This is a genomic window from Mucilaginibacter sp. P2_A4 (assembly GCF_056405015.1).
The window spans coordinates 1-115343 of sequence record NZ_JBFUCX010000012.1 but is presented as its reverse complement, the minus strand read 5'-3'; the positions used below and the strand labels follow the sequence as shown (position 1 = coordinate 115343).

Here is a 115343-nt window from a genome sequence, read left to right as displayed (position 1 = left end):
TATTTAATTAATACAAAATGTATCCTAAAGGTAACCCTTGTTAAAAACTCACAGTCAGCCCAATGTTAGGTGGATAACTTATATTAATATAATTGTCACATTGTCAGGTGTGGTTTGTGGCAAGCTATTTGAATAGTATATATTTGTAATACAAAATTTAAAAATAAAAATCATGGCTTTAGAAATAACTGATGCAAACTTTGACGAACTTGTCCTGAAATCAGACAAACCCGTACTTATTGACTTTTGGGCAGAATGGTGTGGTCCGTGTAGGATGGTTGGTCCGGTAGTTGAAGATATTGCAAAAGAATACGAAGGCAAAGCTGTTGTTGGTAAAGTAAACGTTGACAACAACCCAGGTATATCAATGAAATTCGGTATCCGTAATATCCCTGCTTTATTATTCTTTAAAAATGGCGAAATTGTGGATAAACAAATTGGTGCAGTTCCAAAATCAGTATTAACTGAAAAATTAGCTAAGCAATTAGCTTAAGTAGTACAGGCATAAATTAAGTTTATCTTCATAGCTTAATCCACCATATTTTACTTTAAAAAGCGTTGCTATTTTGGCAACGCTTTTTTTATGCCCTATATTAGCCTTATGCCCAAATTAAACAACGATCAACAAATACGGCAACTGGCCAATCTTGAACTGCTGGCCCGCCAGGTAGTTGAAGGTTTTATAACCGGTTTGCACCAAAGTCCGTTCCATGGGTTTTCGGTAGAGTTTGCCGAGCATCGTTTATACAATAATGGCGAATCGGTAAAAAATATAGACTGGAAACTGCTGGCCCGCACTGATAAATTGTTTGTTAAACAATTTGAGGAAGAAACTAACCTGCGCTGCTACCTGCTGCTGGATACTTCATCCTCAATGAACTTTCCCGAAAAAGGCATCAATAAGTTGCAATTTTCCATCTATGCCATCGCGTCATTAATGTATTTGTTTAAAAGGCAGCGCGATGCTTTTGGGCTTTGCCTGTTCTCTGATAAAATGGATTGGCTGAGCGCGGCAAAGTCAACCACAACACATCTGTTTCATTTGTACGCCGAGCTTGAAAAGGCATACCACACACCCAAGCTAAATACAGTTACCAATATTACCCAGGTATTGCACCATGTAGCCAATGAGATCCACCAGCGGTCACTGGTGATCATATTTAGCGATATGCTGGAAAATAGCCTTAACCCTGAAAAGTTGCAGGCATTGTTTGCGGCGGTTCAGCATTTAAAGTTCAGCAAGCACGAGGTGATCATTTTTAATGTGAACGATAAGCATAAGGAGCTTGATTTTAACTTCGATAACCGCCCACACCATTTTGTTGATATAGAAACCGGCGCCGAAATAAAGGTTCAGCCTGGTAAAATACGTGATGCCTACAAAGCATCATTAACAGCGTACCGCCATCAGCTGGAATTGAAATGTGCCCAATATCATATAGACCTGGTAGATGTTGATATTCATGAAGGATACCATACCATGTTGAAAACTTACCTGGTGAAAAGAAATAAAATGATATAAAAGAAGAAAATCTATGAAAGCGGAATGGGAGTGTTAAAGATTAATTTAACTGTAGTCCCTTCGCCTTTTACAGAATGTATTTGCACCTTAATGTTATGAAACGCGGTGATACTTTTAACAATAGCTAAACCCAAGCCGTAACTTTCTCTTTCATCAGTATCCAATTTTTCAAAGCGGTTAAAAGCATTCTCAATTTGCTTACTATCCATCCCAGTACCCGTATCGGTTATTATAAGGGTGTACATATCTTCTTTTAATTCATCGCCGATGATAATGCTACCTGCGGCATTATTATATTTTATGGCATTGTTTATCAGGTTAAAAAGCAAAGTATGCATTAGCGGGCGGTTGCCCTGTATTGTATAAATGTATTTAAGGTTGTTGGTGAACTTTAATCGTTTTTCCTCAATCCGGTCTTCCAGCTCCTCTTGTATTTCCATTATTACGGCAGCTATCATAACCATATCTGTTTTAGCATATTGGTTATTTTCAACCTTTGAAATTAATAACAGGCTGTTAATAATAGATTTAAGCCTGTTGAGCGTTTTAAGGGACGCATGCATTTTATTCTCGCTTCCTTCGCTCAATTCTTCCTGCAATAAAATATTTTCAAGTCTTGAGCTGATAATAGATATCGGTGTGAGCAACTCATGAGATACGTTGGCGATGAATTGTTTTTCGAGGATAAACAGGTTCGATATTTTTTTCATCAACGAACTTATGCTGTCATCCAGCAGTTCAAAATCCTGGGTAGTGGTCTTTATTTTTTCATAATCAAAGTTCATGGGATCATTTACCTTAATAAGCTTACGATCGATGATCTTATAAAAAGGGGCCAGTAAAAATTTAGTAAAAATCAGGTCGCTTATCAATGTAAGCACCAGTGCAATAACCAAAACTACAATAGTAAACTTTTTGATGATTGATTTTAATTCCTCAACCGATTCAATAGCCACGCCAATCTCCAGCATGTACGTATGGTTATTAAAATTAAAGCGATGCCATAATATACGGTAGTCTTGCGTATTGCGGTCAATCTTACGGCTTTCAGTTTTAAAGCGGCCGTTAGGGGCCAATACCGACTTGTATTCTACCGGCTTAATGGAGATGAACTCTTCTTTTAAAATGTTATAGTCGGTGTATGTTTTTTGGGTGGTTAAATAACTATTTATTTCTTTGGACGACAGGCTCCTTAAAATTTCCTGTTCATCCTGTTCCAGGCGCAGTTCAATATGATTATAGGATATTTTTTCTATAGATAGCAGGATAAGCAAACCCGTGAAAAGAATTATAGCAACCTTTGTTAAGGTATTATAAAGAGCCAGTTTTACCTGTAGTTTCATTGATGGTTTTGTTGGGCTTATATATTGATCCGGTAACCGATACTCCTTACGGTTTCAAACCAATCAATAGGGATGTATTGTGAAAGCTTTTTACGCAGGTTTTTTACGTGCACATCTACAAAGTTCGAGTCGGAATTAATTTCCAGTACATCGCCCCAAACATGCTCTGTTAAATTGGTGCGTGATATAACCCGGTTTTTATTGAGCACCAGGTAGTTGAAAATTTCAAATTCCTTTTTTGTGAGATTAATCCGCTCCTCATTATACATCACGGTACGGTTCTGGATATTAACTTTCAGTCCCTTAATGTTAATATCGTTACTTTCTAGCCGGTGTTTGCGACGGGTAATGGCGTGCATGCGTGCTAAAAGTTCACTTAAAGAAAAAGGTTTTGCCAGGTAATCATCTGCGCCTTGCTCCAGGCCGGAAACCCGGTCATCAACAGCACCACGGGCGGTGAGTATAATAACGGCGTCCTCGCGTTTATCCAAACCTTTAAGCATCTTTAAGAGATCAAATCCGTCGCCATCGGGCAGGCCGAGGTCAAGCAGAATAAAATCATAGTTATTTATAAAGATCTTTTCCTCTGCCGATCTTTTGGTGCGCGCGTGTTCAACCGTAAAGCCTTCATGGCTTAAAAATTCATCAACCTCAAGTGCTAAACCTTTCTCGTCTTCAACAATTAAAACATTCATAAGCGTGCAATTTACAAAAGGTAAAACTTATAAATAAAGCAATTAGTATAATATTAACTGTAACGTTGGTAACGATGTAAAATACATTGGCAGTGATGAAAGGTGAACGAGCTGAAAAAAGGGCTTTTTATATAATGGAACAATAGGAACAGGCTGTTATATTTCCTGATGTTGATTCTTTATTCATGGTTTTTATAATAAATATATGTTTTAATTGTTAATCAACTTAACTAAAAGGTTTATAAAATTACCCAAATCAATTTTGGCCAAATACTGTTACCAAATAAATACTATCTTTTTTATATGAGACTTTCCATTCAACGCAAACCCATAAGAGTTAACCCAGACCCCAAACGTGTTATTGCAAGATTCTTTTTCAATGGGAACGATCGTGCTATAGAAGTAATAGAACGCGTGATGGACATCAGCGAGGAAATTGCCTTTGGTATTGTATCTCCGCTGTTACAGGAGTACTCCAAACGCCATCGCAATATAACCAGGGTTTTAAACCGGCATTGCAGTAAACTAAAGCCGCTGTTTGTAGAACTAAATATTGATTATGATACACTTACCGTTAATCGTAAACTACTTATCGGTTCCTATTTTACTCATGAATATTCTATTGAGTCGGCGGCATTCTTTAATCCATCCATTGTTGAAGATCCGGATCAGACCGAATTGGAAGACGGCCAGCGTAGGGTGATCATCAGTTTCAGGGCCGTAGGCGAGGGGCATATTTCATCTATCACGTTTCGCCGTGGATTAATTGATAAATTTAATAATATTACCATTTTACCAGCAGGTAATTACATTGACGAGGCCGAAATTGTACGTAACGCCGTTTACAATAAAAAGCTATTTTTTGATAAGGCTGTTATAACCCAAATAAACATTGATGTATTACATGAGCTGGAAGGCAAGCTGGATCATCATTTTGAATATGCCAACCTGCGCCGCATCATCCTTGATTCGCAAAAATTACAGGAAAACGATATGAAAAAACTGGAGTACGATAAAGTACTTTGGCTGGCCGACTCGTATTATGAGATTGTTTTTTCACTTGATACCGATATTTCTGATAGGGTAATATTCCCGATATCAGAGTATGAACGTAAAGGTATTGAGGATGCCCGCTTTGTTCAGTTCACTAATGATGATGGCAGCTCTGTTTACTATGCCACTTATACGGCCTATGATGGTTCGCTTATTATGCCAAAGCTGTTGCAAACTACCGATTTTTATAATTTTAAAATAATGCCCTTATATGGAGCCGGCGCGCAAAATAAAAACCTTGCGCTGTTCCCCCGTAAAATAAATGGAAAATTTGCAATGATATCCCGCATTGATGGGTGTAACAACTACATCATGTACTCCGATAAGATCAACATATGGGAAAAGCCGATCCTTCTGCAGCAACCCAAATTTACCTGGGAATTTATCCAGATAGGTAATTGTGGGTCGCCTATCGAAACTAAGGATGGCTGGTTGGTAATTACCCATGGCGTAGGCCCTATGCGCCGCTATGTACTGGGGGCAAGTTTATTAAAGCTGGATGATCCGGAAATAGAGGTAGGGCGGTTAAGTGAACCACTCCTGATCCCCAATAGCGATGAACGCGAGGGTTATGTACCTAATGTGTTATATTCCTGTGGCGCTATTGTTCATAACGGTATGCTGATTATTCCATATGGGGTATCAGATTCATCAACCGCTTTTGCCGAGGTATGCCTGGACGACTTATTAACCAAGTTAAAGGAGGATAAAAGCGAAGAAACTGCTTCCTGATAAGCTGTTCTATTGGTCTTTCGCTAATTAACAGCTCAAAATGAAAGGTTCATTAAGGCATGATGGCAGGGTATTATTATTCACCGTTTGCTGTTGATTATGTAAAGTTTATTACGTAAATTGATTCATAATATAACGACTCGTTTAATATAGGACAGGTGACCTAAATTATAAGCGTGTCAATCAAACCTTTACTACTGATTTTCAACCCTAATTTGAAGAAAACGTGCAACATAATCTAAAAAGGCAAGTTATTTAACGCTCTGTTGTAAAATAAGCATTTGGCATATCCATTGATATAATAACTAATACAACAGGGCAAACATATTTTATTAGTCATGTGAGTGTTATAGTTTATTATATGGTAAAAAATTTATAAAACAATGGATCATTTCAGAGAAATTAAAAACAGTTTAACCTGGCACAACGAGGGCAAATTCGAGGTTGAGCTGATTAATGGCATCATCACCAAACTTAATTTTTGCGAGCCCGGGAAAGGTCCCGATGATGTGGGCAAGTGCCTTACTTCCACCAACTATAAGTATTTGCAGTCGGTATATTCATGTCTCGGCGACTTGTTTGTATTTATTGAGGAAGAAAACAAGAGATTGGGTTACAGTTATGCCCAGGCAAGCGAAGTATTGCAACGCCAGCCAGAACAAACTACCGAAAACGCTTACCCTTTACTTGGTGAAACCAAAATTCGGCCGTTAAGTGATTATAATCATCAGCCGGAATCAACAGAATCTTCAGGAGAAAGCGGGGAGTTAATAAGAGACGTGGGATAGTAAGCTTAATCCATGTAGCTTAATGTGAGGCCTTTAAAGTATTGTGCTTTAAAGCATAATACTCCTATGCCCATAACTTTACCATTCATTATGCAAGCCTCCAGCTTTGGCTTTTGGGAGTTTGTTTTATACCCAAAATTTTCTGGTACAAATTCAAATAATCGCCCACCATCTTATCGCATGAAAATTGGGAATTTGCCCAATTATAACAGTCGATACGATTTATCTCGCTCAGCCTGCTTACTGCTTCAACCGCCTCATCAACTGTATTTACTAAAAAGCCTGTTTGCGCATTTTTAATTAGCTCCGGCATTGCGCCCTTATTAAATGCAATTACCGGGGTACCGCAAAGCATGGCCTCGGCCACACTCATTCCGAATGGTTCATTAAAGCTAATAGGGTGTAACAGGGCGGCAGCATTGCCTAAAAGAGCTTTGCGCTTAGCTGGTCCGGCATGACCAATGTATTCCACTTCATCTGATAAAAAAGGTTCAATTTTTTCCCGGTAATAGTTCTCATCCTGTATGATGCCGGCAATAAGCAGTTTGCGTTTGCTTTTTTTTGCAATGCTAATTGCTTCGGCAGTCCCCTTATCTGGATGGATGCGGCCAAAGTAAAGCAGGTAATCACCAGGCTTTTCAAAAAATTCAAAATCTCTGGTATCCAGTCCGTTGTAAACGGTGGCCAGGTAACTCAACTCAGGGCTGCGGTCGGCATTGCTGATGGACACATAGTGGCCTATAGGATTGTACTTTTTGTAAACCGGGATTATCCGGGGCGATGAAAAGCCATGTATCGTAGTGATCATGGGTGTTTTTATCAAGCCCGAATAGGTAAGGGGCAAAAAATCAAAATTGTTGTGAATAATATCAAATTCGGCAGCCTTTTCCATCAGGTTACTAATGTGCAGGCATTCCAACACCTTTGCGTCCTGGCTTCTATCTTCCTCATAACCGGTTGTACAAACCGACTCCAGCCTGCCGGCAGTTATGGAGTCGCCGGTGGCAAAAAGAGTTACCTCTATGCCCAGCTTTATCAAACCTTCGGCAATATTTGACGCAATTTGCTCCCAGGGTCCATAATGCCGAGGTGGTGTACGCCAGGCTACCGGGGCTAAAACGGCTACCTTCATTTAGCAGATCTCCATTTTTTGCCCGTATTTGTTGTATTCGTATTCCAGCTCAAAGGCTTTCAATACAGTTAAATGCGAAATCAGGTAAGCCAGTGTACTTTCGGCGCCTTGGTTGCGGTTAATGCCATTTGGTAATAAACCATCGCAACAGCCCTTGGTTTCATGATCATACAACGGGGCTCGCAGCGTGTTTTCGCCAAGGAACCACTTATAGCTCAGGAACATTTTCTCTATATATTGCGGTACCCTGAATATCTGGTAAGCCTGGAAATGCATCAGCACCATAGCCATAGTTTCAATAGCCTGCTGATCAAAAGTAGGGAAGGTGCCACCACGGTAATACCAGCCATCATTACCAACCGGGCTTAAATATCCATTGGATAGTGTTAGTTTATCCAAAAAAGCCATAGTTGCAAGGGCTATTCTTTTTGCGTCCTCGTTGCCTGTAATTTCGCAGGAGTGCAGCAATGCCAGTGGAAGAATGGCATTATCATAGGTCATTTTCTCTTCAAACCATTGCCAGTCTTCAGATTGTGTATTTTCAAAGGCATCTATTAAAGGTTGGGTAAGATCGGCAAGTATTTTCACCATGCCTTCATCAGAAGGATAAACCTGCAGGTACAAGCTTATACCAATTATGGTATTTGCCATCCCCCTTAAATGTTTTAAGGCTGCAAAATGCGGTATTGATTTATGAAAGATCTCTAAAGCAAACTCGCGGTATGAGTTGCTCGCCGCGCAACCTATTAAATGGCCTAATGACCAAATGGTACGGCCAAAGGAATCCTCAGACCCAACCTCATCCAGGTAACGCCTGTCAAAACTCAGAAAATTGCGAAAATTTCCATCGTCTGTCTGCATATAGTGGATATAACTTAGGTATATAGGCAGCAGTTCAAATGCTTCTGTACTTTTATTGCGTTGGTATGCCATGAGCGCCATGATAAGGGCCCGGGCATTGTCGTCAAGGCAATAACCTTCTTTTAAATTGGGTATACCGTATTTGGCATGTTGCACTATACCTGTATCGTCCGTCAGGCGCAGCACATGGGTTAAACTAAACGTAGGTAATATCTCGGGGTCAACAATGCTGTTTTTTAATATCTTGTCGCTGAAATCATATTTTGAGATTGATTCCTGTGCCACTTTAATAAATTCGGCGCCAATTACAGGCCAGCGCAGGTGCAGGCCATATTGATAGGCATTTTCCTTTAATTCGTTTAAAATACGGTCCTGGTCCAATAATTCAATTATTGTATCGGCTAAGGCTTCGGAGTTTTTGAAATCGAAAAGCCTTCCACGGTTATTTGCCAAAAGTTCGGTTGCATGCCAGTAGGGGGTTGATACTACCGCGGCCCCTGCGCCAACGGCGTATGATAAAGTTCCGCTGGTGATCTGTGCTTCATTCAGGTATGGGGTCACATATATTTCACAGGCAGTAAGGTAGCTTACCAATTCTTCCTCGGCTACAAATTTATTGATAAATGCCAGGTTTTTTGATACGCCCAACTGCACTGCCAATGATTTCAGGTGATCGCGATATTCCTCGCCCGAGTTTTTGATTACGCCAGGGTGTGTATTCCCTAATACTACGTACATCACATCCGGATGCTTTTCTACAATTTTTGGCAAGGCTTTAACAACGGTTTCTAAACCTTTATTGCGGCTTAGCAAACCAAATGTTAACATAACCCGGTGGTTTTTAAATACCGAAAGGCTTTTTATCGGATTTTCTTTGGGGGCTTCTACATCTGGTACGCCATGCTCAATTATCTGTATCTTTTCGGCTGGTATCTCATATATAGTAGTTAAAAACTCCACAGCCCGCTGGCTCATCACAATAATTTTTGATGATTGCTCAGCAATTTCACGGATGATGATCCGCTGAACATAGCTGGGGTCTTTTAGTATGGTATGTAATATGGAAATCAGGGGCTTCTCCAACCGGTTGATCAATGGCAAGATATAAATACCGCTTTCGCCGCCGTAAATACCAAATTCATGCTCCATAATGCATACATCTGCGCTGCTGGTATTGATGTAGCTGGCTGCCCTGATGTAATCCTTTTGGTGATTTTGGCGTATAACATATTTTACCTCCTCCGGATACTCATATTCCTGTATGTTTTCAGAATCATTCAGGGCAACAACAAAGCCTCCCTGTAATAATGATTTTCTTTCAGGAAAATTAGCGCTGATAGCATTCATTAAATTGTTATTAAACGTAGCTAAACCGCATTCGCGTGGGGGGTAAGTTGATATATATGCTATTTTCATAATTAGATGGAAGTGTTAAAAACGGTGGCTGTAATAATTAAACAACAATTTTTTATCTATTGTTTAACTGGTGACTATAAAAAAGTTCATTAGTGCGCTGCATTGTACGAAAAGTAATCCCTGGAACTCATTTTTTATAGTTATATGGATAATTGCATAAACCGTACCATTTTAATTAATACAAAAAATTATAAGGTATTATTTAAGAAAAGTAACTTAAAAGTTACGAAAGAAAGGTGTAGCGTTATCACTACAGGACATGATTTGGCCAGGCAGCCTAATTGCAGCACGCGACCACAGGCATGGCCAATATAGAACGGAATGGATTTTGGTAATGGATGAATTACTTACAAATATGCTCGTCCTAATTGTAAAAGTTGCCAAAAAAAATGCATCCGTAGGCAGTTGTACATGTCTGATTATCAAATTCATAATAAATAAAAAAAGTAACCAACGAATTAATTTTTAAAACCAATTGTTCTTTTTAAAGTTAGTTTAAGTATGAAAAAGACAATTTTAAGTTTAAGCCTAATACTGTTTTCCACTTTAGGTTTTAGCCAGATACTCAAGCCGGTAAAGATAGATAGTCTTGTTACCGTTTCATTACCCGCTAACTTTACTAAGAAAGATACCTTAGGTCAGCAAATTTATCAGGGTACAGCTTCTATGGGATATATAGTTGTTATACGTGCGGAAAACGCGGCAAACAACAAACCCTTAAATAAAGAAAAAGACCTTAAAAAGGTATTTCAAAAATTTGCGGATGGGATCCAGAAACAATCACGTAATGGCAGCATCATGAACCCACGCGATACCACTATTGGTAAACTTGAAGCCAGGGTATTTACGCTGAGAGTTGATAACAGCAACTCCACAGGCGAAGCACCGCAATTAAGGCAGTTTATCCTGCTGTACACCCAGGAAGCTACCTATACGCTGGAGTATTTTTACCCCGAAGCCAGGGCCGAACTTGCCAGGGCCGAGCTAAAAGCGTTTACAAGTTCCATAAAACTTGCACCCGATTTAAAACGTAATGATCAGTATATTTCAAATGCCAAGGGTTTATCAACGCCTGTAAAAATAGCTTTATATGGGGGTGCTCCACTTATAATTATTATTGTGCTGATGGCTATGCGCAGGAAGAAAAGACTGGAAGCCGAGGCTTAATTATTTAAAAAGAGTTCCGTATAGGCCCTTGTTCCACTTATCGGTATGGATAAATTGTTTACTATCCAGCCAGGTTAACCAAAACACGGTAACCATTACACCGATAACGGAACCGGCAATAACATCTTCAAAAAAGTGTTGGGTAAGGTACATTCTTGAATAGCCAACCAACATAGCAATTAATAAGGCTGGGACACCCCAGCCTTTATTTTTGCATAAATATGTAATTACCAGCGCGGCCGAAAAAGCGCTTGTTGTATGACCCGAGGGGAAACTGTTGAAACTGAGTATATAAATTCCTTTAACTGTGTGTACATGGCTCCACTGACTTTCAAAATAAAGCATTGGCCTGGGGGCGTCAACAATGTATTTTAATACCTGGGCCACCAACGATGTTACCAGGTAACTTGATGCTAATAAGAGGAATTTGCGGTAGCTGAATAAAAGCATGATCAATGATAGGGTGATCGCTGTAAGGCCATCTCCTAAGTCGGTCATGTAGGGTTCAATATAATCTGCCCAGGGGCTATTCCATCCATTAACTGCAAAGAAAACTTCCTGCCGGGTGTATAATAGTTTGATAACCAAACAAGCGCAAAGAAACAGCAGGTAGAGTATAAAAAACGGCCTGATCCTGTATAAAACATCTTTTATCCCTATCTTCATGGTGCAAAATAAGCATATACTTATTCAATGCAAAAAAATGATTATGTTTGGAATTGGGTTACACTAATTACTTTAATTAAATGTCGAAAAGTATATTTCGTAAAAAATCTGTTGCCAAAATATTACATGATGTTGAATGCGGTTTCAGCGACAGCGAACACCCTGGTACCGCCTCCTCCCAATTAAAAAAAGAACTTAACGTTAAAGATCTAACCCTCATGGGTATAGCCGCCGTAGTTGGCGCTGGTATTTTTAGTACTATAGGCGAGGCCTCTTTTCATGGCGGCCCCGCGGTATCTCTTTTATTTGTAGTAACTGCCATCACCTGCGGGTTTTCGGCCCTATGTTATGCCGAGTTTGCTTCCCGCATACCAGTTGCCGGTAGTGCTTATACTTACGCTTACGCGTCATTTGGTGAATTAATTGCCTGGATAATTGGCTGGGATCTTTTAATGGAATATGCCATTGGTAACATTGCCGTTGCCATATCCTGGAGCGAGTATTTTGTAAACTTGCTGGAGGGTTTCAATATTCACCTGCCCAAATACCTTACCATGGATTATGTGTCGGCCTTAAGGGGGCACGACGCTGTGTTGGCTGCCGGAAGTAATCTGGCTGATATTAGCGATAGGGTAAAAGGCGCCGCCATGGCCTGGGATAATGCGCCCGGTATAGACGGATTTAAACTGATTGCCAATCTGCCTGCGTTAGGAATCGTATTTATTATCACCTACCTGGTTTATATCGGCATCCGCGAAACCAAGAAGGCAACGAATGCCATGGTGATCCTAAAAATTGTGATCGTTATCGCGGTTATCGTTGTGGGCTTTTTTTACGTAACACCGGCTAACTGGCATCCATTTATGCCAAACGGTTTTGGAGGCGTTATGAAAGGAGTTTCGGGTGTGTTTTTTGCTTATATAGGTTTTGATGCCATATCAACCACAGCCGAGGAATGTGAACAGCCCCAGCGGGATCTGCCCCGAGGTATGATCTATTCGCTTATTATCTGTACGGTTTTATATATCCTGATAGCCCTTGTACTTACCGGTATGGTAAGCTATAAAGAACTGCAGGTTGGCGATCCGCTTGCTTTTGTATTTGCTAAAGTGGGCTTACATAAGGTTAGTTACATTATATCTATAAGTGCCGTAATTGCCACCGCAAGCGTTTTGTTGATATTTCAGCTGGGCCAGCCACGTATCTGGATGAGTATGAGTAGGGATGGCTTGCTTCCCAAGGCATTTTCACGTATTCACCCTAAGTTTCAAACACCGGCTTTTGCAACTGTTGTAACCGGTTTCGTAGTTGCTGTACCAGCGCTGTTTATGAACCTTACCGAGGTTACCGATTTGACCAGCATAGGTACCCTTTTTGCATTTGTATTGGTTTGCGGTGGGGTATTGCTATTGCCACGCGAGGCTGCGGTTAAGGGCAAATTCCATTTACCGTATGTTAACAGCAAGTTTATAGTTCCGTTGATAACCATTATCATATTTGGTTCGCTTTTTTACTTAAAACCCGCTCCGCAGGTAGAAATGATGCAGTTTAAAAAACTAAGGGAAAAACCGGCAATTATCGAGAGCCTGGATGCTGCCGATAAATCCGCTTTGTTTGTTACCTGTAATATGCTTTATGGGAAACAAAGTATTGACGGTAAGGCTGACGAAACAAAGTATTTTAAAAATCTGGAAGAAGATAAATTTAACACTGCCTTAAGGATTACCCCTATCAGCGAGGCTAAAAAGTATCATTTAGGATTAGATGGATTTTTATATAATTTCCCTAACTACCTGTTCTTTATACTCATTATTATAATTAGTGTTTATAGCTTCTTAAAAAACTTCTCGCTGATACCCGTTTTAGGGCTTATGAGCTGTTTTTACCTGATGACCGAACTTGGATATACCAACTGGTTACGGTTCCTGGTATGGCTGGTAATAGGCCTGGTAATATATTTCAGCTACAGCTACAGGAACAGTGTATTAGGCAGGGAGGTTGAAACAGCTTAGATAATTAGATAACCATGTGGACCTGCCCCATTTGCAAGCGGGAATTTACTGCCATGAACCAGGTGCACTCCTGCAGAGAGCGTAACCTGGGCGATTTTTTACGGGGTAAATCAGCACATACAGTTGAATTGTTTGATCACCTGGTAAATGAATACCTGCAAATGGCGCCCATTAAGGTTTACCCAACCAAAAGCATGATCGCTTTGGGGCTACGCACAAATTTTGCCTATGTAACTCAGTTAGGTAAAAATTTTATTGATGTAGTATTCCCGTTTAAAGAGATCTATGCAGATAATCTATGCTTCACTAAAATAAAAACCGTGCCCGGCACTAATGATCATAACCATTATTTCAGAATGTATTTTAAAGAAGATATTAATGAAGAGGTGAGGGGATATATGAGGAAGGCTTTGGAGGGATAATCTCACGTTCCAAAGGCCACTGTATGAATACATCTTGTTAATAAAAGAAAATTGTCATTTCGACGAACAGCGGGTGGCACGAGCATTGGGGTGAGGAGAAATCTTATATAAGCGACAAGCGAACATGCAGGTTGTATAAGATTTCTCCTCACCCCTTTTCTTTTTCCCCACGCCTGTTCGTCGAAATGACAACATCTTTTAATACAAAATAGGGGGGGGATAAAAAGATGTGCCTACATAGTAGCTCTAAAGGCGATGTGTTCCCACAAAGCCTATAAAACAAAAAGACCTCAGATAATCTAAGGTCTTTTTGTTTTATAGGGGTTTATGTGCGGCTAATTCACTCTGTGTATTTCAATAGCCTCCGGTATTGACAACATCAGTGGAACTTTTTCAACCGTTACAAAGCTAAGGTCGAGGCCAAAACCGCGTTCTTCTGATAAACTAACCTTTTTGAGGTATACATAAAAATCCATTATAAAACGCTCATATAACGATAGGCTATGCGAGCGGGAAAATACCTTTTCAATCACCACAAACCTAAAGTCGCCCACTATTTTGTGTTTATTTAGTGATTTATAGTGACTGGTAATATCTACCTCGCCTTTTTTAACCAAGTCTTCAACCACTTTTCTAAACAACAGGTTTATCTGCTGCTCAACCCGGAAACCTAATTTAAAGTCGATACGGATAAGTTTGTTTGGCACTAAAAAGTCAACTTCGTACTCACGTTTGTAAGGCTCATCAACCACATCAACGTGAACCAGCCAGTATACATCTGCGCGTTTAGGCTGCTTCTGTAGTATGGAGTAAACAATTTTCGATTCAATTTCTGAGTTGAAATTGGCACTGGTTAAATAAACCAGTTGCGATGCGTATTTAGGTACGCTTTCGTCTGCACTTAGTTCATTAATAATGTTGTAATAATCATCAATACCTACAAACTTAACGTAACGGTTCCTGATTTTGCGGGCAGTATGCCATGTCCACATCACCGTGAATAATACAAACCCTATTGATAAAGTGAACCAGCCACCATGTAAAAACTTAACCAGGTTACCGGTAAGAAACGTACCCTCAATAACCAGGTAAACCGCTAAAAACGTATTGATGATATAGGAAGGTACTTTTTTGCGTTTCAGGAATTTAGATACCAGAATGGTGGTCATGAGCATGGCTACCGTGATACTTAAACCGTAAGCCGCCTCCATTTTATCTGAGTGACGAAATATCAGTACCACACCCAAACATCCGGCCCAAAGCAGCCAGTTAACACTGGGTACATACAATTGCCCCTTTTGCTCTGATGGATAATTGATACGTACTTTTGGCCAAAGGTTAAGCCTTACAGCCTCGGCAATAAGCGTAAACGATCCCGAAATTAACGCCTGGCTGGCAATAATAGCCGCAACGGTAGCTATACCAATACCGAATATCAGGAACCACTCGGGCATAATTTTATAAAAGGGGTTATTGGTATTCAGGTCCATTACGGTGCCATTTCTTTGCAGCAACCAAACCGCCTGCCCCAGGTAGTTAAGAATTAAACAGGCTTTAACATATATCCAGCTTATACGGATGTTTTGTTTACCGCAGTGCCCCAGATCTGAGTATAAAGCCTCGGCTCCTGTAGTACACAAAAATACCGCTCCTAAAATGATAAAGGCGTTATGACTGCCGGCAGAACTTAACAGCTCATACGCATAATACGGATTTAATGCCCTGACAATACCCGGTGAGTGAACAATATAACTGATCCCTAAAACCCCCATCATGGTAAACCAGATGAACATAATAGGTCCAAAAGCCTTACCAACCAGTGATGTACCAAATTGCTGTATAATAAACAGCCCGGTAATAATGGCCATTACAATTTTTACAGTAGGTAATTGTGGGTAGTAAGTTTGTAAACCCTCAATTGCCGATGATATGGTAATAGGAGGGGTAATGATGCCATCGGCAAGCAGGGCGCAACCACCAACAACGGCAGGTACAATAAGCCATTTTGCTTTACGGCGAACGAGTGAGAATAGGGAGAAGATACCACCCTCACCCTTATTATCGGCACGTAGCGTAATCACCACGTATTTCAGCGTGGTTTGCAGCGTTAACGTCCAGAAAATGAGTGAGACTCCTCCAAGTATTAATGTTTCGGAAATTTGGTTTGTACCAACAATGGCTTTGAATACGTATAATGGGGAGGTACCAATATCACCGTAAATTATTCCTAAACTGATGAGAAGGCCAGCGGCCGACAGTTTTTGCAGATCTTTATGGTTCGACACTATTTTGATTTTGTGAAGTCGCAAAAATATTAATTTTTTCCATTAAACTTAAATTATCATTAAACGTATAAGTAAATTACGAGTCAAAACCGTAAAAACAGCCCTTATTGTTAAATTTTGTTAAAAAGTTTTACAAAAACGTCATTTTTCTACGTCGTGAGGGCATTATTTATACTTTTGTAGGGAAACTTAATAATGAGGCGAAAAACTACTTACTCTTTTATTTACACACATGCATGGCTTGTATTAGTTGCGATGGCAATTTTTATGAATTTTGCGTTTGCAGCAAGAGTTACGCCCGATAAACTAACTGGCACTAAACAGGCTAAAGGTGATACTACCTATCATGTAACTAAAGCAAAAGGCGGTAAACCTTCCTATTTAAAAAATGGGCTTCACCTGGCGCTGCCACCTTTAAAACCAGCTGTAACATCAAGTGCAAAAGTAAGTGTATCGCGCCCCGATGATAAGTTGCTTAATGACGTACAGTTGTACCCCAACCCGGTTACCGATCAGATTAACCTGAAATATTCGGTTAGTCGCAACTCCAACGTAACGGTTAAAATAATGGATGTGTTGGGGAATGATATAACCACCGTATTTAACCAGCGGGTTGAGGTTGGTGATCACAATATCAGCTACTCCATAAACAACAAACTTAGTCGCGGCTTTTATTTTGTACGCGTAGTAGCCGGTACCGAATCGGTTATTAAAAGGATCTCTGTATTATAACATCCGCACTTTAAGTGCCTATAGGGCTTAGAAAAAAATTAAGCTCCATTTTTATCAAAGGCCGGGTATTTCACCCCAACATCTACACTTTAAAGCTTACGTGTATGCCAAACCCATCTATTTTTTTAGCTTTGGCGTTTATAGCATTCCCTTATGAAGATAATTGCCATTGGCCGCAACTATGCTGAACATGCCAAAGAATTAAATAACCCGGTGCCAACCGTTCCGGTTATTTTTATGAAACCGGATACTGCCATTTTAAAAGATAACAAGCCTTTTTATCACCCCGATTTTTCGGAAGATATCCACCACGAGATTGAGATAGTTCTTAAAGTGAGTAAGGAAGGCAAACATATTGGTGAAAAATTTGCCGGCAGTTATTATGAAGAAATTGGGTTGGGTATTGATTTTACCGCCCGTGATATCCAAAACCGCCATAAAGAAAAAGGGTTACCCTGGGAACTGGCTAAGGCGTTTGATGGTTCGGCGCCAATCAGTGCTTTTGTGCCAAAAACAAAGTTTGCCAATATTTATGATATCAACTTTAAGCTGGATGTGAGCGGCGAAACCCGCCAGGAAGGTAATACAGGTAATTTGCTTTTCTCTTTTGAAAGCATCATAGCCTTTGTATCCAAATATGTTACACTTAAAAAAGGCGATCTGATATTTACGGGCACCCCTGCAGGGGTATCAAAGGTAAAAGTAGGCGATAGGCTGGAAGGCTATCTGGAAGGTGAGAAAATGCTTGACTTTTACGTAAAATAAGCATGATTAAAAAAAGAATTATTGTTATCTGCGCGCTGTGCACCGGTTTTTATTTGAATTTGCAGGCGCAAACTACCACCATACAAAGCAGGCCCTATCCTCAAAATTATTTCCGGTACCCGCTCGATCTTCGGCCGCCTACAACGGCAGGTTCATTTGGCGAGTTAAGGCCTGCACATTTTCACTCCGGACTTGATTTTAAAACCAACCAGCGTACAGGTTACCCGGTGTATGCCGTAAATGACGGCTATATTTCAAGGGTACGGGTACAGTTTGGCGGCTTTGGGCGGGCTATTTACATTACCCACCCCAATGGTTATACCACGGTATATGGTCACTTGCAAAGCTTTACCCCGGCGGTTGCCGCGTTGGTAAAAGCTTACCAATATGAGCATCAAACCTTTGAGGCCGACTTTAAATTATTACCCACACAGGTACCCGTTTGTAAGGATGAAGTAGTGGCCATATCGGGCAATGCGGGGGCATCGGCCGGGCCGCATGTGCATTTCGAGATCAGGGATACACAAACCGAAGAAACTATAAACCCGCAGCTTTTTGGCTTAACTATTCCGGATAAGATTCCGCCCAGTATTAGCTCCATCGGGATTTATCATCTTAACGGCAACCCGTTTAGTGAAAAAACACAGCGTGAGTTTATGGCAGTTAACGGTGCCGCGGGTAATTATCATTTAGTAAAACCCCAGGTGTTACATTTAAGTGGCAATATCGGTTTTGGTATCAATGCTACTGATATGAACAGCACATCCGTAAATCACAATGGCATCTACTCCGTTGAGCTGAAACTTGATGGCCAAACGGTATACACCTTTGCAGTTGAACGTTTCGCGTTTGATCAAACCCATGCCATTAATGCTTATATTGATTACCCGGCTTTTACTTCATCGCACCGGTGGATGCAGAAATGCTTTATTATGCCGGGCAGCCATATTTCGCTTTATCCGCAATCTATTAACAGGGGCATCATTACCTTTAATGATAATGCAATGCATGATGTTGAATATGTTGTAAAAGATGTAGCCGGCAATACTTCATCATTAAAATTAAAGGTACAGGCAAGTCCGTTTACAGCAACTGCCAATAAAATAGAGGGCACTTTGTTTCACTACGATAAAAAAAGCGAATTCAGTACCGATAAGGTGAAGGTTACCGTAATGCCCGGCAATTTATATGACGATCTGGATTTTATCTACTCTAATTCAGCAAAACCTGTTGGCGCATACTCCTCTGTACACCATATTCATAACCACTTAACACCTGTTCATGACAATTATGAGCTGTGGATAAAACCCGAGGTTGACCTGGGTAAATATGCTGATAAAGCAGTTATTGTAAGCACCGCGGGCTTTTGCCAGGGTGGTTATTACCAGGATGGCTGGGTAAAATCGCAATTGAGCACCTTTGGCGATTTTTATATTAAAGTGGATACCGTTCCACCGGTGATCCATCCATTAAATATCAAAAACGGAAGTAATATGAAAATGGCCCGCAGTATTAATTTCAGGATGAGCGATAACCTCTCGGGCATAAAAAGTTACATCGGAACCATTGATAATAAATGGGTTTTAATGGAACTGGATTATAAAACTAAAATTCTAAGTTATACCTTTAACGGCGATATTACGCCGGGCAAGCACACTTTTAAGCTTACCCTTGCAGATAACAAGAACAATTTTGCAGATTTTACCGCAGATTTTTACCGATAATACTCAAAACTATGTCAACATTAAAAGAAGGCGATAAAGCCCCGGATTTTACAGCAAAAGACCAGAACGGAAACACCGTTTCGCTGTCTGATTATAAAGGCAAAAACGTAATACTTTACTTTTATCCTAAAGATGATACCCCCGGCTGTACAGCGGAGTCATGTGATTTTAGGGATAATTACCAATCATTGCTAAGCAAAGGTTACGAGGTGATTGGTGTAAGTACCGATGATGAAAAATCACATAAAAAGTTCGAAACCAAATATAGCCTGCCCTTTACCCTCATAGCTGATAACGAAAAGGAAATTGTTGAAGCTTATGGCGTTTGGGTAGAAAAAAACATGTACGGCAAACAATACATGGGCACCGCCCGCACTACCTTTATTATTAATGGCGATGGAATCATTGTGCATTTAATTAGTAAGGTTGATACCAAGAACTCCTCACAACAAGTGCTTGAGTTAGTAAAATAAGTGTTAAAAGAACAATAAATATTTTTTACTTTAGCCGATCAGTTTCCTAAATTTATAATGAAATCAACTATTAAAGACTTAGAAAAAATCGCGTCACAAATCAGGCGCGACATTGTACGTATGGTACATGGTTGTCAATCTGGCCACCCTGGTGGTTCATTAGGTTGTACCGAGTATTTTACCGCCCTGTATTTTGAGGCGATGAACCACGATCCTGAATTTAACATGGATGGCATTGGCGAAGATCTTTTCTTTTTATCAAACGGTCACATTTCGCCGGTGTTTTACAGCACTTTGGCCCATGCCGGCTATTATGATAAAGCAGAACTGGCTACCTTCCGTAAGCTTAATTCGCGCTTACAGGGTCACCCTACAACACATGAGCACTTACCGGGTGTACGTATTGCTTCAGGATCATTAGGCCAGGGATTATCTGTGGCTATTGGCGCTGCTTTGTCTAAAAAGCTTAATGGTGATAAAAGCCTGGTTTATACGCTGCACGGTGATGGCGAGCTACAGGAAGGACAAATTTGGGAAGCAGCGATGTTTGCGCCGCACAATCAGGTAGATAACCTGATCTCAACCATTGATGTAAACGGACAACAGATTGATGGGCCAACAAAACTTGTTTTATCACTTGGCGATTTACACGCCAAATGGGAAGCTTTTGGCTGGGATGTTTTGGAAATGAAAGGTAACGATATGGCCGATGTAGTTAAAACGCTAAAACTTGCTAAAAGCCGCAGCGGGCAAGGTAAACCTATCATGATATTAATGCATACCGAAATGGGTTATGGAGTTGACTTTATGGTTGGCAGTCACAAATGGCATGGCGTTGCTCCAAATGATGAGCAATTGAAATTGGCCTTGGCTCAACTGGAAGAAACCCTGGGCGACTATTAAGCCCCGCCCCCTTAGAGGGGGAGCGAAAATAAATAACTATCATTAACTACAATTAATCAAAGTAGCCCTCTCTTTTGGAGAGGGTTGAGTGAGGCCTCTCATGAAAAAATATACTTACACAGATAAAAAAGATACCCGCTCGGGCTTTGGCGCCGGGTTGCTGGAAGCCGGCAGAAAAAACGACCAGGTAGTGGCACTTTGCGCCGACCTTATTGGGTCGTTAAAAATGAATGATTTTATTAAGGAATTTCCTGATCGCTTTGTACAGGTAGGTATTGCCGAAGCAAATATGATGTGTATTGCAGCAGGTATGACCATTGGTGGTAAAATACCTTTTACAGGTACTTTCGCTAACTTTTCAACCGGCAGGGTTTACGATCAGATCCGCCAGTCGATAGCTTACTCTAACAAAAATGTTAAAGTTTGCGCATCACACGCTGGCTTAACTTTAGGCGAGGATGGAGCAACACACCAGATATTAGAAGATATCGGCCTGATGAAAATGTTGCCTGGGATGACTGTTATCAACACTTGCGATTACAATCAAACCAAGGCCGCCACTATGGCCATTGCGGAATATGAAGGTCCGGTTTACCTTCGTTTTGGTCGCCCGGTGGTACCTATTTTTACAGATCCAGATCAAAAGTTTGAGATCGGAAAAGCATGGATGGTAAATGAAGGTGCCGATGTTAGTATATTTGCAACCGGTCACCTGGTATGGCAGGCTATTTTAGCAGGTGAAATACTTGCAGAGCAAGGCATTGATGCCGAGATTATTAATATTCATACCATTAAGCCTTTGGATGCAGAAGCTGTATTAAAATCAGTAGCAAAAACAGGTTGTGTGGTTACTGCCGAAGAGCATAACCGTTTAGGTGGATTGGGCGATAGTATAGCACAGGTTTTAGCTACACATACCCCGGCCCCGCAGGAATACATTGCTGTAAATGACAGCTTTGGTGAAAGCGGAACGCCCGAGCAGCTGATGACCAAATACGGCCTTGATGCAGAGCATATTGTGCTTGCCGTGAAAAAGGTTATCGAAAGAAAAAACAAAAATGCTTAATTAGCATTTAACTATAAAAATTATAAAATGTCGGTGCAGGTTGAAGATATAGAGATTTTAAGCAAGTTCCAGGACGAAAAAACGCGTAACGAAGCATTTAACCTGTTGCTTAAAAAGTACCAGCAAAAAATTTACTGGCACGTTCGCCGTATGGTTATTGACCATGATGATGCGGATGATCTTGTACAGGATGTTTTTATTAAAGTTTGGAAAAATCTGTTGGGTTTTAGAAACGATGCGCAACTTTATACCTGGATGTACCGCATAGCATCCAACGAATGCATTACTTTTTTGAATAAGAAAAAGCAAAAAAATAATGTTTCGTTGGATGATGTTGCCTATGAACTGGCTGATACACTGGCCGATTCGAGCTATTTTAACGGCGACGCGGCACAACGCAAATTGCAGGAAGCACTGTTAACGCTGCCCGAAAAACAGAAACTCGTGTTCAATATGAAATATTATGAGGATATGAAGTATGAAGAGATTTCGGCAGTGTTGGGTACAAGTGTAGGTGCTTTAAAGGCATCTTTTCACCTGGCTGTTAAAAAAATAGAGGCATATTTAATCTCTAAAGATTAATTCAGAATTAATTCAGATTTACGTTAAACCTTTTAGCACTTTGTTCATCTATAGTTATGTATGAAAAGCGATATGGACAATAGGGAATGGCTGGATGATTATACGTCACTTAAACAGATCAACACAAATGATCCGTTTACTGTGCCGGCTGGCTATTTTGATGAATTAGCGCAGCACATAACATCACGCATCAGGTTAGAAGAGTTAAAAAGCTCATCTGCAGGGTTTACCGTGCCTGGAAATTACTTTGAACAATTAAGCAGCAATATACAAAGCCGTATAAATGTTGAATCGGCTTTGGGTACCGGGAACTCCGGTTTTACTACTCCTCCCAATTTTTTTGAGGAGCAGGCAAGCAATATCCAAAGCAGAATTGCCATTGAGCAATACGTGAATAATGAAGCTGAAGGCTTTGATGTTCCTGAAAATTATTTTGAGGAACTGGACAATAACATCCAAAGCAGGATTGCTATTGATGAGCATTTGAATAATCGGGATGAGGGTTTTGCGGTTCCTGAAAATTACTTTGAAGAGTTGAGCAACAACATCCAAAGCAGAATTGCGGTGGGGGAGCTTTTGGAGCATGAGGCAGAAAGCTTTACCGTTCCGGCAAATTATTTTGAGCAGCTTAATCAGAATATTTTAAATAAAACTGTTAACCAGCCAGAGGAAGTTGCCCAGGTGATTAACCTGCAGGTTGCGGTTCAAAAGAGGGGCATTGTTCGTAAAATGTTTGCTTCGGCTACCTTTAGGTATGCTACCGCGGCATGTTTTGCTTTGATCCTTGGCATTGGTGTGGTTTTGAAAAGCCCGACGCCTACAGATCATAATCACTCTTTTTTACATGAAGAGTTATCAACAGTGCCTGTAGCCGAAATAAAAAGTTACCTGCAGTTGCATATGGATGCGAGCGATACCCGTACACTGATGGATGGCTCACAAAAAATTAACAGCCAGAATTTGGATGAGGATTTGTCAGATTATATAGATACTAATTAATTAAGGAGCTTTAATGAGTAAGTTGATCAGGCATATTTTTATTTTATTATTTATTATAGCTGCAGGCTTTGAGTCCTATGGGCAGGCCAATAGCCTGGTTCCGGCTAAGCCTAATGTTACGCGTACAAAAAAATCAGGCATGGGTGCCAAGCTTGAGGCTGCACGCAATAATTTTATCAGCAAACAGCTTGATCTCAGCGATCATGAATCAACTAAATTTTGGCCCCTATACCGTCAATACCAACAGGAATTAACTGCAGTACGCATCTTAAAGCGCTTAAATAATTCCAGTGCATCCTCCAATGGTACGGAGCAAATTGATAAGGAAATTTACTATGAAAGCCAACTTGTGGCTATACGTAAACGCTACCGCGATTCTTTTTCAAAAATACTCCCACCCGAAAAAGTAAGCAAATTGTATAAAAGCGAGCAAGAGTTTAATGACGAGCTTATTAAACAACTCAGCGAGCGCAGCGAACGGGCCGGTAATTAATTAACCAAACGCCAGTATTTTATTTTCTTTTAGTTTAGCAGATGCTTTTGATAGCGCAAGCAACAAAAGTTCAAGGTTAACCGGTTTTGATATATAATCATCCATCCCGCAGCTTAAGCATTCTTCCTTATCTTCCAACATGGCGTTAGCTGTCATAGCGATAATTACCGGTTGTTTCATGGCAATGCTCCTGATAGATTGTGTAGTTTCAAGACCATCCATTTCTGGCATTTGTATATCCATAAGGATAACATTAAATTCATGAAGTTCAAGCAGGGCAAGTGCTTCAAGGCCATTCAATGCCACCATAGGGTCATAGCCCAATTTGTTTAGTATCCTTACAATCAGCTTTTGATTTATCAGGTTATCCTCGGCAACAAGTATACTTAGTGGGTTTTCGAGAGCAAATTCGGTGTGTAGTACGCTTGGTTTAAACTTTTCCGTTTGCAGTATCCCAGTTTCCTGCTGCAATGCTATTTGAATTACCTTGCATAAGGCTTGTTGTTTCACTGGTTTAGTTAGTATTGAAGCAAATAGATTTGGAAACTTTTTACCGGTTTCATCGCCAATAGAGCTTAGCAGGATAACCGGAAGCAAGGGACTCCTCTTGTTTATAAGCTGAGTAAGTTGTATCCCATCCATTTCGGGCATCTGCATATCAGTTAAAACCAGGTCAAAGCCTCTTTCTTCAAGTAATAGCAAAGCTTCTGCGGCGGTGGAGGCCATAACTGGGACTAGCTTCCACTGCTCCAGTTGCATCTGTAAAATTTTACGGTTGGTAAGGTTATCATCCACTACCAGGATATGTTTACCCTCTTGCCCTGTCATCATATAGGGAGCCTGCAGGCGCACAGTTTTCTTACTGGCTTTTACTTGCATAGTAAAATAAAAAGAGGTGCCTTCATTAATTTTACTAATAATTGAAATTTCACCTCCCATCAGTTCAACCAACCTGGCGCTGATAACCAGGCCCAGGCCAGAGCCGCCATATTTACGTGTTGTTGATGAATCAACCTGGGAAAAAGCATGAAAAAGCCCCGATAATTTATCATCAGGAATACCTATACCCGTATCCCTTATTTCAAACGCAAGTTCAATAAGTTCACCATGCTGGTGGGTTTTATTTAATGTAATCCCCAGGAATACCTCTCCCTGCGTGGTAAACTTAACGGCGTTACCAATAAGGTTAATCAATACCTGTTTCATCCGCATGCCGTCTGCCAGCAATTGCTGCGGAATATCGCCACCAATCTGGTATACCAGATCAAGACCGATACGGGCCGCTTTACCAGAAAACATATCCATCACTTCTTCAATACATTGTCGCAGGTCAAAATCATGCGGATCAAGTTCAAGTTTTCCTGATTCTATTTTTGAAAAATCAAGAATATCATTGATCACATTTAGCAGGGTTTCGCCACTGCTGCGAATAATTTCTACATATTCTGCCTGTTCGGTATTCAAGGGGGTTTCATGTAGTAATGAAGCCATACCCAATACGCCGTTCATGGGGGTCCTAATCTCGTGGCTCATTGTAGCCAGGAATACACTCTTAGCTTTGTTGGCTTTTTCTGCTTCTTCGCGGGCTGCATGTTCTTGTTCCTGCTGCATATTCAAATCTTCATTGAGTACCCTTAACTCTTCTGATTGAACTTGTAGCTCTTCTGATTGTGCCTGGAGTTCCTCAGACTGTACCTGCATTTCTTCATTTAGCTCCTGTAGCTGATCAGATTGAATTTGCAATTGTTCTGTCCGCTGGTTAAGGTTGCTGATATAATCCCGAAGGGTTGTTTTCAGCAGTCCAAAATCCTGGTAAAGCTTTTCAATTTCAATGGTATTTGGCAGAAATTTATTTTCGACCTCCAAATGCCGGATATCCCGAAAATCAGAATAAATAAATGCAGCCATCCGTTTATTCAATTCTTTAATGTCTGTAGTTAAATATTTTGATAATACCCAGCTTAATATCACAATTAACACTAGTGAAAAGGCGGTTATGAAAATGATTATCGTGTTAAATTTTATATTTAAACGGCGAATCTCATAATTGGCAGAATTGTTCATCCGGGCATATTGGTGGTCAAACTTGTCAACCTCTTCCAGGGTTTGCGGAACGATACCTGCATTTTTTTGCACCCCAAGGGTTTCTGCTAAAGAAACGAACTGAGAAAAACAGTTTTGGTAATTGGTTAGCGCCCGGTAGCTATTGGTATTTATTGGAATGTTTTGCAGGGTGTGATTTACCTGTGAAAAAAGCAGTTTTGCAAACTCCATCCTGCCGCGCAGCATATAATCCTTTTCATGGCGCCTCATTTGTAAAATATCAATTTTAGATACCGAAGTGGAATCTTCTATGAAATGAGCATATTGACGCATCTTACCTTCCAGTCCCTCATCCAAAAAACCTTTTTTATAATAAAGCGTTTTGAGTATTCTTCCTAATAATAATGTTTTCCGGCTTATTTTGCTAAGACTGTCAAGCGAAGCACCTACCTTGAGACGGCTTTGAACTGCACTATGTTTTACGCCGGCCAATTCTAAGTTGATCCCGCTTTGCAATGCCAAAAAACGGTCAATATCTTGTTGCCTTCCTGTATGATAAAATGCCGGATCATGAAATCCGGACAGCATAAATTTTTGTAAATAGCCGGCACTTTCCAGATATTTAACCTGGATGGTGTTAATTCGACCGGAAAAAATAGTGATCTGTTTTTTTTGATGATCAATCATCAGGTAGGCCAAAATCCAGATGAGGATTACCAGCATAAAGGAAAAGAAGCTTAAAACGAGCCTGGCCCTAAAGGATCTAAGCAATGAAATATCTTTAAAATGCACGCCTCATCTTACGTAAAGAGTAACAGCCTGGTTGTTAACCCTGTATTAAGGTTTAGGTAAGTTTATTGCCGGACACCTGTTTTTTTGATTTGCTAATTGGCAAATTAAATGGTGTAGTATTAATCAGAATGCTGATTTTTGCAGTGTTATTTAAATTGAAAGTTCTTCAAATCACTTACTAATTAAACATGCCTACTCTTCGCCAGCTTTTTTTAGCTAATAATGCACAAACCACTAATTTCCCGTTGTTGCTTGAGTTTGAACGTGCAGAGGGAATTTATATGTATGATGCGGCAGGCAAAGCTTTTATTGACCTTATCTCGGGCATAGGCGTAAGCAGCCTTGGTCATGGTAATCCACATGTTATCGAAGCTATTAAACAGCAGGTTGATAAATACATGCACCTGATGGTTTATGGCGAATTTGTGCAAACACCGCAGGTACGCTTTGCAGAGAAACTGGTGTCACTACTTCCCGAAAATCTGCAATCAGTATACTTTACTAATTCGGGCGCTGAGGCGGTTGAGGGCGCTTTAAAACTGGCCAAGCGTTTTACCGGCAGGCAACAAATAGTGGCCTGTCATAACTCTTACCATGGCAGTTCGCACGGGGCATTAAGTGTAATGGGGAATGAGGAATTTAAGCAGGCATACAGACCCCTATTACCGGGTATAAATTTTATCCGGTTTAATGTAACTGATGATCTGCCGCTGATAACCGGGGAAACCGCCTGCGTTATTGTTGAGACTATACAAGGGGAGGCCGGCGTCAGGGTGCCTGATTTAGCCTATATGCAGGCTTTACGCAAACGTTGTGATGAAACAGGCACATTGCTTATCATAGATGAGATACAGGCCGCGTTTGGTCGCACAGGTAAGCTTTTTGCTTTTGAACATTTTGGCATTGTACCCGATATATTGTTATTGGCAAAAGCTTTAGGCGGAGGGATGCCTGTTGGCGCTTTTATATCATCAAACCATATCATGGGGGCCTTGAAAGAAAATCCTATTCTGGGGCATATCACTACTTTTGGTGGCCACCCGGTTTGTTGCGCTGCAGGATTGGCGGCTTTAGAAGTATTGATTAATGATGACCTGGTATCGGGCGTAGCCGAAAAGGAAACACAGTTTCGTAAATTGCTGGTTCATCCGGCTATAAAAGAGGTAAGAGGAAAAGGGTTGATGCTGGCCATTGAACTTGAAAACTTTGATCTGAATAAAAAGATCATTGATCGCTGTATTGAGCATGGTGTAATAACCGACTGGTTTTTACATTGCAGCAATTCTATGCGCCTTGCGCCCCCGCTTATTATCAACCCGGCCGAAATTGAAAAATCATGCACGGTGATCATTGAAGCTATAAATTATTACACAAACTAATTTGATGAAAAATGCCAGGCGTTCTGTTTGTTTCAAATAGAACGCCTGGCATTTAAGGCCTTTTCACTTAGAGATTTACTGTGCGTACACGTTTTTTTCCTCTTGTATTAAAAATACGTTGTCATTTCGAACGAGGTACGAGGAGAAATCTTGTACGATATGCAAAGTCAGCTATGCAGGATGTAGAAGATTTCTCTTTCGCTCCTCCGCTCATTCCTCCCCATGCTCTATCGAAATGACATTTTTTTATTAGAAGATGTGCACACAAATAGATAGGGAGTGAAGCTCTTATAATTTATCCATTTCCCGCTTCACAAACTCCGCCAGTTCTTTCACGTAAGCAGCGCTAAAATCAAACTTGATGCCGGCGGTTTCGTAAATTTCTTTGATGGTTTTTGTATAGCCAAGCTTAAGGGCATCCAGGTATTGCTGCAAACCTTTTTCAGGATTTTCTTTATAGTTCTTCCATACTGCAATGGCGCCTAACTGGGCCATGCCATACTCTATATAATAAAATGGCACCTCAAATATGTGGAGCTGTTTTTGCCAAAGATTAGCTTCTGCATCAGGATGCCCGCTCCAATCTACAAAGCCTGAGCCAAATGGCTCATAAATCTCTATCCAGGCAGTTTTACGGTCGGCGTCTGTATGACCGGGGTTGGTATAAATCCAGTGTTGAAACTGATCAACTACGGCTACCCATGGCAGGGTTTTAAGCACATCAATTAATTGATCACGTTTGGCGCGTTTAAGGTCCTCCTCATTATCAAAAAACACATTCCAGTTATCCATCGATATCAACTCCATTGACATAGAAGCCAGTTCGGCCACTTCAGATGGGCAATGTTTAAAATCGTTCAGCTCCAGGTCGGCAGTTAAAAAAGTATGTACCGCGTGACCGCCTTCATGTACCATGGTAGTTAAATCGCGGAAGGTATTGGCCGAGTTCATGAATATGAAAGGCGCGCCAGTTTCTGATAGCGGGTAGTTATAACCACCGGGTGCTTTGCCTTTGCGGCTTTCCACATCAAACAGGTTATTATCTTTCATGATCTCCAACCGCTCGCCCAGGTAACGGTTGATATTGCTAAAGCACTGAATAGATTTTTCTATTAGCTCGTTACCATCATTAAACGGTTTTAAAGCTGGTTTGCCAGATATATCAACATCCATGTCCCATGGCTTTAAAGCTGGCAGGGCAAGGGCATCCTTACGTTTTTCGGCCTGTTCGCGCAGGATGGGTACAATTTCTTTTTCGATAGCTTCATGGAAGGCGTAGCAATCCTGAGGCGTATAATCAAACCTGCCAAGCGCCTGGAACATGTAATCCCTGAAATTCTCAAATCCGGCATTCAAGGCAACTTTATGGCGTAAAGTACGCAGGTGATCAAAAAGAGTATCTAAAGTGTCTTTTTCCTGTAAACGGCGGGCAGTTATTTTTTCCCATACTTCCTGGCGTTTTGCACGGTCGGTACCTTTTAAAAATACTGATGCCTGCTCCAAAGTAAATTCCTTGTCATCAATATGCACCGACATGGCGCCGGTTATTGACTGGTATTTTTGCTGCTCTACCTGGATCTCGGTTTGCACCGGGATATTTTCTTCACGGAAAAGTTCCAATGCCTTTTTTACAGCGCGCAAAAAGATGAAGTATTTTTCCTTATCAAGTTGGTCAACATATGCGCTGGCTACCAGTTTTTTGTTCAAATCGTTGCTATATGGAGCAATTTTAGGCTCAATCTCGGTAGCAAAATACTGGAAGTTTTGTAATAGTTCTTCACTGGTCGTGTCGCAGGTCATGCGGATGTAGCGCCAGGCAAAGTCTTCCTCTAAAGCGGCTTCCAGCTCACTTTTATCGTGCAGCCATTTTTCCAGTTCGTGTACCGAATTGATGGGGCGTGCAAGCAATTCTTTATAAATAGGTTCCAGGGTTTCCCATTTAATATCGAGCGCTGCCGGGATATATGTTCTTGTTTTTTTGTGGATCATTGCTTTGAAGTTCAAATTATAGATGTGCAAATATGCAGATTAGTACCGAAGTTTTTTTGGTCAGAAAGTCAAAAGTATCTGGTCCGAAATTTAACTCAATCGCATATCTTATATCAGAAATCAAAAACGTAAACTCCGGGAGTTGAAAAGCAAACCTCGGATTTTACCGACCCAGTAACTTGCCGTTTTTATGCTTTGGCCTTATACAAGGTTTGGGATAACTCTTTTAATCCGTCCTCATAACTTGTAGGCTTAAAATTAAATGCCTTTTCAAACTTGCTGCTATCAAAAATGTAGTCGTGATTATATTGATAGTACATTTCAACGGTTCCCATTACCACTTTTTGAAACAGGCCAATAAGCCATAGCATGAATTTGCTGATGCGCATAAATTTAGGTTTAACCTGGTAAACCCGGGCTGCAATATCTATAAACTGTTTGCCTGTAATAGCCGGGGCGGTAGGCAGGTGCCATACCTGGTTATCACTATCCGGGTTTTGCCCAAGCAGGAACATGGCTTTCCCTGCATCGGGGATGTAGATAAAATTGTGTTTCTTTTCCGGGTTGCCTATCCATTGGGCTGTTTGCTTTGTTGCATATTTGGTAAGTACCATCATATCAACAAAACTGTTTAAGGAGTCGGTGCCATAAAAATCGGGTGCGCGGGCAATAGTTGCACGGATGTTGCCGGCTTTTACTTCATCCATCAGCATAGTGGCGATACCTGCGCGGGTTTCTCCCTTTGCGCTGTTGGGGTGATAAGGAGTATCCTCTTTCATTGGTCCGTTAACCAGGCCATACATGTAAACATTATCAAAAAATATCAATCGTGCGCCTGTTGCTTTGGTAGCATTTATTACGTTTTGCATCACGACCGGCCATTGTGCTTTCCAGATATCTTTATCGTAAACCAGGCCGGCAACAAGGTAAATTACCGTTGACCTCTGGACTGCTGATAAAACTTCATCGTAATTCAGCAGATCGGCTTTTTGCCAGGTTATGTTTTTGCCCGTAATTTTTACAGGTTTGCGGCTAACCAAACGGATAGTTTCGTTTGTGGTCATCAATTCGCGGGTGAGGGCATTTGCTACGGCTCCGCCGGCTCCTAATATAGTGTGCATAATCTTTTTCGTTTTTGTTACAACAAATGTATGGCATCGTTGAAAGTCAAAACGTTAACAAAAGATAAGAAAAATGGATTTAAGAATCGGTTGGTTCAATTTGGGATTGAAATGTCCGGTTTGGGGTTTAGAATTTGTTTTTTAGTGGTTAGGATTCAGCTTTCAGCCTTACGCCTTTGGCCTTTAGCTTATCAGGCACTTATTTTCATGATCCTTCTCCTGATCCGCGACAGTGAAACAGGGGTGATGCCTAAAAAATTGGCAATGTAATGCTGTGGGATGCGCTGCAATACTTCGCCGCCTGTTTCTAACAACTTGTTATAACGTTCTTCGGGAGTTTGGGTTAAAAAGGACGTTACCCGGTCTTCATAACAAATAAGATAATGCTCGGCTACCAATCTGCCAAAGCGTTCCATTTTATGACCGATGAGTTCATGGGCGTAGGCCTGCTGCATGGCTTTATAGTTAAGGGCAACTATCTGTGTATCCTCCAATGCCTGGATGTAATTTAAACCTGGCGTACCTGTTAAAAAACTTTTATATGAGCTAAGTAATTCGTTCTCAAAACTAAAGTAGCCGGTTATTTCTTCACCATCCTTCACATTAAAATACCGTACAGAGCCTTTTACAATCAGCCCTATCTGGGTGCAAACTTTGCCTGGTTCGGCAAAGTTTTTCTTTTTTTTAAGGTGACTAACTTCCAATAAAGGCGACAAGATTTGCCATTCCGCATCATTCATCGGAACATATAATTCTACATGTTCCCTGAATTTATTGATGGCGGTTAGTGTGTCCATATCCGGTCTAAAAGAAATAATACAGCAAACACTACGCTGGCAATTCCATTAGTGGTCATGAAGGCAAAGTTTACACGGCTTAAATCGTTAGGTTTAACCAGCAGGTGTTGATAAATAAGCATCGCACAGAAAAAGGCGATTCCTACATAATAAAGGATACCCACATGGGTAAAAAATACGGGCATTACAATAAATAACGCCGACAGCACATGTAAAAAGGTTGATAGCCTTAATGCGTTCACCTTACCCAAATATGCAGGGATTGAATGCAAATTTTGGCTGCGGTCGAAATCCTCATCCTGCAGGGCGTAAATAATATCAAACCCACTCACCCAGCATAAAACAGAAAGGGAAAAAAATACAGGTGTCAGGGCAAAAGCCCCGGTAACCACAAGATATGCGCCAATAGGGGCCAGGGATAAACCTAAACCTAAAACCAAATGGCATAGTGCGGTGAAGCGCTTGGTTGCGCTATAGCCCATTACGACAAATAAGGCAATTGGCGATAGGTAAAAGCATAATGGGTTAATGAAAAACGTAGCTGCTACAAATAGCCCGCAGTTAATTAAGGTAAAAGTTAAAGCTGCGGGTGCGCTGATCCTGCCAGATGGGATATCGCGTTGTTTGGTACGCGGGTTTTGAGCATCAATGTCCCTATCCAGGTAACGGTTAAATGCCATGGCCGAGTTGCGGGCAAAGATCATGCATAACACCATTAAAACCAGCTTGCGCCAGTCAAACGTGTGGTTAGTAGTGGTAACTGCCAAAAAGAAGCCGATGAATGCAAACGGCATGGCAAATATGGTATGCGTAAAGGTTACTAATGAAAGGTATTTTTTCATGTTATATTAAATGGTCCCTCTTGATAAGGGTGGTTGTGTTCTACATATGGCTGTCGAGGGATCCCCAGCATTTTTATTTGTACTATAGGTTCCCCTCTTGAGAGGGGTAAGGGGTGTGTTCTACAACATGCCTCCCGATAGTTCTTAATACATTAACAATGTCTTTTCTTACTTCCATCTCGCTAAAACGGATCACTGTTAAATTATATTTTGTAAGTTCCAGATCTCTTAGCCGGTCTGCTTCTACTTTTTCTTCGTGATTATGATAATGCCCATCTATCTCAATTACCAAATTTAACTCGCTGCAGTAAAAATCTACAATATAATTTAACAGTGGTTTTTGCCGGTGGAAATCATATTCAAAGTACTGTTTTGTTTTCAATTCATTCCAAAGTAGTACTTCGCCCAGAGTACTGTCGTTTCTTAGCTTGCGGGCTAAGTCTTTTAGTTTGGGATTGTATGGTATTATTTTACGCGGCATAAATATGCTTTACTTTTATTTTATGTCGAATGCTTTTATGGTTTAATGAACTTTTGCCATTTCAAGTCCTATCCCATATTTTTATTGCGCATAACACACCCCTGCCATCACACTGCCTACCGCGCCCCCTCTCAAGAGGGGAATCGGATACTATCCTATCCCATATTTTTATTGCGCATAACACACCCCTGCCATCACACGCTCCACCGCGCCCGCTCTCAAGAGGGGAATTGTTAATTACAACACCGTTATATTAATCCCTTGGTTCAAAATGTGGTATCACAAAACTTCTATTTATATTATCTATAAAACCTAAAATTTCATCACGACCTACCTGAAGTTCGGCAGATGTTACAAAATATTGCGGAAACTCCTCAAAGGTCTCCGTTAAAGTTTTTTTGAACTTCGCGATATTTTGGTCGGTTTTTACACTTGATTGTTTATCGGCCTTGGTGAATACCAGTACAAACGATAAGCCTTTTTCGCCCAGCCAGTTACAAAATTCAATATCTATCTTTTGCGGCTCAAGGCGGCTATCAATCAGCACCATTACACATTGCAGGCTTTCGCGTTTATCAAGGTAATTATGGATAAATTTGTTCCAGTTGGCCTTATTTGTTTTGGATGCCCGGGCATAACCATAACCAGGTAAATCAACAATATACCAGCTTTCATTAACAAAAAAATGGTTGATAAGCTGGGTTTTACCGGGTGTTTGTGACGTTTTTGCTAATCCCTTTTTTTGCGTTAGCATATTGATAAGGGATGATTTGCCCACATTTGAGCGCCCGATAAACGCGTACTCCGCCTTAATAGGCGGCGGAAGTTTGGAAATCTGGGTATTGCTGCAAATAAATTCGGCCGTTTTAACAATCATGCTGCAAAGGTAATATTTTTTACTGGTGCGCTGATGACCGATAAAGTTGATCAGCTTTGAACCATATATTTGCTACTGCTTGTTTTACAATAGATAAACAAATATAAATGCAATTATAGTTAAATTTGATGTTTAAACATGTAATATAATGAACGAATATAAAATACCCGCCCAAACCCGCATAGGTCATGTACATTTAAAGGTTAGTGATCTGCAAAAATCACTTGATTTTTATTGCGGTTTACTGGGCTTTGATAAAATGATGATGTATGGCGATCAGGCTGCGTTTATATCTGCCGGTGGGTATCACCATCATATAGGTTTAAATACCTGGCATAGTAAAGGGGCTTCACCAGCGCCAGCGTATGCGCCCGGCCTTTACCATACTGCTATTGTATATCCCGAACGAAAGGATCTGGCGATAATACTGCAAAGGCTCATTGATGCCAAATATACCATCACAGGAGCATCAGACCACGGGGTATCGGAAGCGATTTATTTAAACGACCCGGATCAAAACGGTGTTGAACTTTATTGGGACAGACCAAAAGAAAACTGGCCGGTTGACGAAAATGGCGACATGACGATGTTTACCAAAAGGTTGGATATTGAAGGGCTTCTGGCATTGGCTAAATAAACGTGATTTTGAGGATTAAAATAGATTAACAGGATTTGTATTATCTGCCGAGAACCGGGCGTGACATACAATCCTGTTAATCTTGTAAAATCCTTAAGTCGTGTTACAACTCCTTAATCCTTAAATTTCTGAAATAAGCTTTATGCCCATGATCCTGCAGGGCAATTAGGCCGGTTTTAGCCGTGCCATAATCGGGATAATCTTTCCATTTACCTTCGGTTTTTTTCTTGGTCCAATCATCAGTCCATGCCTCAAATGAAACTATTTTTGATCCGTTGAGCCAGTGCTCTACATGGCCATTATTGAATACAATTTTGCTGATGTTCCATTTACCAATTGGCTCTACTTTTTTAAGTGTGTTTGGCAGGTGCATGGCGTAATCGCAGCCTGTTTTTTGCCACTCTTCCAGTTTGTCTGGCCAGCCTTCATCATCTATAATCTGGTATTCGGGGCCGGTATCATAGGTAGCATGGTATTTGGGGTCTTCAATAACATGATAAAGCACACCGCTGTTGCTGCCTTTATCAATTTTCCATTCCCATTCCAGTTCAAAATTAGTGTAGGCTTTATCGGTAACAATATCGCCCCCGGTATCGCCTGCGGCTGCACCTAAGCATACCAGGGCGCCATCAACTATGGTCCAGTTTTTCACTTCTCCTTTTTTATTAAAGCCATGCCAGCCATTTAATGTTTTACCATCGAATAGTTTTACCCACTCGGCTTTTTTAGCATGTGATTTTTTTGGATGAGGGCGTGTTTTTACCGGTATGGCTGATGTTTGCACGCAAACCAAGGCTGCGGCAGCCATCACCAAACCAAGTTTTTTTAGTTGTTGTTTCATAACTTGCTAATGTGTTTGTCTTAGTAACTATAAAGTTTTTCGTCTTAACTCTTTTTCGCCAGCTGCATTTTTTCCGGATCCCAAAACATAGGGCTATTGTTATAGTAGCTATCGTTACATAACAGGGCAGGAGCGGCGGCACGGTACCCAAATATGGCATCCTCCGTTACCTTGCCATTGTTTCTGATGGCGTTAAAGAAGTTATTCATGTGGTCATAAGGCCCACCCATGTAGCCCTTATCGGCATCATAGGTAATCTCTTCTGGTGGCAGCATTCTTTTGCGCTCGGTATAGCTGCCGCCTGCTTTTTTCAGTTTATCGAGGTAAAAAGGATCGTCGGATGCAAAGGTCTTGTTCCTTTTCAGGGTAACTTTATCCCAGGTTATATCCATAGAACCTTCGCTGCCTACCAGTTTAAGGTAAGTAGTACCGCTGGTGCCATCAACAAAGTTGCAGCGTAAAGAAAGATTAAAGGCTGGATGTGCCTGGGTTTTGCCATAATCAAAAGTGCCCAGCAATACATCAGGTACCTCGCGGCCATCATTCCAGAAACGTAAACCACCCGATGCATAGATCTTGTTTGGCCCAACAGAATCCGTTATAAAGTGCAGACTGGAGAACAGGTGCACAAAAAGATCGCCTGCCATACCCGTGCCATAATCGGTATAGTTTCTCCAGCGGAAAAAGCGTTTCTCATCAAACGGGCGTTTTTTGGTATTGCTGATATAGGTTTCCCAATCCACAGTTTGCGGTGATGCATCGGCCGGGATAGGGTATTGCCAAACTTCCAGCGGTTCGCGACGGGCCCAAAAGCCCTCGGCATAATTGAGCTGGCCAATAGCCCCGCTTTTTAACAGTTCATGCGCTTTCTCATTACCCAATGATGATACGCCCTGGCTGCCCACCTGGAATATTTTACCTGTTTCCTTCTGCGCTTTTATTACAGCCGGACCTTCGGTAATGGCATGAACCATTGGTTTCTCGCAGTATACATGTTTACCAGCGTGCATGGCATCAACAGAAATTTGCTGGTGCCAGTGGTCGGGAGTGGCAATAATTACGGCGTCGATATCCTTACGGTTCAGGATCTCTTTATAAACGCGGGTGGTAAAAATATCAGCACCCCATTTGGCTTTGGCATCTTTAAGGCGGCCGTCATATAAATCACATACGGCAACCAGCTTTACACCTGGAATTTTAAGGGCTGTATCCGTATCACTGTTGCCCATGCCACCTGCACCAATAAGGGCAATGTTGATCTGGTCATTCAATTCATAGCCCAATTGCCTTTTGAGTATGGCAAATGGTTTTACCGTATTTTCGGAAGCGAACAGGTTGCTTCCAACGGCTACGGCAGCGGTTGTAGTGGTTAGTTTTTTAATGAAACTTCTGCGGGATGATTCTTGTTTTTCTTTCATAGATAAGGCTTAAACTTATATGCTTTAGTTAATTTATGAGAACCGATAAAATAGGGCCGCTCCATTTTGGGGAGAGACCGGTTACGAACTGGTTTAAAAGAATTGGCTTTTAAAATTAAGGAATTGACTTAACATTTACACAAGCCAATCAACTTAATACATCCAAATAAACGCAATCATGATACAATCACTATCTTTGCTACCACTAAAAAAATGAGCAAAACCATAACTCCGTACAACAATGAGCAAGCTACCAAAAAAGAGCAGGTGGCGGATATGTTTAATAATATATCAAAAACATATGATTTTTTGAACCATTTTATGTCGTTGGGGATTGATATCATCTGGCGTAAAAAGGCGATAAACGAATTAAAAAAGGATCAACCAAAACTAATTCTGGATGTAGCCACAGGTACAGGCGACTTTGCCTTTGAAGCCTTGAAAGCGTTAAAACCCAATAAAATAATTGGTGTGGATATTTCCCGCGGCATGTTGGATATCGCAGAGCAAAAGATCCAGAAACGAGGTCTTGGCGATAAGTTTGAAGTAAAACTTGGCGATTCGGAAAAGCTGCCTTTTGATGATAATGCTTTTGACGCGGTTACGGTTGCTTATGGCGTTCGTAATTTCGAGAACCTGGAAATTGGTTTGGCTGATATTCAACGGGTGCTAAAACCGGGTGGCAAAGCGGTGGTACTGGAGTTTTCAAAGCCCAAAGCTTTCCCGGTAAAACAGCTGTATAATTTTTACTTCAATTATATTACACCGGGCATAGGCAAGTTGTTTAGTAAGGATTCAAGAGCTTATAGCTATTTGCCCGAGTCAGTGGCGGCTTTTCCGGACGGAAAGAGTTTTGTTGCTTTAATGGATAAAGTAGGCTTTAAAAATACCAAACACAGGCCATTGGCGTTTGGTATCTGTTCTATTTACACTGGTGTTAAATGATCAAAATACGGTGCCTTTTAGTTGTATGCCTTATGTTTTGCTGCAAATTTTTGCTGGCGCAGAATGTACCGGCATGGGGCGGAGGTGCCGACCAGCAAGACCTGAGTTTTGGTTTTAGCTTTAGTTATGTTAGCAGCGATTTTAAAATAGTAAAGAAGCCCGATTGGCGTAAGCCTTTTTTTGATGCAACCAACAATCAATATATAACCGATTCGTTAAACAGCATCAGTCCAAAGGGTACACCTGGTTTTGCTATCGGTTTTTTAACACGCTATACATTAACCGAGCATTTTGAAGTACGAATAACACCATCGCTTGTTTTTGCCGATCGTAATTTAACGTATACCTATGCCAACCCCGATCAAAACCAGGTTAAGCAGCTTCAAACCACCTCGGTGGATATTCCGTTGTCTTTCAAATTAAAATCTGACAGGCTGGGCGATTTCAGGGCCTATATTTTAGGCGGCGTTAAATACACCAAAGCCATCGGCACCAAAAAAAATGATGCCAATTTAGGTCCCATGGATAAACTGGTGAAAAATGCCGGTGGATTTAGCTCCTATGAAGCGGGCCTTGGCTGTGATATTTATTTTGAGTTTTTTAAGCTCTCGCCCCAAATTAAGGTATCCAACTCCTTTGGTAATATATTGGTTCCAGAAAATCATCCATTTTCAAGCCCTATCAGTAAGTTGTCTTTACATACCGTTATGTTTAGTTTGTTTTTTGAGTAGATAGATAAGTGCTACCCTGAGCTTGTTGAAGGATAGGGCGCAGGCCACTGCTCACCAGGAACAGGCAGGTTTGGCATAACAGCCGCATTAAGTAACATTACCTCAGAACAACAATAATTCAAACTAAAAAACATAATTTCGCTCCTATAGTTATCCTACTATTATGACTAAAATTGCTTTAATTACAGGTGCAACCGCCGGAATTGGCGAGGCATGCGCACACGTATTTGCCCGTGAGGGTTATAATCTGATACTAACCGGCCGGAGGGAAGACCGGCTTGAAAAATTAGCCGAACAGTTAAATGAAACTTATAATGTGGAGATTGCCATTTTATCATTTGATGTGCGCAACCGTGAGCAGGTGATTGAAAACCTGGAAGGCTTGCCCGAAAAATGGAAGCTGGTTGATGTGTTAGTTAATAACGCTGGTTTAAGCCAGGGCCTTGATCCTATACAAAACGGTAATGTTGATGATTGGGAAACGATGATTGATACCAACATAAAGGGTTTACTTTATGTAAGCCGCATGGTATCAAACTGGATGATAACTAATGGTGGGGGGCATATTATTAATTTAGGCTCCATAGCCGGCAAAGAAGTTTATCTTAACGGTAATGTTTATTGCGCAACCAAGCACGCTGTTGATGCGTTAAACAAGGGTATGCGTATTGATCTGTTGCCTCATGGTATAAAGGTTACTGCTATACACCCGGGGGCTGTGGAAACGGAGTTTTCTGAAGTTAGGTTTAAGGGTGATAAGGAACGCGCTAAAAAAGTTTATGATGGCTTTGAGCCGTTGGTAGCACAAGATGTTGCAGAAACCATTTGGTTTGTAGCATCGAGGCCGGCACACGTAAATATCAACGACCTGGTGATCATGCCAACAGCGCAAGCTACTGCTGTGAATATATATCGAAAATAATGTGCAGATGATGATTTGATGTGCAGATGAAAAAAAGTATGAACATCTGAAATTATAATCTGCACATTTGCACATCTGAAATTTGCGCATTTGTTAACACGTTTGCATATCTGAAATCTGCATATCTAAAATTAAAATACATGTCATTAATCACACAAATAGACCAGGATATAAAGCTGGCTATGTTGGCAAAACAACCTGATCGTCTTAGAGGGCTGCGTGCTATAAAATCGGCCTTGTTACTGGCTAAAACCGAAAAAGGCGCAGCCGAAGAACTTACTGAGGAAGCTGAAATTAAAGTACTTCAAAAACTGATCAAACAACGTAAAGAATCGGCAGATATTTACCGCACTCAAAACAGGGAAGATCTATACGAAATTGAAATGGAGGAAATGCGCGTGATTGAGCCTTACCTACCCCAGCAAATGACCCGTTTTGAAATTGAAGGTTATCTTCAGGAACTGATCAGCAGGATTGGAGCTACGTCGATACAAGACCTTGGTAAGGTTATGGGTACTGCCAATAAAGAACTTGCGGGCAAAGCCGATGGTAAAACTATATCAGAGGTAGTGAGGCAGTTATTGGGATAGTTATTAATTTAACAATGTAAGCTTAATATCTACATTGATAAATTATTACTATAATTGTTGCAAGTCATTCGCAATAGATTAAATTTATAGCGAATTAACATATTTTTATACTGAAACGGGTTTTGGTATAGTTAATTGAAAATTAATATTAATAATTTATATGGATTTCGTGCTTAAAGAGGAACACGGTTTTAGTTACATCGATGAGGGCGAAGGTGAGGTGCTGTTACTACTGCACGGTTTAATGGGGTCATTAAGTAATTGGGATGGCGTAGTTGAGGAGTTTAAATCCCAATACCGCGTAATAATACCAATACTTCCAATTTATGATATGCCTCTTTTAACTACTGGTGTAAGAAGTTTATCAAAATTTGTACATAAGTTTATCAAGTTTAAAAACCTGAGCAATATTACGTTGCTGGGTAATTCGCTTGGAGGGCACGTAGCTTTAGTGTATGTTTTAGCACACCCCGAAAATGTAAAGGCCATGGTTTTAACCGGCAGTTCGGGGTTATATGAAAATGCTTTTGGTGGTTCGTTTCCGCGCCGCGAAAGTATTGATTTTGTGAGAGAAAAGGTGCAGTATACTTTTTATGATCCGGCCATTGCAACTGATGAAATGGTTAATGATATACATAAACTGATAAATGACAGGCATAGCGTAATCAGGTTGCTGGCGATGGCAAAATCAGCTATCCGCCATAACATGAAGAAAGATCTTCATAAAATGACCTTGCCTGTTTGTTTAATATGGGGTAAAGATGATAAAATTACACCGCCCGATGTTGCGGTTGAGTTTAATGAATTATTACCCGATTCTGAATTGCACTGGATTGATAAATGCGGCCATGCCCCAATGATGGAGCGGCCACAGGAGTTTAACGTTTTGTTTAGCGCATTTTTAGATAAATTAAAAGTAAAAGCATAACATGATAGCAATTGAGCTGATAGCTGATGTGATACCCCCGGTTCATACCTCTGATAGTATACAGAAGGTATATGACCGTATGCTGGAGTTTCGCGTGAGGCATTTGCCAATTGTAAATGAAGAACAGTTTTTAGGTTTAGTAGCCGAGGATGATCTGATAGGCGAAAGCGATTACCAGGCATCAATAGGATCGTTGGCGCTTTCGCTTGTTAATCCTTACGTGCTGGAAGATCAGCATATTTATGATGTGATTCGCATGTTTCATGAACGCCAGCTCACGGTTGTGCCGGTGCTTGATGCTAAACAAAATTACCTGGGCCTAATCTCCATAAATGCTATAACTGAATATTTTGCGCAGATCACCTCTGTATCACAACCCGGGGGGATTATCGTACTCGAAATCAACAATAAAAACAACTCGCTGGCGCATATGGCGCAGATAGTAGAATCTGACAATGCCCAGGTGCTGAGTTCATACGTTCAAACATTTCCCGATTCAACCCGGATGGAAGTAACCCTTAAGGTTAATAAGCAGGATATCTCAACCATTATCGCCACTTTCCTGCGGTATGAATATGACGTAAAGGCAACCTTTAACAATACCGATCATAACGATAAAGGCAGAGATCGTTACGATTCACTTATGAATTATCTTAACCTTTAGTTCATTAGCTCATTGGTTCATTAGTTCATTGGTGAAAAGTTCAATAGTTTTGTGATTGATTGATCAATATGAGTTATTATAGTCTTGAAGATTTAGAGGTATATCAATTAGCCGAAGGTTTTAGCGACGAAATTTGGATGATAATTAGTGGTTGGGAATATTTTGCAAAAGATACCGTGGGTAAACAAATAGTACGCTCTGCTGATTCTATAGGGGCTAATATTGCTGAGGGATATGGCCGATACCACTTTAAAGAAAATCGAAATTTTTGTTTTTTTAGCCGTGGCTCAATTTTAGAAACAAAAGGGTGGCTAATAAAATCAAAAAACAGGAACCTGATAAATGAAGATCAATTTAATTCACTATTTGAGAAACTTCAATCCATCCATCTCAAACTTAATGCATATTTAAAGTTTATTGGAAAAAATGCCAAAGTTAAAGCAGATCAGTAAAGTATATCAATAATATATTATCAAAAGGCAGGTATAAACGCCGGCCCATGAACGACTGAACTACCATTCCCGCGCAAAAGACCAATGAACCAATGAACCGATGAACTAATGAACCAAAGAATAGCAATTTACGGCAGGCCATTTAATGAACCATCTGTAATCCCTTATATACAACAGGTATTTGATAACCTGGCCCAACACAATGTCGAGATCTACGTACATCATCTGCTCAACGAATATCTTCAGGATAAAATTAACGGTGTAGTATATAATGTTTTACAAAGTACCGACTCGTTAAAAGGTTTTATAGATGTTTTTATAACACTGGGTGGGGATGGCACCCTGCTGGATATGGTTACCGTTATCCGCGATTCTGGCATTCCTGTTATTGGTATTAATTTTGGCAGGCTGGGTTTTTTAGCCAGTGTAAATAAAAGCGATATAAACGCTGCCATACACGCGGTAGTGAATAAGGAATTTACACTTGATTGCCGCGAACTGCTGAAAATAGATTCAAAGTCATCCATTTTTGGGGAAGATAACTTCGCGCTTAATGATGTAACTATCCACAAGCGCGACGATGCCGCCATGATTATCACCCATGTGTTTTTAAATGATGAGTTTTTAAACTCCTATTGGGGCGATGGGCTTATTATATCAACCTCAACAGGCTCAACAGCATATTCCTTAAGTTGTGGCGGTCCTATCATCTTCCCACAATCAAACAGTATTGTAGTTACCCCGGTGTCACCCCATAATTTAAATGTGAGGCCAATTATATTGCCGGATAACAGCAAGCTATGTTTTGAGGTAGAAACCCGAAGCTCCAAATACCTGGTATCCTGCGATTCAAGGATGGCTGTTATGGATGAAACGATGAAGTTTCACGTGGAGAAAGCCGGTTTTCAGCTAAATTTGATCCGGTTAAATAATGAAAGTTATTTAACAACGTTAAGGAACAAACTATTATGGGGATTGGATGCCCGTAATTATTAAAACTGCTTGATGCCTAAAATTTTACTTTTTGTTTTCCTTTTACTGTTTTCGTATCATTTGCAGGCACAAACCTGGGAGATAGGCGGCTCATTAGGCGGTGCTGGCTATATTGGTGATTTAAATATCAATAACCCTGTAAAAGTAAGCGGCATATCCGGCGGCTTGTTTGTAAAACGAAATTTTGATGGATACCTTTCAGCAAGACTAACGTTTAGTTACGGGAAGTTTGGTGCTGCCGATAGTACATCATCCAGCCAGCAATTTCGTGATCGTAATTTAAGTTTTACTGATGGGGTAAAAGAGATCAGTGCAATTGGCGAGTTCAATTTCCTGAAATATATCCCGGATGCAGGCCCTAATAAATTTACCCCATTTATATATGCCGGTATCGGGCTCACTTCCTATGCGCCGCGTACTATTTATAACGGGGCATCTGTTGACTTGAGAGAGTTAAAAACAGAAGGTCAACCAAAGCCGTACGGAGGCCATACTGCGGTGATCCCTTATGGAGTTGGTATAAAGTACAATATTGCCGGAAAGTTTAACCTGGCGGCAGATATTGGATATCGCTATACGTTTACAGACTACCTGGATGATGTGAGTAGCGTATATGCTGATAAAAGCAAGCTTAATGGTATTGCCAGGGCACTATCTGACAGATCTGGCGAGCGAACCGGAACCTACATTGGTTCGGTTGGAACACAGCGCGGCGATTTTAAGCCCCGCGATACCTATTTCCTGGTTGGGTTTAGTATCTCCTATACCTTTGTTACCCAGCGGTGTTATTATTGATGTGTTCGAAATTTAATTCTATTTATTTTTTTATAACGGAATTTAATTTTGTTATTTTATAATATATGAATTTATAATTCGTTTTAAGGTTAATGATCGGTATTTAATACTGGTGATTATTAACCTTAAACTATAAAATCATGGCCGAATTAAATTCCTCTCCCCAAAAATCAGGATCTACCCGCGGACGTAAAAGAATGAACACCCGCGTTGATCTTACCGCAATGGTTGATCTGGCTTTCCTGCTCATCACTTTTTTTATAATGACAACTACGCTTGCAAAGCCAAAGGCCATGCCTTTAGCCATGCCAGATGGCAGCCTTGGCGATCCCGTGCCTGCCAGTCGTAGCCTTACCATCTGTCTTGGTAAAAGCGACCGGGTGATGTGGTACCTTGGCGAATTGAAAAATCCGGTGATTGCGCCATCAATTACCAACTTTGGTAAAAATGGTTTAAGGCAGGCACTTATTGAAACCAGCAAAATGATCAGAAATAAAACGGGCAAAAATATGATTGTATTGGTAAAGCCCAGTAACCATTCGGTATACAGCAATGTAGTTAATACTTTAGATGAATTAAATATTACCCAAACTCAAATATATTCTATTGTTGATATAGCCCCCCAGGATGTGGAGGCTTTAAAACAAAAAGGTGTTTATTAGCAGCTGATTAAAAGGGGTACCAAACCTAAATACCGCGCTTTATTTACAGGGCATCGTGATCAATTTTTAGGGATCATAGATGCCTTTTTTGCATTTAAAGTTGTTTTAAACCATAATAAACAGGGCCAGAAAATGTTATTTATGTGTTTTTAATGACATTTACAGGCAATATTTATAATAACATTTTCTTTTATTGCTGCATACTAAAAAAATACAAAGGAAGTTTTACCTTTGTACCCTGAAAAAACCGGCAATTCGGCATATAAATAACGCTGTAGCAGGATAATTTTTAAGGTCGATTAGTCTAAAAACAAATATTTATTAGGCATGGCGTTGATAAAAATAAAAACAAAAGCATGTCTTTTATAAGCCATTACACCGGTTTTTGATAATGAGTAATATGGAATATTTGGATCAGATTGATTTGTTAAGATTGCCAAAACATGTAGCTATCATTATGGATGGCAACGGCCGTTGGGCAAAAGAGAAAGGCAAGTTAAGGGTATTTGGTCATCATAACGGAGTGGTATCTGTAAGGGATGTTGTTGAGGGCGCAGATAAACTGGGTATAAAATACGTTACACTATATACCTTCTCGTCAGAAAACTGGAACAGACCCAAATTTGAGGTTATGGCCATCATGGAACTTATGGTGAGTACCATTCATAAGGAAATTGCCGGTTTCATGAAAAATAATATTAAGCTAAATGCCATTGGCGATTTGGACATGCTGCCCGCGAAATGCTTAAAAGAGTTAAATGCGGCCATGCAAAAAACTTCATTAAATACAGGGGTGGTACTTACGCTGGCCTTAAGCTATGGTTCAAGGCGCGAGATTTTACAGGCGGCTAAAAACATAGCCATACAGGTAAAAAGCGGGGAGTTGGAAGTGGAAGGTATTAATGAAGCTGTTTTTGAACGGAATTTATTCACCAACGATATGCCCGATCCTGAATTACTGATCAGAACCGGCGGCGAGTATCGGATAAGTAATTATTTATTATGGCAAATTGCCTATGCCGAGTTGTATTTTACAACCAAGCTATGGCCCGATTTCAGAAAGGAAGATTTGTACGAAGCCATACTTGATTATCAAAAACGCGAGCGTCGTTTTGGTATGACAAGTGAGCAGGTTAACTAAATTTTTCCTTTTAACACTTTTTAACAACTGTATAAATTAATTTTAGCCCACTAAAATATTCGAATGTATAAATTTCTTTTTGCTATTCTTTTCTCTGTTTTTGGTACTGCTGCCCTTGCTCAGGTTTCCAACGCGCCGAGGCAACCACTCACAAAACAGATACCGGCCGATAGTTTAAGTTACCTTAATCCGCACGATTACATCATTGGTGGTATTACCGTAAGTGGAGTAAAATATCTTGATAAGGATAATTTGATATTGCTTTCAAAATTAACCAAAGGCGACCGTATTAATTTACCAGGCGAACGCAATGCCGAGGTAATAAAGAAATTATACGAGCAAGGCTTATTTGATGATGTGCAGTTAAACATCACCAAAATTAATCTTGATACCGTTTATCTTGAAATAGTTGTAGTTGAGCGCCCGCGTTTGTCACGCCTGCACATAACAGGTATCCGCAAAGGTGAAGTAGAGGATGTACAGAAAAAATTAACAGATAAGACCGGTAAAATTGTCAACGAGAATTTACTGAGCACTACATCGGCTATCATCAAAAAACATTTTAACGAAAAAGGTTTTATGAACACCGCTGTTGTAATGACGCAGCGTAAAGATCCCGGAGATGCTAACAGTGTTATACTCGATGTAAAAATTGACAAAAAGACCAAGGTGAAAATTAACGATGTTACATTTGAAGGTAACAAAGCTTTTTCGCAAGGCGATTTGAGAGGTTATTTGAGTAAAACCCGTAAAAAGAAATGGTATAATCTTTTTGGATCAAAAAAATTCAAACAGGATAAATACGAAGAAGATAAGTTAAACCTTATTGAAAAGATGCAGGCCAAAGGTTATCGTGATGCCGAGTTGGTAAGCGATTCTGTTTGGAAGCATGATGATAATACTGTTAACGTAAAAATTAAAGTTTATGAAGGCCCAAGGTATTACTTTGGTAAAGTAAGGTGGTCTGGTAATGCAAAATATAGTACGGAGTTATTAGAAAGAATATTACACGTTAAAAAGGGTGATGTATTTAGCGAGGACGAATTAAATAAGAGATTAAGCGGCCCAACGCCAAGTAACGATGATGTTTCATCACTTTATTTAAATGATGGTTATTTAACTTTTAATGCCGACCCGGTACAGGTTAGGGTTTATAACGATACTGTAGATCTTGATATACGTATATATGAAGGCCCGCAGTACACCATAAACCGTGTAAGCCTTAAAGGTAATGATGTAACCAACGATAAAGTTGTGTTGCGTGAGATCCAAACCAAACCGGGACAAAAATTCAATAAAGATTTATTAATTCGTAGCGCACGTGAAATTGGCCAGCTTGGTAACTTTGATGAGCAAAAAACCGAGCCGAAACCAACCAACATTAACCCCCAGGATGGTACGGTAGATATTATTTACAACGTTGTTGAAAAGCCTTCAGATCAGATCGAGCTTTCGGGTGGTTTTGGTGGCGGGCAGCTGGTGGGTACACTGGGGCTTACCTTTAACAACTTCTCATTAAGGAATATATTTAACCTTAAAGCCTACAAGCCACTGCCAAAAGGCGATGGACAGAAACTAAGCTTAAGAGGTCAGTCAAGCGGTCGTACCTATCAAAATTTTTCGTTCACTTTCTCTGAGCCATGGTTAGGTGGTAAAAAACCTATTTACTTTGCATTATCAGCATATACACAGGGGAGTTCAACAGGGCAGTATTATGCAAAATCGAGCCCGTACTACAATAACCTGCGTATTAATGGTGTTGGTATTACATTGGGTAAACGCTTAAAATGGCCGGATAACTATTTCCAGTTAAACTACTCACTTAACTTTGACCACTACAACCTTGATAACTATACTGGTTACCTTTTCTCAAACGGTACCTCGTTCAATATCAAGTTAACACAGGAATTAACACGTAATTCAATAGATGCGCCAATATTCCCTACACAGGGTTCAAATATTAAATTTACGGTTCAGGCAACTCCTCCATATTCGTTATTTAACAATACCAACTATAAAGTGGCCACTCCGCAGGAGCGTTACCATTTTGTAGAGTATTATAAATTTAAATATGATGCGCAGTGGTTCTCTAAACTGGTTGGTAAATTCGTGCTGATGTCGCAGGTAAGATTTGGTTTCCTGGGTATGTATAATAAGGAAGTAGGCCCTTCACCATTTGAACGCTTTAAGTTAGGTGGTGATGGTATGCAGAGCTACCAGTTTTTACAGGGTAGTGAAATCATCGGTTTAAGAGGTTACCAAAACTTCTCCATAGTACCAGAAGGTTCAAACGAAAATCAGAACAGCAATACAGGTAGCACCATCTATAATAAATACACATTAGAGTTGCGCCATCCAGTTATCGCCAGCCAGTCTGCAACCATATTTTTACTTGCATTTGCAGAGGGTGGAAACGTTTGGAACAATTTTAGTCAATTCAATCCGTTTAACGTGAGACGTTCGGTAGGTGTGGGCGCAAGAATATTTTTACCTATATTTGGCTTGCTTGGGTTAGATTATGGTTATGGATTTGATAAAATTCCAGGTGCCCCGGATGCAAATAAAGGGCAATTCCATTTTACAATTTCTCAGAGTTTATCCGGCGGATTTAATTAATTTGCGAACCGAATATGAAGAAGATAATTTTAATAGCAGTTTTAACGTTTACAGCATTTGCAGGAGCTTATGCGCAACGCTTTGCTTACGTTGATTCGGATTATATATTAAAGCACATGCCGGAGTATGCTTCTTCACAAAAGCAACTTGCTGCTTTGTCTGATCAATGGCAAAAAGAAGTTGATGGACGTTTTCAGGAAATTGACCGTTTGTATAAAGCGTACCAGGCCGACCAGGTGTTAATGACGGCCGATATGAAAAAACGCCGCGAAGCGGAAATTGTAGATAAAGAAAAAGCCGCGAAGGATTTTCAACGTCAGAAATTCGGGCCCGATGGTGAGCTTTCACAAAGAAGTACTGGCTTGATTAAACCAATTCAGGATAGAGTGTCTAAAGCTGTGCAGGCCGTGGCCGAAAGCAATGATTTGGATATGATCTTTGATAAAAACAGTGAGGTGATCATGCTGTATGCAAACCCAAGGTTTGACAGGAGCGCAGAAGTGATAACCAAATTAGGGCTTAAACCCGGAGTATTTGCTAAATAACTTTTTGAATAAATAAACAGAACAAAACTATTATTAAACACAGGACAAAAAAAATGAAAAAACTATTTAAAGTTGCTTTAGTTGCAGTAGGAATGATATTTGCCGGCAACTTTGCCAATGCGCAGACAAAAATTGGCCATATTAATTTTAACCAGCTGATAGATTTAATGCCAGAAACTAAAACTGTTTCAACTCAGATTCAGGCTTACCAAAAAACCTTTATTGATGTACTTACTACCATGAATAATGAGTACACTACAAAAGGTCAGGCTTTTCAAAAAGATCAGGCTACTATGACCGATGCAGTTCGTACTGCAAAAGGTAATGAGCTTCAGGATATACAAAAACGTATGACTGATTATCAAACTAACGCTCAACAACAAGTTGAAGCTAAAAAGAATGAATTAGGTAAACCACTTTTTGATAAAGCTACTGCCGCTGTACAAGCAGTTGCCAAAGAAAAAGGTTATGCATATGTATTGGATTCTTCACAAGTAAGTTTATTAGTATCTCCGGATGCTGATGACCTGATGACAGCCGTGAAATTAAAATTAGGTTTAAAATAATATCAACCATTAGTCATTTATAAAAGAGCGCCTCGTATTTACGGGGCGCTTTTTTTATGTTTGTATATGCAAAATAAACCCATAGGTATTTTTGATTCAGGCTTTGGTGGCCTCACTGTTTTTAAATCTATCATTGAACAGCTGCCGGGTTACGATTACATTTATCTTGGTGATAACGCCCGGGCTCCTTACGGAAACAGGTCGTTCAAAACCATACATGAGTATACCTGGGAATGCGTGCAATGGATGTTTGAGCAAGGGTGCCCGCTGGTAGTACTGGCCTGTAATACGGCTTCGGCAAAAGCGTTGCGCACCATACAGCAACAAGACCTTAACAGTGTCGACCCCACAAAACGTGTACTTGGTGTGATAAGGCCAACTGCCGAGATCATTGGCAATTATACCAAAACCAAACAGATTGGGGTACTTGGCACAAAGGGTACGGTGCAATCCGGCTCATATCTTATCGAGATCGAGAATTTTTTTCCGGATGTAAAAGTTTACCAGCAGGCATGCCCGCTATGGGTACCACTTATAGAGAACGGAGAGTATGACCAGCCCGGCGCCGATTATTTTGTGAAATTGTACCTGGATGAGATTATGGCTCAATCCCCGGATATTGATACCATTTTATTAGCATGTACACATTATCCTATTATAAAAGATAAGATAGAGGCCAATCTGCCTGCGCACGTTAAAGTAGTTGCCCAGGGCGATATTGTAGCAAAGAGCCTGGTTAGCTACCTTCAGCGCCATCCCGAGATGGAAAGCAGACTTACTAAAAACGGTACTAACCAGTTTTATACCACTACAGATGATACCGCGGATTTTGATCATCATGCTTCGCTGTTTTTTTCATCCCCGGTAACGTCGACATTTATTGCCGCTAATGATTTGGTGAAGTGTTAGTGAGTGGTTGATTGGGTTGGATTAGGTGAGTGGTTGAATTAAGGATAAAATCAGGCACTTTCATAACCCGCAAAAAAAAATAAAGCCACTCAACTTAATATAACTCGATCAATCACTCTCCCAATCAACCACTCACCAATTTAATATACTAAACTTGTCGTCTAAAATAGTTCAACATTTAGTAAGTTTGCAGCTTAAGCAAAAAGGTACTTGAATTATTATATCACATATTTTATTGTTGCTGTAGGCTTGTTCAGTTTTTCGGCCTTTTTCGCTTTGTTTGGCGTATATGCCGAGCGTAAGATCTCTGCATTTATACAAGATAGGCTTGGTCCCACAGAAACAGGAAAGTTTGGATCCTTACAAACATTGGCTGACATCATGAAAATGATTCAGAAAGAATTGATCATTCCCGCCGCCGCCGATAAGTGGCTTTTTATGCTGGCGCCGGCCGTGATTTTTATCGCGGTTTACATGGGCTTTGCTGCATTGCCATGGGCGCCCGGCCTTATTCCATCAAAGATAAATCTCGGTATCTATTATATTTTTGCCATTATCTCTATTGAAACATTGGGTATCCTCATGGCCGGATGGGGATCAAATAACAAGTATTCCATACTGGGAGCCATGCGTTCTGCCGCGCAAATTATTTCATACGAGATCCCGGCTGGTTTTGCCATTATATCCGTTGTGATGATAGCTCAAACGCTGGATATGCAGGCAATAGCCATGCAACAGGGTATACTATCGCCCGAGAAAATAAAGTTTCTTGGTTTTTGGGATGTAACACAAACGGGAGGGTTTTTTAGCTGGAATATATTTCGTGCCCCGCATCTTTTTATTGCGTTTGTTATATACTTTATAGCTTCATTGGCCGAGAGTAACCGTGCCCCGTTTGATATCCCCGAGGCGGAATCAGAGCTGGTGGCGGGCTTTCATACTGAGTTTACCGGCATCCGTTTCGCGCTGGTTTTCCTGGCCGAATATTCTATGATGTTCCTGGTATCCATGATAGGAGTTATACTGTTTTTAGGTGCGTGGAACACGCCATTGCCAAACATAGGTCCGGTACATTTAGCTACCTGGACAACCGGCATGGGCTGCGGTATTTTGTGGGTAACATTAAAAACCCTTGCGTTGGTGGCCGTCCAAATGTGGATCAGGTGGACATTGCCCCGGTTTAGGGTAGATCAGCTGATGAATCTCTGCTGGAAAGTACTAACTCCGCTGGCTTTTGCCTGTATGCTGATATCCGGCGTATGGAGATTGTGGCTTATGTAGGAGAGAGAATTTCGGATTTCGGATGTTCGATTTCGGATTTGGAATTTTTTAATTTAGAGTTTAGGATTTAGAATTTAGGATTTAGAGTTTAGGATTTAGAGTTTGGAATTTAGGATTTAGAATTTATTATTTAGAGTTTAATAATTAGTGTTTAAAAGAGTAGTTAACGGTTTTGCAACAGCATGGAAAGGTTTAAGCCTTACCGTGAAGCACCTGTTTGCGCCAAATTCTGACAGGAAGATCATTACCGTAAGCGATAGTAATTATTTTAAACAATTGGAAAAAGGTACCAATACCATCCAATACCCCAAACAACAACTACCTGTTCCTGAAGTGGGCCGCTACCAATTGGAAGTAGAGATGGACGATTGTATTGTATGTGATCTCTGCGCCAAAGTATGCCCGGTTGATTGTATAGATATTGAAGCTATCAAAGCTACCGAAGCCATTGGCCAAACATCCGATGGAACTACCAAACGCCTTTATGCCGCTAAGTTTGATATTGATATGGCCAAGTGTATGTACTGTGGGCTGTGTACTATTGTGTGTCCAACCGAGTGCATCGTGATGACCAATCAATATGATAAAACCGTATTTGAGCTAAGCGATCTGACTTACCAGTTCTCGGACATGCCGCCAGAGGTCGCTGCCGAAAAGCGTGCGTTGTTTGATCAGCAACAAGCCGAAAGGCAGGCTGCAAAACTGGCCGCGATGCAAAAAAAGGAGGGTGGGGCATGAGTTTCGTACGGGTGCTATTTTATTTTATGAGTTTTATTGCCATTGTTTCGGCATTGTACGCGGCATCCACAAAAAACCTGGTACGCAGCATCTTTGTGTTTTTTGTAACACTATTTGCGCTGGCTGGTTTGTATGTGTTGGCCTTGGCTGATTTTGTTGCCGTAACCCAGGTGGTAATTTATGTGGGCGGGATACTGGTGCTGATCATTTTTGCCTTTATGCTATCTGGTAAAGAAACTTTAAATGTGATTCAGCAGCAAAAGGGCAAATTCTTTAGCATGGCGAAATTACCTGCCATACTGCTGGCAGCTTTGTTTTTTATAGTGATGATTAACGTAGTGTTAAAGGCCGATGCGGATAACCTGGGCTGGGTAAAGGATTCTATCGCCAATAATAACACGATTACCCCAAACGCGGTGATGATAGATAATATAGGCGTTAACTTAATGACCCGGTATTTGCTGCCTTTTGAGGCCATCTCCATTTTATTGCTGATGGCGTTGTTGGGCGCTGCGCATCTTTCACGTAAGGAGGCAAAAATATGATCACCTTAACCGATTTTTTGGTGGTAAGCGTAATGCTTTTCTGCATAGGCTTGTATATGATTGTATCAAAACGCAACGCTATTCAGATTTTGATTGGTATTGAACTGATCTTGAACGCCGCCATATTAAACCTGGTTGCCTTTGGTAAACACGATAGGGTAAATAACAGCGGACAGATCTTCGCCTTATTTGCTATTGTACTGGCCGCCGCTACAACAGCTGTCGCACTTGCTATTATACTTAATGTGTATAGAAAATATAAAACCATTGATCCGGGTAAGATCAATAACCTGAAGGATTGATGATGAATAGGTTACTTTTTTCTTTTTTATTGTTGATCAACATAGGTGGATTTGCGAATGCGCAGAAAGCCGATACAACTAAAAATGCGTCCATCCAAAAGATTTATGATCTTATAAAGGCCAAAGGTAAACCGTTAATAGTAATAGATGGGATCATTTATAAAGCAGATAGCAAACCTTTTGATACAGAAGATATTTCGGCCATTGACATGTTGCATCCTCCTGGTTCGATTAATATCTACGGGGAACAAGCAGCCGATGGCGCGATTTTGATATCAACCCGGGACTTAAATAAGGTGGATACTTTAAGCGATTTACAAAAAAAAGAAATTCTTGATAATTTAACTTATGTGTTAAATGGAGAGCCATCAACAGATAAAGAAATATCAGCTTTGAAACCCGAAGATATATTGAGTTTTACCGCATTAAAATACGATAAAGAATCAGTGTCCGAGGAATTTAAATCTAAACGAACTTTAGTTGTTATTACCAAATCGTTTGCTAAAAATAGTTACCAGGCAACGCTGAGCAAATTTTCAAAAGAATATAAAAACTGTCTCGATTCAACTAAACACGATGATTCTAAATTTTTTTATGTTTTGAACGGACAGCCTTTGGAGGTGGAAGATAAGCGAATACAATCCCTATTTGATATTCATGAAAACCAAATAAAGAAAGTTCATTTTATGGGGAAGTTTTATAAGGGAGTTATTAATAACCAGAAAGAGGTAGTTTTAGTACAGACAAAATAAACATTGAACAACACATTAAGCTATATCGACACTATTCTCATCACCTGCACCCTCGCAGCTGTGGCATTGCCGCTGCTTGCCACTTTGCTAAACTTTTGCCTTCCGGTTAAAAGTAAGGTTTCGGGCTGGGTATCTACATTGGCTATTTTGGTGAGCTGTGTTTTGGCAGGCAGGGTATTTGCCGGCATATGGAATAATCATCAAATACATCATCAACATATTTGGTTTACTATTGGGCAAACAAAGGTTTATGCGGGGATATTATTGAATAATCTTTCGGCATTGATGCTGTTGCTGGTATCAGTTATAGCTTTACCGGTGCATATTTATTCAACTGCTTACATGAAATATGATGAGCGGTACAGCAGGTATTTTACTTACCTCAGCTTCTTTTGTTTCAGCATGCTGGCTTTGGTGGTGGTTGATAACCTGGTATTGTTTTATGCTTTTTGGGAGCTGGTGGGCTTTTCGTCGTACCTGCTTATTGGTTTCTGGTTTACTAAGGATAAGGCGGTGCAGGCCAATAAAAAGGCCTTTATCATGAATCGTGTGGGTGATATTGGTTTGCTTAGCGCTATTATCATCCTGTTTACCCAATTCCATACTTTTGATATTTTAACGCTATTTGCCAACAAGGGTTTAATAGCCCAATCAGTTGTAAATAATGGCTTATGGATTGCGCCAACCGGGCAGCTACCCGCCATTTGGCAATACATTGCTGTCGCAGGCATCTTTTCAGCTGTAGCAGCTAAATCAGCCCAATTTCCGCTGCATACCTGGCTACCTGATGCAATGGAGGGGCCAACGTCTGTATCAGCTCTTATTCACGCGGCTACTATGGTTGCCGCGGGTGTATTTTTATTAGGCAGGGTTTACCCCATGTTCACCGAAACAGAGCTTACCATACTGGCCTGCATTGGTTGCTTTACCGCGTTTATGGCGGCTACTATCGCCCTTACACAAAATGACCTGAAACGCATTTTAGCCTATTCTACCATATCGCAATTAGGGTTTATGATCCTGGCAATGGGAGTAGGGGCATATGCCTCATCACTTTTCCATCTGGCTACGCACGCGTTTTTTAAATGTTTGTTGTTTTTGGTGGCTGGTATTGTTATTCACCAAATGCAACACATTAAGGAGGATAATGACCTGGATATTGATCCGCAGAGTATCCTGTACATGGGTGGTTTGCGCAAACGTCTGCCCCTTACTTTTATCGCGGCTATTATTGGCGGTTTTTCATTGGTTGGTTTGCCCTTAACTTCCGGCTATCTTTCAAAAGATGGCATACTGATCCAGGCATTTGAATGGAGCGAAGGCAAAAGCTTATGGCTTAAAATAATCCCGGTAACGGCATTGATCACCAGCTGGCTAACCGCCTTCTACGTGGCCAGGCTCATCTTCAAAGTTTTCTTTGGAGATCTCAGGCTGCTCAATATCCACCCAAAACTAAAACTACACCTGACTGATGGTGGCTGGCAGTACAAATTACCTTTGGCGTTGTTAGCAGTTTGCTGTTTATTTCCCTTGTTTTCCTTTAACCCATTCTCCTACGAGCAGGGCTGGTTATTTAAAGGCTTGAATATTTCGCGAATAACAAAGTTCGAGAGTATTTATCATTTGATTATCCCGGTATTGGTAAATGTGATAAGCCTGGTAGTGTTATACCTGGCCTATGCTATCTACGTAAAACAAAATAGCTTTGCTTTTTCACAAACCGGGTTTTTATACCGGCTATCCTACAACCAATGGTATATTGATAAAATATACAAACGTGTTTTTGTAAAACCGGTACTTGGTTTTGGCAAAACCTGTTTTTGGTTTGATAAAAATGTTATTGATGGTCTTATCCATTTGCTAACCAAATTAAGCGGCTATGCTGCGCGGTTAACCGCCTGGGCCGATAAATATATTGTGGATGGCTTTTTGCATTTAATAGCAGCCATTGTGCAAAGTATTGGCAATTTTGCACGTAAGTTTCAAACCGGCAAAGTGCAATACTATTTGTTTAGCATGCTGGTGATTGTACTGTTGCTGTTTATTTTAAAAATACTGATATAAACCTGATGAATATATTAACCTTACTCATATTTATACCTGTACTGTTCGGCTTTATCATCATGCTGCTGCCCTCATCCATGAGGAACAGTTTTAAATATATCACGCTGCTTGCTACGCTGGTACAATTGGGTATTAGTATCTGGATATACCTTAACTTTAAAACAGGCGCAGGCCATGGCGGTATTAACCATGAAGAGCAGTTTCAGTTTGTCCAAAAACTTCCCTGGATAGGTCTTAACCTAGGCAGCATGGGCAAAATGCAGATAGATTATTTTGTAGGGATCGATGGTATCTCCATTACCTTATTGGTCATGACCTCGCTGGTATTGGTGATCGCTTCTTTGGCCTCGTGGGAGATCAAGAGTAATTTAAAGGGGTTCTTCCTCTTGTTTTTATTGCTGGATATGGCCGTTATCGGGGTGTTTTGCGCTTTAGATTTCTTCCTGTTCTATATGTTTTATGAACTGATGCTGTTACCCCTATATTTCCTTATCGGGATGTGGGGTGGCGCGCGCAGGGAATACGCGGCAATTAAGTTTTTCCTTTACACATTGTTTGGTTCTGTATTTATGCTGCTGGTGATGGTTGGGTTATACCTATCCGTTACAGACCCTGCCACAGGTAACCATACCTTCAACATAGTACAAATGATGAACCCGGCCAATTACAGCGCACAGTCGGTATTCTCTTTAGCGGGGCATCAAACCATATTGGGTATGCCTGCACGTACGGTTGGTTTTGTGGTGCTGTTCATCGCGTTTGCTATTAAGGTGCCGGTAGTGCCATTACATACCTGGCTGCCAGATGCGCACGTGGAAGCGCCAACACCGGTATCTATCATACTGGCTGGTATCCTGCTCAAAATAGGAGGTTACGGTATCATCCGTATCTGTATGGGAATTTTCCCTGATGTGGCCACAACTCATGCATTCTGGCTTGGATTGCTTGGGGTGATCTCTATTTTATATGGCGCCTTTAACGCTTTGGCCCAACGGGATCTGAAACGGATGATCGCCTATTCCTCCGTATCGCACATGGGGTTTGTACTATTGGGCATCGCTTCACAGACAGCCGAAGGTATCAGTGGCTCGGTGATGCAGATGGTGAGCCATGGGTTTTTATCAACCATGCTGTTCTTCCTGGTAGGGGTTATCTACAACCGGGTACATGACAGGGATATTTATCATTTCCGTGGGTTAGGTACTATGATGCCAAAATATACCGCCTTTGTAATGATCGCTTTTTTTGCATCACTGGGTTTGCCGGGTTTCTCGGCATTTGTGGCCGAGGCGTTTACTTTAGCCGGGGTATTCAAATCGCATGCGGTTAATGGTTTATTACCTTATTGGATGGCGGTTTGTGGTACCTTAGGAATATTTTTAAGCGCGGCTTATTTCTTATGGACCTTGCAGCGCATGTTTTTTGGGCAGCAATCATTAAAAGGCGGCAGCGTTTGGAAAACCGCCCTTACGGATTTGAACCTGCGCGAAAAGCTAACACTTGCACCACTGGCATTAATAGCCCTGGTATTGGGTATTATGCCATCATTGGTTTTTGATAAAATCAATGATTCGGTACTGGCATTGATACAATTTTTACAAGCTAAATAAAGTAATGCACGATCTGCTACCGCACATATCCGAACAGTTAACCGAGGTTTTTGGGAGTATAACCTATTTTATACCCGAGGCTTTCCTGGCCCTGCTGTTCCTGGTGGTTATGATAACCGATGTGTTATTTGGTAAAAGATCAGCCGGCCTTTGCCGTACCGTGGCTTGCGCAGGTATCCTGGTGGTGATATTCAAAGATCTGCAGCAATTTGCATTGATATTAGATGGGCAGCATTTTATATTCAGCAATATGCTGCTGCTCAGTCGCAGTGGTATATTGTTTAAACTGGTGATTGATTTACTGGCATTCATTATCCTGTTGTATTTTACATGGGATGAAAAAATAAACTCGCATCAAAAAGGATTGTCAGATCTTTATTCTATCACTATAGCTTCTATACTGGGTTTACATTTAATGGTGATGGCTGTAAACCTCTTGTCGATTTACCTCGCTATCGAGATGGTTTCTATTGCATCATACCTGATGGTAGCTTATCGCTCGGAGAACGCTTTCAGTACCGAGGCCGGGTTAAAATACGTATTGTTTGGGGCAGCATCTTCGGCGATTATGCTGTACGGAATTTCGTTACTTTATGGGTTCAGTGGCTCGCTGGATATTGTTTTTCAGTCAACCATTATAGGGCTTGCAAAGGTTAATCCAATAAGCGCCGTCTTTGCTGTGATATTGGTACTGGTAGGCATAGGCTTTAAACTCTCTTTTGTTCCAGTGCATTTTTGGGTGCCCGATGTATATGAGGGAGCACCAACCCCGGTTACTGCTTACCTTTCAACCTTACCCAAAATTGCCGCTTTTGCGTTGCTGGTTAATTTTTTGGCGCCTTTAATGGTTTGGAGTAATGGAATAGGTTTTGATCTGGGAATTGTATTGTCCATAGTTGGTATTATCAGCATGATAGCGGGTAACTTTGCGGCGGTAATGCAAACCAATATTAAACGGATGCTGGCATACTCCAGCATAGGGCATACCGGCTTTGCTTTGATGGCTGTGGTGATCCTTAACCTTCAGGGCTTATCTGCATTAACTTATTACCTGCTGGTTTACGCCCTGGCAAATATTGGCGCGTTAGCACTGGCCTCATACTTTAGCAACGTTGCCAATGCAGAAGGTTTAGATGATTATAAAGGACTTGGTTTAAAATATCCAATAGCATCTGTTTGTTTTACCATTATACTGATATCGCTAACAGGCTTGCCTGTTTCTGCAGGGTTTACAGGTAAAATATTTGTTTTTTCGGCAGTGTATAGTGTTTATCAGCAAACCCATAGTATCTGGTTGATGCTGCTGATGGCTACCGGAGCTTTAACCACAGTTGTCTCCTTGTTTTACTATATAAAAATCCCCCTGAATTTATTTTTAAAACGATCAGAAAATCAGGATATTGTATATAAAAAATCCTATAATTTATTGGTTTTAGCTATAATTATAAGTTTTGTGCTGATTTTGTTGGGTATTTTCCCTGATTTTGTGCTTAAGTATCTATAATGACGATTTTTTATTGTCTATTTAATAAAAAATTAACATTAACTTCGTTTTATTAAGCAAAAAGTATTAATTTCAGGCCGTTTTAAAATCAGTTCTATAATTTTTGCATGAAGCGGTATATTCCTTTCTTAATTATACTTATAATTCTAACACTAACATTTATTTTCCCATCTGTTGAGTTTAAGAATTCTGGGGATCCTCATTTTAATACAGGTGATATTGCCTGGATGCTGATGTCAACCGCGCTTGTTTTGATCATGACGCCGGGCCTTGCCTTTTTTTATGGCGGTATGGTTAACAAAAAGAACGTCATCTCCACCATGCTGCAAAGTATTGTTTGTATGGTTATCATCACTGTTTTATGGGGCATATTTGGTTTTAGTTTGGCCTTTGGCGAGAGCTTTCATGGCTTTATAGGCAACCCGATGACTTATTTCATGATGAAAGGCATGTTGGGCAATGCAACCTGGAAAGCCGCTCCAACTATTCCTTTGCTCTTATTTGCCATGTACCAGTTAAAATTCGCGATAATAACCCCTGCGCTTATTACAGGTGCTTTTGCTGAGCGGATCCGTTTTAACTCTTATATCATTTTCCTTGTATTGTTCTCCATCTTTATATTCTCGCCATTGGCACATTGTACCTGGCACCCTGATGGCATTTTGGCCAAATTGGGTGTGCTTGATTTTGCCGGTGGAACTGTGGTGCACATGTCGGCCGGATGGGCTGCTTTAGCCTCTGCCTTATACTTAAAACGTCGTAACGAAGCCAACCATTCACCTGCCCGTATCACTTACGTGATGATAGGTACAGGGCTTTTGTGGTTTGGGTGGTTTGGGTTTAATGCAGGCTCTGCCTTTGGCGCAAACGCTTTGGCTGTAACCGCCCTGGCTACAAGCACAACGGCATCAGCCGCGGGTGGTATCACCTGGATATTTTTTGATATGCTGCGTGGCCGTAAGCCATCTGCTATGGGTACCTGTATCGGTGCCGTAGTAGGCTTGGTAGCTATTACTCCGGCAGCAGGCTATGTAACAGTACCACATTCGCTGGCGATAGGTATCATATCAGCCGTTGTGAGCAACCTGGTTGTGGAGTGGCGTACACGCACCTCCATTGATGATACGCTTGATGTATTCCCTTGCCATGGGGTAGGTGGTATGGTAGGCATGCTGCTTACCGGTGTTTTTGCCAATCAGCATGTAAATGCAGGTAATACTACAGGTAACGGCCTGTTTTTTGGCGAAACGCATCTGTTTTTGGTGCAACTTATCGCGCTTATCGGGGTATCTATATTTTCGTTCTTCGGCTCTCTTTTATTGTTAAAAATAACAGATATGATATCACCATTGAGGGTATCGGCAGAAGATGAGGTGCTTGGGCTGGACATCAGTCAGCACGGCGAAAAACTTTAATCATGAATTTCAAACCAAATCAATAAACCTAAGGTCCGGCTGAGAAGCCGGATTTTTTTTTGCCAAAAAGGGGAGTAAGGAGTAAGGATGAAAGGACAGAAGATGTTCGGACGAAAGGCCGGCGAAAAAAAATGTGATGAGTTTTGGTATGAGGTTAAACAGTTTTCATTTTCTTTTGTCTAATTTTTAAATGGGGACAAGCAGTATGTCAATTTTTCTTTTGTCTTGTTTTCGAGGTCTTGAATTGTGACTCTTTTTTAAAAATGGATTTTTTTGCAGATAATCAGTTAGGGATATTTGATACCGGCCGTCAAAATATTTTGCCGTTTGATGGAGAGGCCTATCTGTATCCTAATTTTTATGAGGAAGATGGTGTTTACGAGTTATTTGAGCAGCTGAAACATACCATTCTTTGGAAGCAGGATAAAATGAAGATTCATGGCAAAATGGTGAACTTTCCCCGGCTCACTTCCTGGTATGCCGATAACGGGCAAACTTACACCTACTCTGGCGTTGTGAATATTCCTATTCCATTTACGCCCTTGCTAAAAATGATAAAGGTGGCTGCCGAGCAGCTTTGCGACAAACAATTTAACTCGGCCCTGCTTAATTATTACCGCAACGGCGAGGATAGTATGGGCTGGCACAGCGACGATGAACGGGAGTTAAGCGGAAACCCGGTTATTGCCTCGGCCTCATTCGGGGCCACGCGCACTTTTCAATTTAAACATAAACTGCAAAAAAACGTTAAAGTATCTGTTGCCTTAAATAACGGAAGTTTGCTTATTATGCAGGGCGCTACCCAGCACAACTGGCTGCACCAGGTACCTAAAACTGCCAAACAGCCTGGCCCGCGAATAAACATTACATTTAGGGATATTAGGTTTTAGATGTGCAGATGGTGGATTTCAGATGTGCAGATTTTAGATTTCAGATGTGCAGATACTAGATGTGTAGATGATGGATTTTAGACGTGCGGATTTTAGATCTCAGATGGGCCGATGTTGGGTTTGAGATTTTATTATGGTTTTTTGATTTTACCTGTGGGCTGGAAAAGTCAGCAATTCTTCGATTGAGAAGCTGGCAGCTATGGAAAAATCAATTACAAATTAAAAGATGTTTAAACTACTATTTAATGACAAATGATGTTACCAAAAATCCATTAAAAATGATACCTTTGCAGCCTCATTCCGAATCATGAGCGATCAGATTAAACATGAATGCGGTGTGGCATTTATCCGCTTATTAAAGCCACTATCTTATTATCAGAAAAAGTACGGAACTGCGCTGTACGGCCTGAACAAGCTTTACCTTTTAATGGAGAAACAACATAACCGCGGCCAGGATGGCGCTGGTGTTGCAACCATTAAATTAGATATTGCCCCGGGCAAGCGGTACATCAGTCGGCACCGATCAATGGCTTCAAATGCCGTTGCTGATATCTTTGAATACATCCAGAAGAAATTCGCGGATATTCAGAAAGAAACTCCCGAAAAAATGCTTGATGCCGAATGGCTGAAGGAACACGTGAGCTTTACAGGCGAAGTTTTATTGGGGCACCTGCGATATGGTACCCACGGTAAAAACAGCATTGAAAGCTGCCACCCGTTTCTGAGGCAGAACAATTGGCAAACCAGGAATTTGGTTATTGCAGGTAACTTCAACATGACAAATGTTGATGAGTTATTGCAGCAGCTTTATGACCTGGGGCAGCACCCTAAGGAACAAGCCGATACCATTACAGTGCTCGAAAAGATGGGGCACTTTATTGATACGGAGAACCAAGGGTTGTTTGACCAGTACAAGCGTGAAGGTTTGGACGATAACATGGAGATCAGCAAGCTGATAGCCAATGATATGGATGTTGCCAAAATTCTTCGCAAATCGGCCAAAAACTGGGATGGTGGTTATACCATTGCGGGGATATTGGGCCATGGAGATGCCTTTGTGATGCGCGATCCGGTTGGTATCAGGCCAGCGTTTTATTATTACAATGATGAGATAGTTGTTGCCGCTTCAGAGCGCCCTGCTATCCAAACAGCGTTTAATATTCCTATCGAGGAAATCAGGGAGATAAAACCAGGTCATGCGCTTATCGTTAAAAAGAACGGTAAGATAACCGAGGATATGTTTAGCGAGCCAAAAGAAAAGAAAGCCTGCTCATTTGAGCGGATCTACTTTTCACGTGGCAGCGATGCATCCATCTACCGTGAGCGTAAGCAATTAGGCAGATTACTATGCCCGCAGATATTGAACGCGGTTAACCATGATATTAAAAACACCGTATTTTCATACATTCCTAACACAGCCGAAGTTGCTTTTTATGGCATGGTTGAAGGTGTACATAAATACGTTAAAAAATACCAGCGCGACAGGCTACTGAACCGCGAGGACAAGATAAGTGAAGAGGAGTTAACCGAAGTATTACAGCTTGCGCCAAGGGTGGAGAAAATTGCCATTAAGGATGTTAAGCTGCGTACCTTTATTACCCAGGATGCAGACCGTAGTGAAATGGTTGCCCACGTTTATGATACCACTTATGGTTTGATAAAAAAGGGTTCAGATACATTGGTTGTGCTTGATGATTCCATTGTAAGGGGTACTACACTTAAACAAAGCATCCTGAAAATTCTGGATAGACTTGGGCCTACAAAGGTTGTTGTTGTATCATCTGCCCCGCAGATCCGTTATCCGGATTGCTATGGTATTGATATGTCACGCATGGGTGAGTTTGTTGCTTTTGAAGCTGCCATCAGCCTGTTAAAGGAAATGGGCAGGGAAGATATTATTCTTGACGTTTACCAGAAATGTAAGGATAGTATTAAGCTGCCGAAAGAGAAGGTTCAAAACCATGTTAAGGCGATATATGAACTGTTTACCGATCAGCAGGTATCTGACCGTATAGCACAGATCATTACTCCAAAAGAAATAAAATGTAAGGTTGAGGTGATTTACCAAACCTTAGATAACCTGCATATTGCCTGCCCTGATCATACAGGCGACTGGTATTTTAGTGGTGATTATCCAACCCCGGGTGGTAACAAAGTAGTTAATCGTGCTTTTGTTAACTGGATGGAAGGTAAGAATCAAAGAGCTTATATGTAAAAGTTACAGTCCCTGAAGGGAAGTAAAAATATAAAGGCGATGAGTTTATACTTATCGCCTTTTTTGTTGGCCGCGTTACAGCGTGATTATATATATTGCCCGTTATTTACTGAGTTAAGTTTTTAATGAAATCAAAATTTAGATTTACTGCCTACCTACTAAGCCTTTTGGGAACAGGGTTTACAGTTATGGTGCTTATGGTGTTATCTGGAAATGCACTCAATCCAACAATCAGTTTAATTCCATTTATATTGTTTTGCTCGTTTTTTGCCTTCGTATGGATTTGGCTGATTTTTGGTGAATTACGGACAAAGGCTATAAGTATTGAAATAGAAGACCGAACTTTTGTTATAAAAAGGTATCTGGGTTTGGGCACGAGCAGACGCTTTGATTTGGATGATATCTCCGGGTTTAAAACATCGATCTTATCATCAAAAAGCGGTAGTTATGAGTACCTATATTTGATGGTGGGCGTCAAGAAAGTTGCTAAGCTTTCCATGTTCTATCATAGTAATTACAAAGAGTTAAAGCGGTACATCGTCTCTATGAATATTAAAAATATTGGTTTCGAACGTTTTAGTAATCGGCAGGAACTTAAAGATATTTTTAGTAACTGAGGTCCCCGCTACCGGCACTAACATCGAGCAACAGATTAGGATGCCGATGGTGCTGCGAAAATAAAGTGGGTTACCAGTTTGTCAATCAATACCAAGGATGCTATAATGAGGGCAATACCTGCCAGCTCATTAAGGCGGTGTACCAGCTTCACAGAGATCTTATCCCGGAGTTTGTTGGCATAAAAAGCTTTAGTGGTATCCATGCCAAACTGTACTGTAAGGATGGTTAAAAACATGATTGCGATGTGGAATGACCGATGAGGCGCACCAACGTGAAATGTAGTACTGGCAGCACCTATAACTACCGTCCAGTGTATTAAAAGGGTAGGGTTAAAAATACACATCAGGAAGCCCTTAAAAAAGTAACCTGCTTTATCAATTCCCGATGGTACTTTGTTGCCGTAATTGATCTCGGCCTTTTTGAACATATAATAAACACCTACCGAAAAAAGGATGACGGCGCCACCTATCCCGGCTATAGTTTTGGTATGCTCAGATATATCTACATATTGAGAACCGAATAATATACCACCTACAAAAACCACATCGCTGCATACTACACCGAGGGCAAGGGCGAAACCTGCATGAAAACCTTTTTCAATGCTGGTTTTTATAAGAGCAAAAAAGACCGGGCCAGTAATAAACGTCAACACTAATCCAAACCCAATTCCCGAAATAATGGCTTCTATCATTAATTTAGGCTATGTTCATTTTTGAACACTGCGAATATGCAATTTTATCTTTTAAACAACGAAACTTAAAATTGTGATTTATTTAATTAAAAATAATATAGCCAGTTTTACAAAAAATCAATTATGTTTATCGATTCAAAATCTATTCTGTATAACCTAATTTAAAAATGGAACAAAACAATGCTAAAAGTTACAGCTCGGCACTTTATACGCTGATAACTGTATTTTTCTTCTGGGGCTTTTTAGCCGCTTCAAATGGCGTATTTATACCTTTTTGTAAAGAACATTTTCATCTAACTCAATTTGAATCCCAGTTGATTGATTTTACATTCTATGGTGGTTATTTCATTGGTTCATTGATCCTGTATTTTGCTTCATCTATCAGCAAGATTGATATCATGAATAAAATGGGTTATAAAAATGGTATCATATTGGGCTTGATAGTTTCGGCACTTGGAGCTATAGGTATGATCCCTGCAATAGCGTCGGGTTCATTTGGTTTAATATTAACAGTGTTTTTTATTATAGCCATAGGCTTTTCACTTCAACAAACAGCGGCAAATCCTTTCGTGGTTGCTTTAGGTCCGCCAGAAACTGGTTCAAACCGTTTGAATTTTGCAGGTAGTATCAATAATATAGGTGGTTTGTTAGGGCCGGTAGTTGTTGGTATTATTTTATTCGGTTCGGCTTCAGCTAAAATAGACGCGAAAGATGTTCAGATATCATCAGTAAACAACCTTTATTACATGCTTGCTGGTTTATTTATTGCAGTTGCTATATTCTTCTGGTTCTCTAATTTACCAAAGGTTACCAGCGACGAAAAAATAGAGTCAAGCAGTAAGGCGAATACTCCGCTTTTAATTATGTTTTTGGCCTTCTTGTTAATCCTGGCCGCTGACCCATTAAGCGCTTATCTTAACAAGTTATTATCTTCTGACGGAAAGAAAATAGCTGATATCATAAAAAGTCAGTATTTTGTTTATGCATCCCTGGCAATTATTGTACTTACGTTGGTAGGTACCATATTTGCTGCCAAAAGAAATAAAGAAGGCTGGGGTGCCATGCAGTATCCTCAATTGATTTTAGGTATGCTTGCTATATTTACTTATGTAGGTACCGAGGTAACTATTCAAAGTAATATGGGCTCTTTATTAAAAACGCCGGAATTTGGTTCCTATCATGAATCGGATATTGCGCCATACATTTCTTTGTATTGGGGTAGTTTAATGATTGGCCGTTTTGCAGGTGCAATAGGCGCATTTAATCTTTCAAAAACTGTTAAATATATATTGTATATCCTTGTACCATTTGTGGCCTTTGGTATCGTTTTGTTGGTAAATGCTGCTACTGGTGTAAATGTGAGTAACCTTTACGGCTATGCCGCATGCGTGGGTATTCTTATCGTAGCATTTTTCATAGGGAAGCAAAAACCTACACGCACATTGGCTGTTTTGGGCTTATTGGGTGTGGCCTTTATGTTAACGGGTCTTGCAACTACAGGTAAAGTTGCTACATTTTCTTTTATTAGTGGAGGCTTATGCTGCTCTATTATGTGGCCGTCAATTTTCTCTTTATCAATTACTGGTTTGGGAAAATATACCAGTCAGGGTTCAGCTTTCTTAATTATGATGATCCTTGGTGGATCTATCATACCTCCATTACAGGGTAAAGTTGCCGACGGCAGTAACAATGTTATAGCTGGTATGAGTGGTATTCACTTCTCTTATATAGTACCCGTAATAGGCTTTGCATATCTTGCTTATTTTGCATGGAAGGTAAGCCGTGAACTACGCCACCAGGGTATCGATCTTGACCATGTTGAAGTAGCCGCAGGGCACTAATATTTTTTTTACACATTAAGTTATTGGGCCATTAAGTCATTTAAAAATGAAGTAATGGCCCAGTAATATTTATGGCCTAATTGCTTTTATTATGAAACCAAGCTTCGATTCAATTTTTATGAACCTGGCAAACGACCTGGCTAAGCGCTCACACTGCGTTAAAGCCCATGTAGGAGCCGTTTTAACCCGGGATACCCGTATTATATCCATAGGCTATAACGGGCCGCCAGCGGGTACGCATAACTGCGATGAGGAGTGGCCGGAAAAAGGATGCGCCCGTGATTCAAAAGGGAGTTGCTCCCTTGCCCTGCATGCCGAAGAAAATGCCATACTGTATGCTGTAAAAAACGGAGCCAGGCTTGAGGGTGCTACACTGTATACTACGCTATCGCCATGTATAGCTTGTGCACGGCTTATTTTTTCGGCCGGTATAACACAGGTTTATTTTGATAAATCATATGCAGAGTACAAAGGGCTGCAAAGCGATGAGGGGGTTGATTTTTTAAACCGGTTTGGGGTGCCCACCGTAAAGATGGGTGGTTTAAAATCAGCGTTGGAATAATAGCAAATACGGAGCAGGGATATTAAAATTCTGACAACATCATTCCGCTAATCAGCTAAAAAAGGCTCGATATGGCTCAGTGCAAATAGTAATTGCTCATCGGGGCTAAGATCGGTATTATCTAAAATAATAGCGTCGTGGGCGCGTACCAGGGGGCTTTCCTCGCGGGTGGTATCCTGGTAATCTCTGTGTGCAAGATTATCAAATACCTCTTCTAAAGTTATATTGGGGTTTGTAGGCAAAAGCTCCTTATAACGTCTCTCGGCACGTATTTTAGGATCGGCCGTCATAAACAGTTTTATCTGCGCATTTGGGAATACAACGGTGCCAATATCGCGGCCATCCATAACAATGTTTTTTGATTTGCCCAAACGTTGCTGTTGCTTAACCATGGCAACACGCACTTCATGTAGGGTTGCTATGGCACTTACTTTGTCGGCTACATGCATCTGCCGGATTTCATCAGATACTTCCTCATCATTAAGTGTAATGTGGCTTTGGTAATCGCGCGAATGAAAACTAAGGTGGATGTTTTTCAATGCTTCCGCAATTTTATCATGGTCTTGCAAATCAATATTATTACGCAAAAAGTATAGTGCCACTGCACGGTACATTGCACCGCTATCTACATAAATAAAATGAAGTTTTTTTGCCAAAGCTTTTGCTAAAGTGCTTTTGCCGCAAGATGAATAACCATCAATTGCTACTACGATATTGTTGCTCATAAGAGCCGCTAAAGTACAAATTATTGTTGTTGATTGGACGATTAAGTTGATTAATGAGCCGTTGATAAAGTTGGATATACATATCCAATCAACTGCTTCACCATTCACCAAAAACACTACTTTTGAAAAATGAATCTGAATAAAGCCGATCTGCAAAAAGTAATTACCTATAAAACATCAAGAAGCGGTGGAAAAGGAGGACAAAACGTAAACAAGGTATCAAGCAAGGTGGAGCTTTTGTTTGATGTGGCCGGTTCTGAACTGTTTACTGATGAGGAAAAATTGTTGCTTGCCGATAAGTTACAAAACAGGCTCAATAAGGATGGCCTTGTCCAGGTAATTTGTGATGAGGAACGCAGTCAGTATCTCAACAAAGAAAAAGCCATTGAAAGGCTGATAGCGCTCCTGGGGCGGGCATTACAGGTACAAAAGGTGCGTAAGCCCACCAAAGTAAGTAAAGCCGCTAAAGCGGCCCGTTTAGATAGTAAAAAGAAACAATCAGTGAAAAAGGAAAACCGACGAACTGATCATGATGATTAATGATGCTTTTTAGATGTGCAGATTTCAAATTTCAGATTATTGTCTGAACCGGGATTAAGCAGATTTATCGGATTTTAGGATTTTAATTTCCCGTATCCGGTATCGATAGGATTTCTTAATCTGAATTTAAAAATCATTTACAGACCCGCACATTTGCAATGAGACAATCAAAAATCATCTGCACATCTGCACTTTTTAAATCTGCACATCTATTATTTGAATCTATAAACTCCGGTTACAGCCGCCCATTGGTGAGATTGATGCATTGTTTTTACTTCGCGGGTATGGAAGATAGCAGCCACATCAAATGTAAAACGGCTGGTACTAAAAGCCACGCCAACCTGTTGACTAAATACAAATGAGTTTTTAGGTTTTGTTATTTCCTGGCTGTTTGAATTGTTATTGCTGAACAGCCCACCCTGTATGGTTGCATCGTAAACAACCGCGTTTGCCTGGGGTTTGTAGTAAAAAAATATTTCGTGTTTATGCAATAAACCTGTTTGTTCAGTTGCAGAAACGGTACTTTGTGTACTTACCGAATTAAATAGCTGGTTAAAATTACCCAATCGGATGAGGGGGCCTGCACCGGCACCTGTAAAACCAGTACCCAAATTGGCGTAACTGGCCAGGCTTAAATCAACCCATGATGCACGGGCCAGCAATTTATTGTATTCGGCAGATAGGTTGAGCTCAACATCATTTTTGATCTGGTATTGCCAGCCGTTTAATGTATAAAAACCAAATGTATTGTGGATTAGCTTTTGAACGGGTTCGCCACCTGCTGCCGGGCCAACTAAGCCGAGCTGTGCACCTAATTTAAGGGTGCTTTCGTTTTTGTATAATAAATTAAGGGTTGTACCCAAATAACTATATGCGGCAAAAGGCCTGTCTACATCATTAGCATCGCGTACATAACCCGATTGCGCATTAAACATTTTCTGCCCTAACTCAATCCCTAAAACTTTATTTTGAAGATTGCTGCCATCCCCGGTTTTTAATGCCTGGCGGTAATAAAAGTAAATTCCGTTAGTGTAATACCTGTCAGATCCCTGCCCCAAATAGGAGTCGTTATCTGATTGTATCCCAAATTCGTGGCCACGTGTCTGGGCAAATACACCAATACTACCTAACAGGCATACCAGTGTTATAAATAGCTTATTTAACATTTAGGGTATAAAATATATCAGCGACTAATATAAAAAAATTGAGTTGATTTATAATAGCCGCTGCCGGGCATATAAAATAAAAAAGGGTCGCCAGAAGTTTTTATTCATCCGGAAACCCTTTTATGTGATGAGGTTGTATGAAATTATTTAAAGGTATAACCCACGCTTACACCGCCTGCAGCTATAATGCCTTCGTCATAAAATATCGGAACGAAGCCAATTCTGAGATTAATTCCTTTTTGTTGGGGCTGGTAACGATAACCAATTGTGGCTGTACCAATAAAGCCGGTAACCCTGTCAAAAATGAAGGTTTTGCCTTTGTTGTCTCCGTACGAGTTTAAGAAGGTAGTGCCCGCGCCTAACTCAAGCAAACTAGAGCCATTACCTGCCAGGTAATTTACTTGTATTGGAACAGTAAATACATTATTACCGCCCGATGCGAAATAACCCGCACCAATCCGGTAACCAAAACCATTGCGCCTGTGACCAAAACGAGCATCATAATTAATGGTAAGCGCGAGGCCGGGACCGCCTACTTCAAAATAAACGGATTGAGCTTTGTTACCAGTTTGTTCAGTTGATTCAACCTTGGTAGAATCAATGACAACAGACTTTGTTGCCGTGGGATGTGCCTTCTTTTTAACTGTATCCTGCATGTTGGGCTCTACAATTTGAGCCGAGGAGCTAAAGCGGGATAATAAGAGCAGCGATAAGATAATAGTGTTTAGTGTAAAAAATTTCTTCATTCTTTAGGTGTATTGAATTAATATACAATTCAAACACGTATTACGCTGATGGGTTACAAAAGGTTTCAAACAGATGTTTTCAGGATTGCGAAACCGGCGTACAAAGGATAAAATGCATTGGAGAATACTGCCTGAACCGGCTGAAGCCAGGTGTCGATTTCTGATTATAGTGGGATATAACCAGCCATTGTTATAAAACAAAAAAGGCACCGTTCAGGTGCCTTCTATATTTAACTTACTACAGCTTTTTCTTCTTCTTTAACTGTCAAATCCAGTGGCTCACTCACTTTTTCATCCAAAAGAGCCAGTTTAATCACCTCGCGCATATCGGTTATATAATGGAAATTTAAATCTTTTATATAATCTTCTTTAATCTCAAGGATATCTTTCTGGTTGGATTTACAAAGGATTATCTCTTTGATATTGGCGCGCTTGGCAGCTAATATTTTCTCCTTGATGCCACCCACGGCTAAAACCCTGCCGCGCAGCGTAATCTCGCCGGTCATGGCCAGGTTTGGTTTCACTTTGCGCTGGGTAAATGCCGAAACCAATGCAGTAAGCATAGTGATACCTGCAGATGGGCCATCCTTAGGAGTAGCGCCAGCCGGTACGTGAACGTGTACATCCCATAGATCAAACAGCTTGGGATTGATGTCAAAATAACTTGCATGCGCTCTTAAATAGGCCAATGCAATGGTAACAGATTCCTTCATTACATCGCCAAGGCTCCCGGTAAGCGTTAAGCGGCCCTTGCCGGGACTTAAACTTGCTTCAATGAATAAGATATCGCCACCAACTGATGTCCAGGCCAGGCCTGTTACAACGCCTGCCACATCATTCCCCTCATATAAGTCTTTATCATAAATAGGAGCACCCAGAATTTTTTCTACATCCTTTTTATTTACCGTTGGATTGTAAGGTTCTTCTAATGCGATATTTTTAGCCAGGCCACGTACAACAGAGCCAATCTTTTTCTCCAAAGCACGCACACCAGACTCACGGGTATAATCAACAATGATCTTCTCTAAAACATCATTTTTAAGGGTTACATCCTTAAGCTTTAAGCCGTGTGCCTCGCGTTGTTTTGGTACAAGGTGTTGTTTGGCTATCTCTATTTTTTCTTCAATAGTATAACCGTTTACCTCGATGATCTCCATCCTGTCTAACAAGGCGGGCTGAATGCTGCTCAATGAGTTTGCTGTCGCGATGAACATCACGTTGGAAAGGTCAAAATCCATTTCAACGTAATGGTCATAAAAAGTACTGTTCTGTTCCGGATCCAATACCTCTAATAAAGCCGATGATGGATCGCCACGGAAATCATTACCTACCTTATCTATCTCATCTAAAATAAATACCGGGTTAGCGGCGCCGGCTTTTTTTATTGATTGTATGATACGGCCAGGCATAGCGCCAATGTAAGTTTTACGGTGCCCCCTTATTTCGGCCTCATCACGGATACCGCCCAGGGCCATACGTACGTATTTACGCCCTAATGCTTTAGCAATTGATTTACCCAATGAAGTTTTACCTACTCCCGGAGGGCCTACCAGGCAAAGGATAGGTGCTTTCATGTTATGCTTTAGTTTAAGCACAGCCAGGTATTCAATAATACGCTGCTTAACCTTATCCAAACCAAAGTGATCTTTATCTAAAACCTTTTGGGCACGTTTAAGATCGAAGTTGTCTTTAGTGAAATCGTTCCATGGCAGATCAAGCAATAGCTCCAGGTAGTTTATTTGTACCGAATAATCTGCAGCGGCAGGATTGGTGCGCGCCAGTTTTTCAAGTTCTTTGGTAAAATGCTCCTTAACTTCTTTTGCCCATTTCTTTTTAATGGCACGCTGACGCAAGCTGTCAATTTCCAGATCGGGCGAGCTGCCGCCCAGTTCTTCCTGTATGGTTTTTAGCTGTTGATTTAAAAAATAATCTCTTTGCTGTTTATCCAGGTCAACACGTACTTTGCTTTGGATCTGGTTTTTAAGTTCCAGCATTTGCAAATCAAGCGTTAAGTGCTCCAGTAAAAGGTTGATCCTTTCACGAAGGCTGGCAACCTCCAGCAAACGTTGTTTGGCCGCCATATCGGCATTCATGTTTGATGATATAAAATTGATCAAAAATGAAGTGCTTTCAATGTTACGGATAGCAATGCCGGCTTCGCTTGGTATATTAGGGGATAGCTGAATAATGTTCATGGCCATATCCTTGATGGATGACACCATGGCTTTAAATTCTTTATCCTCTTTTATTTTGGTTTCCTTAAAAGGCTCAACTGTAGCCTTTATATAAGGTTCTGATTGTACTTCATCTTTTAATACAAAACGCTTTTTGCCTTGTAGTATAACGGTGGTGTTACCATCAGGCATTTGCAGCATTTTAATGATGAGGGCAATGGTTCCAACTTTGTTCAATTGACTAAAGTTGGGGTCTTCAATCCCCACGTCCTGTTGCGCAACTACCCCAATCATACGATTGCCCTTATTGGCATCGCGAATCAGTTTAATTGACTTATCCCTGCCAACCGTTATTGGGATAACTACACCAGGGAAAAGCACAGTATTACGCAAAGGCAATATGGCCAGTACTTCGGGCAGTTGTTCGTTGTTCATTTCCTCCTCATCCTCAGTAGACATAAGTGGAAAAAACTCAGAATCTTCGTTTATAACTGGTAAGGTGTTTTTAAAATCGAATGGATCAAAACTCATTAATTATATTTTTTTGTAGAAAATAACGTCAAGTTGTCAGCCTATAAAATCATAAGGCTCATAAAATACAGGTAAATAATAATTTTAACCTGTGCAGCACTATGTTTCAAGAGCTGTGCCAAGTTATGGTATTAATTAATAACAATCAATTTGGCTTTGTAATGGTTTGATTTAGTGTTTATTGCAAATTTACGGCCTATTTTTTAATTAACTCAAATTTTGTTGATAAAGATGAAAAAAAGTCATAGTATCGCTTTGCGGATGTTTACGCCGACAAATCTTTTTTAAAAATTGGAGATTTTGGCATAATATTTTGATGTAAAGTTAGTTAATGATATACAATTTTGTTCACCATTAATCCATTGATGAGGCTTTCGGTTATATTACCCTTCCTGCTACTGTCATCCATTGAAACAACATTGGCCCAAAATGCCTATGTAAAAATGGGGCAGCAAGCTGTGATGGATGGCGATTTCAGATCGGCGGTTACGCATCTTGAAAAGGCCTGTATTACCGACTCAACCAATGCCAACGCTTTGTGGATGCTGGGGTATTCATATTATCACAGCGATAATTATAAAAAATCAATTGCTGCTTATACTCGTGTAATTGCCATAAAGCCGGCTGATGCCACCGCTTATTACTACAGGGCCCGCGCCAAAAGCTATTTGGGTAAGGATAACCAAACCAAAGATGCTGATAAAGAATTGTATTTATTGGGGGCTATAGTCGATTTGACAAAGGCCATATCAATCAATAATGATCCCAGTGATAGTAAATATTACCAGAACAGGGGTATAGCCTATCGCGATTATGGTTTATTTAAACTACAAACAAACTCCCGTTTTTACGATAAAAGCCGCGGCATTAACTCGCTGAGAGCCTCTATTGCCGATCTTGAAAAGATCTTGAACAACAACCCCGGCAGAAACGATATTGCAGTACTTATAGACCAGGCAAAGGATAGACTTGGCCAGGCCACTTCTACCGCTGTAGCAAGGCATTAATACTTTTTTTGAAAGGTACAGAGGATGCAGATTCTTAATGTTTCAGGATTCCTTTTATCTTATAAAGATTTTTCCCCATCAACTTAACATGCTGCGATTTTTCGATCTGGTAAACCGAATCTGGAAAATAACTGAGTTTTTCTCTTGTTTCGTAAAGCAGGTTTTTGGTATGGTTAAATATCAATATCCACTTCACTTTATTTTTATCTTTTCTGATCATGATCTTAACCGTGCGCAGGTCTGGCGTTTTGGCTGTATATATGATCAAAGAATCGGTATTTAAAACTGAATAACTGTTTTTCCAGGCTGGCCTGTTAATGTCCGATTGGATGAACAGGTTAAGCTCTTGCCCCCAGTTGGGAATATACACAGCTTTGCGCTCGGTTACGTCGTTGTGTATTACTGTTTTATCAACCTGGGGGTTAAGTTTTTTGAGTCTTGCGGTATCTGCTTTAAAATATCCGGCTACGTCAAAATATTTTAAAGTGCCGTTTGGTTGCGTTTTATCCGGCATGCATGATTGCAAGCCGGATAAAAGCAAAGTGCTGCTCAACAAAGCAGCTAAGGGTATTGATTTTAGTTTACACCAATACATTTCCTGTCATTTCCGCAGGTATAGCTACACCCAGTATGCTTAAAATTGTTGGTGCAATATCACCAAGTTTGCCATCATTAACATGGGTAACATCTTTATCTATTACAATACACGGTACCAGGTTGGTAGTGTGCGCTGTGTTTGGAGTGCCATCCTCGTTAATCATATAATCGGCATTTCCATGGTCGGCTATGATGATGAAAGAGTAGCCATTTGCCAAGCCTGCCTCAACAACGGCCTTTGTACAGCTATCAGCGGTTTCGGCAGCTTTTACAACCGCGCTGAAAACACCTGTATGACCAACCATATCGGTATTGGCAAAGTTTAAACAAACAAAATCAGGCCAGCCGCTTTCCAATTCCGGGATGATAGCATCGCGGATACCGGCTGCGCTCATTTCTGGCTGCAAGTCATAAGTAGCCACTTTTGGTGATGGCACCAGCAAACGTTTTTCGTTATCAAATTCGCGTTCGCGCCCGCCAGAGAAAAAGAAGGTAACGTGCGGATATTTTTCGGTTTCGGCTATTCTTATTTGGGTTTTGCCCGCATTTTGCAATATCTCGCCCAGGGTTTTGGTTAAATCTTCTTTGTTGAAAACCACCTGTACATTTTTAAACGTTTCATCATACGGAACCATAGTGATGTAACGGATATTCAATGGGTGAAGGTTATATTCAGGGAAAGATTTTTGTGTTAATGCAAGGCTGATCTCGCGGCCCCTGTCTGTACGGAAATTAAAGCATATAACCACATCGCCATCTTTTATAACAGCCAGCGGTTTACCATCGGCATCAACCCTAACAATAGGTTTGATGAACTCATCGGTAACACCGTCTTCGTATGATTTTTTGATAAGATCTGTAATATGTTGAGTTGCCTCGCCGTCGCCTTTAACCATAAGATCATAAGCCAGTTTAACGCGCTCCCAGCGGTTATCACGGTCCATAGCATAATAACGGCCAATAGCAGTTGCAATTTTTGCAGATGTACCTTCTATATGTTGTTCCAGTTCGGTAATAAAACTTAAACCAGATTTTGGATCGGTATCGCGGCCATCTAAAAAAGCATGAATGAACACATTATTCACATCCAATTGCCTGGCGGCGTCACATAATCCCTTCACATGCCTGATGTGCGAATGAACGCCCCCATCAGAAACCAATCCAATAAAGTGAACATCTTTATTGTTTTGTTTGGCATATTCAAAGGCATCTTTTAATACCGGGATGGTTGGCAGCTCATTATCATCAACTGCTTTATGGATGCGGCCCAGTTCCTGGTAAACTACCCGGCCGGCGCCTAAATTCATGTGCCCAACTTCTGAGTTGCCCATTTGCCCGGCAGGTAAACCTACAGCGGTTCCGGATGCTTCCAGTTTAGAGTTTGGGTATTTTTGCAGCATTGAATCAACAAAAGGAGTGTTGGCTGCAACTATAGCGTTCGACTGATCATTACGGCCATAACCCCAGCCATCAAGGATAATTAATGCGAGTTTTTTTTGATTTTCCACATTGCAAATATAAATGCAACACTCAACTTATGGATATAAATTTTGAATTTAGATTTATACTTACAGATGGTTGATTATTAAGGTAATAATTAATGGTAAAAACAGTTATAGGGTAACGTCACCCAATATGGTGTTCGTTTCCTGATTTTTTGCAAAATGTAACATTAAGTTGTTTTATAACGTATCTATATTATGAAGTTATTTTGCCTGTCATCGTTAATCTTTTTGCTTCTAATCCCTCATGCGGTTTTGGCCGATCCTTTGGATAATGTAGCCAACCTCGTAAAGCAGGGCAATACTAAAGAGTTGGGTAAATTATTTGCAGCCAACGTGGATTTGGTAATTATGGAGAATGAAAATACCTACTCCAAAGACCAGGCCATACAAATACTGAATACATTTTTCGCCAAAAATAAACCGCTAAGTATCAAACTCCTTCATAAAATAAACTCCAGCGCCAGCTTTCATCTTGGGGTGTATATTTTAACTACTACCGATAAACAGGAATATCGCGTAGCCTTTACTCTTAAAGATCAAGGTGGTACGATGAATATTGTTGATTTTAGAATTGAGGATGAAAAGGTAAAATAGATGGGCAGATGGAAAATAGATGTGCAGATTTTAGATGTGCAGATGTGAAGATGAAAAGATAGATGTGCAGATATGCAGATTTCAAATGTGCAGATTAATTTATAGAACGCTGCCTGTCCATGATCTTTAATGTTCTTAGTTTGATAAATTAGGGGTTCAGGAAAAAAATAAAAAATAATCTGCACACCTGCACATTTGAAATCTGCACATCAAAAATCCGTACATCAAAAAAATCATTACTTTTGAGCCTTAAAAGTAATACGCTTGGATAAGGAACTAATAGACCAATTTATAATTAATGCTTTAAAAGAAGATGTTGGCGATGGTGATCATACCTCGTTATCAACTATTCCGGCCGGTACCGTGGGTAAGGCAAAGCTTTTGGTAAAAGATGATGGCATTTTAGCTGGTGTTGAACTCGCTGCCGAAATTTTTAATGTAATTGATCCCGGGCTTAAGCTCACTGTTTTTTTGCAGGATGGCGCCACAGTTAAGTATAAAGATGTTGCCTTTGAAGTTGAAGGTGATGTACAGAATATTTTAAAGGCCGAACGCCTGGTCTTGAATTGTATGCAGAGAATGTCTGGAATTGCTACAAAAACCCGGGAGATAGTAAACCTGCTAAAAACTACCAATACAAAAGTTTTAGATACGCGCAAAACAACTCCTGGTTTAAGATACCTCGAAAAATGGGCGGTAAAAATAGGCGGCGGCGTAAATCATCGGTTTGGCCTGTACGATATGATTTTGATAAAAGACAATCATGTTGACTATGCCGGTGGTATAAGGCAGGCTATTGAGAGTGCTAATCAATACCTTGCCGACAATAATAAAAAGCTGGCTATTGAAATTGAAGTACGAAACCTGGAAGAATTGGAACAGGTTTTGCAAACCGGCAACATAAACCGTATCTTGTTAGACAACTTTAACTTCACCGAACTGAGGCAAGCGGTTAATATCATTAATGGGCGGTTTATAACAGAAGCATCTGGTGGTATAACAATTGATAATATACGCGAGTACGCGGATTGTGGAGTTGATTATATATCTGTTGGCGCGCTAACGCATTCGGTAAAAAGCCTCGACCTTAGTTTAAAGGCTGTAAAGTAAATTTATTCTGTATCCTGTTTTTTAGTACTTAGCATTAGGTTTAGCTATTAAAATTTGGAATTTAACGCATAGCGTTCAAATTATGATTAAAGTTTTAGTACCACATCAATTTAGTAATATTGCAGGGAAATGATCAACGTATACTCAGTTTCGGCGCTCATCCTGGCCTATCTCTGCGGGTCTATACCAACTGCTGTTTGGATAGGGCTTGCATTTTACGATATTGACGTAAGGGAATATGGAAGCGGTAACGCCGGCGCAACCAACACCTTCAGGGTTTTAGGCAAACAAGCGGGGATTCCTGTAATGCTGCTTGATATTTTAAAGGGGTGGACAGCCACCAACCTAGCTTTTTTTATAGGCGTTTCTACTACGGGTGCCTATAATTCTTCCTCCTACATGAATTACGCGCTTGCCTTAGGGGTGGCCGCTGTTATGGGGCATTTGTTTCCAATATTTGCCGGTTTTAGGGGCGGCAAAGGCGTTGCCACACTTTTTGGAATGATTTTGGCTATTCACTTGCATGCCGCTTTATTATGTGTACTGGTATTTGTGGTGGTGTTACTAATTACAAAGTATGTATCGCTAAGCTCAATTGCCGCAGCGTTTACCTACCCTATCGGGGTTTCGTTTGTTTTTCCTACCTCAATCAGGTCGGTTGTAATTTATGGAATGTGTATATGCATGCTGATATTGGTAACACACCAAAAAAATATAGAACGCTTATTAAAGGGCACCGAGTCGAAAGTTAATTTTTTAAAGAAAAAAGCTGCCTGATCACCATGAAAAAGTTCAAACCTGTATTAGCAATGATTATGATCATTGCCCTGTCTTCCTGTTCAACTGTGCCACTTACCGGCCGCCGGCAATTAAGTTTGGTTGGCGACGCCGAAGTAAATCAATCTGCCGCCGCCAGTTACAAACAATTACTGTCTGACCCAAAAACCAAAGTGGTAGAAACGGGTAATGATGCCCAGCGCATAAAACGCATTGGCAACAACCTGGCAGTTGCTATTGAGCGTTATTTAAAAGATAACGGTTACGGCGATCAATATAATTTTCAATGGGAATTTAACCTGATACAAAGCAGCGAGGTAAATGCGTGGTGTATGCCCGGCGGTAAAGTAGCTGTTTACAGTGGCTTATTACCTGTAGCCAATACCGATGCTTACCTGGCAGTTGTTATGGGGCACGAAATTGGCCACGCCATTGCAAGGCATGCTGCGGAAAGAATCTCTCAGCAACAGGCGGCGCAGCTTGGCGGCGCGGCTGTGGGTGCTGCTACAAGTAGCCAGTCGAGCACTACCCAAGCCATTATTGGCCAACTTTATGGTGTAGGCGGACAACTGGTATTGTTAAAATATTCGCGTAACCAGGAATCAGAAGCCGACCGCCTGGGCTTAACTTTTATGGCTATGGCTGGTTATGATCCTCACAACGCAATAGCTTTCTGGCAACGGATGGCTGCACAAAATAAAGGCGGATCGCCTCCCGAGTTATTGAGTACTCACCCGGCAGATGCTACACGTATTGCAAATATTCAGAATTTGATACCTGAAGCAATGAAGTATTATAAGAAATAGGTAGTAAGTAGTGAGAGGTGAATGGTGAGTGGTTTCTGCTACTTTGTAATTTATTCTTTATTGGTCATATAGCTTCTATTCACTAATTTACTTCTCTCTATTTACCATTCACAACCATGGCGAAGCTTCAATTTTTAAAAGCGCAGTGGAAAAACCTTGTAATGCTTAATTACGAGGTTGATGCCAAAGTTTTGGATGCCTATTTACCACCCGGAACGGAACTTGACCTGTGGCAGGGCAAAGCCCTGGTAAGTATGGTGGGCTTTATGTTCCTGGATACCAAAGTACTTGGCATCAAATGGCCCTGGCATGCAAATTTCGAGGAAGTAAACCTGCGGTTCTACGTAAAACATTTTGATGGTACGGCATGGAAACGCGGAGCTGTTTTTGTAAGTGAAATTGTGCCCAAGCCAATTATAGCGTTTATTGCCAATAATTTATACAAAGAGCATTATAGCGCCATGTCTATGCGCAGTTCTGTAACAGAAATCGCAGATAACCATACCCGATTTTTATACGAGTGGAAGTTTCAAGGCAAATGGAACAGACTTGGTGCTACAGCCAGTAACGAATTGCGGGACATTACCCCCGGAAGCGCCGAAGAATTTATTTTTGAGCACTATTGGGGATACAACAAGCTGAATAGCAATAGTACAATCGAGTACCAGGTTGAGCATGTATCATGGCAAACCGGCAAGGTAAAAGATTATGTTTTTGATGCTGATATAGCAGGCCTTTATGGCGAAGCATTTAAACCTTACCTGGAGAAAGAACCTGTATCAGCTTTTTTTGCTGTAGGTTCAGATATCAAGGTAAGGATGGGGAACAAGATTGTGGTGGATGCGAAATCCGGTATACCCCTTACTCAGGAGAGTAAAACCCTATCATAGGGAGTGCTCTGCATGTGATAACCTAATAAAGTTTTAAAAGTCGGGGAAATAATCTGTTATAGTTTCATCCCCCTTAAAAAATCTTCGATACCCATTCTTTTTTTGCCTTCCAGCTGCACATCTTTTACGCTGATGAAGCCATCTTTTGCCGCAAACTTAAGGTATGTTTTGTTATCCGTAAGTAAATCACCGGGTTGTACGGCAGGTTGATCTGGCAATAACTCCGAAGCATATACTTTTAAAACTTTACCATGCAGATTAGTATACGCGGTAGGGATAGGACTTAGTCCGCGGATCTTGTTGTATATGTTTAGCGCCGGTTGGTTCCAGTCAATGAGGCAGTCTTCTTTAAAAATTTTAGGAGCATGTTTCAATTCTTCACCTGTTAGCAAGTTTACCTGTGGATGCTCATTGTAACGGCCGCTTTCAACGGCTTTTACAGTTTTCACCAGCAAGCCAGCACCTTTGTTCATAAGGCGATCATGCAGGTCGCCGGCAGATTCATGACCGGTAAGCGTTATTTTTTCGGTAAATAATACATCACCGGTATCAATGTCATGTTTCAGGAAAAAAGTGGTTGCGCCGCTTTCTTTTTCGCCGTTGATAAGCACCCAGTTAATAGGGGCGGCACCCCGGTATTGAGGTAACAATGAAGCATGCAAGTTGATGGTGCCTTTGGCGGGCATGGTCCATACTACTTCTGGCAACATACGGAACGCAACTACTACCTGCAAATCAGCGTGAAGTGCTTTAAGCTCAGCTAAAAATTCCGGGTTTTTTAGCTTTTCGGGTTGTAATACTTTCAACTCGTTAGCTACTGCGTATTGCTTCACTGCCGATTCGGAGAGTTTTTGTCCCCGGCCCGCAGGTTTATCAGGTGCGGTAACAACACCTACTATATCGCAGCCTGCTTTTATCAAGGCATCCAAAGATGCAACGGCAAACTCGGGGGTACCCATAAATACAATTCTCATGTTGATCTTTTATTTTATTTGCGTCTTCTGTTATTCGTACAATAAGTACTTATTCCGCGTGCGTTTAAATTCCTCTAATCCGGGCTGCCAGCTGCTCCGGATCTCATCCTCTGTTTTACCATCGGTAATTTGCTTTTGGAGGGTAGTATTGCCTGCCAGTTTTGTAAAGTAGGCGTTAAAAAAGTGGCCTTTATCCGGGAAAGCTTTGTAAAGCTCTATTAACCATGCAAGGTTGATATGGCCCATATTTCTGATCTTGTCAGTACTGTAATTCTTTAAATCGATACCAAAACATTGCTTATCCTTTTGAGGGGGATTTTCGCTCATACCTGGTATGCTTAATGGTGTAAAGCTATAGGTATATATCCCTTTTAACAGCGGATGCCCTAACACCAGGAAAGGGAAATAAGTGCCCCTGCCCAGGCTGAAGGTTGTGCCTTCAAATAAACAAATGCTTGGATAAAATAAAATTGACTGATCGGTATTTAAATTTGGCGATGGGCTTACCGGTAATTTATAGGGTAAGTTATGCTTGTAATTGGCCACTTTTATAATTTTCAGCTTGCATTTCACGCCATTTTTTAACCAGCCTTCTCCGTTTATCATTTTTGCATATTCACCTATAGTCATGCCATGGCTTATGGGGATGGGGTGCATCCCAACAAAGGAGCGATAGGTGGTATCCAATATAGGGCCGTCAATAAGATGGCCGTTCGGGTTGGGCCTATCCAATATCATCAGCTCAACATTGTTTTCGGCGCAAGCCTCCATTACATAATGCAGGGTTGATATATAGGTATAAAATCTTACACCAACATCCTGAATGTCAAATATCATCAGATCGATACCTTTCAGGTCATCGGCTGTGGGTTTGTAATGCTTATTGCCATATAACGATATTACCGGCAAACCGGTTTTGGGATCTACGGCATCAGTAACTACGGCGCCGTTGCTTGCATTGCCCCGAAAACCATGCTCGGGCCCAAATACTTTTTTGATGCTGATGCCAAGTTTTAATAAACTATCAACACTGGGTGTAGAGGTTTTGCCGATAATTGAAGTTTGATTAACAACCATCCCAATATTTTTTCCCTTAAGATAGTCAATATACAGCGGAATTTGATCGGCACCTGTAATTATTTCTGTGATATTTTTTTTATTGGTTTTTCCTCCTTTGGATATTTTACTGGTGTTGATAGCCGGATTGCTACAGGCCGCATGTACACTGAGGGCAACTATTAAAGCACTTTGTAAAAAAACAGGAATGATTTTCATAATATATTGTATTGAAACAATTTAAAAAGTAGCAGGTTTAATAGCAAAACCGCATATTTGCGAAGGTACTAAAATCATCCTGCATTGAGTTTCGCCTCCTTTATATCAGCCCGCATAACATTCAAGTCAAAGCGTACATTTTCAAAGCTGATTGTACGGATAGCCATCATTGGCATTATGCTTGGTTTGGGCGTGATGATATTATCATTGGCCATTGTAAAAGGATTTAAACACGAGATTCGCGAAAAAGTTCGCGGCTTTGCCGGGGATATCCGTGTGATAAAATTTGATCTGAACAGTTCATACGATAGTTCGCCCATAACTTACGATAGTGATTTTGTAAAACGTGCCCTTAAAAGCCCACTGGTTACACGCGTAATGCCGACCGCTACCAAGCCCGGAATTATTAAGGCTAATAATGAAATTGAAGGAGTAGTATTAAAGGGAGTTGATAAAACTTATGACTTTAGTTACTTTAAAAAGATGATGGTTGCCGGCGATGTGATCGACTTTAAAGATTCTGTTGAAGCTCAAAAGGAAATTATGCTTTCGCAGCAAACAGCTAACCGTTTAAAATTAAAGGTGGGCGATAAGCTACTAATGTATTTTGTTCAGAATCCAATGCGCAAACGCCAGTTTAAAATAAAAGGCATTTTTAGCATCGGAGTGGAGGAGGTAGATAAAACCTTTGTCATTGGTGCTTTATCACTAATTAATCGCCTTAACGACTGGAAACCGGGTGAGATAGGGCAGTACGAGTTGAGGATAGCCGATTTTGACCAGGTGAATTATGCTGCAAATAAGCTGGACGATATACTGCCTATAAAACTGAAATCGCGCACCGTGATGGAGGATTACCCAACCATATTTGAATGGCTTAATTTACTGGATGTTAACTCGGTAGTGATGCTGGTATTGATGGTTATTGTAGCAGTGATCAACATGATATCGGCCCTGCTGATTATGATATTAGAGCGCACGGCAATGATAGGCATGTTTAAGGCCATGGGCGCAACCAACTGGAACATTCAAAAGGTGTTTTTATTTAATGCCACTTACCTGATAGGGTTGGGATTATTGTTGGGGAATATATTGGGGGTGGGTCTGGGCTATTTTCAGCAGCAAACTCATTTTTTTAAACTCGATGAGGCGTCCTATTACATGACTTTTGTACCGGTGCAATTTAGTTTATCAGATATTTTGCTGTTAAATTTAGGTACGCTGGTAATATGCTTGCTTGTGCTTATTGTACCATCAATGCTGGTGAGTAAAATTTCGCCGGTAAAGGCTATCAGGTTTAAATAGTTTTAGTGATGCGGTGACTATTTTAGTGATGCGGTGACTATCGTATAAGCTCCTCAATGCGCCATGTACAGAAAGGTTCCTGCCACAATAGTCAAAGCCAACTTTATCATTTCCGTTGCTGATTTATCACCCCAATAAAACCGCACGAAATTAGCTTGTGCCGATAATTCAAACTTTTGTGCAAACAATGATAATGACATAGTTGCAAATCCCGTTAAAACAAGTAGCCGTTTCTTTATTTTTTTGATGTTGAAAAGTTCAGTTTCAGGTTTAAGCCGCCTGCTCCAAACTTTATCTGTTGCGACCCTAATCCATCAAGCGGGTATTTCAAAAATGGCTCAATTATTAATCGGTTGCTTTTACCCAAAGGTGTACCTATACCAAAGGATACATTCAATGTTTTAGCAAAATAGAAACCGTTGAAGCTTTGGTGACTTGTTTCCTGCGTTGTTTGTTGTGCTGAATTTGCAAACGACGAAGAAGAAGCGGGCAAAGCATAACTTGTGGTATATGCCTCATTGATAAACGTACCAGAACTTAAACCCGCCGAAATATAAGCATCGCTTTTTTGCGGGTTAAACTCATATTTAATGTTTATCGGCACATCAAGCCCAACTAAATTGGCATTGTAATTTTTAAATACCGGGAAAGCTGCAGCAGGTACCAGCATGTTATCCTGGGCTGATACTGCAAAGGTTACCGCGCGGGCCGCGTTGTTGTTGGGCGGGGTAGCGGTATTATATCTTAAGGTATTTTGTGCCAGAGCTACGCCGGTTGAAAGTTTAAGGTTTTTGCTAAGCTTTATATCAGATGTAAAACCTGCTCCTGCGTTTACCTGGTTAGCACTGCCTTTGGCATAGTTGAAAAAAGTAGCGGCATAAATACCGAATTTTACTTTTTTATCATCCACCATATCTTTAGCTTTTGGAGCCCTGGAATCATCGGCAGCAAGCATTTTGTCCATGGCACTGGCCGATGAAGGTTTAACGCGGGTGGGCTGTTGATTGGTATTATTTGATTTGGCAACAGGCGTTGTAATTATTGCCGTATTTGCAGGGGCATTAACGGCGTATTGCGCATCAGTTGCTGGTGCAATTGTTTTAACACTATCTGGTCCTTTTGTGGGTGGAATTGAGTTTGAATTTTGCTTTTTTGCAGGTTGTGTGGCTATAAGTTGATCATTGATGCCGCTATTTATAATTACTGAAGAAGGGTTAGTAATTGGTGCGGTTACAGCCGCTTTTTTTGATTGACCTATATTTGATTGATTGATATTGGCAATAATATTTTGTGTTTTTGTAACTGCAGAAACCCCGGTATTATGGCCTGCGGTTTTTTTATTAGATGCATAACTATTGTTAGCAATGCTGCCCGGTGTTGATGTTATTGTATCGGCAGGATTGCTTTTTATGGTAACATGTGTATTTGTTGCTAATTGGGCTGAAGTATCAGCAGGTGCAACTTTATGCGGTTGTGCCTGATGCTTTAATGGCTGCACAGCTATGGTATTGGCAGGCTGTTTTTTGCCCATCATCCAAATACCTATACCTAAAAATAACAGTAAACCCGCTGCAGCGCTTGCCCGCCATAGCCAAACCACGGGGCGCTTCTTCTCCTTCACAGGGAATCTTTCCCTGAGTAGCAGCCAGCCTTCATCAGCGGTGGTGTCTTCGTAATTATCAAACACCTCCCTGATGCGGTCACTTAAGTCGTTATCCCACTTATCATCCATGGTTTTGTGCCTCTTGCGTTATTATTTTTCTTAATCGTTCTTTAGCCCGGCTCAGGTAAACGCGCGATGAGCTTGCCGGGATAGCTAACATATTGCCAATTTCATCATGATTATAACCATCTATTTCATACATATTGAATATGGTGAGCTGTATAGCAGGCAGCTCATTCATCAATTTTAATATATCCTGTGCATTCAAATTATCAACCGTACTTACATTACTGCTAATTGGCGCGGCATTATCCAAATCAATATTTAACTGGAATTTAAGATCTTTGCGACGTCGATCTATTGCCGTGTTTACCACAATCGTGCGTAACCAGGCTTTAAAGGGTTTATCGGTATTATAATTATGTACTGCATTAAACACTTTTATAAAAGCATCATTTACGGCTTCTAACGCATCATCACGATTAAGGCTGTAGCGTAAGCTTATACCCATAGCGTAGCCATAAAACTGCTTATACAGCATTTCCTGGTATTTAAGGCTGCCTTTTTTGCATTGGCTGATGATCTCTTCTTCAGTAATGCGCTTGGGTGGATGCATTAAGTGTGTTTAATTCCGCTTAAATATAGTGTTGGTTTTAATGTTATTACGCAGTAGATAACATTATTGATACAAATAAAAAAAAGATTTTTTATCGATCGGAGTAATGTTAACAGTTATGGCTGACTGTTGACATTAACAAAAGGTTTGTAACATTTAAAACAGCCATCGCCGTATTTTAAGCGACGGCTGTTCAGTTATAAACAATAATTAATTTGCTGATTTTACAAGATCATACCTGCCTATAGTATCCGGATTGATTGACGAACTTGCACGTAACATTTTAAAGTTTTTACCATCATAAAGATACTGGTAAACACCAACTAAGTGGTTTTTTGTACGTGGCGCTGATGCTTTAAAAGTGCTATCGTTAAATTGAATGTAATTACTATCAAAAGCAAATGTTCCGTGGCTGCCGGCATGTTTTACTGTAGTATCTGCCACCACTGCAAAGTGGAAAGAAGCGTTCATTTTTAAAATGATGGTATCTTTCAATGTATCATATTTACCGGTAGTTGAGTTTTTGGTTAATAATCTAAACAAACCATTAAAAGTTCCGGTAGGGGTAGGGATTACAATTGGATCAGACTTTGGTGAACAAGCTACACCTAATGTTAACAATAATGGTAGTAAATAAAATAAATTTCGTTTCATAATCTTTGTTATTTAACTGCTATTACGGTATTTATAACCAAAACGCTACAATGGGTTATCATATTCTTAAAGTTTTTTTGCTTCATTCCAGAAAACATCCATTTCGGCAAGGCTCATATCCTGTAGGTGCTTGCCGTTTTCTTTGGCCTTAAGCTCCAGGTATTGAAAGCGTTTGATGAATTTTTGGTTTGTTTTCTCCAACGCGTTCTCTGGATTTATATTGATAAAGCGTGCATAGTTAATGAGTGAAAATAGCAGATCGCCAAATTCGCCTTCAGCTTTTTCATGGTCAATGGTGGTTTCGTCTTCGGCATTAAATTCGTTTTTAAACTCCTGCATTTCTTCCTCCACTTTGGCCCAAACCTGGTTTTTTTCCTCCCAATCAAAACCTACGCCCCGTGCTTTTTCCTGTATGCGGGATGCTTTTACCAATGCAGGTAATGAAGACGGTACCCCACCCAAAACAGATTTGTTACCCTCTTTAAGCTTAATTTGCTCCCAGTTGCGTTTTACATCTTCTTCGTTCTGTACTTCAACATCGCCATAAATATGTGGGTGACGGTTAATCAGTTTGTCGCAAACACTGTTTAGCACATCTGTAATGGTAAAATCGTTAGTTTCTGAAGCTATTTTAGCATAGAAAACCAGGTGCAGCATAATATCGCCAAGCTCTTTTTTTATCTCTTGCATGTCATCGCCCAAAATGGCGTCGCTTAACTCGTAGGTTTCTTCGATAGTAAGGTGTCTGAGGCTTTCAAGTGTTTGCTTTTTATCCCATGGACAATTGGCCCTGAGATCGTCCATAATAATAAGTAAACGTTGAAATGCGATGGTTGAAGTAGGGGCAGTTTCGGGAGCTTTTAGAGGCATAAGATGTACGTAAGTAATATAATACTGCAAATGTAGGATAACATCTTTAATGCAAACTTATCACACTATTAATTTAAAGCTAATATTATTTAACTTTATTAGCAAACTTTAAAATCCTAACTATGATGAAGAATTTTTACCTGACTATGTGTTTTTTATTTTTGCTTACTAATTTTTGCGGTGCACAGCAATTGATGAAAACAACCGAGCAAAGCAGCTCATTAGAACAGCCCCAGCCTTTTTTGTATACCATTAATACCTTAAATCCTTCGGGCAGAAACTGGAGTGTAAACTATTCTGGCGGCTATGGCGAGCACACGGTTACGCCAATTGGGTTTGATGGTGTAGATCAAAACATTTCTGTTAAAGGATATTTGGGTCAGAAGTTTACCTTCCTGGCAACTTTAGGTACTGGTTTTAGTAACAATGGTGGTGTGCATACCTTGCAACAGGCCGAGTTGTTACGAGATTTTATTGGGGGAAATCAACCCATGGGATTTAGAATTGGTGCCGGTTTAGGTTTCAGGCATGAGTTTAATAATGATAATGTAGCATTTAGCCGCATAACAGCTGCTTATGATGTTACCTCCTGGAAAGTTGGGGCAAACGTTAGATTGGAAAAAGCTTTTGATGCCAGGCGGGATGGACTTGATATTATTACAAGCATTGGGCTACATCGCCATATCAGCGGTCAGTTTTTTGCCGGAGTTGAAGCAGTAGGTCAGGACCTGGAAGGTTTTTGGCAAAGCGATGAGGCAGAAGGCGGTGCTCGGTTATTGGTGGGGCCATCTGTAAATTACGCGCCATCAGGTTCGCGCTTTGCGTTTACGCTTTGTGGTGGTCCAATTATTTACGCTACCAGGAGCAATTTTGCGCAGGGGCAGTTTGCGGCCTATCGTGAATTACCTGCAAATAATGGTTTTACCTTAAAGTTTAATGTTGGTTTCAGGTTTATGTAAACCGACATTAAATGACAAATTTTTTTTAGAGAATAGACTTACCTAAGCGTTAGGTTTAACAGCCCTGAGCATTTCCCTTTTTCCGGCGGCGCCCGGGGCTTTTTCTATTTTTAAACCAAGGGCTTTCAGCATTCGTTTAAGGTTGCCGGTTATGGCGTAAGTAACAAATACACCTCCCGGCTTTAAAAAGTTTATCACATGGTTTATAGCTTCTTCTTCCCACATTTCGGGTTGGCGGGAAGCTGCAAAGGCGTCAAAGTAAATGATGTCATGCTTTTCATCAACCTTAAAATTCAGGAGTGTTACACTGGCAATATTAAGCTGGATATAATTAACAAGGTTAACTTTGGTCTGTAACGCTTCAGGATATTTCTCCAGGTAAGTTTGCCATAGTTGCGGCGAGGTATATTCATCATACCCTGTTTGCGCCATCATTTGAGACGTTAGCGGATAGGCCTCAATGCCGGTATAATTAAGTTGGATCTTTTTAGCAATACACAAATCGGCACTTAATAAAAAGTTTAAACCAGTGCCAAAGCCTACTTCGAGGATGCTCACTTCATTTACACCAGCATCAGCTAAAAAATAGCTTAGGCCAGAATTAACAAATACATGTTGACTCTCCTGCAGGGCTCCATTACGCGAGTGGTAAAGTTCGCCAACCTGGGCATTGTAAATGGTTTTTGAACCATCTGCAGTGGTGACTATGGTTAGTTCGTGGCTCATGGTAGATAAATTAGTTGTTCATTATTAATCATGGTTTTTAGCGAAGAAAGCCCGGACCATGAAAAAGTGGCTCATGAACCATTATCAATGAACTAAAAACTCAGCTATTTGTTCGCTCAAATCATAAACCGGTACGGTATTTATTTGGGCTGCCACAATACTGGTTGCTGCTGCAGAACGATATCCGGCAGCACAGTGAATAACAATAGGTTTATCAGTTGGGATCTCAGCAACGCGTTCGCGTAGTTCAGGCAGGGGAATGTTAATGGCTGTTTTAAATGCCTTGCTTTCACTTACCTCACTCTGGTTGCGAACATCCACAATGGTGTAGTTTTCAGGGTTAGCTTTAAAATCTTCCAAATGCAGATCGTCCAATTTTTCGGCCGTGTTTTGAGGGTATTGAAGCGTTGCAATAATATTGCTTTCATACCCTATTTTTGCCGCCTTTTTAATTAATATGTCGGCGGTAGCTTCGTCTTCTGCTATCAGGTAAAATTTTTCAGTTGGCTGAAGGATTGATCCTAACCAGGTTTCAAATTTTTCCCCATCCTGCAGGTTGATCGCGCCTTTTAGGTGAGCGACTCTGAATGCTTTTTTGGGGCGACTGTCAATTATAGTGACGCCTTCAGTTAGTTGAATATCGGCATCGATTTTTGCGATACTATCCACGCTTTGCTGAAATGCTGGCGCACCGTTTTTATTAAGCTCCACATCGTACTCGAAATACTTAGGCACAAATGGTTGATCAGTAGTGAGGGTTTTAACAAAAGTAAGTTCATCCATCAATTGCAGGGCATAGTTTTCAAGCAGCTCGCGGCCGATAGTGCTTTGCAAATCAGGACTCATATTTTTGCCGCACAGTGAACCAGGGCCATGCGCAGGGTAAACCACAACTTGTTTTGGCAGTATCATCAATTTTTGGCGGGTGCTTTGGTACATTTGCCCGGCCAGTTCTTCTTTTTTTGCGGTAATGTTGCCAACGTTTTCGCGCAAGTCAGGGCGGCCAACGTCACCAACAAACAGGGTGTCGCCTGTGAAAATGGCAGTTTCTTTACCTTTTTCGTCTTCCAGCAAAATACAGATGGAATCTGGCGAATGTCCCGGTGTATTAATGGCTTTTAGCTTAATATCATTTAGCTGTATAACATCACCATCGTCGAAGGTTTCGTGCGGATATGTTGCAGCGGTTAGCTTACTGCAATAGATAACAGCATTGGTAGCTTTATGAATTTCGAGGTGCGAGCTCACAAAATCGGCATGGGGATGAGTTTCAATAACGCCCACAAGATCGGCATCATGCTGGGCCGCGAAATCATAATAAGGCTGCGGGTTACGCGCCGGATCAATAACGATCATTTTACCTGAACGGATCACGGCGTAAGATGCATGCGCCAACCCTTTATCGTAGAATTGCTGGATAATCATATCAGCTGCAAAGATAGGAGTTTGAGTGAGATGTTGTAATGCGGAAATGTTTGAAGGTTGTAAAGTTTGGGCAAAGCGGGGGTTCTAATTTCAGCTATATATGTTCAGAATCCGGATTATGCTTTTTTAGAAATGTTATTGTGTGTAAATGGTTGTATTTCAAAAAATTATATGTTTTTTTAATTGAACCGCTTTTTGCATTTTTGATATGCAGCTGTTCAATACATTAAGTTCATCCGTAATTGCGTACACCCGTCTTGGTACAAGATACTCTTTAAGATGGGATTTTGAAGCCGGTGTGATCAGTAAAATATAATACTATATCAATTAGGATAATGCAGGCTTAATTCCTTAATTCCGAGAATTCGGCTACGTTCGGAGATTTATTGCTTCAATAGCAAAGACGTTGCCGATGGGATCAATACCCTAATAGTACAAAGTACAGAACTTTAATTTCTTAAAAATTAAGGTTAATGAAAACTAATAAAAACCTACAACCGGCAGGGGTGGCCGTTTAACGATTGAACCAGTTTATCACAAAATCCAGCTTTGATCTTTTTAAAATGTCAACCCAGAAGCGATGTATATGCATTGATTTCATGCTTGTTAGTGCTTTATTTTATATAATAACTTTTTAAATGTAAAAATATTGTGATGAAACGTTGGTTGCGGGAAGCGGGTTACGGGTGGCCTGTTAAGATTTATAGTTTTAGAGCCGTGGGTTTTGAGAAAATAAGTTTGAAATGTTGGGCGGTTAACCAGCCTCCGGCAACATACTCAACCTCCTGATCCAGATTCCCGCAAACCGAACCAAAAAAGCCCTGCAACTATTCATACATTTGCTTATTTTTGCGCGTTATGAGTATTTCTAAAACGTATTTGCCTAAAGAAACCGAGGATAAATGGTACAGTTACTGGTTAAAGCACGATTTTTTTAAGTCGGTGCCCGATGAGCGCGAGCCTTATACAATAGTCATTCCGCCGCCAAATGTTACCGGGGTCTTGCATATGGGCCATATGTTGAACAATACTATACAGGATGTATTGGTGCGCCGTGCCCGTATGAAGGGGAAAAATGCCTGCTGGGTTCCCGGAACCGACCACGCCAGTATTGCTACTGAAGCAAAGGTTGTTGCCATGCTTAAAGAACGCGGCATTAGCAAAAAAGACCTTACCCGCCCCGAATTTTTGGCTTATGCCTGGGAGTGGAAGGAAAAATACGGCGGTATCATCCTTGAACAACTTAAAAAATTAGGTGCATCCTGCGATTGGGATCGTACCAAATTTACCATGGACGAGGAATTATCCGAAGCCGTGATAGATACTTTTATTCATCTTTACAAAAAAGGATGGATTTACCGTGGCGTACGCATGGTGAATTGGGATCCGCAGGGAAAAACAGCGGTGAGCGATGAAGAAGTTATCAGGAAAGAAGTTAATCAGAAGCTTTATTATATAAAGTATTCGGTTGCGGGAGACGGGTTGCCTGTTGCGGGTGAAGAGATTCCGGTTGCTGATGAAGCTACCGGCAACACGCAACACGCAACACACAACTATTTAACCATTGCCACTACCCGCCCGGAAACAATTATGGCAGACGCGGCTATCTGTATCAACCCTAATGATGAGCGGTATTTGCATTTGCATGGCAAAACGGTTTTTATCCCGTTGATTAACCGCGAGATCCCGGTTATTTTGGATGAGTATGTTACCATGGATTTTGGTACAGGCTGTTTAAAGGTTACACCTGCGCATGATTTGAATGACTATGAACTTGGGCAGAAACACAACCTGCCGGTTATTGATATTTTAAATGACGATGGTACGCTGAACGAGAAAGCACAAATATTGGTGGGCGAGGATCGTTTTGCGGCACGTAAAAAAATTGCTGTACTGTTGGATGAAGCCGGTGCTTTAACAAAGGTAGAGGATTACAAATCGCAAATTGGTTTTTCTGAACGTACCGATGCGGTGATTGAGCCAAAACTATCCATGCAATGGTTTTGCAAAATGAGTGAAATGGCTAAGCCCGCCCTTGATTATGTATTAAATGGCGAAGTAAAGCTGATTCCTGAAAAGTTTATAAACACCTACCGCCATTGGATGGAGAACGTTAGGGACTGGAATATTAGCCGGCAGTTATGGTGGGGACAACAAATACCTGCATGGTATTTACCAAACGGCGAATTTGTTATTGCTAAAAATATTGAAGAAGCTTTAGAAGAGGCAAGGCTTAAAACTAAAAACCCACAGCTTACTATCCAGGACCTAACTCAGGATCCGGATGTTGTTGATACCTGGTTCTCTTCATGGTTATGGCCAATATCTGTATTTAACGGATTTAAAGATCCTGAAAATGCCGATATCAACTATTATTATCCAACTAATGATCTGGTAACAGCTCCCGAGATCTTGTTTTTCTGGGTAGCCAGGATGATTATGGCCGGACACGAGTTTAGGGGACAGGCGCCGTTTAAAAACGTTTACCTAACTGGTATTGTGCGTGATAAGCTGGGCCGCAAAATGTCAAAATCATTAGGCAACTCGCCAGATCCGCTTGATCTTATTGAACAATACGGTGCCGACGGTGTAAGGGTAGGTATGCTGCTTTGCTCGCCTGCCGGTAACGATTTGATGTTTGATGTAAGCTATTGCGAGCAGGGCCGTAATTTTGCCAATAAAATTTGGAACGCTTTTAAACTGATAAAAGGTTGGGAGGTTGATGCAAGCCTGGCAAATCCAAACGAGATAGCTATTGAATGGTTTGGCAGCAGATTTAACCAGGCCCTTGGCGAGATAGAAGATAACTTTGCACAGTACCGCTTATCGGAGGCGTTGATGGCTACCTATAAGCTGGTTTGGGATGATTTCTGTGCCTGGTATCTTGAAATGATAAAGCCTGTATACCTGCAGCCTATTGATAAAGTTACGTATACTACTACCGTTCAGTATTTTGAAAATATTTTAAAGGTGCTGCACCCTTTTATGCCTTTCCTTACGGAGGAGCTTTGGCATGATGAATTACTTGGAGAACGTGCAGAAAAAGATTGTTGTATTGTTGCCCAATTGCCAAACATTGGGGAAATAAATACTCAGCTAATTAGCGAAGTAGAGATCGTTCAAATTGTTCTTACACAAATCAGGAATATTCGTAACACAAAACAAATCTCACCTAAAGAGGCGCTTGAGCTATCCTATAAATCAAATTCAGGCGTAAATTATCAGCAATACCAGGCTATTATATCCAAGTTGGGTAATATAAGCCAGTTTAGCGAGGTTGATGATAAGGTTATAGGGGCAGTTAATTTTATTGCTTCAACTGATGAGTTTTTTATTCCCTTAAGCCAAAATCTTGACCCTGTTGCTGAGTGTGCCAGGCTTGGAAAAGAGAAAGAATACCTTTTAGGATTTCTGAAATCGGTAAATGCAAAGCTTGGTAATGAGCGCTTTATGAGCAACGCTAAGCCCGAGGTTATTGAAATTGAGCAACGGAAAAGAGCTGATGCCGAAGCTAAATTGAATATCATTGAACAAAACTTAATTGATTTGGCTTGCTAATTGCATGAACAAGAGGCTGTAAACCGCATGATGTAAAGGGCTATAATATAATATATATCATAGCCCTTTATAAAAAACGTGCGGTAACATGCCCATTGACCATGAGTAAAGAAGTAAGTTTTTTTAACTTTTCCATTTATAAAATTTTAACAAAGGAGCAGCCTTTCCTTGATCAGGCCCGTATCCGGCTGCTTTATTACGGTTTTCCGCTGGTGTTTATAGCCCTGGGCACCGTATTTCTGAGTGTGTATTTCCAGGGGCAAATGATGCTGGCCTATACCGCGGGGGCATTAATGGCATGTGTTGCCATCCTGTTTAAGATGTTGACCTACAGGCCCAACTGGCGTTTAATTTCGCACTTACTACTCAGTGCAGGTACAATAGCCAACGTCACCATTGTTTATTTAACAGTTCAAACAGTTAATATAGTTACGGTACAGGTAATTATACTGGTAATTGTGTTTAGCTACTACATGCTGGGGCAAACGGATGGGCTTGTTTATTCGTTGTTGAACACGGTGCCGGTGCTTGCCTTTATGATTGTTGAATTTACCAAAGGTTATGTAATTGGTATAAAGCCTGATAAGATTGATCAATCAACCATTATTATTACGTTGTTTGCCAATTTTATACTGCTCATATTTATTCACAGCCACTTTTATACAGCCTTTTTAAAGAATATAAAACAGCTTAAAGATAGCAGCAAAGAACAGGAAGCGCTTAATGCAAGGCTTGAAAAAGCAATTGAAAAGGCCGAGAAATCAACTCATGCCAAATCTGAATTTCTTTCAACCATGTCGCATGAAATTCGTACGCCACTTAATGCGGTGATAGGAATGAGTAACCTGTTAATGATGGGAGACCCGCGAAACGACCAGGTGGAGAACCTGGAGGTACTAAAGTTTTCTGCAAATAACCTGCTTGCAATTGTTAATGATGTGCTTGATTTTAATAAGATAGAGTCGGGTAAAGTTGTTTTCGAGAATGTGCGATTTAACCTCGTAGAGCTGATTAATAATATTTGTGGCGCGCAAATGATAAAGGCCGAGGAAAAGGGATTGAAGTTTAATGTTGAAGTTGATTGTACATTAAAAAATAAGGTGATTTTTGGCGACCCTACGCGCATTACACAAATTATTTATAACCTGGTTAGTAACGCCATAAAATTTACACCAAAGGGAGATGTATTGGTTAGTGCTACCTGTTTTGAGGATAGGCATAATACAGTTACCGTTAAGTTTTTGGTAAAAGATACGGGTATCGGCATTGCAGAACATGAGCTTGCCAGCATATTTGAACCATTTACGCAAGAGTCATTAACCACTACCCGTCAATATGGTGGCACGGGATTAGGTTTGGCTATTATAAAACGGTTACTTGATTTGCAGGGCCTGCAGATGGATGTTAAAAGTAAGGTTGGTGAAGGATCGGAGTTCTCGTTTACAATGGAGTTCCCGGTGTCAACAGAAATGGTTGTGGAAAAAGTAATTGCCCCATTACCAAAGGCTGAGTACCAGGGAGATGATTTATCGGGTGTAAGAGTTCTTATTGCCGAAGATAACATTGTAAATGTTATGCTGATGAAGAAGCTATTATCAAAATGGAATATTATACCCACCATTGCCGAAAATGGCATACAGGCGGTTGAATTGATGCAATATGGCAATTTCGATATTATCCTGATGGATTTGCAAATGCCGGTTATGAATGGTTTTGATGCCACCATAGAGATCAGGAAAATGGCCGATCCTAAAAAGTCAAAGATCCCTATTATAGCGCTTACGGCTTCGGCTTTGTTTGATATTAAGGAAAAAGTTCAGGAGGCTGGCATGAATGATTATGTATCAAAGCCATTTAAGCCCAATGAATTGCTTGAGAAAATTCAAACCCTGGCAGTAGCCGTTTAAATGGGTTTGTTGTATGCCGGTAAATCTTCAATAAACTTATATTCTCTTTTCTCCAGATCAATGGTGCAATAGTAGTGTTGCAGTCCGTTACTAACTGCCAGCAGCGATACTTTATGCACCATGTTATAGCGGGCTACCTGGTCAAAGGTTTTTTGATCAATAGTAATTGATGGTGCCTTACACTCTACAATTAATATTCGCTTTCCATCGCTGTTAAACACCACAATATCTGTACGTTTTTGCAGGCCGTTGAGTTTAAGACCACCTTCGAGCCTGATTAGGGACCGGGGGTAGTTTTTTTGCCTGATAAGGTATTGCACAAAATGCTGCCTTACCCATTCTTCGGGCGTAAGAATGATGGTCTTTTTACGGATCTCATCAAACAGTGATAATTGCCCGTTCTCGTCGCTTATTTTAAAAGGGTAGGGCGGTAAATTAAGCGGCTGTAACATGAATTAAAAAGTCAAAATTAAAAAGTCAAAAATAGCAAGTAAAGCGGGTAACACAGAAGTGTTATAAATATTACTTTCCACAATTTGATAATAAGAACATTTTACCGCTTCGTTTTTTTAATTTTGAATATCCGGAATAAAAGTCAATTTTGACTTTTGATTTTGACTTAAAAAGATGACTGCTGCAGAAATATTAAAGGATATCAAAAACCGCAAATACAAACCTTTGTATCTGCTGCATGGCGAAGAACCCTATTTTATTGACCTGGTAAGCAATCATATTGAGCATCACTTGCTTCCTGACGCCGAGAAAGGCTTTAATCAAACTGTAGTATATGGTAAGGATACCGATATGATGTCGGTACTTAACGCTGCCAAGCGTTACCCCATGATGGCAGATTACCAGGTTGTGCTGGTAAAGGAAGCCCAGGATATGAAATGGGGTAAGGATGATGACAATAAAAAAGGGATCGACCCCTTATTGAGCTATCTTGAAAAACCATTAGCAAGTACTATACTGGTATTTTGCTACAAATATGGAAAGTTTGATAAGCGCAAAAAAACGTATAAAGCGATAGAAAAGAATGGACTCATTTTTGAATCGGCCCCTTTATATGATAGCAAGATACCAGCCTGGATTGAGGGATTTATAAGCGATAAAGGTTACAAAATAAACCAGCAGGCTTCGGCTATGTTATCAGAATACCTGGGTAATGATCTCTCGAAAATTTCAAATGAGCTTGATAAGCTGATGCTGAACGTGGCCGCCGGGCAGGAGATAACCCTGAAACTCATACAGGATAACATTGGCATCAGTAAGGAGTACAATGTATTTGAACTGCAAACCGCACTCAGTAAAAAAGACGCGTTTAAGGTTAACCAGATTATTAATTATTTTGAAGCCAACCCCAAAGCCAATCCTATAGTGCTGGTGCTGGGTAACCTTAATAATTTTTTTAGTAAGGTGCTGGCTTATCATTACGTAAAAGATAAATCACAGCAAAACGTTGCCCGCGAGCTGGGGGTGAATCCTTATTTTGTGAAAGATTATGAACTTGCTGGTCGCAGTTATAACTATCCAAAAACAATGCAGGTTATCAGCTACCTGCGCGAGTACGACCTTAAAAGTAAAGGTGTTGAATCAAACGCTCCCCACGGCGAATTGATGAAAGAACTGATGTTTAAAATACTACACTAACAGCACGCTAAAGCTGCTTCGGTAAGCCGTAAAACAGGTAACATTTTTGTTAGGTGTATCAACTAATATACTGGTAGATGTACTTGTCGTTTAAGAAAAAACGCCCTTTGCAGTCTAATTTAAAGGTTTTTTGAGGTTTTTGGCCTGCGTGTTAACTTGTTTGTAAAGAACTATTTACAATGTAACATAATTTAACCTGTAATTTAATTCCCTATGTTCACTTAGCGAATAGCATCCTGCAGTGCGTTTGCGGCATGATAAATGAAAACATAAATTATTAGATTATGATACTTCTATTCTGCGGATTATCAGGGGCAGGAAAAACAACATTAGCACAAAATGTTGCCAATGAACTAACCGGACTTGCCATAAGAACGGAAATAATTGATGGTGATGAATATCGCAATGAAATTTGCCGCGACCTGGGTTTTAGCAAAGCCGACCGATGTGAAAATATACGTCGGTTAGGTTTTATCGCCAGCCGGTTTTCGGCACACGGCATAGTTACTATCGTAAGCGCTATAAACCCTTACGATGAGATGCGCCGCGAACTGGCCGAAAAATATGGACATGTAAACATTGTTTATATTGATTGCCCCATTAATAAACTTATCAACCGGGATACGAAGGGACTGTACAAAAAAGCCTTTTTACCAGATGGGCATCCTGATAAATTAACTAATCTTACGGGCGTTAACGCGCAGTTTGATGTGCCCTATAAACCAGATTTATATATAAATACTAACGAAAGTACCATACAGCAAAGCACTTCATCACTGCTGTATTTTATCTTGAATAATCTTCATCCTGTTGAACAGGCTCAACATAAAGTAACCGATAGAATTTAGGCCAAAGGCCATTATCGTTTATCGTATTGCCTATTATAGTTATGCAAAAAAGAACGCTCATTATTGCAGGCATGCACCGCTCGGGCACCTCGCTTATTACCCATTGGCTTACTAAATGCGGTATGCAATTGGGCGAACGACTGGCCTTGCCGAATCACGGAAATGTTGAAGGTGACTTTGAAGATTTAGAGTTTTTAAAAATGCACGAAGAGATCCTCGCCAACCATCAACTCCCTACATCGGGATTAACAGACCAACATGTAGACACCTTTTCTATCTACGAGCGCGAAAAAGTTAAAAGTATTATTAAAACCAAGCGGCAGTTATATGATCAATGGGGATGGAAAGATCCCCGAACATGTCTTTTCCTGGATGTTTATAAGGAGTTGATTCCCGAAGCCTGCTATCTTATAATCCTGCGCAACTATCAGTCTGTAACCAGTTCATTATTGAGGCGGGAGTTTAAATACATCGATAATAAATACATGGCCCGTAAATACCTGTCGCGGTTGGTATGGACCTGGTTTAGGCGGAGCCGGCGACTGGACGCTTTTTACCATAGTTACAGTCAGGAATTTTTGAAAATTTGGATATCCTATAACCAGGATATATTAAAGTGTATAAAAAAATTAAACCGCGATGCTTTTGTAGTAGTTAATTATTCGATGTTAAATAAAGAAGATGCCAGCGTTTTTGCACACCTTCAAAATAACTGGAATTTTTCGTTGAAATATTTCAGGTTTCAGGATGTTTTTAAAGAAAGCCTCATGGGCAAGGATATTGACATTGATGACTACATTACCGATAAATCATTAATTGCGACTGCAAAACAACTGCAGAATGAACTTAACGGTTATATGATGATGGGGTAAATGATTTGGCACTGCATTGTCCTAATAAAGAATTATACTCAGGCCCGTAAATTAAGTTTTAGGGGCTTGCTATTTTATAGTACAGGGCCTACTTGCTATCTATCCATTCTATTGCCAGGTCCGCATCGTTAAAAAACTGGAAAACAACTTTACCTGTCAGGGTATCTACACTTTTTTTTGCAGATAGCTGGCTAAAAACGCTTGGTGAGTAGATCCAGGCAAAATATTGCAATCCTGCTTTTTCCATAGCCGGGAACCATTCTGTATTGCTCCAGTCTGCCGCTTCTGACCAATTGCCAAGTACATGAATATTGTTATTGAGCACTTTATGAGCATTGTTTTCTTCCAGCATATCCAGTATGCGCAGGCATCCCTTTTGTATTGATTCCAGGTTTTGGAAACCTGTCCAATCGGCATCTATACGGCTATGTTCCTGGTTATAAGTCAAGGTGATTGTGTCATCCTGGTAGTATCTATAGCCGTCTTTTACAGGTTCGATCCTTGTCGCATGGTCAAGCATCAGCCTAAAAAAGAAAGTTGAACCCTCACCAGGCACGCTTTCAATCCAGAAACTGCCGTTGTGTCTTTTCAGGATTTCGGCCGATATAAAAAGCCCCAGGCCCAAACCTTCAAAGCGCATGGCAGTATTATCCACCCGGTAATAACGATCAAACAGACGCATCAGGTCTTTTTCTTCGATGCCGATACCAAAATCCTGAACAGATACTATGAGGCTGTTATCAGGATGCAGGGTGCAATTCACAATTACCCTATCCGCCTCTGGCGAGTATTTTATAGCGTTGCTAAGAAAGTTATTTACTACCTGCTCCAGCCGGAAACGATCGCCGGTGTAGATGGCATCATCAGCTTTTTCGAGAATGATCTGGTGCGATGCCGTTGCCTGTTGCACACTTTCTATACTATCTTTAAGCATCTCCACAAAACTGAAGGCTTCCATATTATAATCTATTTTACCGGCGTTGATACGGGTAACATCCAATAGATTGCTGATCAGTTTCTCTAACCTAAGTATGTGCGCTGCCGATTTTTGTACAAATCCGTTTAGCTTTTGTATTTCATTTGTACGCAGCATCAACTGATTAAAGGCCTTAATACTGGTAAGTGGTGTTTTTAACTCATGACTGGCTATTGACAGGAATTCATCCTTCTTTTGTTCGTTATCTTTTTGTGCCTCAATATTGGTATTTGTACCCAGCCATAATCGTATCTGTCCGTTCTCTACCAGTGGCACAGCCCTGGCCAAATGCCATACATACTGCCCGTCATGAAATTTGAGGCGAAACTCAACCGTAAATTCATTGGCGTTTTGCAAAGCGGCTTTCCATTTTAGCGCACTCCTGTGCCTGTCATCAGGATGTATAAATTCCTGCAGGCTACGTCCCAATACATGATCCATGCTTTGGCCAAAATCATCGCAAACCACCTCATTTACATAATCAAGAACGCCGTCGGGGCGTGCTGTCCAAACCTGTTGCGGCATTGCATTCAGTAAAAATCTAAAACGCTGCTCGTTTTCTTTTTCTTTTTGCCGGGTAAGTACGGTTTCTGTTATCTCAAAAGCAAAAACCAAAATTCCATCCACAATGCCATCGCCGTCATACCTTGCCTGGTAAATAAATGTAAAGTAACGGTCTTCGATAGGGCCGTTGGCAGTGCGCGCCAACGGTACTAAAAATTCTTTACCTTCAAAAGTATTACCGGTATAATAAACACTTTTTAATATATCTATAATAGGGGTGCCTGCCAGCTCTGGCAATGCTTCTAAAATGGGTTTATTCAACAGATCCCTGCCAGGAAAGAGTTGCTGGTATGGTGGGTTCACCAATTCAAATATCATCTCGGGCCCATCAAGCAAACAAATACCTGTAGGTAATTGCATAAAAAATCTTTTCAGCCTGTCGCGTTCGCCGGCTGCATCGGCCTGGGCATTAAAAAGTTCAATGCTCCGTACTTTAACCCTTTCCTCCAATTCATCATTTAGCTTAAGCATATTTTGCTGGGCTAAAAACAACTCCTCGTTGGTGGCGTTCAGTTCTTCATTAGATGCTCTTATTTCCTCATTGGTGGCCTGTATCTCTTCATTGGCATTTGCCAATTCATAATTTAAAGTCAATAGCTCCTGCTTGTTTTGTTCGAGATTTTTTTTGGCTAAAACAAGTTCGGTTACTTCATATTTAAAACTTAAAACAGATACTATTTCGCCTTTCTCGTTTTTTATGGCCTGGTAAACAAAGTTAAAATAATGGTCTTTTAAAGGTTTGCCAATTTCGCTGGCCAGGGGTATGCAAATTTCATTGCCGGCAAAGGTTTCTCCGGTTTTGTAAACACGCTGCAGCTCATCCCAGATGGGTTGGCCGGCTACTTCGGGCAAGGCGTATAGTAAGGGTTTGCCTAATACCTCGCGGTTGGGAAAAAGCTCACTCTTATACCGTGGATTTATGAAATCATAGACCATATCGGGCCCGGTAACTATGGCTATCTGCGCAGGGATCTCCGCAAAAAGTTTTTCCATTTGTTTGCTCAGATTTTGGGCCTTTGCAGCAGCTACTATTTCTTTTTCCAGACTTTCTTTTAAACTCCGTTCGGCAATCACCTGCTGGGTAACATCCTGGGTATGGTGAATAATGTAACTTATTTCGCCCTCGTTATCCAAAATCGGTGTGTGGGAGGTATTCCAGTAGTGTTCTTCAAATTGTAAAGTATTACTGGCATTGGGTATATCAAACCGCATTACCGGCAATTGATGCGGCTGGCGGGTTTCTAATACTTTATTTAACGAAAAGGAGATACCTCCCTCATGTGATGACGGATCAGGAATTTGAGGGAAAACATCAAAAAGATATTGTTCTTCGAGCGCTAATCTCGTTCTACCTGTTAGCTGTAAATAGGCATTACTGGCCGTAAGTATATAAAAAGCCGGTGAAAGTACCAGGTAGGGTTGAGGTAACGTCTCAAAAACCCTTAACATTTCCGGGGGAAAAGCAGAACTATGTTTTAACGCCATTTAAGCTTTAGAAAGATGTATACAAGGATACTAAACGGTTAGCAGTTATTAAAATATCATTAGAGAAGAAAATGTTTTAAAAAAATTATTACGGTTAGCAGGTTGAGTATTTTAACTAATTGCCTCATCTTTACTTTGGTTTTTAAAAATAGTATGGCAGGTACCGCATCCATTCCCAAAATTTACTTGTACAGGCGTATTGTGCATGCCAAATTGTTTATTGATGATCATTATCACCAGCCTATCAACTTGGATGATATTGCTGACGAAGCCTTTTTCTCAAAGTTCCATTTCATTCGCCTGTTTAAATCTACTTACGGTAAAACGCCGCACCAGTATCTGATAGCTGTAAGAATTGAGCAAGCCCGCTTGCTGCTGCAAACAGGTACACCTGTAACACAGGTATGTTATGCTGTAGGGTTTGATAGTGCCAGCTCTTTTTCGGCTTTGTTTAAAAAAGTTCTGCGGCAGTCGCCTTATGCATACCAGCAACAGGCGCTTAAAAGATCGGCCGATATGCTGCAATCACCACTAAAATTCATTCCTAATTGTTTTGCGCAGGAAAATGGCTGGATAAAAAACAGCAATTTTCAATAAGTACGCTCCTCCTTTATTGTACATCTTTGGTTTAAACAATAATTACAGATGATCACAAAAATGAACCACGTTAGCATATTTGTTCTTGACCAGGACAGTGCTTTTGAGTTTTACGTTAACAAGCTTGGTTTTAAAGTGCATACCGATGCATCCATCGGGCCGGGAATGCGCTGGCTCACGGTATGCCCACCCGAACAACCCGAACTGGAAATATCCCTTATGGCTATTGCCGAAGGCATGATGTTTAAAGATGAGGCGGCCCAACAAATGCGTGCATTGGTAAGCCAGGGTACTTTTGGCTTTGGCGTATTTGAGTGTAACGACCTGATGGCAACTTATGAAGAGTTGAAAGCCAAAGGCGTTGAATTTAAAAAAGAACCAACAAAAGAGTTTTATGGTTTTGAAGCCTTATTTAAGGACGACTCTGGCAATTGGTTCTCTTTGGGCGAAAAACAAAAAGGATAAAAACAGCCCCGAACCATGTTTACTGCAGTAAACATGGGAAACAACAAAATTACTGATGTAAAGAATTGTACTTTTAATGCTTTGCCTGCATTATAACTAATACACGTTAGTTGAGCTGTGGCGTTATATCGTTAAAAATCAATGATGTAACTGCTTTAAGCGCAATCGCTTTGGGAAAACCATTTGATTTTTAACTATTGGATATGAAACCCTTTAGCAAAAATAAAATGGTAATGCCCTAAAAGAGGTATTATTTTACAGTTTCTTCTTTGGTAACAACTGGCTTAGGGGCAGCAGTTTTGGTGTTACTTTTTGCTACAGTTTTTTTAGCTTCTGCTGGTTTGGCAACAGGCAAAACAGGAGCTTTGGCTTCAGCCGAAATCACTTTGGTTTTTTTATCGGCTTCGGCAGGAGCTTCTTTTTTGTCGCTTATTTTGGCAGCAAGTGTTTTAGCTAAGTTCCTGGCAGCTTTTTCAATAGCCTTAGTTACATTTTTCAGATCTGGTCCAATTTCGCTTACAATAGCTTTTAACTGATCGGTAAATTTATCGTTCAATTGTTTTTTAAGAGCTTTGCGGGCCTCCTTCGCGGAGGATTTTGTTTTTTTATTTTTCATGGAAAAGGGTTGAGAAAATTCAGGTTGATTTTGAACTTATTTTCGGCACAAAGATAGGTTAATATAAAGCTACTTTAATATTATGTTTATGTTAACAAAGTTACTATATGTTAACTGATTGTTAATCATATAGCATAACCAAATTTTTGTGAATCTGTTTTAAATTTGCGTTTTTTTGAAAGCGCTGTGGTTATTCATAACTTAGCGCCCTTAAATACTTCCTGAAAATTATGATTCAAGATTTAAACTCTTTAAACCAGGTTGCCGAATTTCACAGCACTTTTAAACACCCTATTATAGCTGCGCCACAGATTCCGTCAAAGGAGCGGTGCCAGTTACGTATAGAACTTTTGGCCGAAGAGCTTAAGGAATTACAGGAAGCGGTTAATGATAATAACCTGGTTGAAATAGCCGATGCGCTATGCGATCTGCAATATGTTTTATCAGGTGCGGTACTGGAGTTTGGTCTTGGCGAAAAGTTTAAGGAATTGTTTGATGAGGTTCATCGCTCCAACATGAGCAAGGCCTGCAAAACTATAGAAGAAGCTAACCAAACTATTGAGCATTACCGTAATACAGCGGGTACCGAATCGCACTATAAAGAGATTGACGGATTATACCTGGTATATCGTACCGCGGATAGCAAAACACTTAAATCAATTAATTATTCGCCTGCCAATTTGGGCAGTATTGTAGGGTAGATAGCTAAAAGCTGAAGGCGGAAAGCTTAAAGCTAATTAAGAAACTACCTTTTTTAAATTTATAAATTAACAAATAACAACTTGCCAGAATCAGCCCCAAATCAACCCGAAATTAAAGAATTTATGCACCCGCGTAACCGCCATCGCGAGGGCTATGATTTTAAGGCGCTGATGAGGGCCATTCCCAAGCTACGCCCTTTTGTAACGGTAAATAAATATGATAGTCAAACTATCAACTTTGCCAATCCGGAGGCGGTTAAGTTGCTTAATAAGGCTTTATTAAAGCATCATTATGGTATCGGCTTTTGGGATATCCCTGAAAGCTATCTATGCCCACCTATCCCAGGCCGGGCCGATTATATTCATTATGTGGCCGATCTTTTGGCTACAGCCAATGGCGGTGTTATTCGTAAGGGCAAAAAAGTTAGGGTGTTGGATATTGGGGTAGGGGCAAATTGTGTATACCCTATCATTGGCCACCAGGAATATGGCTGGAGCTTTGTTGGGATAGATATAGATGAAGAAGCTTTACAGGCAGCCCAGGAAATTATCACTAAAAACGATGAGCTGAAGAATGCCATTGAACTGCGGTTGCAAAAACACAAGGCTGATATTTTTGTATTTGCCATAAAACCCGGCGAGAAGTTTGATCTTACCATTTGCAACCCTCCATTTCATGCCTCCATTAAAGAGGCTGCCGAGGGCTCACGCCGCAAATGGAATAACCTGGGCTTAAAAACAGATAACGAACCCGTGCTAAACTTTGGCGGCCAAAATACCGAATTATGGTATCCCGGTGGCGAAGCTGCATTTTTAAAACAAATGGCTACGCAAAGTGCCCGTTTTGCTAAGCAATGCTTATGGTTCACTACACTGGTATCAAAAAAAGAAAATTTGCGCATTTTGTATAATGCTTTGCAAAAGGCTGGTGCAACCGAAGTGCAAACCATCAACATGTCGCAAGGGCAAAAAGCAAGCAGGATCATGGCCTGGACCTTTCTTTCGCCAGAAGACCAGCAGGAATGGGCTAAAAAGCAATAATTACGAGCTGGTAGTTTTTAATCAATTGATAATTATTTTTTACCATAAGCGGCTTTTTATTAAAGCTGTTTATGTACTTTTATATTGAAATAACAATCGATTGCGTATTAACTAAACCTCAGTGTTATAGCATCTCACCACTATGAAAAAAAGCTCAACCATTGTTTTAAGCTGCTTGTTTATATTGGCGCTCACATCATTCAATCCCGATAAGGGCTGGATCAGCCTTATGGATAAAAAAATGAGTAAGTGGACAATTTACCAAAGTTACCGGCTTAAGTTTCCTTATAAAGGCGAGGCGCCTAAGGATGCGAGTGGTAAAACCCTGCCGCCCATTGGTTACGATAAAAATGAGGCAAATGTATTCTCGGTACAAATGCAAAACAATGAGCCGGTATTACACATCAGCGGCGAAATTTATGGTTGTATTTATACCAAACAGGAATTTCAAAACTATCACCTTAAGCTGAAAACCAAATTCGGGACCAAGAAATGGGATCCCCGCTTAAATGAACCTATGGATTCTGGCCTGCTATACCACTCGCAAGGCGAATGCGGCGCTGATTATTTTCATTCGTGGATGTTATCAGAGGAGTTCCAGGTGATGGAGGGCGGCATAGGCGATTATTGGAACGTGGGTACTGCTCATGCAACCGTTCGGGCAAATAAACCAGCAGGCGTACCCAATTATGTGTTTAATAAAGATGCCGATAGAGTATTTATGGGTGTAGGGGCACCCAACCAGGGTTTTTGCCAACGCCACGAAAATTTTGAAAACCCAAAAGGCGAATGGAACACTATGGAATTAATTTGCTACGGAGATAAGAGTGTTTATATCGTAAATGGGCATGTGGTTAATGCCCTGTCGAACCTAAGTTACCAGGATGGTAAAGAAAGTAAACCCCTAACCAAAGGCAAACTCCAACTGCAAAGCGAAGCTGGCGAAGTATATTTTAAAGATATCCAGATCAAAAGCATTGATAAAATGCCAGAGGAGTATGCTGCATTTTTTTAAATGCAGTTTCTAAGGATCACGTAAGGAAATTGTAACTCTGCATAGTTGAGTCTCCAATTATTCAGAGCGGGTATACCAGGCTGGATCTGCATCGCGAAGACGCAAATATGCGTCTCTACAAGCCCCCAAATCATCAGCTTAAAATCTCCGCGATATCGTCAAAGCCTTTTTCGCGGGCCAAATCGGCAGGGAGTTTACCTCCCTCCATACGGGTGTTAATTTCAGCGCCTTTTTCCAATAGCAGTATCAACAGTTCTAAATTTCCGTTTTGTGCGGCAGCGTGCAGTGGGGTAGCACCAGCTTGTTGCTTTATATTAATAAGCGATCCGTTTTCAATAAGCATACCGGCAATCTGAGTATAATTGCCGGCGCAAGCCGAATGAAGCGGGTAAACATGAAAGCCATTGTTTGATGGGAGGTTTACATCGGCACCTTTCAGCACCAGGTAACGGGCAACATCATAATTCCCAAAATAGCAGGCCAGGCCAAGCGGGGTGAACCCATCCTGGGCATAATCATTAATCGAGCTGGGGTTGGCGTAAATAAGATTAGCCATCACATCAAGCTTGCCTGCGGCTGCGGCCTCAAATATATTTATCTCGCCAACATGCTTCAGCAACAGTTCGGTAACTGCAGGCTTTTTGTAATAGCATGACAACATCAATGGTGAAACCTGGTGGCTGGTAAGGGTTGTTGCCAGCTTGGGGTTTTGTGTAAGCAAGGCATCCAATTGGGGTAAATTGGCAGCTGTGATATATTCTTCCAGGGTTTCTATACTCATTATTTACAGTTAAATAAGGGTGGTGAAATTTTTTTGTTGGTTGGGCCAGCCCTGATATTCAATTATACTAAAAAAATAAAAATACGCCTAAATATTTACATAATCTGCTAACTTTATATTTCAACAGTTAGCAAAATTTTTGATGATTGGTGAGGATAGGAAAAAATTTTATGTTGTTTTTGTAAAGTTTACATAGGTGAAATTTTATGTAAGTTTGCAGTTAAAGGATGTTACATCAGGATGCCGGTAAAAGGAAATCAGTTTAAATCAAATAGTTTTAAGGACGAAAATCAGCCCCGTCAAACCAATGGCAAGGCCGAAAAAGAAAGTGTAATTAAAAAGGCGCTTCCTAAGTTACCCCAATTGGATATGGTGAACGGGCGTACGGTAAAAATAGCGGGTTTGTTTTCGCTTTTACTGTCTGTTTACTTCCTTATCGCCTTCACATCATACCTATTTACCTGGCAGGAAGATCAAAGTTATATTTCAACCACTAATGGCGGCTGGCATAACCTTGCCACCGGTAAAACCGTGCAGGAAATTGCCGATGCCGGCACACCGCAGGTTGCTCAAAACTGGCTGGGTAAATTTGGAGCGTTGTTAAGCAACCAGTTTATTTATGAGTGGTTTGGGGTAGCATCATTCCTGTTTATTTTTATATTTTTTGTGTTGGGATACCGGTTGCTGTTTAAAGTAAGGCTGTTTTCATTATCCAAAACGCTGGCTTACTCTATATTTGGAATTGTTTTTACCTCAACAACTATAGGCTATTTTCATGCCTTTATTATTGATTATCCACACTTTTTAGAAGGCGGCTTTGGCTACTGGAGCAACCGTTTGCTTGATGCACAGATTGGTCCGGCGGGCACGGCTGGTTTGCTTGTATTTTTGGCCCTTGCGGTATTGGTGATCGCTTATAATATCGATTTTAAACTACCATCCAAAAAAGAACGGGTTAACGCCGTGGAGATAGACGAAGTGGTTCCGGAACCTGTTGATTTGGCTGATGAAGAAATACCCATCCCGATGGAGTGGCCCCGCGGTAACCGGGTTGTGGATACATTAAACCCCGAGGTAAATGTTGTAAAGCCCGAACCTTTAAAGCAACAACCGCTGATACAAACGCCAATATATCACGAGCCGGTTGTTTTAACGCCTACTAACACTGCACGTTCTGAACCGGAAGAAGAGACGGAAATACCGCTTACCATCGATGTAAACCGTCCCCTGCCAGAACTTGCCGTTGAAAAAGCCGACGATGTTAAAGCACAGGAGCTGGTAAATAAATTTGGCATTTATGACCACAGGCTTGACCTGGCAACTTATAAATTTCCACATCTTGATTTGTTAGAGAATCATGGATCGAACAAAATATCGGTAAATGCCGAGGAACTGGAAGCCAACAAGAACAAAATTGTTGAAACGCTGAACCATTATAATATCGAGATAGATAAGATAAAGGCTACCATCGGGCCAACGGTTACGCTATATGAAATTATACCTGCACCCGGTGTACGCATCTCCAAGATCAAGAACCTGGAGGATGATATTGCGCTGAGTTTGGCCGCGCTGGGTATTCGTATCATTGCCCCAATGCCGGGTAAGGGTACCATAGGTATAGAGGTGCCAAATCAAAACCCCGAAATGGTTTCGATGCGGTCTATACTTTCTACAGAAAAATTTCAGAATACTACGATGGATCTGCCGATCGCTTTGGGTAAAACCATATCTAACGAGGTATTCATTGCCGATTTGGCCAAAATGCCCCACCTTTTGGTTGCGGGTGCTACCGGGCAGGGTAAATCTGTTGGTATTAATGCCATATTGGTTTCGCTGCTGTTTAAAAAGCACCCTTCCGAACTTAAATTTGTTTTGGTGGATCCTAAAAAGGTGGAGCTTACGCTTTTCCGTAAGATTGAGCGGCACTTTTTGGCCAAACTGCCCGATGAGGCCGATGCTATTATTACCGATACCAAGAAGGTGGTAAACACCCTTAATTCATTATGTATCGAGATGGATCAGCGGTATGATCTGTTGAAGGATGCGCAGGTGCGTAACCTTAAAGAGTACAATGCCAAGTACGTTAACCGCAAAATAAGTGATCCCGAAAAACATCGTTATCTACCGTTTATTGTACTGGTGATAGATGAGTTTGCCGATTTAATGATGACAGCCGGTAAAGAGGTGGAGGTGCCTATAGCGCGTATTGCCCAGCTGGCCCGTGCGGTGGGGATCCATTTGGTTATTGCTACACAAAGGCCATCAGTAAATATTATTACGGGTACCATTAAGGCCAACTTCCCGTCAAGGCTTGCTTTCAGGGTATTATCGAAAATAGATTCGCGGACGATATTGGATGCCGGCGGTGCCGATCAGCTGATCGGTCGTGGGGATATGCTGTTCTCTACAGGCAGCGACCTGATTCGTTTGCAATGCGCCTTTGTGGATACGCCCGAAGTTGAAGCGATATCTGATTTTATAGGTAATCAAAAAGGCTATCCTACAGCCCTGCTGCTGCCCGAGTATGTTGGCGAAGGCGAAACCAGCAGTGCCAAAGAGTACGATCCGGATGATCGTGACCCAATGTTTGAGGATGCCGCCCGTTTGATAGTACTGCATCAGCAGGGGTCAACATCCCTAATTCAACGTAAAATGAAGTTAGGCTATAATCGTGCAGGTCGTATTATTGATCAATTAGAAGCCGCAGGTATAGTTGGCGCATTTGAAGGCAGCAAGGCCCGCGATGTTTTATATCCCGATGAATACAGCCTGGAAAGGTACCTGGAAACACTTCAAAAACCGAAGGATTAAACCATTTACAATTTATATGCTCAAAAGCAATAACTATTAACAGTAATAGTTGTTGAAGAATAAAACAACCGATGAAAAAAATAATTTTAAATACCCTTATAGCTTTAAGTACCTGCACTACCGCATTTGCCCAAAAAGATACACAAGCCAAAGCTATTTTAGCCCAGGTAAGCCAGAAATATAAATCGTACGATGTTATTAAAACCGATTTTTCTTTTACGCTTGATAACCAGCAGGCAGGAGTTAAGGAAACTCAAACAGGCACGCTGATTTCAAAAGCTAAAGCGGGTAAATACAAGGTTACTCTTTATAGTTCGGCATCAGTAAAGGATGTGGATAAAGAGATCATCAGCGATGGCAAAAGCCAGTGGACCTATCTGAAAAAAGATAAAGAGGTACAGGTAGGCGACGCTGCCAAAGGCGGAGAAGGCATTAATAATCCGTCCCAGATTTTTACTATTTATGAGCGCGGCTACAAATACCTGTACACCGGCGAGCAAAAAATAGCCGGCAAAGCTTTCCAGGTGATAGACCTTACTCCTGAAAACGATAAGCAAAGTATCTTTAAAGTTCGTTTGCTTATTGACAAGGTAAAAAAACAGATCTACAGCGCCCTTTTGTTTGATAAAAATGGCAACAAATATAACTACACCGTAAAAAGCTTTACCCCTAATGCACCTATTGCCGATAGCATGTTTGCATGGGACGCCAAAAGCCATCCTGGTATTGAGGTAGTGGATTTAAGATAATTGATACATTTTGCTATCATAAAAAGGCGATGAATTTTAAAACTCATCGCCTTTTTCTTTGCACATCGCCTGTGTTATTATAGGCGATATAGTGAAATGGTTGGCTGTGGGGACAGCATAAGGGTTCGGAAGATATGTTAAGTTTTTTTTATTCCCTCCCAACGGGAGGGGTGCGGCTGGAATGTGCGCAATGGCAGGGAGGGGTTTCGCTGACATGCCATATGCAGCGGTACTTGAACGCCTGATTTAACCCCTACCTTCCCTTCCCCGAGGAAGGAATCGCACATTGCCCCTGCCTTTTATATCTTTCAAACACCTATGGTGAGGACACAGCCAACGGAGTAAGAAATTACTCTTCAGTTTTTGGCACTCTCTTATCGGGCATTGGTCCGCGTTTGTAGATGATCAGGCCGTTAAGAAAATTGCGCAGAATCTGGTCGCCGCAGGGTTTAAAGTTGGGGTGGTCATCATTACGAAAAATGGCGCCCAATTCGGTCTTGGTAATGCGGAAGTTGGCCAGTTCCAATACTTTTATAATATCATCATCGGTAAACTTCATGGCTACCCTCAGCTTTTTCATGATATCATTATTACTCATACTATTGGTGTTTAATTATATGGAAATGTCTATTTTAACTTTTTTGTTTTTGATCTTTTCGCCTTTTATCTGTTGAACGGCCTTCTCAATCCGGTTACGTTTCACAGCGGCGTAAGATGTGTAATCAAGTACTTCAATCAGGCCTACATCTTCTTTATCCAAACCACCCTTTTTTAACAACAGGCCTACAATGTCAATCTTATTAACCTTATCCTTTTTACCGGCGGCAATATATAGTGTAGCCCATGGTGATGGTGGTGGCACTATCGGGTCTGCAGGTAGTTCTTCAACCTCCGGCATATCTTTTAAATAGGATGGCTTTTCATCCGGCGCTAATATCAGGTATGATGTTCCTTTGGCGTGCATTCTTGCTGTACGGCCATTGCGGTGCAAGTAAGCTTCTTCGTTATGCGGCAACTGGTAATGAACCACATGCTCAATCTCGGGTATATCCAGCCCGCGGGAGGCCAGGTCTGTGGTGATCAATAAACGGTGGCTGCCATTCCTGAACTTCAGTAAGGCGCGTTCCCTGTCATCCTGCTCCATACCACCGTGGAAAATATCATGCGGTAATCCTCTGTCAAATAAAAGATCGCTGATGCGTTCTACAGCTTCGCGATGGTTACAGAAAACAAGGGTGGCTTTATCGCCTATTTTACAAATCAGGGCAAATAATGCATCCAGCTTATCGGCTGCTTCGGCTATTACGGCTTTTTGTTTGATATCCGGCGCATTAGCGGCATTGGTAAGATAATCTAATTCAACTGGCCTAACCATGCCCGTAAATGAAGGAATTTCCTGCATTTTGGTGGCCGAGGTAAGCATCCGCTTTTTGATGTTGGGCATTTGCTTAATGATAAAAGCCATATCTTCCTGGAAACCAAACTCCAAAGCTTTATCAAACTCATCCAATATCAGGGTGTGGATAGTATCTGTGCTGAAACTATGGCGGCGCAAATGATGCGCTATTCTTCCCGGTGTACCAATCAAAACAGCAGGTGGCTGCGAGAGGTTATTACGCTCAATTTTCACCGGGTGACCGCCATAACAGCAATTTACCTTAAAGCCGCTGCCAATGGTCCTGAAAACCTGCTCAATCTGTAAAGCCAACTCGCGCGATGGCACCATGATGAGGGCCTGTACAGTTGGTATACTGGTATCTAATAAACTTAACAATGGCAATAAAAAACCAAGTGTTTTACCCGAACCGGTTGGCGATAGCAGTATCACATCGCTTTTTTTGGCTGCGGTAATGGCAGCCTGCTGCATTTCGTTAAGGGCATTTATTTTAAGATTCTCGAGCGCTTGCTTTATCATTGTAGGCGCAAAGATAAGGTAAATATAGCGGTGAAGGTTATCTTTAAGGTTTGATAGCTGTATAAAACCGTCATTGCAGTAAGCTGCGAAGCAATCTCCATGTTATACAGAGCCAACTATACAAATTCGATCTGCCGTTGTAGAAGATTGCGTCGTACTCCTCAATTACGGTTTTTATAATTTAAGAATTATACTGCCATACCCTCATCCATCATTCTGTCCTCAGGATCGGGCTCGTGGTAGTTTTTAATGAAGCTTGCAATTTCTTCGGCCTGCTTGTGGGTTAGGTCGCCCATGCAGCTGTATTCCCATTCGTTCATTTTATCATCAAAAACAATATCGCCCAAATCAACACTGCCTTCGTTTAAGCCAAAAACCCCTGTCGAACGCATATTACCACCGGGCATTATTTGGGTTGCTGGTTTGATAATGATTAAGCGATCGCCATTGCTGGTATATAGACTATAATTTGCCGACTTTATCATGATTAAAGTATTTGCTTAACCTACAAACACGCTTAAGTTTTGTTTTTATTGTAGTATAAATATAATAATATGACTACCAGTTCATCAGCTTCATTACCCTTGTAAACTCGGGTTGTAAGCCAGCATTAATTGTAATATTTTGGCCGGTTATGGGGTGGTTAAAGTTTAGGGTTGAAGCATGTAGCAACATGGTGGTCATATCCCAGGTATCTTTAAAAAATTTGTTCTGCTTATTGCAGCCATGAGTTCGATCGCCAATAATAGGATGGAAAATATGACTAAAATGTTTGCGCAATTGATGCATGCGCCCGGTAGTAGGCACTGCTTCAACTAAAGAATACCTTGATGTGGAATGAGCGCCAAAAGGAATATCCAATTCAACACGGTTAAGGGTGGTATAAGTTGTAAATGCCTCCTGCAGCGTGCCATTTTCCTTGCGCAGGGGATAATCAATATCTTCCGTATCGGGTGTATGACCACGAACTATGGCCAGGTATTTTTTATGCACCTGGTTTTCCATAAAAGCCTGTTGCATGGCAATTTCTACCTGTTTTTCAAGGGCGAAAAGTAATATGCCACCTGTTTTTCTGTCAATACGATGCACAGGGTTAACTTTTTGGCCAATCTGATCGCGCAGCATCTGCAGGGCAAATTCAGATGCATCAGCAGCAATAGGCGAGCGGTGTACCAGCAAGCCATGCGGTTTATTGATGCCTATAAGGTATTCGTCGCGATATAATATCTCTAACATTCGGTGCAATTACAAAACGCGAAGGTACGTGAATAGATTTGAGATGTGAGAAATGAGATTTGAGATCATCATTGCGAGGCACGAAGCAATCTCAACACAGGCAGGTCGACTATGGCAGCAGCTCTGTATAGCAAAGAGATTGCTTCGTGCCTCGCAATTGTAAAGGTCAGATAATTCGGTAACAGAATTAGCTTTAACTAATAAAGCTAAAAGTTATGCGGAACATAAACAACGATCTTACCTTAAAGCGAAATTACCTGAGCAAGTACCGTTTTTTAATCGGTGAATATGAACAGGTAAAGCGTGGTGAACATACTATTTTTAGGTTTGCCAAAGATTTCTATTCAGCTCATGATACCGATCCGAGAAGTTTTTTAAAGTATTAT

At 40.8% G+C, this 115343-nt stretch carries 106 protein-coding genes; 68 read left to right on the top strand and 38 right to left on the bottom strand.

Going from position 1 to position 115343, the window contains the following annotated elements:
- Positions 1 to 172 precede the first annotated feature (172 nt).
- Complete coding sequence (gene trxA, locus AC1DYB_RS21395; protein WP_295720942.1) at positions 173 to 493, top strand: thioredoxin; 321 nt, start codon at positions 173 to 175, stop codon at positions 491 to 493.
- A 108-nt stretch (positions 494 to 601) separates the two neighbouring features.
- A complete protein-coding gene (locus AC1DYB_RS21390; protein WP_477437836.1) occupies positions 602 to 1522 on the top strand; it encodes a DUF58 domain-containing protein in 921 nt (306 codons plus the stop codon).
- Positions 1523 to 1533: 11 nt separating this feature from the next.
- On the opposite strand, the gene AC1DYB_RS21385 is transcribed toward AC1DYB_RS21390, so the two are convergent.
- Positions 1534 to 2865: an ATP-binding protein gene (locus tag AC1DYB_RS21385; protein WP_295720940.1), complete on the bottom strand. Its 1332-nt coding sequence runs from the start codon at positions 2863 to 2865 to the stop codon at positions 1534 to 1536.
- Between the two features lie 17 nt (positions 2866 to 2882).
- Complete coding sequence (locus AC1DYB_RS21380; RefSeq protein ID WP_295720939.1) at positions 2883 to 3560, bottom strand: response regulator transcription factor; 678 nt, start codon at positions 3558 to 3560, stop codon at positions 2883 to 2885.
- 303 nt (positions 3561 to 3863) lie between these two features.
- Between AC1DYB_RS21380 and AC1DYB_RS21375 the strand changes: the two genes are divergently transcribed.
- Both AC1DYB_RS21375 and AC1DYB_RS21370 read left to right on the top strand, forming a co-directional pair.
- Positions 3864 to 5345, top strand: a complete 1482-nt coding sequence (locus tag AC1DYB_RS21375; protein WP_477437834.1) for a glycoside hydrolase family 130 protein — start codon at positions 3864 to 3866, stop codon at positions 5343 to 5345.
- A gap of 383 nt (positions 5346 to 5728) precedes the next feature.
- The gene (locus tag AC1DYB_RS21370; protein ID WP_295720937.1) at positions 5729 to 6133 is read left to right on the top strand and encodes a hypothetical protein; all 405 of its coding nucleotides are present in this window, start codon (positions 5729 to 5731) and stop codon (positions 6131 to 6133) included.
- Between the two features lie 88 nt (positions 6134 to 6221).
- Here the strand turns inward: AC1DYB_RS21370 and AC1DYB_RS21365 are convergent, their stop codons facing one another.
- Both AC1DYB_RS21365 and AC1DYB_RS21360 read right to left on the bottom strand, forming a co-directional pair.
- Positions 6222 to 7265, bottom strand: a complete 1044-nt coding sequence (locus AC1DYB_RS21365) for a glycosyltransferase family 4 protein (RefSeq protein WP_477437832.1) — start codon at positions 7263 to 7265, stop codon at positions 6222 to 6224.
- Positions 7266 to 9542 (bottom strand): glycosyltransferase family 4 protein, encoded by a 2277-nt coding sequence (locus tag AC1DYB_RS21360; protein WP_477437830.1) that lies wholly within the window; start codon positions 9540 to 9542, stop codon positions 7266 to 7268.
- A gap of 501 nt (positions 9543 to 10043) precedes the next feature.
- Between AC1DYB_RS21360 and AC1DYB_RS21355 the strand changes: the two genes are divergently transcribed.
- Entirely contained in the window at positions 10044 to 10709 is a 666-nt protein-coding gene (locus AC1DYB_RS21355; RefSeq protein ID WP_477437828.1) for a hypothetical protein, read from the top strand.
- Here AC1DYB_RS21355 and AC1DYB_RS21350 read toward each other — a convergent pair whose 3' ends face one another.
- Positions 10710 to 11375, bottom strand: coding sequence for a phosphatase PAP2 family protein (locus AC1DYB_RS21350; RefSeq protein WP_477437826.1), 666 nt, complete (start codon positions 11373 to 11375; stop codon positions 10710 to 10712).
- 80 nt (positions 11376 to 11455) lie between these two features.
- Here AC1DYB_RS21350 and AC1DYB_RS21345 point away from each other — a divergent pair, with 80 nt between their 5' ends.
- Positions 11456 to 13387, top strand: coding sequence for an amino acid permease (locus AC1DYB_RS21345; protein WP_477397206.1), 1932 nt, complete (start codon positions 11456 to 11458; stop codon positions 13385 to 13387).
- Between the two features lie 14 nt (positions 13388 to 13401).
- A complete protein-coding gene (locus AC1DYB_RS21340) occupies positions 13402 to 13809 on the top strand; it encodes a DUF5655 domain-containing protein (protein WP_477437824.1) in 408 nt (135 codons plus the stop codon).
- Between the two features lie 335 nt (positions 13810 to 14144).
- Here the strand turns inward: AC1DYB_RS21340 and AC1DYB_RS21335 are convergent, their stop codons facing one another.
- Complete coding sequence (locus AC1DYB_RS21335) at positions 14145 to 16094, bottom strand: KUP/HAK/KT family potassium transporter (RefSeq protein WP_477397208.1); 1950 nt, start codon at positions 16092 to 16094, stop codon at positions 14145 to 14147.
- A gap of 195 nt (positions 16095 to 16289) precedes the next feature.
- Here AC1DYB_RS21335 and AC1DYB_RS21330 point away from each other — a divergent pair, with 195 nt between their 5' ends.
- From AC1DYB_RS21330 to AC1DYB_RS21290, 9 genes are all read left to right on the top strand, one after another.
- Positions 16290 to 16826: a T9SS type A sorting domain-containing protein gene (locus AC1DYB_RS21330; RefSeq protein ID WP_477437822.1), complete on the top strand. Its 537-nt coding sequence runs from the start codon at positions 16290 to 16292 to the stop codon at positions 16824 to 16826.
- 153 nt (positions 16827 to 16979) lie between these two features.
- A complete protein-coding gene (locus AC1DYB_RS21325) occupies positions 16980 to 17591 on the top strand; it encodes a fumarylacetoacetate hydrolase family protein (RefSeq protein ID WP_295720928.1) in 612 nt (203 codons plus the stop codon).
- 2 nt (positions 17592 to 17593) lie between these two features.
- Entirely contained in the window at positions 17594 to 19315 is a 1722-nt protein-coding gene (locus AC1DYB_RS21320; RefSeq protein WP_477437819.1) for a M23 family metallopeptidase, read from the top strand.
- Between the two features lie 11 nt (positions 19316 to 19326).
- Positions 19327 to 19788, top strand: a complete 462-nt coding sequence (gene bcp, locus AC1DYB_RS21315) for a thioredoxin-dependent thiol peroxidase (protein ID WP_477437817.1) — start codon at positions 19327 to 19329, stop codon at positions 19786 to 19788.
- 57 nt (positions 19789 to 19845) lie between these two features.
- Positions 19846 to 20691, top strand: a complete 846-nt coding sequence (locus AC1DYB_RS21310) for a transketolase (RefSeq protein WP_477437815.1) — start codon at positions 19846 to 19848, stop codon at positions 20689 to 20691.
- Positions 20692 to 20791: 100 nt separating this feature from the next.
- Entirely contained in the window at positions 20792 to 21757 is a 966-nt protein-coding gene (locus AC1DYB_RS21305) for a transketolase family protein (RefSeq protein ID WP_295720924.1), read from the top strand.
- Between the two features lie 27 nt (positions 21758 to 21784).
- Positions 21785 to 22339, top strand: a complete 555-nt coding sequence (locus AC1DYB_RS21300) for an RNA polymerase sigma factor (RefSeq protein ID WP_295720923.1) — start codon at positions 21785 to 21787, stop codon at positions 22337 to 22339.
- Positions 22340 to 22411: 72 nt separating this feature from the next.
- Positions 22412 to 23338, top strand: coding sequence for a hypothetical protein (locus AC1DYB_RS21295; protein WP_477437813.1), 927 nt, complete (start codon positions 22412 to 22414; stop codon positions 23336 to 23338).
- Positions 23339 to 23351: 13 nt separating this feature from the next.
- Positions 23352 to 23831: a hypothetical protein gene (locus tag AC1DYB_RS21290; protein ID WP_295720921.1), complete on the top strand. Its 480-nt coding sequence runs from the start codon at positions 23352 to 23354 to the stop codon at positions 23829 to 23831.
- Here the strand turns inward: AC1DYB_RS21290 and AC1DYB_RS21285 are convergent, their stop codons facing one another.
- Positions 23832 to 26597 (bottom strand): response regulator, encoded by a 2766-nt coding sequence (locus tag AC1DYB_RS21285; RefSeq protein WP_477437811.1) that lies wholly within the window; start codon positions 26595 to 26597, stop codon positions 23832 to 23834. It lies immediately after the preceding gene.
- A gap of 257 nt (positions 26598 to 26854) precedes the next feature.
- Here AC1DYB_RS21285 and AC1DYB_RS21280 point away from each other — a divergent pair, with 257 nt between their 5' ends.
- A complete protein-coding gene (locus tag AC1DYB_RS21280) occupies positions 26855 to 28045 on the top strand; it encodes an aspartate aminotransferase family protein (RefSeq protein WP_477437809.1) in 1191 nt (396 codons plus the stop codon).
- 288 nt (positions 28046 to 28333) lie between these two features.
- Here AC1DYB_RS21280 and AC1DYB_RS21275 read toward each other — a convergent pair whose 3' ends face one another.
- The 6 genes from AC1DYB_RS21275 to yihA form a co-directional block, all read right to left on the bottom strand.
- A complete protein-coding gene (locus AC1DYB_RS21275; protein WP_477437807.1) occupies positions 28334 to 30034 on the bottom strand; it encodes a M3 family oligoendopeptidase in 1701 nt (566 codons plus the stop codon).
- Positions 30035 to 30222: 188 nt separating this feature from the next.
- Positions 30223 to 31155, bottom strand: a complete 933-nt coding sequence (locus AC1DYB_RS21270; RefSeq protein ID WP_477437805.1) for an NAD-dependent epimerase/dehydratase family protein — start codon at positions 31153 to 31155, stop codon at positions 30223 to 30225.
- A gap of 191 nt (positions 31156 to 31346) precedes the next feature.
- The gene (locus AC1DYB_RS21265; protein ID WP_477437803.1) at positions 31347 to 31952 is read right to left on the bottom strand and encodes a Crp/Fnr family transcriptional regulator; all 606 of its coding nucleotides are present in this window, start codon (positions 31950 to 31952) and stop codon (positions 31347 to 31349) included.
- The gene (locus AC1DYB_RS21260; protein ID WP_477437800.1) at positions 31940 to 32794 is read right to left on the bottom strand and encodes a UbiA-like polyprenyltransferase; all 855 of its coding nucleotides are present in this window, start codon (positions 32792 to 32794) and stop codon (positions 31940 to 31942) included. Before AC1DYB_RS21260 ends, AC1DYB_RS21265 begins: the two co-directional genes overlap by 13 nt.
- A gap of 82 nt (positions 32795 to 32876) precedes the next feature.
- Positions 32877 to 33275, bottom strand: a complete 399-nt coding sequence (locus AC1DYB_RS21255) for an endonuclease domain-containing protein (protein ID WP_477437798.1) — start codon at positions 33273 to 33275, stop codon at positions 32877 to 32879.
- A 253-nt stretch (positions 33276 to 33528) separates the two neighbouring features.
- Positions 33529 to 34152, bottom strand: coding sequence for a ribosome biogenesis GTP-binding protein YihA/YsxC (gene yihA, locus AC1DYB_RS21250; protein WP_477437796.1), 624 nt, complete (start codon positions 34150 to 34152; stop codon positions 33529 to 33531).
- Positions 34153 to 34300: 148 nt separating this feature from the next.
- Between yihA and AC1DYB_RS21245 the strand changes: the two genes are divergently transcribed.
- The gene (locus AC1DYB_RS21245; protein ID WP_477394159.1) at positions 34301 to 34789 is read left to right on the top strand and encodes a VOC family protein; all 489 of its coding nucleotides are present in this window, start codon (positions 34301 to 34303) and stop codon (positions 34787 to 34789) included.
- A 103-nt stretch (positions 34790 to 34892) separates the two neighbouring features.
- On the opposite strand, the gene AC1DYB_RS21240 is transcribed toward AC1DYB_RS21245, so the two are convergent.
- Together AC1DYB_RS21240 and AC1DYB_RS21235 are read right to left on the bottom strand one after the other, a co-directional pair.
- On the bottom strand, positions 34893 to 35630 hold the full coding sequence (locus AC1DYB_RS21240; protein WP_477437794.1) for a 3-keto-disaccharide hydrolase: 738 nt from the start codon (positions 35628 to 35630) through the stop codon (positions 34893 to 34895).
- Between the two features lie 44 nt (positions 35631 to 35674).
- Positions 35675 to 37048 carry a Gfo/Idh/MocA family protein gene (locus tag AC1DYB_RS21235; protein WP_477437792.1) on the bottom strand — a complete coding sequence of 458 codons (1374 nt, stop codon included), beginning with the start codon at positions 37046 to 37048 and terminating at the stop codon, positions 35675 to 35677.
- Positions 37049 to 37261: 213 nt separating this feature from the next.
- Between AC1DYB_RS21235 and ubiE the strand changes: the two genes are divergently transcribed.
- The 27 genes from ubiE to AC1DYB_RS21100 all read left to right on the top strand — a co-directional run bounded on the left by ubiE (position 37262) and on the right by AC1DYB_RS21100 (position 64440).
- Positions 37262 to 37993: a bifunctional demethylmenaquinone methyltransferase/2-methoxy-6-polyprenyl-1,4-benzoquinol methylase UbiE gene (ubiE, locus tag AC1DYB_RS21230; RefSeq protein WP_477437790.1), complete on the top strand. Its 732-nt coding sequence runs from the start codon at positions 37262 to 37264 to the stop codon at positions 37991 to 37993.
- Positions 37990 to 38724: a type IX secretion/gliding motility protein PorT/SprT gene (gene porT / locus AC1DYB_RS21225; protein WP_477437788.1), complete on the top strand. Its 735-nt coding sequence runs from the start codon at positions 37990 to 37992 to the stop codon at positions 38722 to 38724. The genes ubiE and porT overlap by 4 nt, the downstream gene beginning before the upstream one ends.
- Positions 38725 to 38887: 163 nt before the next feature.
- Entirely contained in the window at positions 38888 to 39646 is a 759-nt protein-coding gene (locus AC1DYB_RS21220; RefSeq protein WP_477437786.1) for an SDR family oxidoreductase, read from the top strand.
- Between the two features lie 140 nt (positions 39647 to 39786).
- A complete protein-coding gene (locus tag AC1DYB_RS21215) occupies positions 39787 to 40236 on the top strand; it encodes a GatB/YqeY domain-containing protein (RefSeq protein ID WP_295720908.1) in 450 nt (149 codons plus the stop codon).
- 160 nt (positions 40237 to 40396) lie between these two features.
- Positions 40397 to 41164 carry an alpha/beta fold hydrolase gene (locus AC1DYB_RS21210; protein ID WP_295720907.1) on the top strand — a complete coding sequence of 256 codons (768 nt, stop codon included), beginning with the start codon at positions 40397 to 40399 and terminating at the stop codon, positions 41162 to 41164.
- Between the two features lies 1 nt (position 41165).
- The gene (locus tag AC1DYB_RS21205) at positions 41166 to 41828 is read left to right on the top strand and encodes a CBS domain-containing protein (protein WP_477437784.1); all 663 of its coding nucleotides are present in this window, start codon (positions 41166 to 41168) and stop codon (positions 41826 to 41828) included.
- 68 nt (positions 41829 to 41896) lie between these two features.
- Positions 41897 to 42280: a four helix bundle protein gene (locus AC1DYB_RS21200; protein WP_477437782.1), complete on the top strand. Its 384-nt coding sequence runs from the start codon at positions 41897 to 41899 to the stop codon at positions 42278 to 42280.
- A gap of 108 nt (positions 42281 to 42388) precedes the next feature.
- A complete protein-coding gene (locus AC1DYB_RS21195) occupies positions 42389 to 43276 on the top strand; it encodes an NAD kinase (protein ID WP_477437780.1) in 888 nt (295 codons plus the stop codon).
- 9 nt (positions 43277 to 43285) lie between these two features.
- Positions 43286 to 44068 (top strand): type IX secretion system protein PorG, encoded by a 783-nt coding sequence (porG, locus tag AC1DYB_RS21190; RefSeq protein ID WP_477437778.1) that lies wholly within the window; start codon positions 43286 to 43288, stop codon positions 44066 to 44068.
- Between the two features lie 140 nt (positions 44069 to 44208).
- Positions 44209 to 44730 (top strand): ExbD/TolR family protein, encoded by a 522-nt coding sequence (locus AC1DYB_RS21185; RefSeq protein WP_295720902.1) that lies wholly within the window; start codon positions 44209 to 44211, stop codon positions 44728 to 44730.
- A gap of 400 nt (positions 44731 to 45130) precedes the next feature.
- On the top strand, positions 45131 to 45871 hold the full coding sequence (locus tag AC1DYB_RS21180; protein ID WP_477437776.1) for an isoprenyl transferase: 741 nt from the start codon (positions 45131 to 45133) through the stop codon (positions 45869 to 45871).
- A gap of 63 nt (positions 45872 to 45934) precedes the next feature.
- The gene (gene bamA / locus AC1DYB_RS21175) at positions 45935 to 48487 is read left to right on the top strand and encodes an outer membrane protein assembly factor BamA (protein WP_295720901.1); all 2553 of its coding nucleotides are present in this window, start codon (positions 45935 to 45937) and stop codon (positions 48485 to 48487) included.
- A 14-nt stretch (positions 48488 to 48501) separates the two neighbouring features.
- Entirely contained in the window at positions 48502 to 49032 is a 531-nt protein-coding gene (locus AC1DYB_RS21170; RefSeq protein WP_295720900.1) for an OmpH/Skp family outer membrane protein, read from the top strand.
- Between the two features lie 53 nt (positions 49033 to 49085).
- Positions 49086 to 49598, top strand: a complete 513-nt coding sequence (locus tag AC1DYB_RS21165) for an OmpH/Skp family outer membrane protein (RefSeq protein ID WP_295720899.1) — start codon at positions 49086 to 49088, stop codon at positions 49596 to 49598.
- Between the two features lie 66 nt (positions 49599 to 49664).
- Positions 49665 to 50507: a glutamate racemase gene (murI, locus tag AC1DYB_RS21160; protein WP_477437773.1), complete on the top strand. Its 843-nt coding sequence runs from the start codon at positions 49665 to 49667 to the stop codon at positions 50505 to 50507.
- Positions 50508 to 50717: 210 nt separating this feature from the next.
- Positions 50718 to 51788 (top strand): NADH-quinone oxidoreductase subunit NuoH, encoded by a 1071-nt coding sequence (nuoH, locus tag AC1DYB_RS21155; RefSeq protein ID WP_477437771.1) that lies wholly within the window; start codon positions 50718 to 50720, stop codon positions 51786 to 51788.
- 147 nt (positions 51789 to 51935) lie between these two features.
- A complete protein-coding gene (locus AC1DYB_RS21150) occupies positions 51936 to 52526 on the top strand; it encodes a 4Fe-4S binding protein (protein WP_477437769.1) in 591 nt (196 codons plus the stop codon).
- A 26-nt stretch (positions 52527 to 52552) separates the two neighbouring features.
- Positions 52553 to 53071: an NADH-quinone oxidoreductase subunit J family protein gene (locus AC1DYB_RS21145; protein ID WP_477437767.1), complete on the top strand. Its 519-nt coding sequence runs from the start codon at positions 52553 to 52555 to the stop codon at positions 53069 to 53071.
- Positions 53068 to 53373 (top strand): NADH-quinone oxidoreductase subunit NuoK, encoded by a 306-nt coding sequence (nuoK, locus tag AC1DYB_RS21140; protein ID WP_477437765.1) that lies wholly within the window; start codon positions 53068 to 53070, stop codon positions 53371 to 53373. The genes AC1DYB_RS21145 and nuoK overlap by 4 nt, the downstream gene beginning before the upstream one ends.
- Positions 53373 to 54125 carry a hypothetical protein gene (locus AC1DYB_RS21135; protein ID WP_477437763.1) on the top strand — a complete coding sequence of 251 codons (753 nt, stop codon included), beginning with the start codon at positions 53373 to 53375 and terminating at the stop codon, positions 54123 to 54125. Before nuoK ends, AC1DYB_RS21135 begins: the two co-directional genes overlap by 1 nt.
- Positions 54126 to 54128: 3 nt before the next feature.
- The gene (locus AC1DYB_RS21130) at positions 54129 to 56189 is read left to right on the top strand and encodes an NADH-quinone oxidoreductase subunit 5 family protein (RefSeq protein WP_477437761.1); all 2061 of its coding nucleotides are present in this window, start codon (positions 54129 to 54131) and stop codon (positions 56187 to 56189) included.
- A 5-nt stretch (positions 56190 to 56194) separates the two neighbouring features.
- The gene (locus AC1DYB_RS21125; protein ID WP_477437759.1) at positions 56195 to 57799 is read left to right on the top strand and encodes a complex I subunit 4 family protein; all 1605 of its coding nucleotides are present in this window, start codon (positions 56195 to 56197) and stop codon (positions 57797 to 57799) included.
- A gap of 4 nt (positions 57800 to 57803) precedes the next feature.
- Positions 57804 to 59303 (top strand): NADH-quinone oxidoreductase subunit N, encoded by a 1500-nt coding sequence (locus AC1DYB_RS21120; RefSeq protein ID WP_477437757.1) that lies wholly within the window; start codon positions 57804 to 57806, stop codon positions 59301 to 59303.
- A gap of 107 nt (positions 59304 to 59410) precedes the next feature.
- Positions 59411 to 60718 (top strand): ammonium transporter, encoded by a 1308-nt coding sequence (locus AC1DYB_RS21115; RefSeq protein ID WP_477437755.1) that lies wholly within the window; start codon positions 59411 to 59413, stop codon positions 60716 to 60718.
- 263 nt (positions 60719 to 60981) lie between these two features.
- On the top strand, positions 60982 to 61608 hold the full coding sequence (locus tag AC1DYB_RS21110) for an alpha-ketoglutarate-dependent dioxygenase AlkB family protein (RefSeq protein WP_477437752.1): 627 nt from the start codon (positions 60982 to 60984) through the stop codon (positions 61606 to 61608).
- Between the two features lie 307 nt (positions 61609 to 61915).
- Positions 61916 to 63823, top strand: coding sequence for an amidophosphoribosyltransferase (locus tag AC1DYB_RS21105; protein ID WP_295720886.1), 1908 nt, complete (start codon positions 61916 to 61918; stop codon positions 63821 to 63823).
- A gap of 125 nt (positions 63824 to 63948) precedes the next feature.
- Complete coding sequence (locus AC1DYB_RS21100) at positions 63949 to 64440, top strand: hypothetical protein (RefSeq protein WP_477437750.1); 492 nt, start codon at positions 63949 to 63951, stop codon at positions 64438 to 64440.
- A gap of 35 nt (positions 64441 to 64475) precedes the next feature.
- On the opposite strand, the gene AC1DYB_RS21095 is transcribed toward AC1DYB_RS21100, so the two are convergent.
- A complete protein-coding gene (locus AC1DYB_RS21095; protein ID WP_295720884.1) occupies positions 64476 to 65132 on the bottom strand; it encodes a LysE family translocator in 657 nt (218 codons plus the stop codon).
- A 167-nt stretch (positions 65133 to 65299) separates the two neighbouring features.
- Here AC1DYB_RS21095 and AC1DYB_RS21090 point away from each other — a divergent pair, with 167 nt between their 5' ends.
- Positions 65300 to 66973: an MFS transporter gene (locus AC1DYB_RS21090; protein ID WP_477437748.1), complete on the top strand. Its 1674-nt coding sequence runs from the start codon at positions 65300 to 65302 to the stop codon at positions 66971 to 66973.
- Positions 66974 to 67064: 91 nt separating this feature from the next.
- Entirely contained in the window at positions 67065 to 67535 is a 471-nt protein-coding gene (locus AC1DYB_RS21085; RefSeq protein ID WP_295720882.1) for a deoxycytidylate deaminase, read from the top strand.
- 47 nt (positions 67536 to 67582) lie between these two features.
- Here AC1DYB_RS21085 and cmk read toward each other — a convergent pair whose 3' ends face one another.
- Positions 67583 to 68260: a (d)CMP kinase gene (cmk, locus tag AC1DYB_RS21080; protein WP_477437746.1), complete on the bottom strand. Its 678-nt coding sequence runs from the start codon at positions 68258 to 68260 to the stop codon at positions 67583 to 67585.
- Between the two features lie 129 nt (positions 68261 to 68389).
- Here cmk and arfB point away from each other — a divergent pair, with 129 nt between their 5' ends.
- On the top strand, positions 68390 to 68800 hold the full coding sequence (arfB, locus tag AC1DYB_RS21075; protein WP_295720880.1) for an alternative ribosome rescue aminoacyl-tRNA hydrolase ArfB: 411 nt from the start codon (positions 68390 to 68392) through the stop codon (positions 68798 to 68800).
- Between the two features lie 212 nt (positions 68801 to 69012).
- Here arfB and AC1DYB_RS21070 read toward each other — a convergent pair whose 3' ends face one another.
- The 3 genes from AC1DYB_RS21070 to lon all read right to left on the bottom strand — a co-directional run bounded on the left by AC1DYB_RS21070 (position 69013) and on the right by lon (position 73417).
- Positions 69013 to 69966: a lipid A deacylase LpxR family protein gene (locus AC1DYB_RS21070; protein WP_477437743.1), complete on the bottom strand. Its 954-nt coding sequence runs from the start codon at positions 69964 to 69966 to the stop codon at positions 69013 to 69015.
- A gap of 143 nt (positions 69967 to 70109) precedes the next feature.
- The gene (locus tag AC1DYB_RS21065) at positions 70110 to 70712 is read right to left on the bottom strand and encodes a hypothetical protein (RefSeq protein WP_477392812.1); all 603 of its coding nucleotides are present in this window, start codon (positions 70710 to 70712) and stop codon (positions 70110 to 70112) included.
- A gap of 230 nt (positions 70713 to 70942) precedes the next feature.
- On the bottom strand, positions 70943 to 73417 hold the full coding sequence (lon, locus tag AC1DYB_RS21060; protein ID WP_477437741.1) for an endopeptidase La: 2475 nt from the start codon (positions 73415 to 73417) through the stop codon (positions 70943 to 70945).
- Positions 73418 to 73782: 365 nt separating this feature from the next.
- On the opposite strand from lon, the gene AC1DYB_RS21055 reads away from it, so the two are divergent.
- A complete protein-coding gene (locus tag AC1DYB_RS21055; protein WP_477437739.1) occupies positions 73783 to 74424 on the top strand; it encodes a tetratricopeptide repeat protein in 642 nt (213 codons plus the stop codon).
- A 34-nt stretch (positions 74425 to 74458) separates the two neighbouring features.
- Here AC1DYB_RS21055 and AC1DYB_RS21050 read toward each other — a convergent pair whose 3' ends face one another.
- Both AC1DYB_RS21050 and gpmI read right to left on the bottom strand, forming a co-directional pair.
- Positions 74459 to 74938, bottom strand: coding sequence for a hypothetical protein (locus AC1DYB_RS21050; RefSeq protein ID WP_477437737.1), 480 nt, complete (start codon positions 74936 to 74938; stop codon positions 74459 to 74461).
- Positions 74939 to 75005: 67 nt separating this feature from the next.
- Positions 75006 to 76529, bottom strand: coding sequence for a 2,3-bisphosphoglycerate-independent phosphoglycerate mutase (gene gpmI / locus AC1DYB_RS21045; protein WP_477437735.1), 1524 nt, complete (start codon positions 76527 to 76529; stop codon positions 75006 to 75008).
- Positions 76530 to 76721: 192 nt separating this feature from the next.
- Between gpmI and AC1DYB_RS21040 the strand changes: the two genes are divergently transcribed.
- The 5 genes from AC1DYB_RS21040 to AC1DYB_RS21020 all read left to right on the top strand — a co-directional run bounded on the left by AC1DYB_RS21040 (position 76722) and on the right by AC1DYB_RS21020 (position 80703).
- Positions 76722 to 77120 carry a DUF4783 domain-containing protein gene (locus AC1DYB_RS21040; protein ID WP_295720873.1) on the top strand — a complete coding sequence of 133 codons (399 nt, stop codon included), beginning with the start codon at positions 76722 to 76724 and terminating at the stop codon, positions 77118 to 77120.
- A 264-nt stretch (positions 77121 to 77384) separates the two neighbouring features.
- Positions 77385 to 78230: a carboxylating nicotinate-nucleotide diphosphorylase gene (gene nadC, locus AC1DYB_RS21035; protein ID WP_295720872.1), complete on the top strand. Its 846-nt coding sequence runs from the start codon at positions 77385 to 77387 to the stop codon at positions 78228 to 78230.
- 129 nt (positions 78231 to 78359) lie between these two features.
- The gene (plsY, locus tag AC1DYB_RS21030; protein WP_295720871.1) at positions 78360 to 79007 is read left to right on the top strand and encodes a glycerol-3-phosphate 1-O-acyltransferase PlsY; all 648 of its coding nucleotides are present in this window, start codon (positions 78360 to 78362) and stop codon (positions 79005 to 79007) included.
- A 5-nt stretch (positions 79008 to 79012) separates the two neighbouring features.
- Entirely contained in the window at positions 79013 to 79813 is an 801-nt protein-coding gene (locus AC1DYB_RS21025) for a M48 family metallopeptidase (protein ID WP_477392822.1), read from the top strand.
- A gap of 116 nt (positions 79814 to 79929) precedes the next feature.
- Positions 79930 to 80703: a YqjF family protein gene (locus AC1DYB_RS21020; protein WP_477437732.1), complete on the top strand. Its 774-nt coding sequence runs from the start codon at positions 79930 to 79932 to the stop codon at positions 80701 to 80703.
- Between the two features lie 56 nt (positions 80704 to 80759).
- Here AC1DYB_RS21020 and fmt read toward each other — a convergent pair whose 3' ends face one another.
- Together fmt and AC1DYB_RS21010 are read right to left on the bottom strand one after the other, a co-directional pair.
- Positions 80760 to 81677, bottom strand: coding sequence for a methionyl-tRNA formyltransferase (fmt, locus tag AC1DYB_RS21015; RefSeq protein WP_477437730.1), 918 nt, complete (start codon positions 81675 to 81677; stop codon positions 80760 to 80762).
- A gap of 30 nt (positions 81678 to 81707) precedes the next feature.
- Positions 81708 to 82952 (bottom strand): exo-beta-N-acetylmuramidase NamZ family protein, encoded by a 1245-nt coding sequence (locus AC1DYB_RS21010; protein ID WP_477437728.1) that lies wholly within the window; start codon positions 82950 to 82952, stop codon positions 81708 to 81710.
- An 84-nt stretch (positions 82953 to 83036) separates the two neighbouring features.
- Here AC1DYB_RS21010 and AC1DYB_RS21005 point away from each other — a divergent pair, with 84 nt between their 5' ends.
- Positions 83037 to 84257, top strand: coding sequence for an ABC transporter permease (locus tag AC1DYB_RS21005; RefSeq protein ID WP_477437726.1), 1221 nt, complete (start codon positions 83037 to 83039; stop codon positions 84255 to 84257).
- Positions 84258 to 84492: 235 nt separating this feature from the next.
- Here the strand turns inward: AC1DYB_RS21005 and AC1DYB_RS21000 are convergent, their stop codons facing one another.
- From AC1DYB_RS21000 to mazG, 4 genes are all read right to left on the bottom strand, one after another.
- Positions 84493 to 85989: a hypothetical protein gene (locus tag AC1DYB_RS21000; protein ID WP_477437724.1), complete on the bottom strand. Its 1497-nt coding sequence runs from the start codon at positions 85987 to 85989 to the stop codon at positions 84493 to 84495.
- Positions 85982 to 86536, bottom strand: coding sequence for an RNA polymerase sigma factor (locus AC1DYB_RS20995; protein ID WP_477392834.1), 555 nt, complete (start codon positions 86534 to 86536; stop codon positions 85982 to 85984). The genes AC1DYB_RS21000 and AC1DYB_RS20995 overlap by 8 nt, the downstream gene beginning before the upstream one ends.
- 210 nt (positions 86537 to 86746) lie before the next feature.
- A complete protein-coding gene (locus AC1DYB_RS20990) occupies positions 86747 to 87190 on the bottom strand; it encodes a hypothetical protein (RefSeq protein ID WP_295720863.1) in 444 nt (147 codons plus the stop codon).
- 66 nt (positions 87191 to 87256) lie between these two features.
- Positions 87257 to 88060: a nucleoside triphosphate pyrophosphohydrolase gene (mazG, locus tag AC1DYB_RS20985; protein WP_295720862.1), complete on the bottom strand. Its 804-nt coding sequence runs from the start codon at positions 88058 to 88060 to the stop codon at positions 87257 to 87259.
- A gap of 122 nt (positions 88061 to 88182) precedes the next feature.
- On the opposite strand from mazG, the gene AC1DYB_RS20980 reads away from it, so the two are divergent.
- Positions 88183 to 89019, top strand: coding sequence for a hypothetical protein (locus AC1DYB_RS20980; RefSeq protein WP_477437722.1), 837 nt, complete (start codon positions 88183 to 88185; stop codon positions 89017 to 89019).
- A gap of 42 nt (positions 89020 to 89061) precedes the next feature.
- Here AC1DYB_RS20980 and mnmC2 read toward each other — a convergent pair whose 3' ends face one another.
- Both mnmC2 and AC1DYB_RS20970 read right to left on the bottom strand, forming a co-directional pair.
- Positions 89062 to 89745, bottom strand: a complete 684-nt coding sequence (mnmC2, locus tag AC1DYB_RS20975; protein WP_477437720.1) for a tRNA (5-methylaminomethyl-2-thiouridine)(34)-methyltransferase MnmC2 — start codon at positions 89743 to 89745, stop codon at positions 89062 to 89064.
- An 84-nt stretch (positions 89746 to 89829) separates the two neighbouring features.
- Positions 89830 to 91170: an MBL fold metallo-hydrolase gene (locus AC1DYB_RS20970; protein WP_477437718.1), complete on the bottom strand. Its 1341-nt coding sequence runs from the start codon at positions 91168 to 91170 to the stop codon at positions 89830 to 89832.
- 858 nt (positions 91171 to 92028) lie between these two features.
- On the opposite strand from AC1DYB_RS20970, the gene AC1DYB_RS20965 reads away from it, so the two are divergent.
- Positions 92029 to 94728 carry a valine--tRNA ligase gene (locus AC1DYB_RS20965; RefSeq protein ID WP_477437716.1) on the top strand — a complete coding sequence of 900 codons (2700 nt, stop codon included), beginning with the start codon at positions 92029 to 92031 and terminating at the stop codon, positions 94726 to 94728.
- A gap of 101 nt (positions 94729 to 94829) precedes the next feature.
- A complete protein-coding gene (locus AC1DYB_RS20960; RefSeq protein WP_477437714.1) occupies positions 94830 to 96635 on the top strand; it encodes an ATP-binding protein in 1806 nt (601 codons plus the stop codon).
- On the opposite strand, the gene AC1DYB_RS20955 is transcribed toward AC1DYB_RS20960, so the two are convergent.
- Entirely contained in the window at positions 96632 to 97087 is a 456-nt protein-coding gene (locus tag AC1DYB_RS20955) for a type I restriction enzyme HsdR N-terminal domain-containing protein (protein WP_295720856.1), read from the bottom strand. The two genes, AC1DYB_RS20960 and AC1DYB_RS20955, sit on opposite strands and share 4 nt — an antisense overlap.
- Positions 97088 to 97262: 175 nt before the next feature.
- On the opposite strand from AC1DYB_RS20955, the gene holA reads away from it, so the two are divergent.
- From holA to AC1DYB_RS20940, 3 genes are all read left to right on the top strand, one after another.
- Positions 97263 to 98285 carry a DNA polymerase III subunit delta gene (gene holA / locus AC1DYB_RS20950; protein ID WP_477392847.1) on the top strand — a complete coding sequence of 341 codons (1023 nt, stop codon included), beginning with the start codon at positions 97263 to 97265 and terminating at the stop codon, positions 98283 to 98285.
- 284 nt (positions 98286 to 98569) lie between these two features.
- Entirely contained in the window at positions 98570 to 99133 is a 564-nt protein-coding gene (cysC, locus tag AC1DYB_RS20945) for an adenylyl-sulfate kinase (protein ID WP_477437711.1), read from the top strand.
- Between the two features lie 41 nt (positions 99134 to 99174).
- Positions 99175 to 100005, top strand: coding sequence for a sulfotransferase (locus tag AC1DYB_RS20940; RefSeq protein ID WP_477437709.1), 831 nt, complete (start codon positions 99175 to 99177; stop codon positions 100003 to 100005).
- Between the two features lie 88 nt (positions 100006 to 100093).
- Here the strand turns inward: AC1DYB_RS20940 and AC1DYB_RS20935 are convergent, their stop codons facing one another.
- Positions 100094 to 103030, bottom strand: a complete 2937-nt coding sequence (locus AC1DYB_RS20935; protein WP_477437707.1) for a PAS domain-containing protein — start codon at positions 103028 to 103030, stop codon at positions 100094 to 100096.
- A gap of 153 nt (positions 103031 to 103183) precedes the next feature.
- Between AC1DYB_RS20935 and AC1DYB_RS20930 the strand changes: the two genes are divergently transcribed.
- Together AC1DYB_RS20930 and AC1DYB_RS20925 are read left to right on the top strand one after the other, a co-directional pair.
- Positions 103184 to 103627: a helix-turn-helix domain-containing protein gene (locus tag AC1DYB_RS20930; protein WP_295720851.1), complete on the top strand. Its 444-nt coding sequence runs from the start codon at positions 103184 to 103186 to the stop codon at positions 103625 to 103627.
- A gap of 48 nt (positions 103628 to 103675) precedes the next feature.
- The gene (locus AC1DYB_RS20925; protein WP_477437704.1) at positions 103676 to 104092 is read left to right on the top strand and encodes a VOC family protein; all 417 of its coding nucleotides are present in this window, start codon (positions 103676 to 103678) and stop codon (positions 104090 to 104092) included.
- Between the two features lie 250 nt (positions 104093 to 104342).
- Here the strand turns inward: AC1DYB_RS20925 and AC1DYB_RS20920 are convergent, their stop codons facing one another.
- Positions 104343 to 104708, bottom strand: a complete 366-nt coding sequence (locus tag AC1DYB_RS20920; RefSeq protein WP_295720849.1) for a hypothetical protein — start codon at positions 104706 to 104708, stop codon at positions 104343 to 104345.
- 230 nt (positions 104709 to 104938) lie between these two features.
- On the opposite strand from AC1DYB_RS20920, the gene AC1DYB_RS20915 reads away from it, so the two are divergent.
- From AC1DYB_RS20915 to AC1DYB_RS20905, 3 genes are all read left to right on the top strand, one after another.
- Positions 104939 to 105409, top strand: a complete 471-nt coding sequence (locus tag AC1DYB_RS20915; protein WP_295720848.1) for a pyrophosphohydrolase domain-containing protein — start codon at positions 104939 to 104941, stop codon at positions 105407 to 105409.
- A gap of 81 nt (positions 105410 to 105490) precedes the next feature.
- Entirely contained in the window at positions 105491 to 106450 is a 960-nt protein-coding gene (rlmF, locus tag AC1DYB_RS20910) for a 23S rRNA (adenine(1618)-N(6))-methyltransferase RlmF (RefSeq protein ID WP_477437702.1), read from the top strand.
- Between the two features lie 142 nt (positions 106451 to 106592).
- Positions 106593 to 107465, top strand: a complete 873-nt coding sequence (locus AC1DYB_RS20905) for a 3-keto-disaccharide hydrolase (RefSeq protein WP_477437700.1) — start codon at positions 106593 to 106595, stop codon at positions 107463 to 107465.
- A 133-nt stretch (positions 107466 to 107598) separates the two neighbouring features.
- Here AC1DYB_RS20905 and AC1DYB_RS20900 read toward each other — a convergent pair whose 3' ends face one another.
- Positions 107599 to 108246: an ankyrin repeat domain-containing protein gene (locus AC1DYB_RS20900; RefSeq protein WP_477437697.1), complete on the bottom strand. Its 648-nt coding sequence runs from the start codon at positions 108244 to 108246 to the stop codon at positions 107599 to 107601.
- 240 nt (positions 108247 to 108486) lie between these two features.
- Here AC1DYB_RS20900 and AC1DYB_RS20895 point away from each other — a divergent pair, with 240 nt between their 5' ends.
- Positions 108487 to 111057 carry an FtsK/SpoIIIE family DNA translocase gene (locus tag AC1DYB_RS20895; protein WP_477437695.1) on the top strand — a complete coding sequence of 857 codons (2571 nt, stop codon included), beginning with the start codon at positions 108487 to 108489 and terminating at the stop codon, positions 111055 to 111057.
- 71 nt (positions 111058 to 111128) lie between these two features.
- A complete protein-coding gene (lolA1, locus tag AC1DYB_RS20890) occupies positions 111129 to 111806 on the top strand; it encodes an outer membrane lipoprotein periplasmic chaperone LolA1 (RefSeq protein WP_477437693.1) in 678 nt (225 codons plus the stop codon).
- Between the two features lie 349 nt (positions 111807 to 112155).
- Here lolA1 and AC1DYB_RS20885 read toward each other — a convergent pair whose 3' ends face one another.
- The 4 genes from AC1DYB_RS20885 to AC1DYB_RS20870 all read right to left on the bottom strand — a co-directional run bounded on the left by AC1DYB_RS20885 (position 112156) and on the right by AC1DYB_RS20870 (position 114957).
- Entirely contained in the window at positions 112156 to 112404 is a 249-nt protein-coding gene (locus AC1DYB_RS20885; protein ID WP_295720842.1) for a DUF1456 family protein, read from the bottom strand.
- Between the two features lie 15 nt (positions 112405 to 112419).
- Positions 112420 to 113721 carry a DEAD/DEAH box helicase gene (locus AC1DYB_RS20880; protein WP_295720841.1) on the bottom strand — a complete coding sequence of 434 codons (1302 nt, stop codon included), beginning with the start codon at positions 113719 to 113721 and terminating at the stop codon, positions 112420 to 112422.
- 188 nt (positions 113722 to 113909) lie between these two features.
- Positions 113910 to 114206, bottom strand: a complete 297-nt coding sequence (locus tag AC1DYB_RS20875; protein ID WP_295720840.1) for a hypothetical protein — start codon at positions 114204 to 114206, stop codon at positions 113910 to 113912.
- Positions 114207 to 114279: 73 nt separating this feature from the next.
- On the bottom strand, positions 114280 to 114957 hold the full coding sequence (locus AC1DYB_RS20870; RefSeq protein ID WP_295720839.1) for a pseudouridine synthase: 678 nt from the start codon (positions 114955 to 114957) through the stop codon (positions 114280 to 114282).
- Between the last annotated feature and the right edge of the window lie 386 nt (positions 114958 to 115343).

Coding starts and splice junctions, on each gene's coding strand:
- AC1DYB_RS21185 (WP_295720902.1), top strand. CDS start 44,209: ATGGCCGAATTAAATTCCTCTCCCCAAAAATCAGGATCTACCCGCGGA.
- AC1DYB_RS20970 (WP_477437718.1), bottom strand. CDS start 91,170: ATGATTATCCAGCAATTCTACGATAAAGGGTTGGCGCATGCATCTTAC.
- AC1DYB_RS21220 (WP_477437786.1), top strand. CDS start 38,888: ATGACTAAAATTGCTTTAATTACAGGTGCAACCGCCGGAATTGGCGAG.
- porG (WP_477437778.1), top strand. CDS start 43,286: ATGCCTAAAATTTTACTTTTTGTTTTCCTTTTACTGTTTTCGTATCAT.
- AC1DYB_RS21125 (WP_477437759.1), top strand. CDS start 56,195: ATGAATATATTAACCTTACTCATATTTATACCTGTACTGTTCGGCTTT.
- AC1DYB_RS21105 (WP_295720886.1), top strand. CDS start 61,916: ATGAGCGATCAGATTAAACATGAATGCGGTGTGGCATTTATCCGCTTA.
- AC1DYB_RS21355 (WP_477437828.1), top strand. CDS start 10,044: ATGAAAAAGACAATTTTAAGTTTAAGCCTAATACTGTTTTCCACTTTA.
- AC1DYB_RS21120 (WP_477437757.1), top strand. CDS start 57,804: ATGCACGATCTGCTACCGCACATATCCGAACAGTTAACCGAGGTTTTT.
- AC1DYB_RS21390 (WP_477437836.1), top strand. CDS start 602: ATGCCCAAATTAAACAACGATCAACAAATACGGCAACTGGCCAATCTT.
- AC1DYB_RS21380 (WP_295720939.1), bottom strand. CDS start 3,560: ATGAATGTTTTAATTGTTGAAGACGAGAAAGGTTTAGCACTTGAGGTT.
- AC1DYB_RS21305 (WP_295720924.1), top strand. CDS start 20,792: ATGAAAAAATATACTTACACAGATAAAAAAGATACCCGCTCGGGCTTT.
- murI (WP_477437773.1), top strand. CDS start 49,665: ATGCAAAATAAACCCATAGGTATTTTTGATTCAGGCTTTGGTGGCCTC.
- cmk (WP_477437746.1), bottom strand. CDS start 68,260: ATGAGCAACAATATCGTAGTAGCAATTGATGGTTATTCATCTTGCGGC.
- AC1DYB_RS21165 (WP_295720899.1), top strand. CDS start 49,086: ATGAAAAAACTATTTAAAGTTGCTTTAGTTGCAGTAGGAATGATATTT.
- AC1DYB_RS21240 (WP_477437794.1), bottom strand. CDS start 35,630: ATGAAACAACAACTAAAAAAACTTGGTTTGGTGATGGCTGCCGCAGCC.
- nuoK (WP_477437765.1), top strand. CDS start 53,068: ATGATCACCTTAACCGATTTTTTGGTGGTAAGCGTAATGCTTTTCTGC.
- AC1DYB_RS21375 (WP_477437834.1), top strand. CDS start 3,864: ATGAGACTTTCCATTCAACGCAAACCCATAAGAGTTAACCCAGACCCC.
- AC1DYB_RS21040 (WP_295720873.1), top strand. CDS start 76,722: ATGAAGTTATTTTGCCTGTCATCGTTAATCTTTTTGCTTCTAATCCCT.
- AC1DYB_RS20980 (WP_477437722.1), top strand. CDS start 88,183: ATGATGAAGAATTTTTACCTGACTATGTGTTTTTTATTTTTGCTTACT.
- AC1DYB_RS21340 (WP_477437824.1), top strand. CDS start 13,402: ATGTGGACCTGCCCCATTTGCAAGCGGGAATTTACTGCCATGAACCAG.
- AC1DYB_RS21055 (WP_477437739.1), top strand. CDS start 73,783: ATGAGGCTTTCGGTTATATTACCCTTCCTGCTACTGTCATCCATTGAA.
- AC1DYB_RS21170 (WP_295720900.1), top strand. CDS start 48,502: ATGAAGAAGATAATTTTAATAGCAGTTTTAACGTTTACAGCATTTGCA.
- AC1DYB_RS21090 (WP_477437748.1), top strand. CDS start 65,300: ATGGAACAAAACAATGCTAAAAGTTACAGCTCGGCACTTTATACGCTG.
- AC1DYB_RS20895 (WP_477437695.1), top strand. CDS start 108,487: ATGCCGGTAAAAGGAAATCAGTTTAAATCAAATAGTTTTAAGGACGAA.
- AC1DYB_RS20995 (WP_477392834.1), bottom strand. CDS start 86,536: ATGCATCCACCCAAGCGCATTACTGAAGAAGAGATCATCAGCCAATGC.
- AC1DYB_RS21385 (WP_295720940.1), bottom strand. CDS start 2,865: ATGAAACTACAGGTAAAACTGGCTCTTTATAATACCTTAACAAAGGTT.
- AC1DYB_RS20875 (WP_295720840.1), bottom strand. CDS start 114,206: ATGATAAAGTCGGCAAATTATAGTCTATATACCAGCAATGGCGATCGC.
- AC1DYB_RS20935 (WP_477437707.1), bottom strand. CDS start 103,030: ATGGCGTTAAAACATAGTTCTGCTTTTCCCCCGGAAATGTTAAGGGTT.
- mnmC2 (WP_477437720.1), bottom strand. CDS start 89,745: ATGAGCCACGAACTAACCATAGTCACCACTGCAGATGGTTCAAAAACC.
- AC1DYB_RS21000 (WP_477437724.1), bottom strand. CDS start 85,989: ATGGATGATAAGTGGGATAACGACTTAAGTGACCGCATCAGGGAGGTG.
- AC1DYB_RS21135 (WP_477437763.1), top strand. CDS start 53,373: ATGATGAATAGGTTACTTTTTTCTTTTTTATTGTTGATCAACATAGGT.
- AC1DYB_RS20955 (WP_295720856.1), bottom strand. CDS start 97,087: ATGTTACAGCCGCTTAATTTACCGCCCTACCCTTTTAAAATAAGCGAC.
- AC1DYB_RS21360 (WP_477437830.1), bottom strand. CDS start 9,542: ATGAAAATAGCATATATATCAACTTACCCCCCACGCGAATGCGGTTTA.
- AC1DYB_RS21110 (WP_477437752.1), top strand. CDS start 60,982: ATGGATTTTTTTGCAGATAATCAGTTAGGGATATTTGATACCGGCCGT.
- AC1DYB_RS21235 (WP_477437792.1), bottom strand. CDS start 37,048: ATGAAAGAAAAACAAGAATCATCCCGCAGAAGTTTCATTAAAAAACTA.
- cysC (WP_477437711.1), top strand. CDS start 98,570: ATGATACTTCTATTCTGCGGATTATCAGGGGCAGGAAAAACAACATTA.
- plsY (WP_295720871.1), top strand. CDS start 78,360: ATGATCAACGTATACTCAGTTTCGGCGCTCATCCTGGCCTATCTCTGC.
- AC1DYB_RS21245 (WP_477394159.1), top strand. CDS start 34,301: ATGAACGAATATAAAATACCCGCCCAAACCCGCATAGGTCATGTACAT.
- bcp (WP_477437817.1), top strand. CDS start 19,327: ATGTCAACATTAAAAGAAGGCGATAAAGCCCCGGATTTTACAGCAAAA.
- AC1DYB_RS20885 (WP_295720842.1), bottom strand. CDS start 112,404: ATGAGTAATAATGATATCATGAAAAAGCTGAGGGTAGCCATGAAGTTT.
- AC1DYB_RS20940 (WP_477437709.1), top strand. CDS start 99,175: ATGCAAAAAAGAACGCTCATTATTGCAGGCATGCACCGCTCGGGCACC.
- mazG (WP_295720862.1), bottom strand. CDS start 88,060: ATGCCTCTAAAAGCTCCCGAAACTGCCCCTACTTCAACCATCGCATTT.
- AC1DYB_RS21295 (WP_477437813.1), top strand. CDS start 22,412: ATGGACAATAGGGAATGGCTGGATGATTATACGTCACTTAAACAGATC.
- AC1DYB_RS21285 (WP_477437811.1), bottom strand. CDS start 26,597: ATGCTGGTAATCCTCATCTGGATTTTGGCCTACCTGATGATTGATCAT.
- AC1DYB_RS20870 (WP_295720839.1), bottom strand. CDS start 114,957: ATGTTAGAGATATTATATCGCGACGAATACCTTATAGGCATCAATAAA.
- AC1DYB_RS21070 (WP_477437743.1), bottom strand. CDS start 69,966: ATGTTAAATAAGCTATTTATAACACTGGTATGCCTGTTAGGTAGTATT.
- AC1DYB_RS21200 (WP_477437782.1), top strand. CDS start 41,897: ATGAGTTATTATAGTCTTGAAGATTTAGAGGTATATCAATTAGCCGAA.
- AC1DYB_RS20900 (WP_477437697.1), bottom strand. CDS start 108,246: ATGAGTATAGAAACCCTGGAAGAATATATCACAGCTGCCAATTTACCC.
- AC1DYB_RS20905 (WP_477437700.1), top strand. CDS start 106,593: ATGAAAAAAAGCTCAACCATTGTTTTAAGCTGCTTGTTTATATTGGCG.
- bamA (WP_295720901.1), top strand. CDS start 45,935: ATGTATAAATTTCTTTTTGCTATTCTTTTCTCTGTTTTTGGTACTGCT.
- AC1DYB_RS20930 (WP_295720851.1), top strand. CDS start 103,184: ATGGCAGGTACCGCATCCATTCCCAAAATTTACTTGTACAGGCGTATT.
- AC1DYB_RS20925 (WP_477437704.1), top strand. CDS start 103,676: ATGATCACAAAAATGAACCACGTTAGCATATTTGTTCTTGACCAGGAC.
- AC1DYB_RS21255 (WP_477437798.1), bottom strand. CDS start 33,275: ATGCCGCGTAAAATAATACCATACAATCCCAAACTAAAAGACTTAGCC.
- AC1DYB_RS21205 (WP_477437784.1), top strand. CDS start 41,166: ATGATAGCAATTGAGCTGATAGCTGATGTGATACCCCCGGTTCATACC.
- AC1DYB_RS21325 (WP_295720928.1), top strand. CDS start 16,980: ATGAAGATAATTGCCATTGGCCGCAACTATGCTGAACATGCCAAAGAA.
- AC1DYB_RS21310 (WP_477437815.1), top strand. CDS start 19,846: ATGAAATCAACTATTAAAGACTTAGAAAAAATCGCGTCACAAATCAGG.
- porT (WP_477437788.1), top strand. CDS start 37,990: ATGATCAAAATACGGTGCCTTTTAGTTGTATGCCTTATGTTTTGCTGC.
- AC1DYB_RS21370 (WP_295720937.1), top strand. CDS start 5,729: ATGGATCATTTCAGAGAAATTAAAAACAGTTTAACCTGGCACAACGAG.
- AC1DYB_RS21215 (WP_295720908.1), top strand. CDS start 39,787: ATGTCATTAATCACACAAATAGACCAGGATATAAAGCTGGCTATGTTG.
- AC1DYB_RS21050 (WP_477437737.1), bottom strand. CDS start 74,938: ATGCCGGATAAAACGCAACCAAACGGCACTTTAAAATATTTTGACGTA.
- lolA1 (WP_477437693.1), top strand. CDS start 111,129: ATGAAAAAAATAATTTTAAATACCCTTATAGCTTTAAGTACCTGCACT.
- trxA (WP_295720942.1), top strand. CDS start 173: ATGGCTTTAGAAATAACTGATGCAAACTTTGACGAACTTGTCCTGAAA.
- AC1DYB_RS21270 (WP_477437805.1), bottom strand. CDS start 31,155: ATGCACACTATATTAGGAGCCGGCGGAGCCGTAGCAAATGCCCTCACC.
- AC1DYB_RS21280 (WP_477437809.1), top strand. CDS start 26,855: ATGCCTACTCTTCGCCAGCTTTTTTTAGCTAATAATGCACAAACCACT.
- AC1DYB_RS20965 (WP_477437716.1), top strand. CDS start 92,029: ATGAGTATTTCTAAAACGTATTTGCCTAAAGAAACCGAGGATAAATGG.
- AC1DYB_RS20960 (WP_477437714.1), top strand. CDS start 94,830: ATGAGTAAAGAAGTAAGTTTTTTTAACTTTTCCATTTATAAAATTTTA.
- AC1DYB_RS21065 (WP_477392812.1), bottom strand. CDS start 70,712: ATGAAGAAATTTTTTACACTAAACACTATTATCTTATCGCTGCTCTTA.
- AC1DYB_RS21300 (WP_295720923.1), top strand. CDS start 21,785: ATGTCGGTGCAGGTTGAAGATATAGAGATTTTAAGCAAGTTCCAGGAC.
- AC1DYB_RS20915 (WP_295720848.1), top strand. CDS start 104,939: ATGATTCAAGATTTAAACTCTTTAAACCAGGTTGCCGAATTTCACAGC.
- AC1DYB_RS21100 (WP_477437750.1), top strand. CDS start 63,949: ATGAAATCAAAATTTAGATTTACTGCCTACCTACTAAGCCTTTTGGGA.
- holA (WP_477392847.1), top strand. CDS start 97,263: ATGACTGCTGCAGAAATATTAAAGGATATCAAAAACCGCAAATACAAA.
- AC1DYB_RS20880 (WP_295720841.1), bottom strand. CDS start 113,721: ATGATAAAGCAAGCGCTCGAGAATCTTAAAATAAATGCCCTTAACGAA.
- AC1DYB_RS20920 (WP_295720849.1), bottom strand. CDS start 104,708: ATGAAAAATAAAAAAACAAAATCCTCCGCGAAGGAGGCCCGCAAAGCT.
- AC1DYB_RS21260 (WP_477437800.1), bottom strand. CDS start 32,794: ATGAAAAAATACCTTTCATTAGTAACCTTTACGCATACCATATTTGCC.
- AC1DYB_RS21115 (WP_477437755.1), top strand. CDS start 59,411: ATGAAGCGGTATATTCCTTTCTTAATTATACTTATAATTCTAACACTA.
- AC1DYB_RS21025 (WP_477392822.1), top strand. CDS start 79,013: ATGAAAAAGTTCAAACCTGTATTAGCAATGATTATGATCATTGCCCTG.
- AC1DYB_RS21320 (WP_477437819.1), top strand. CDS start 17,594: ATGATTAAAAAAAGAATTATTGTTATCTGCGCGCTGTGCACCGGTTTT.
- AC1DYB_RS21095 (WP_295720884.1), bottom strand. CDS start 65,132: ATGATAGAAGCCATTATTTCGGGAATTGGGTTTGGATTAGTGTTGACG.
- AC1DYB_RS21180 (WP_477437776.1), top strand. CDS start 45,131: ATGGAATATTTGGATCAGATTGATTTGTTAAGATTGCCAAAACATGTA.
- AC1DYB_RS21265 (WP_477437803.1), bottom strand. CDS start 31,952: ATGGACACACTAACCGCCATCAATAAATTCAGGGAACATGTAGAATTA.
- AC1DYB_RS21195 (WP_477437780.1), top strand. CDS start 42,389: ATGAACCAAAGAATAGCAATTTACGGCAGGCCATTTAATGAACCATCT.
- AC1DYB_RS21020 (WP_477437732.1), top strand. CDS start 79,930: ATGGCGAAGCTTCAATTTTTAAAAGCGCAGTGGAAAAACCTTGTAATG.
- AC1DYB_RS21350 (WP_477437826.1), bottom strand. CDS start 11,375: ATGAAGATAGGGATAAAAGATGTTTTATACAGGATCAGGCCGTTTTTT.
- ubiE (WP_477437790.1), top strand. CDS start 37,262: ATGAGCAAAACCATAACTCCGTACAACAATGAGCAAGCTACCAAAAAA.
- AC1DYB_RS20990 (WP_295720863.1), bottom strand. CDS start 87,190: ATGAAACGAAATTTATTTTATTTACTACCATTATTGTTAACATTAGGT.
- AC1DYB_RS21345 (WP_477397206.1), top strand. CDS start 11,456: ATGTCGAAAAGTATATTTCGTAAAAAATCTGTTGCCAAAATATTACAT.
- AC1DYB_RS21010 (WP_477437728.1), bottom strand. CDS start 82,952: ATGAAAATCATTCCTGTTTTTTTACAAAGTGCTTTAATAGTTGCCCTC.
- arfB (WP_295720880.1), top strand. CDS start 68,390: ATGAATCTGAATAAAGCCGATCTGCAAAAAGTAATTACCTATAAAACA.
- AC1DYB_RS21085 (WP_295720882.1), top strand. CDS start 67,065: ATGAAACCAAGCTTCGATTCAATTTTTATGAACCTGGCAAACGACCTG.
- AC1DYB_RS21330 (WP_477437822.1), top strand. CDS start 16,290: ATGAGGCGAAAAACTACTTACTCTTTTATTTACACACATGCATGGCTT.
- AC1DYB_RS21275 (WP_477437807.1), bottom strand. CDS start 30,034: ATGATCCACAAAAAAACAAGAACATATATCCCGGCAGCGCTCGATATT.
- AC1DYB_RS21365 (WP_477437832.1), bottom strand. CDS start 7,265: ATGAAGGTAGCCGTTTTAGCCCCGGTAGCCTGGCGTACACCACCTCGG.
- fmt (WP_477437730.1), bottom strand. CDS start 81,677: ATGAGAATTGTATTTATGGGTACCCCCGAGTTTGCCGTTGCATCTTTG.
- AC1DYB_RS21210 (WP_295720907.1), top strand. CDS start 40,397: ATGGATTTCGTGCTTAAAGAGGAACACGGTTTTAGTTACATCGATGAG.
- AC1DYB_RS21145 (WP_477437767.1), top strand. CDS start 52,553: ATGAGTTTTATTGCCATTGTTTCGGCATTGTACGCGGCATCCACAAAA.
- lon (WP_477437741.1), bottom strand. CDS start 73,417: ATGAGTTTTGATCCATTCGATTTTAAAAACACCTTACCAGTTATAAAC.
- AC1DYB_RS21290 (WP_295720921.1), top strand. CDS start 23,352: ATGAGTAAGTTGATCAGGCATATTTTTATTTTATTATTTATTATAGCT.
- yihA (WP_477437796.1), bottom strand. CDS start 34,152: ATGATTGTTAAAACGGCCGAATTTATTTGCAGCAATACCCAGATTTCC.